Source organism: Rhodopirellula sp. SH410, from assembly GCF_055811895.1.
Map to the genome: position 1 here is coordinate 1,841,233 of NZ_CM147949.1, position 115,343 is coordinate 1,956,575.

89 protein-coding genes and 5 tRNA genes (2 of these 94 only partly in view) are annotated in these 115,343 nt (G+C 57.1%); 60 read left to right on the forward strand and 34 right to left on the reverse strand.

Annotation, left to right across the window (positions count from 1 at the left end):
• The 5 genes from ccoN to SH410x_RS06935 all read right to left on the reverse strand — a co-directional run.
• On the reverse strand, positions 1-1,354 hold the 5' portion of the coding sequence (ccoN, locus tag SH410x_RS06915; protein ID WP_473675768.1) for a cytochrome-c oxidase, cbb3-type subunit I. Its footprint begins 1,013 nt before the window's first position; the window shows 1,354 of its 2,367 coding nt (coding positions 1-1,354); its start codon is at positions 1,352-1,354; the stop codon falls past the left edge of the window.
• A gap of 310 nt (positions 1,355-1,664) precedes the next feature.
• Positions 1,665-2,111: a hypothetical protein gene (locus tag SH410x_RS06920; RefSeq protein ID WP_473675769.1), complete on the reverse strand. Its 447-nt coding sequence runs from the start codon at positions 2,109-2,111 to the stop codon at positions 1,665-1,667.
• Positions 2,112-2,291: 180 nt separating this feature from the next.
• Entirely contained in the window at positions 2,292-2,996 is a 705-nt protein-coding gene (locus tag SH410x_RS06925) for an RsmD family RNA methyltransferase (protein ID WP_473675770.1), read from the reverse strand.
• A gap of 6 nt (positions 2,997-3,002) precedes the next feature.
• Entirely contained in the window at positions 3,003-6,011 is a 3,009-nt protein-coding gene (gene purL, locus SH410x_RS06930; RefSeq protein ID WP_473675771.1) for a phosphoribosylformylglycinamidine synthase subunit PurL, read from the reverse strand.
• 64 nt (positions 6,012-6,075) lie between these two features.
• Entirely contained in the window at positions 6,076-6,975 is a 900-nt protein-coding gene (locus SH410x_RS06935) for a prephenate dehydrogenase (protein ID WP_473675772.1), read from the reverse strand.
• A 138-nt stretch (positions 6,976-7,113) separates the two neighbouring features.
• Here SH410x_RS06935 and SH410x_RS06940 point away from each other — a divergent pair, with 138 nt between their 5' ends.
• From SH410x_RS06940 to SH410x_RS06965, 6 genes are all read left to right on the forward strand, one after another.
• Entirely contained in the window at positions 7,114-8,580 is a 1,467-nt protein-coding gene (locus SH410x_RS06940) for a HEAT repeat domain-containing protein (RefSeq protein WP_473675773.1), read from the forward strand.
• A gap of 96 nt (positions 8,581-8,676) precedes the next feature.
• Positions 8,677-9,129: an FHA domain-containing protein gene (locus SH410x_RS06945; protein ID WP_473675774.1), complete on the forward strand. Its 453-nt coding sequence runs from the start codon at positions 8,677-8,679 to the stop codon at positions 9,127-9,129.
• A gap of 399 nt (positions 9,130-9,528) precedes the next feature.
• Positions 9,529-10,326, forward strand: coding sequence for an MlaE family ABC transporter permease (locus tag SH410x_RS06950; RefSeq protein ID WP_473677260.1), 798 nt, complete (start codon positions 9,529-9,531; stop codon positions 10,324-10,326).
• A gap of 20 nt (positions 10,327-10,346) precedes the next feature.
• Complete coding sequence (locus SH410x_RS06955; RefSeq protein ID WP_473677261.1) at positions 10,347-11,183, forward strand: ABC transporter ATP-binding protein; 837 nt, start codon at positions 10,347-10,349, stop codon at positions 11,181-11,183.
• A gap of 5 nt (positions 11,184-11,188) precedes the next feature.
• Positions 11,189-12,751, forward strand: coding sequence for an MlaD family protein (locus tag SH410x_RS06960; RefSeq protein WP_473675775.1), 1,563 nt, complete (start codon positions 11,189-11,191; stop codon positions 12,749-12,751).
• A gap of 285 nt (positions 12,752-13,036) precedes the next feature.
• Entirely contained in the window at positions 13,037-14,053 is a 1,017-nt protein-coding gene (locus SH410x_RS06965; RefSeq protein WP_473675776.1) for an acyl-CoA desaturase, read from the forward strand.
• A gap of 134 nt (positions 14,054-14,187) precedes the next feature.
• On the opposite strand, the gene SH410x_RS06970 is transcribed toward SH410x_RS06965, so the two are convergent.
• The 6 genes from SH410x_RS06970 to SH410x_RS06995 form a co-directional block, all read right to left on the reverse strand.
• Positions 14,188-15,507 carry a DUF1501 domain-containing protein gene (locus SH410x_RS06970; protein ID WP_473675777.1) on the reverse strand — a complete coding sequence of 440 codons (1,320 nt, stop codon included), beginning with the start codon at positions 15,505-15,507 and terminating at the stop codon, positions 14,188-14,190.
• A 9-nt stretch (positions 15,508-15,516) separates the two neighbouring features.
• Entirely contained in the window at positions 15,517-18,324 is a 2,808-nt protein-coding gene (locus tag SH410x_RS06975) for a DUF1549 and DUF1553 domain-containing protein (protein WP_473675778.1), read from the reverse strand.
• 643 nt (positions 18,325-18,967) lie between these two features.
• Complete coding sequence (locus SH410x_RS06980; RefSeq protein ID WP_473675779.1) at positions 18,968-19,183, reverse strand: DUF4411 family protein; 216 nt, start codon at positions 19,181-19,183, stop codon at positions 18,968-18,970.
• A 40-nt stretch (positions 19,184-19,223) separates the two neighbouring features.
• A complete protein-coding gene (locus SH410x_RS06985) occupies positions 19,224-20,474 on the reverse strand; it encodes an ISL3 family transposase (protein ID WP_473675780.1) in 1,251 nt (416 codons plus the stop codon).
• A 656-nt stretch (positions 20,475-21,130) separates the two neighbouring features.
• Entirely contained in the window at positions 21,131-22,165 is a 1,035-nt protein-coding gene (locus tag SH410x_RS06990) for a hypothetical protein (protein ID WP_473675781.1), read from the reverse strand.
• 112 nt (positions 22,166-22,277) lie between these two features.
• Positions 22,278-22,700, reverse strand: coding sequence for a hypothetical protein (locus SH410x_RS06995; RefSeq protein ID WP_473675782.1), 423 nt, complete (start codon positions 22,698-22,700; stop codon positions 22,278-22,280).
• A gap of 105 nt (positions 22,701-22,805) precedes the next feature.
• On the opposite strand from SH410x_RS06995, the gene SH410x_RS07000 reads away from it, so the two are divergent.
• A complete protein-coding gene (locus SH410x_RS07000; RefSeq protein WP_473675783.1) occupies positions 22,806-23,957 on the forward strand; it encodes an ISAs1 family transposase in 1,152 nt (383 codons plus the stop codon).
• Between the two features lie 377 nt (positions 23,958-24,334).
• On the opposite strand, the gene SH410x_RS07005 is transcribed toward SH410x_RS07000, so the two are convergent.
• The 3 genes from SH410x_RS07005 to SH410x_RS07015 all read right to left on the reverse strand — a co-directional run bounded on the left by SH410x_RS07005 (position 24,335) and on the right by SH410x_RS07015 (position 27,819).
• The gene (locus tag SH410x_RS07005) at positions 24,335-25,147 is read right to left on the reverse strand and encodes a DUF1573 domain-containing protein (protein WP_473675784.1); all 813 of its coding nucleotides are present in this window, start codon (positions 25,145-25,147) and stop codon (positions 24,335-24,337) included.
• A gap of 726 nt (positions 25,148-25,873) precedes the next feature.
• The gene (locus SH410x_RS07010; protein WP_473675785.1) at positions 25,874-26,089 is read right to left on the reverse strand and encodes a hypothetical protein; all 216 of its coding nucleotides are present in this window, start codon (positions 26,087-26,089) and stop codon (positions 25,874-25,876) included.
• Between the two features lie 239 nt (positions 26,090-26,328).
• The gene (locus SH410x_RS07015) at positions 26,329-27,819 is read right to left on the reverse strand and encodes an IS4 family transposase (RefSeq protein ID WP_473675786.1); all 1,491 of its coding nucleotides are present in this window, start codon (positions 27,817-27,819) and stop codon (positions 26,329-26,331) included.
• Positions 27,820-28,543: 724 nt separating this feature from the next.
• Here SH410x_RS07015 and tnpA point away from each other — a divergent pair.
• Together tnpA and tnpB are read left to right on the forward strand one after the other, a co-directional pair.
• Complete coding sequence (gene tnpA / locus SH410x_RS07020; RefSeq protein ID WP_473675787.1) at positions 28,544-28,927, forward strand: IS66 family insertion sequence element accessory protein TnpA; 384 nt, start codon at positions 28,544-28,546, stop codon at positions 28,925-28,927.
• Positions 28,924-29,229, forward strand: a complete 306-nt coding sequence (tnpB, locus tag SH410x_RS07025; protein ID WP_473675788.1) for an IS66 family insertion sequence element accessory protein TnpB — start codon at positions 28,924-28,926, stop codon at positions 29,227-29,229. The genes tnpA and tnpB overlap by 4 nt, the downstream gene beginning before the upstream one ends.
• Here tnpB and SH410x_RS07030 read toward each other — a convergent pair.
• The 5 genes from SH410x_RS07030 to SH410x_RS07050 form a co-directional block, all read right to left on the reverse strand.
• On the reverse strand, positions 29,226-29,798 hold the full coding sequence (locus SH410x_RS07030) for a DUF1016 N-terminal domain-containing protein (protein ID WP_473675789.1): 573 nt from the start codon (positions 29,796-29,798) through the stop codon (positions 29,226-29,228). The two genes, tnpB and SH410x_RS07030, sit on opposite strands and share 4 nt — an antisense overlap.
• Positions 29,795-30,418, reverse strand: coding sequence for an N-6 DNA methylase (locus SH410x_RS07035; RefSeq protein ID WP_473675790.1), 624 nt, complete (start codon positions 30,416-30,418; stop codon positions 29,795-29,797). The genes SH410x_RS07030 and SH410x_RS07035 overlap by 4 nt, the downstream gene beginning before the upstream one ends.
• 191 nt (positions 30,419-30,609) lie before the next feature.
• Complete coding sequence (locus SH410x_RS07040) at positions 30,610-31,575, reverse strand: LpxI family protein (protein WP_473675791.1); 966 nt, start codon at positions 31,573-31,575, stop codon at positions 30,610-30,612.
• Between the two features lie 13 nt (positions 31,576-31,588).
• Positions 31,589-32,716 carry a UDP-3-O-(3-hydroxymyristoyl)glucosamine N-acyltransferase gene (gene lpxD, locus SH410x_RS07045; protein WP_473675792.1) on the reverse strand — a complete coding sequence of 376 codons (1,128 nt, stop codon included), beginning with the start codon at positions 32,714-32,716 and terminating at the stop codon, positions 31,589-31,591.
• A 437-nt stretch (positions 32,717-33,153) separates the two neighbouring features.
• Positions 33,154-33,363 (reverse strand): hypothetical protein, encoded by a 210-nt coding sequence (locus SH410x_RS07050; RefSeq protein ID WP_473675793.1) that lies wholly within the window; start codon positions 33,361-33,363, stop codon positions 33,154-33,156.
• Positions 33,364-33,774: 411 nt separating this feature from the next.
• On the opposite strand from SH410x_RS07050, the gene gdhA reads away from it, so the two are divergent.
• From gdhA to SH410x_RS07070, 4 genes are all read left to right on the forward strand, one after another.
• The gene (gene gdhA / locus SH410x_RS07055; RefSeq protein WP_473675794.1) at positions 33,775-35,112 is read left to right on the forward strand and encodes an NADP-specific glutamate dehydrogenase; all 1,338 of its coding nucleotides are present in this window, start codon (positions 33,775-33,777) and stop codon (positions 35,110-35,112) included.
• A 562-nt stretch (positions 35,113-35,674) separates the two neighbouring features.
• Positions 35,675-36,592: a tetratricopeptide repeat protein gene (locus SH410x_RS07060; protein WP_473675795.1), complete on the forward strand. Its 918-nt coding sequence runs from the start codon at positions 35,675-35,677 to the stop codon at positions 36,590-36,592.
• A gap of 193 nt (positions 36,593-36,785) precedes the next feature.
• Complete coding sequence (locus SH410x_RS07065; RefSeq protein WP_473677262.1) at positions 36,786-38,390, forward strand: glycine--tRNA ligase; 1,605 nt, start codon at positions 36,786-36,788, stop codon at positions 38,388-38,390.
• Positions 38,391-38,392: 2 nt separating this feature from the next.
• The gene (locus tag SH410x_RS07070) at positions 38,393-38,989 is read left to right on the forward strand and encodes a hypothetical protein (RefSeq protein ID WP_473675796.1); all 597 of its coding nucleotides are present in this window, start codon (positions 38,393-38,395) and stop codon (positions 38,987-38,989) included.
• 318 nt (positions 38,990-39,307) lie between these two features.
• Here the strand turns inward: SH410x_RS07070 and SH410x_RS07075 are convergent, their stop codons facing one another.
• From SH410x_RS07075 to SH410x_RS07085, 3 genes are all read right to left on the reverse strand, one after another.
• Positions 39,308-39,754: a hypothetical protein gene (locus SH410x_RS07075; protein WP_473675797.1), complete on the reverse strand. Its 447-nt coding sequence runs from the start codon at positions 39,752-39,754 to the stop codon at positions 39,308-39,310.
• A 496-nt stretch (positions 39,755-40,250) separates the two neighbouring features.
• Positions 40,251-41,795 carry an outer membrane protein assembly factor BamB family protein gene (locus SH410x_RS07080; RefSeq protein WP_473675798.1) on the reverse strand — a complete coding sequence of 515 codons (1,545 nt, stop codon included), beginning with the start codon at positions 41,793-41,795 and terminating at the stop codon, positions 40,251-40,253.
• On the reverse strand, positions 41,792-41,971 hold the full coding sequence (locus SH410x_RS07085; RefSeq protein WP_473675799.1) for a hypothetical protein: 180 nt from the start codon (positions 41,969-41,971) through the stop codon (positions 41,792-41,794). Before SH410x_RS07085 ends, SH410x_RS07080 begins: the two co-directional genes overlap by 4 nt.
• A 974-nt stretch (positions 41,972-42,945) precedes the next feature.
• Here SH410x_RS07085 and SH410x_RS07090 point away from each other — a divergent pair.
• Genes SH410x_RS07090 through SH410x_RS07115 form a run of 6 tightly spaced genes read left to right on the forward strand, consistent with a single transcriptional unit; the run spans position 42,946 to position 49,885 of the window.
• Positions 42,946-43,284, forward strand: a complete 339-nt coding sequence (locus tag SH410x_RS07090; protein ID WP_473675800.1) for a hypothetical protein — start codon at positions 42,946-42,948, stop codon at positions 43,282-43,284.
• Between the two features lie 39 nt (positions 43,285-43,323).
• The gene (locus SH410x_RS07095) at positions 43,324-44,574 is read left to right on the forward strand and encodes a DUF58 domain-containing protein (protein ID WP_473675801.1); all 1,251 of its coding nucleotides are present in this window, start codon (positions 43,324-43,326) and stop codon (positions 44,572-44,574) included.
• The gene (locus tag SH410x_RS07100; protein ID WP_473675802.1) at positions 44,555-46,834 is read left to right on the forward strand and encodes a transglutaminase-like domain-containing protein; all 2,280 of its coding nucleotides are present in this window, start codon (positions 44,555-44,557) and stop codon (positions 46,832-46,834) included. The genes SH410x_RS07095 and SH410x_RS07100 overlap by 20 nt, the downstream gene beginning before the upstream one ends.
• Complete coding sequence (locus SH410x_RS07105) at positions 46,831-47,784, forward strand: AAA family ATPase (RefSeq protein WP_473675803.1); 954 nt, start codon at positions 46,831-46,833, stop codon at positions 47,782-47,784. The genes SH410x_RS07100 and SH410x_RS07105 overlap by 4 nt, the downstream gene beginning before the upstream one ends.
• The gene (locus tag SH410x_RS07110; protein ID WP_473675804.1) at positions 47,784-48,263 is read left to right on the forward strand and encodes a hypothetical protein; all 480 of its coding nucleotides are present in this window, start codon (positions 47,784-47,786) and stop codon (positions 48,261-48,263) included. The genes SH410x_RS07105 and SH410x_RS07110 overlap by 1 nt, the downstream gene beginning before the upstream one ends.
• A 17-nt stretch (positions 48,264-48,280) precedes the next feature.
• On the forward strand, positions 48,281-49,885 hold the full coding sequence (locus SH410x_RS07115; RefSeq protein WP_473677263.1) for a permease: 1,605 nt from the start codon (positions 48,281-48,283) through the stop codon (positions 49,883-49,885).
• Between the two features lie 291 nt (positions 49,886-50,176).
• On the opposite strand, the gene SH410x_RS07120 is transcribed toward SH410x_RS07115, so the two are convergent.
• The 8 genes from SH410x_RS07120 to rsmG all read right to left on the reverse strand — a co-directional run bounded on the left by SH410x_RS07120 (position 50,177) and on the right by rsmG (position 59,323).
• Entirely contained in the window at positions 50,177-50,347 is a 171-nt protein-coding gene (locus SH410x_RS07120; RefSeq protein ID WP_473675805.1) for a hypothetical protein, read from the reverse strand.
• A gap of 380 nt (positions 50,348-50,727) precedes the next feature.
• Positions 50,728-51,459, reverse strand: a complete 732-nt coding sequence (locus SH410x_RS07125) for a zinc ribbon domain-containing protein (RefSeq protein WP_473675806.1) — start codon at positions 51,457-51,459, stop codon at positions 50,728-50,730.
• Positions 51,460-51,515: 56 nt separating this feature from the next.
• Positions 51,516-52,517: an AAA family ATPase gene (locus SH410x_RS07130; protein WP_473675807.1), complete on the reverse strand. Its 1,002-nt coding sequence runs from the start codon at positions 52,515-52,517 to the stop codon at positions 51,516-51,518.
• 69 nt (positions 52,518-52,586) lie between these two features.
• The gene (locus SH410x_RS07135; protein ID WP_473675808.1) at positions 52,587-52,925 is read right to left on the reverse strand and encodes a SlyX family protein; all 339 of its coding nucleotides are present in this window, start codon (positions 52,923-52,925) and stop codon (positions 52,587-52,589) included.
• Between the two features lie 122 nt (positions 52,926-53,047).
• Complete coding sequence (locus SH410x_RS07140; protein ID WP_473677264.1) at positions 53,048-55,132, reverse strand: M3 family metallopeptidase; 2,085 nt, start codon at positions 55,130-55,132, stop codon at positions 53,048-53,050.
• Positions 55,133-55,302: 170 nt separating this feature from the next.
• Positions 55,303-57,243, reverse strand: coding sequence for a sulfate adenylyltransferase subunit CysN (gene cysN / locus SH410x_RS07145; protein ID WP_473675809.1), 1,941 nt, complete (start codon positions 57,241-57,243; stop codon positions 55,303-55,305).
• Between the two features lie 255 nt (positions 57,244-57,498).
• A complete protein-coding gene (gene cysD, locus SH410x_RS07150) occupies positions 57,499-58,410 on the reverse strand; it encodes a sulfate adenylyltransferase subunit CysD (RefSeq protein WP_473675810.1) in 912 nt (303 codons plus the stop codon).
• A 112-nt stretch (positions 58,411-58,522) separates the two neighbouring features.
• Positions 58,523-59,323, reverse strand: coding sequence for a 16S rRNA (guanine(527)-N(7))-methyltransferase RsmG (gene rsmG, locus SH410x_RS07155; RefSeq protein WP_473675811.1), 801 nt, complete (start codon positions 59,321-59,323; stop codon positions 58,523-58,525).
• Positions 59,324-60,013: 690 nt separating this feature from the next.
• On the opposite strand from rsmG, the gene SH410x_RS07160 reads away from it, so the two are divergent.
• From SH410x_RS07160 to rplK, 9 genes are all read left to right on the forward strand, one after another.
• A tRNA-Thr gene (locus SH410x_RS07160) sits at positions 60,014-60,086 on the forward strand.
• Positions 60,087-60,292: 206 nt separating this feature from the next.
• Positions 60,293-60,374, forward strand: a tRNA-Tyr gene (locus tag SH410x_RS07165).
• A 101-nt stretch (positions 60,375-60,475) separates the two neighbouring features.
• Positions 60,476-60,546: transfer RNA gene (locus SH410x_RS07170), tRNA-Gly, on the forward strand.
• A 92-nt stretch (positions 60,547-60,638) separates the two neighbouring features.
• Positions 60,639-60,710: transfer RNA gene (locus SH410x_RS07175), tRNA-Thr, on the forward strand.
• A 242-nt stretch (positions 60,711-60,952) separates the two neighbouring features.
• Positions 60,953-62,149, forward strand: coding sequence for an elongation factor Tu (gene tuf, locus SH410x_RS07180; protein ID WP_473675812.1), 1,197 nt, complete (start codon positions 60,953-60,955; stop codon positions 62,147-62,149).
• A 109-nt stretch (positions 62,150-62,258) separates the two neighbouring features.
• Positions 62,259-62,331 (forward strand) — tRNA-Trp (locus tag SH410x_RS07185).
• Between the two features lie 148 nt (positions 62,332-62,479).
• Positions 62,480-62,833, forward strand: a complete 354-nt coding sequence (secE, locus tag SH410x_RS07190; protein WP_473675813.1) for a preprotein translocase subunit SecE — start codon at positions 62,480-62,482, stop codon at positions 62,831-62,833.
• The gene (gene nusG / locus SH410x_RS07195; RefSeq protein ID WP_473675814.1) at positions 62,830-63,543 is read left to right on the forward strand and encodes a transcription termination/antitermination protein NusG; all 714 of its coding nucleotides are present in this window, start codon (positions 62,830-62,832) and stop codon (positions 63,541-63,543) included. The genes secE and nusG overlap by 4 nt, the downstream gene beginning before the upstream one ends.
• Before the next feature lie 156 nt (positions 63,544-63,699).
• The gene (gene rplK / locus SH410x_RS07200; RefSeq protein ID WP_473675815.1) at positions 63,700-64,125 is read left to right on the forward strand and encodes a 50S ribosomal protein L11; all 426 of its coding nucleotides are present in this window, start codon (positions 63,700-63,702) and stop codon (positions 64,123-64,125) included.
• A 405-nt stretch (positions 64,126-64,530) separates the two neighbouring features.
• On the opposite strand, the gene SH410x_RS07205 is transcribed toward rplK, so the two are convergent.
• Entirely contained in the window at positions 64,531-65,379 is an 849-nt protein-coding gene (locus SH410x_RS07205) for a UDP-2,3-diacylglucosamine diphosphatase (protein ID WP_473675816.1), read from the reverse strand.
• Between the two features lie 421 nt (positions 65,380-65,800).
• Between SH410x_RS07205 and SH410x_RS07210 the strand changes: the two genes are divergently transcribed.
• From SH410x_RS07210 to SH410x_RS07310, 21 genes are all read left to right on the forward strand, one after another.
• Positions 65,801-69,352 carry a 3-keto-alpha-glucoside-1,2-lyase-like domain-containing protein gene (locus SH410x_RS07210; protein WP_473675817.1) on the forward strand — a complete coding sequence of 1,184 codons (3,552 nt, stop codon included), beginning with the start codon at positions 65,801-65,803 and terminating at the stop codon, positions 69,350-69,352.
• Positions 69,353-69,360: 8 nt separating this feature from the next.
• Positions 69,361-70,827, forward strand: coding sequence for a DUF7133 domain-containing protein (locus tag SH410x_RS07215; protein WP_473675818.1), 1,467 nt, complete (start codon positions 69,361-69,363; stop codon positions 70,825-70,827).
• 263 nt (positions 70,828-71,090) lie between these two features.
• Entirely contained in the window at positions 71,091-74,195 is a 3,105-nt protein-coding gene (locus SH410x_RS07220; protein WP_473675819.1) for a DUF1553 domain-containing protein, read from the forward strand.
• Between the two features lie 11 nt (positions 74,196-74,206).
• Positions 74,207-75,661: a DUF1501 domain-containing protein gene (locus SH410x_RS07225; protein ID WP_473675820.1), complete on the forward strand. Its 1,455-nt coding sequence runs from the start codon at positions 74,207-74,209 to the stop codon at positions 75,659-75,661.
• A 385-nt stretch (positions 75,662-76,046) separates the two neighbouring features.
• Positions 76,047-77,663, forward strand: coding sequence for a transposase (locus tag SH410x_RS07230; RefSeq protein WP_473668332.1), 1,617 nt, complete (start codon positions 76,047-76,049; stop codon positions 77,661-77,663).
• 2,398 nt (positions 77,664-80,061) lie between these two features.
• Positions 80,062-80,514, forward strand: a complete 453-nt coding sequence (locus tag SH410x_RS07235; RefSeq protein WP_473675821.1) for a transposase — start codon at positions 80,062-80,064, stop codon at positions 80,512-80,514.
• 149 nt (positions 80,515-80,663) lie between these two features.
• On the forward strand, positions 80,664-80,744 hold the full coding sequence (locus SH410x_RS07240) for a transposase (RefSeq protein ID WP_473677265.1): 81 nt from the start codon (positions 80,664-80,666) through the stop codon (positions 80,742-80,744).
• 213 nt (positions 80,745-80,957) lie between these two features.
• The gene (locus SH410x_RS07245; RefSeq protein WP_473675822.1) at positions 80,958-81,647 is read left to right on the forward strand and encodes a hypothetical protein; all 690 of its coding nucleotides are present in this window, start codon (positions 80,958-80,960) and stop codon (positions 81,645-81,647) included.
• 2 nt (positions 81,648-81,649) lie between these two features.
• Positions 81,650-82,906, forward strand: a complete 1,257-nt coding sequence (locus tag SH410x_RS07250; RefSeq protein WP_473675823.1) for a phage tail sheath family protein — start codon at positions 81,650-81,652, stop codon at positions 82,904-82,906.
• 64 nt (positions 82,907-82,970) lie between these two features.
• On the forward strand, positions 82,971-83,411 hold the full coding sequence (locus SH410x_RS07255; RefSeq protein WP_473675824.1) for a phage tail protein: 441 nt from the start codon (positions 82,971-82,973) through the stop codon (positions 83,409-83,411).
• Positions 83,412-83,509: 98 nt separating this feature from the next.
• Complete coding sequence (locus SH410x_RS07260) at positions 83,510-85,258, forward strand: hypothetical protein (RefSeq protein ID WP_473675825.1); 1,749 nt, start codon at positions 83,510-83,512, stop codon at positions 85,256-85,258.
• Positions 85,246-86,022: a CIS tube protein gene (locus SH410x_RS07265; RefSeq protein ID WP_473675826.1), complete on the forward strand. Its 777-nt coding sequence runs from the start codon at positions 85,246-85,248 to the stop codon at positions 86,020-86,022. The genes SH410x_RS07260 and SH410x_RS07265 overlap by 13 nt, the downstream gene beginning before the upstream one ends.
• On the forward strand, positions 86,019-87,542 hold the full coding sequence (locus SH410x_RS07270) for a phage baseplate assembly protein V (RefSeq protein ID WP_473675827.1): 1,524 nt from the start codon (positions 86,019-86,021) through the stop codon (positions 87,540-87,542). Before SH410x_RS07265 ends, SH410x_RS07270 begins: the two co-directional genes overlap by 4 nt.
• Positions 87,543-87,548: 6 nt before the next feature.
• Entirely contained in the window at positions 87,549-87,887 is a 339-nt protein-coding gene (locus SH410x_RS07275; RefSeq protein ID WP_473675828.1) for a hypothetical protein, read from the forward strand.
• A gap of 51 nt (positions 87,888-87,938) precedes the next feature.
• Entirely contained in the window at positions 87,939-88,370 is a 432-nt protein-coding gene (locus SH410x_RS07280; RefSeq protein ID WP_473675829.1) for a GPW/gp25 family protein, read from the forward strand.
• Positions 88,370-90,997, forward strand: coding sequence for a hypothetical protein (locus SH410x_RS07285; protein WP_473675830.1), 2,628 nt, complete (start codon positions 88,370-88,372; stop codon positions 90,995-90,997). The genes SH410x_RS07280 and SH410x_RS07285 overlap by 1 nt, the downstream gene beginning before the upstream one ends.
• Position 90,998: 1 nt before the next feature.
• Positions 90,999-91,574 (forward strand): hypothetical protein, encoded by a 576-nt coding sequence (locus SH410x_RS07290; protein WP_473675831.1) that lies wholly within the window; start codon positions 90,999-91,001, stop codon positions 91,572-91,574.
• Positions 91,564-93,657, forward strand: a complete 2,094-nt coding sequence (locus SH410x_RS07295) for a hypothetical protein (RefSeq protein ID WP_473675832.1) — start codon at positions 91,564-91,566, stop codon at positions 93,655-93,657. The genes SH410x_RS07290 and SH410x_RS07295 overlap by 11 nt, the downstream gene beginning before the upstream one ends.
• A 5-nt stretch (positions 93,658-93,662) precedes the next feature.
• Positions 93,663-96,881: a WD40 repeat domain-containing protein gene (locus SH410x_RS07300; RefSeq protein ID WP_473675833.1), complete on the forward strand. Its 3,219-nt coding sequence runs from the start codon at positions 93,663-93,665 to the stop codon at positions 96,879-96,881.
• Positions 96,882-96,901: 20 nt separating this feature from the next.
• Positions 96,902-97,444 carry a hypothetical protein gene (locus SH410x_RS07305; protein WP_473675834.1) on the forward strand — a complete coding sequence of 181 codons (543 nt, stop codon included), beginning with the start codon at positions 96,902-96,904 and terminating at the stop codon, positions 97,442-97,444.
• 154 nt (positions 97,445-97,598) lie between these two features.
• Positions 97,599-99,059: a hypothetical protein gene (locus tag SH410x_RS07310; protein ID WP_473673834.1), complete on the forward strand. Its 1,461-nt coding sequence runs from the start codon at positions 97,599-97,601 to the stop codon at positions 99,057-99,059.
• A 62-nt stretch (positions 99,060-99,121) separates the two neighbouring features.
• On the opposite strand, the gene SH410x_RS07315 is transcribed toward SH410x_RS07310, so the two are convergent.
• Together SH410x_RS07315 and SH410x_RS07320 are read right to left on the reverse strand one after the other, a co-directional pair.
• On the reverse strand, positions 99,122-100,063 hold the full coding sequence (locus tag SH410x_RS07315) for a hypothetical protein (RefSeq protein ID WP_473675835.1): 942 nt from the start codon (positions 100,061-100,063) through the stop codon (positions 99,122-99,124).
• Positions 100,064-100,123: 60 nt separating this feature from the next.
• Positions 100,124-100,909, reverse strand: a complete 786-nt coding sequence (locus SH410x_RS07320) for a hypothetical protein (RefSeq protein WP_473675836.1) — start codon at positions 100,907-100,909, stop codon at positions 100,124-100,126.
• 1,435 nt (positions 100,910-102,344) lie between these two features.
• On the opposite strand from SH410x_RS07320, the gene SH410x_RS07325 reads away from it, so the two are divergent.
• From SH410x_RS07325 to SH410x_RS07335, 3 genes are all read left to right on the forward strand, one after another.
• Positions 102,345-103,697, forward strand: coding sequence for a recombinase family protein (locus tag SH410x_RS07325; RefSeq protein WP_473675837.1), 1,353 nt, complete (start codon positions 102,345-102,347; stop codon positions 103,695-103,697).
• Positions 103,698-103,781: 84 nt separating this feature from the next.
• On the forward strand, positions 103,782-105,242 hold the full coding sequence (locus SH410x_RS07330) for a hypothetical protein (protein ID WP_473673834.1): 1,461 nt from the start codon (positions 103,782-103,784) through the stop codon (positions 105,240-105,242).
• The gene (locus tag SH410x_RS07335) at positions 105,239-106,117 is read left to right on the forward strand and encodes a hypothetical protein (RefSeq protein WP_473675838.1); all 879 of its coding nucleotides are present in this window, start codon (positions 105,239-105,241) and stop codon (positions 106,115-106,117) included. Before SH410x_RS07330 ends, SH410x_RS07335 begins: the two co-directional genes overlap by 4 nt.
• A 427-nt stretch (positions 106,118-106,544) precedes the next feature.
• On the opposite strand, the gene SH410x_RS07340 is transcribed toward SH410x_RS07335, so the two are convergent.
• Positions 106,545-106,718: a hypothetical protein gene (locus SH410x_RS07340; RefSeq protein WP_473675839.1), complete on the reverse strand. Its 174-nt coding sequence runs from the start codon at positions 106,716-106,718 to the stop codon at positions 106,545-106,547.
• Between the two features lie 543 nt (positions 106,719-107,261).
• Here SH410x_RS07340 and SH410x_RS07345 point away from each other — a divergent pair.
• The 8 genes from SH410x_RS07345 to SH410x_RS07380 all read left to right on the forward strand — a co-directional run.
• A complete protein-coding gene (locus SH410x_RS07345; RefSeq protein WP_473675840.1) occupies positions 107,262-108,584 on the forward strand; it encodes a hypothetical protein in 1,323 nt (440 codons plus the stop codon).
• Between the two features lie 131 nt (positions 108,585-108,715).
• The gene (locus SH410x_RS07350) at positions 108,716-109,306 is read left to right on the forward strand and encodes a PLP-dependent aminotransferase family protein (protein ID WP_473675841.1); all 591 of its coding nucleotides are present in this window, start codon (positions 108,716-108,718) and stop codon (positions 109,304-109,306) included.
• 128 nt (positions 109,307-109,434) lie between these two features.
• Positions 109,435-109,866, forward strand: a complete 432-nt coding sequence (locus SH410x_RS07355; RefSeq protein ID WP_473675842.1) for a peptidylprolyl isomerase — start codon at positions 109,435-109,437, stop codon at positions 109,864-109,866.
• A gap of 180 nt (positions 109,867-110,046) precedes the next feature.
• Complete coding sequence (gene gcvT, locus SH410x_RS07360; protein ID WP_473675843.1) at positions 110,047-111,207, forward strand: glycine cleavage system aminomethyltransferase GcvT; 1,161 nt, start codon at positions 110,047-110,049, stop codon at positions 111,205-111,207.
• Positions 111,208-111,276: 69 nt separating this feature from the next.
• Entirely contained in the window at positions 111,277-111,675 is a 399-nt protein-coding gene (gene gcvH, locus SH410x_RS07365; protein WP_473675844.1) for a glycine cleavage system protein GcvH, read from the forward strand.
• Positions 111,676-111,784: 109 nt separating this feature from the next.
• Positions 111,785-113,182, forward strand: coding sequence for an aminomethyl-transferring glycine dehydrogenase subunit GcvPA (gene gcvPA, locus SH410x_RS07370; RefSeq protein WP_473675845.1), 1,398 nt, complete (start codon positions 111,785-111,787; stop codon positions 113,180-113,182).
• A gap of 145 nt (positions 113,183-113,327) precedes the next feature.
• The gene (gene gcvPB / locus SH410x_RS07375; protein ID WP_473675846.1) at positions 113,328-114,830 is read left to right on the forward strand and encodes an aminomethyl-transferring glycine dehydrogenase subunit GcvPB; all 1,503 of its coding nucleotides are present in this window, start codon (positions 113,328-113,330) and stop codon (positions 114,828-114,830) included.
• Positions 114,827-115,343, forward strand: the 5' portion of a protein-coding gene (locus SH410x_RS07380; protein ID WP_473675847.1) for a lipoate--protein ligase family protein. The gene runs 299 nt beyond the window's last position; the window shows 517 of its 816 coding nt (coding positions 1-517); it begins with the start codon at positions 114,827-114,829; its stop codon lies beyond the right edge, outside the window. The genes gcvPB and SH410x_RS07380 overlap by 4 nt, the downstream gene beginning before the upstream one ends.

Sequence of the window (115,343 nt, forward strand, 5' to 3'; positions counted from 1 at the left end):
ACTGCGTCGTTTCGATGAAGTCTGGGTACATCAAGTGCCCTGTATCGTCCATCGCACGCCACATCCAGCCCTGCATCAAGCCTGCTGCATAGATCGGTACGATGTATAGCAGGATGCCGATCGTGCCAATCCAGAAGTGCAGACTGACGAGTTTCTCGCTCCACATTTTGGTTTGGAAAATTCGCGGCATCAGCCAGTACAGCATGCCGAATGCCATGAACCCGTTCCACCCCAACGCACCCGCATGCACGTGAGCGATGGTCCAGTCCGTATAGTGCGTGAAGGCATTGATCGATTTAACCGCCAATGCGGGGCCTTCAAAAGTGGCCATCCCGTAGAACGTGACGCCCACGACATAGAACTTCAGCACTGGGTCGACCGCGACTTTGTGCCATGCTCCACGTAGCGTCAGCAGTCCATTGAGCATCCCGCCCCAACTCGGCATCCACAGCATGACGCTGAAGAGCATCCCCAGCGTGCTGGCCCATTCGGGCAGCGAAGTGAAGTGCAGGTGGTGAGGACCGGCCCAGATATAAATAAATACCAGCGACCAGAAGTGGATGATGCTCAATCGGTAACTGAAGATCGGCCGCTCGGCCGCTTTCGGCAGGAAGTAGTACATCAAACCGAGGAACGGTGTCGTCAAGAAGAACGCGACCGCGTTGTGGCCATACCACCACTGCATGAATGCGTCTTGAACGCCCGCGTAAATCGGAATACTTGCCCAGAGGCCAATGGGCACAACGAGATTATTGAAAATGTGCAGCAATGCCACGGTGACAATCGTGGCGATGTAAAACCACAGGGCCACGTACATGTGCCGTTCGCGGCGGTGGATTAGCGTCATCAAAAAGTTGCCACCAAAGATGAACAACCACACGATCGCGATCAGGATGTCGATCGGCCACTCGAGTTCCGCGTATTCTTTGCTCTGGGTGATCCCCAGCGGCAGCGTCATCGCGGCGAGCACGATGATCATTTGCCAGCCCCAGAAGTGCATGCGGCTGAGCACATCGCTCCACATTCGCGCCTTGCACAGTCGCTGGGTACTGTAATAGACCGCGGCAAAAATGGCATTGCCCGCAAACGCAAAAATCGCTGCGTTGGTATGCAGTGGCCGCAGGCGTGCAAAATTGATCCACTCAATACCGCCCGAAATACCCGGCAATACCAGCAGCACGGCGACGGTCAGGCCGACAAGTGTGGCCACCAACGCCCACACGATTGTCGCGATCGCAAACAAACGCACGATCGAGTCATCGTATGAGAACTGTTCCATGCGGCCCGCGTCGGTCGCGACATGGCTGTCGCCAGATCCGCTCTGCGGGACATCGGTCGACGTCACTGTCGCCATTTTATTCCTCGGTGTCGAAACGATAAGAAGCGCCCTGGGAGACGCGCTGAAACGGGGCCGCGATAAATCTCGCTACGCAACTTCAGCATTCTAGCAGATAGATTTCCAAGCGTGCTAGCTGCGCGGCAATTCGCCGCAGGTGCCTGTTTGCGGGGCGGTTGGTTGAATGAGCCGATCAGCCGAGCAGTCGAGTGGCGTGCGTGATCCGATGCCATCCAACATTCGGTTCGATGGTGCCGTCACCGGGTGGCTGACGGCATTCGGATCAAGGATGCGGTGTCAACGTCGAGATTCCGTAGCGTGTGACCGCTTAGAGCATCACACCACGAACCTTTAGGAAGCCCGAAATCGTGACGATGATTGCGGCCAGGATCACAATCACGCTTAGCCACTTTTTCCGGTTCAATCGCATGCCCTCCGTGCCTGCGCTTCGTCCCACCAGGACCGAGGCGAAAAAGAAGACCGCAAAGGCGAGCAACATCTTCGTTCCCAGCAATCCGTGATACAACCCGTCCCCTTTGTGAGCGGGCATCGCGCGGAAGTAGTTGTAGAAACCACTCAGCAAAAACAGCAGAATGCCCCCGTGGATGAACCGCTTCCAGCGCCCATTGATGGCCGTGGCCAGCTGTTGGCGCGCGTCTTCGGAAAGGGCTTTGATCGACGGTAGCAATACAAAAAGCGTGAACACGCTGCCGCCAACCAGTGTGATCGCCGTGGCGATGTGAACGATGCGGGAAATCGTGTCGAGAAGTTGCATTGGGTTTCTTTCTTTCAGCGCTCGGGCGGACAGGCGGGTGGAGGGGACCCATTGCCCCCGTCCGAGTCGGACTTGCTTGTCGGGACAATGGTAGCCCAGGCTACCGCAAGCCCCGCGGGGGCGACAGGGATCAGAGCGCGGACGCTGCTGCCGTCGCTCGGCGACTTTGGGCCGGTTTGTCTATAGTTCCAGGGTATCGGGAAGGTTCATGCCGCAGTGGTTGCCCGGTTCGATGAACGAGAGCCGGGTGATGCCGTAGGCGCGAATGTCCCAGTCACCCGCAGGGAGGAGGTCGGTGTCGAAGGTGTAATCGGTCTCGGTGACTAAGATGCTGCCCGGTGGTGCGTGGCTCTGGACGTGGCGGATGATCGCGGCGAGCTTGGGGAATATTTCGGGATCGTTCCAAAACCGGTATGGCGGGCTGAGGAACACGACCCACGGCGTATCGTCTTCACCGCTGCACGTCAGCAGTCGATTCGCCACGGCGAACGCATCGCCCTGAACGAGTTGGAACTTGTCTTCGAGCTCGAGATGCTCGACCGTCTTGCGAATCTGGTCGGCCGCCTGTTTGATCGGTTCGACAGCCACCGCTCGGACCGCGCCACGACTGATGGCCTCAAACGCCAACACACCGGTGCCGGCGAATAGGTCGAATGCGGTCGTCCCACGCAAGCCGAGGCCGAGGATATTGAACAGGTTTTCCCGCACGCTGTCGCGCATCGGGCGGGTGAACTCTTCCCCATGGTACGTGACGGTACGCCCGCCCATGTCACCGCCGATGATCCGCAGCTTGGTGGGCTTTCCCGGTGACTTTGATTTCGACTTCGACTTCGAATTTGGTTTCGAATTCGGTTTCGAATTCGGTTTTTTCGTTCGTGATTTCATGATTTCTCAGTGCCAATCCAGGGGAGCCTGCCAAGCCGATTTCGCCACCGCGATATCGACGTCAAGTACGGCGTCATCGCGATCACGGACCTGCACGGAAGTGCCCGATGTCACTTCGCCGAGTCGTGTCAGTGGCACGCCGGCTTTCGAAAATCTCGCGGTCACATCGTCAACCCGGTTGGATTCCACTTCGATCAGGAACCGCGTATTGGATTCGCTGAACAAGACTTCGCTGCTGCTCAGGGGGTTGCCTTCGCCGTCCACACGCGAAACATCATCGAGCGAAATCTTCAAACCGAGCCCACCGGCGAGTGCCATTTCCACCGCTGCGACCGCCAGTCCGCCTTCACTTAGATCGTGACACGAACGGAGTTCGCCATCGATGATTGCGGCGTGGACGGTTGCAAAGACCTGTTTCGCAAACTCCGGGTCAACCTGCGGAACGTCACCACCGCTCACGTTCTCGACGAGGCTGTAGTGGGAACCACCCAGTTCTCGCCGCGTTCGTCCGATGAGCAGCAGCACGTTACCGGCGTCCTTCAAATCCATCGTGATCGACTTGCTGACATCCGCGATCTGACCCATCGCACTGATCAGCAGGCTCGGCGGGATTCCGATCGTGTGTTTCTCGCCGCCGTCGTCGAAATAGCTAAACTCGTTATTCAAGCTATCCTTGCCGCTGACGAACGGTGTTTGCAACACTTCCGCCATGTCTTGGCAGGCGATCGCACTTCGGACGAGCGATCCGAGTGTCTCAGCCCGATCGGTATACCCCCAACAGAAATTGTCGAGGATCGCGATCTTCGAGGGATCGGCACCCACAGCAACAGCATTCCGCATGGCTTCGTCGATGGCGGACGTTGCCATGTGGTAGGTATCAAAATCCCCGTAATGCGGATTCATGCCACATGAAATGACCAGGCCGCGTTTGCTGGTGAGTTTCGGACGCACGACGGCGGCGTCGCCGGGGCCGTCGCATTGGGGGCCAACGAGCGGTTTGATCACGCTGCCGGCCTGCACCTCATGATCGTATTGGCGGATCACCCAGTGTTTGCTGGCCACGTTGTAACTTCCCAAGATCGCCAGTAGCGTTTGGGTGTTGGCTGCCGCATCGCGGTTTTCAATGGCCAACGGGGTGACTGTGGGCGGATGGTATACCGCGTCGCGGATAACCGGTGGCCGCCCGTCATGCAGGAATGACATCGTCATGTCGCCGACCAGTTCGCCTTGATAGGTCAGTTTCAAGCGGCCTGTCGGCACGAAGCGTCCAATCGCCGCCGCCTCGACACCTTCGCTCTCGCATAATTCGCGAAGCTCGTCCCACTTTGATTCCGGTACGGCGAAGACCATCCGTTCCTGAGCCTCCGAAATCCAGATTTCCGTATAGGTCAGCCCGTCGTATTTCAGTGGTGCCTTTTCCAGCCACACCTCGGCTCCGAGTTCTTCGCCCATCTCGCCGACGGCGCTACTGAACCCACCCGCACCACAATCCGTGACGGCGTTGTAAAGCCCGCGATCGCGAGCCTGCAGCATCACGTCGAGGACCATTTTTTCGGTGATCGCGTTGCCGATCTGCACCGATCCGCCCGAGAGCGTTTCCGATTCGCTGGTCAGTTCGGCGCTACTGAAGGTTGCTCCGTGGATACCATCGCGTCCGGTCCGTCCGCCGATCGCGACAATTAGATCGTTTGCTTTGACCTCTTTGTCTTCCATCCCCACGGGAAGGATCCCGACATTGCCGCAGTAGACCAGTGGATTGCCGAGGTAGCGACGGTCAAAGTACACCGCCCCATTGACCGTTGGGATACCCATTCGGTTGCCGTAGTCACGCACTCCTGAGACGACGCCTTGGATCACGCGGCGGGGATGGAGGACTCCCGGCGGCAGTTCATCGGGGGTCACATCCGGTGGTGCGAAACAGAACACGTCCGTATTGCAGATGGGCTTGGCGCCCATGCCCGTGCCCATGGGGTCGCGGATCACACCGCCGATGCCGGTGTTGGCGCCGCCGTAGGGTTCCAGCGCCGAGGGATGGTTATGTGTTTCGACTTTGAAACAAACATGGTCCTCGTCGTCAAACGTGACGACCCCCGCGTTGTCCTTGAATACGCTCACGCACCAATCTTTCTCGCCGAGCGTGCGGCGGATGGACTGCGTCGCGGCGAAGATCGTTTCCTTGAGCATGTTGCTGTATTGCCGCTCGTCACCTCCGGGGGTGCCATCGGCGGCGGGACCGCGATAGTGGATGCGACCGGCCAGCGTTTTGTGGCTGCAGTGTTCCGACCAGGTTTGCGCAACGGTCTCGAGTTCGATATCGGTGGGGTCACGATCGAGAGACACGAAATGGTCGCGGATCGTTTGCATCTCGACGAGGGTCAGGTACAGCTGGCCATCTTTGGACAACTGTTCGAGTCCCGCGTCGTCGAGGCTGCGAATCGGCACTCGCACCAGCTCAAACTTGCTTTCCGATCCGACTCCGAGTTCGTTCATCCGCAACGGGCCGACGACGAACTGTTCAATTGAATCGTTCGACAGCGCGCGGCGACAGATCGCATCGAGCCCCGCCTCGTCCACGCCTGAAATCCAGTACTTGCGGAACGTCTTGACCGCTCCCGCGTCGAGTCCGCTGTCGGCCAGCGCACTCTGCGTACTCGCGGCGACCGGATCCATCACGCCCGGTTTGCTCATCACGTGCACCAGGTGCGGGTGGTCCTCAATGCCCCGCTCGGCAAGATTCTCCATCATCGACTCGGGCGGCTCGGAGAGCACGTCACTGTCGCCGCTCTCGCTAACGCGCCCGATCACCAGCCGCTCGGTGACGGTATCGGCCAACAATGTTGCCGCGACCGATTCGGCTTGTTCGCCGCTGATCTCGCCTTGCACGAGAAAACCCCGCGCCGCCGCGACCGTCAGATCGCTGCCCAAACCGAGCTGGTGAATTTCGTCAGCAGTATGCAGTCCCACCCGGTCGATTTGCTGGGGTGCCGGATGAATGTCGATTTGCCAAAGCGGCATGTCTGGGGCTCGGTTTTGAGAGTGGGGGGAGAAGACAAGGAGAAGGCAGCGAGGCCGGCGTTGGTTAATGCGGTGGGGGGAGGTGGGGTTGGGCGGCTTCGCGTTTGGTTCTGGCGTCGCGGAGGTATGCGGTCAGCGCGTCGTCGTCGGCGGTCTCGATGATTTTGATTAACTGCGATAAATCTTGGGCCGCGGCCTGCATTGCCGCAAGGATAGCGGCTCGATTTTCACACACGATGGCGGTCCAGAGGCCCTCGTCGCCCGCCGCGATCCGAGTGGTGTCGAGCCAGCCCGGGCCGACCATGGGGACCGCTTCCTCAGGCACCTGCCGGGCCACGACAGCGGAGAGCAAATGCGGTGCATGGGACGTGACGGCCATTAAATCATCGTGCCGCTGTGGCGATAATTGCAGCGTCCTCGCACCTGTCGACTTCCAAAACTCATCGACGGCCTCGACCACGCCCGCCGACTCATGCCCCGAGGGCGTGATCACAACCAATTTGTGGTCGAAAAGATTGTCGCGAGCGTTTTCGATTCCTGTTTTTTCGCTTCCCGCGATGGGGTGTGCCGCGACAAAGCGGGCGGCGGTCGCTGGATCCGCCGTGACCGCTTGGACAATACCGCACTTGGTACTACCCACGTCGGTGATCGCCACGTGGGGGCAGGCAGCGGCAATTTGGATCGCATATTCCGCGATTCGGTCGACCGGCGTCGCGATGACCACGAGATCGGCCAGCATGGATGCTTCGATGAAATCGTCTGAGACGGCGTCGACGAGGTCATTGTTGATCGCGAATTCACGAGTTTCCGCCCGTCGCGCCCAGCCGATCAGTCTCACACTCGAATCCCCACCCGATCGGCGGAGCGACTTCGCGACGCTGCCGCCAAGCAGCCCCAGCCCAATCACCGCGACAGTGCGAATGGGTGGGAACGACGATTCGGTAGCAAAATCAGGTATATTCACGCGCAGCAGAATATCGCATCCCCTTCATCAAGCCCAGTCCTCTGGCGGGCTCGCCCCCCTAATTGTCGCCGGATCGCTCCGCCGATCCGACTGAATTGATCTTGCCGTCATTTCATGGCCACAGGCACAATCGAGGGTATGTCCCCGCATTCTCAATCGAATCGTTCATCCCATCCGACGGCACCCTCGGCACATCACCCGCGAGATGGCGTTCCCCTGGCAACGGCGGAGCGATCTGGCCACGAGGACGAATCGGGGTGGGGCGACACTCCCAATCCGTTTTCGCGGGTGCTCGCTGCCAGTGAGCCGTCGGCGAAGTCTCGGTTCCTGCGTGCGGTCAAGACGCTCGTGGTCACACTGGCGTTGACCACTCTATTGCTGGGGGGCGTGTTTTTTGGCAAGCAGTTCCTGCTCTCGCGTTTGGTCGCTGGTTTTGACGACCTCGATGCTGCAGCGAAGCAAAACCGCTTAACTCAAATCGCCGATTTCGGGGCCGACGCGATTGAACCGTTGGTCGACAAGTTGTCCGCCGACGATGAAGCAATCTCCGTGTCCGCGTTCACCCTTCTGCAGCGATTGCAAAATGATTGGATCACGCTGTCACCCGCCGCTGCCCAAACCTCGCACGAACAGTTGATTCAGGCTATCGCGGCGACGTTTTTACGATCGCAGGAGAGGGGGCAATCAGCGAAACCGGGGCCCGTTCAGTGCGGGCGGGCACGCGAATTGTTGCAGCAATCGATTCTCGAATTTTCGTCCGCCCCTGGCAAGTCGTCCGACCTGCTCGCCTCCGCCAATCGATTACTCGCAGCACTCGACGGCCATGCACCGGCGACTGCGACGTTGGTCAACTCTCCCACAAAACTGGACTCCGACGAGAAGCGTCACTCCGTCAGCAAGGTCGTTCGGCCTTCGACACAAGTTCGCCAATCAGGGTGGACCGATTGGCCGCCGCCGGCCAGCACCCAAGCCCCTCAAATTGTCCGGGCGGGAACTCGGCAGGCACGCTTGGAAAACGACGCGCGGACGTCTCCAGCAATGACAGCACCCGCAAGTTTGCAAGCGTTGCCGCATGGTGTCACCGCGCCGCTGCGCCCGATCAGGCCCGGTGAGTCAACCTCCGCGTACAGTCCTGCTATATCGGCGCGTCGGCCGGTTGGCCGCGTGATCCAAGTGTCCGCCGCTGCCACCGATGACGACCCTGCAGCGGTGGCGACGCTCGGCGATGTGGCAGTGCTGGGTCACCCTTCACGCCCCGCCGTGGAGCCGGTCGAGCGGGCCCGTCACGAGCTCGTCACGCGGGGTTTTTCGGAGTCGCAGCTCGAATTGGCCACGAAATGGACCGCCGCAGGGCCGGATGAGCGGATTTTGCTGATCGATTCTCTGGCCCGCTCCGGCCAAATCGCAACGGAACCCTGGTTATCACTTGTCTTCGACGATCCCGACCGTCGGGTGCGGTTGCAGATGGCATCGTCTCTGGGAGAGAATCTATCGATTGGAAAGGATCAGGCTGCGGCCGTGCGGGCGAGTTTGCACCATCAACTTGCACGGGAGACCGATCTGCACGTCGCTGCTCGGATACGGCGAATTCTCGACTTGTTCTGAATTGAACGCTGGAGATTTCGACGCGCAGTTTCTATAATCTTCAGTATACTGAAGTGTCCTAAATTCCCACTGAGCGACGTTTTCCGCGGAAGTGTCATGAGTGAAAAGCAAGTAGACGATTTAGCTGGTGCGTTTGGTCAACTGACCCCCACCGGCGGTGGCGATCCGATCCCGCTGATGAAGAATAATCTGCTGATCGGCCGTCGCAAGCATTGCGATATTTGCTTGGACTTTCCCAACGTGTCCAGCCAGCACTGTCGGATGACGCTGGAAAATGGCTATTGGTTTATTCGCGATTTGAACAGTCGCAACGGTACGAAAGTGGATGGGCGGCCGGTGATTCGGAAACGCGCCGATCCCAAGTGCAAAGTGACCATCGCGCGGCACCACTACGTTCTCGAGTACGATCCGCAGGTGCTCGGTGCCTATGGTCCCCCGCCGCCGGACGACAATTACATCGAGGAAGTGATGAAAAGTTCCTTGATGGACCGAGCCGGGATTTCCAAGCGAGATCCCAAGAAGGGTTTGTTCAACCGCAAGTCGGACTGAGCGACAGTCACTCAGTGAACCGGGTGACCCAGGTTACCCAATCAACAGCCCGCTAGCGCCCCAACGGTCTGAGGGACCGCAGCAGTTTCTCAGACCTGCTCGGCGGCGTTGATTCGACGCGGCGTTGATTCGACGCGGCGTTGTGGGGCCGCTGTCGCGAAGCGGTTTGGCAATCGTTAGAAATTAGCTAATCCGCATTTCTTATCTCGCCGATACAATCCAACACAGGCACTCTGGCTGCGCCCCCACTCCGACGGAGTAGGGTATCGCAGCGAGTGCGATTTTCATGGGTTGGTCCACCGCGAGGTTTTTTCAATGTCGGGCGATTCCAGGGCTCTCGAGCGAGATCGCCGATTGACGCTGCCAACGCGGCTACCGGGACCGCTGCATGCCTGGGTGATGCAGTGGGGGACGGCGGTTGTCGATGGTATCGCTGCGATTGGCGATCTGGCATGTTTCACCTGGCAGATGCTGGGGTGGATGTTCACGCGGCTGCCGCGGCGCGGCACGCTGTTGACCAATTTCTACCAAGTCGGCGTGCTCAGTCTGCCCGTTGTGGCCTTGACGGGCACATTCATCGGCATGGTTTTAGCGGTTCAGAGTTACTATCAATTTCAAGCCATCGGGCTGGCCAGTCGTCTCGGCGTCGTGATCAACACGTCGCTGGTTCGTGAACTCGGACCGGTGCTGGCCGCGACGATGCTCGCCGGACGGGTTGGTGGAGCGATGGCGGCCGTGCTCGGCACGATGCGTGTCACCGAGCAAATCGATGCGTTGACGACGATGGGGGCCGATCCCATTCATTATCTGGTCGTACCGCGTTTCATGGCCTGCCTGCTTTTGATTCCCGCGCTGACGATCATGGCGGACTTCATGGGGATCGTCGGCGGCTATTTTTATAGCGTGGTGATTCTCGGAATTGACCGGGCCGCCTATTTGCATCATTCGCGTGAAGGCGTGGTCGGGTTCGACCTGTTCATGGGCATTTTCAAGAGTTTCTTTTTTGGCGCCATCATTGCGATTGTCAGTTGCTATCGCGGATTCAATTGCCAACCGGGGGCGGAGGGCGTGGGCAAAGCGGCTACGGCCGCCTTTGTCTACTCATTCGTATTGATCCTCGCAGTTGATCTCTTTCTCAACATCACATTGGATTCGATCTACTTCATGATCTATCCGGAAGGACCGGTGCTGTTTTGAGCCACGCCGATGCCGCAGAGATGCCCCACGATACGTCGCACGACGACGAACCGCAGGCACGTCCTCTGATTGAAGTCAACGACTTGGACATTGAGTTTGATGGGCATGTGATTCTTTCGGGGATCACCCGCAGCATCACGCGTGGCCAGACCGTCGCCGTGATCGGTGAAAGCGGTTGTGGCAAAACGGTGTTCATGAAAACGCTCGTCGCGTTGATCAAACCCACGCGGGGCGAAATCAAATTTGACGGTGCCGACTTAAACAAACTGTCGCCGGCAGAGCTCGCTCAGATCCGGCGGCGTTTCGGCTTTGTGTTCCAACACGCGGCGCTGTTTGACAGCATGAATATTTTCGACAATGTGGCTTTTCCGATTCGGCAAAATGAGTCCCACACCGACGAGAGCGAGGTCCGCGATCGTGTGCGAAAGCATTTGCTCGAAGTCGGTTTGCCCGAAGATGTCGCCTCGAAGTTCCCCGCAGAGATTTCCGGAGGCATGCAAAAGCGTGTTGGCTTGGCGCGGGCACTCGTGCTGCAACCAGAATTGATTGTCTATGACGAGCCCACCACGGGGCTCGATCCCATCATGAGCGATGTGATCAACGAACTGATTTTGAATACCCGGCGGATGTATCCCGTCACCAGCGTGGTGGTCACCCACGACATGCACACGGCGCGGAAGGTGGCCGACCGTGTGATGATGTTTTTCCCTCGTCGGATGCTCGACGAGGGCCAATCTCAAATTTTATTCGACGGACCGCCCAGCGGACTCGAGCACGCCGATGACCGGCGGGTTCGTCAGTTCGTTCGTGGCGAAGCGGGCGATCGAATTCGTGAAATGTCTCGAGCAACGGCGTAATGATTATGGACGACAGCAGACTACGATTTGGGGTGGGCGTGTTGGTCATCGCAGCGATCGGAATCGGTGTGATCCTGACGTTTCTGTTCGGAGCGTTTCCCGCCATCCTCAGTCGCGAATATACGCTGACGGTCGAATTTCCTTCAGCACAAGGCATCAATACGAATACACCGGTGCTCCGCGATGGTGTGAAAATCGGCCGCGTCTCGAGTATCCAGTTGCGCAACGAAGGCGGCGTCACACTGACGCTCGCGATGGATGAAGAATACCCGATGTTGCATAAATACATCCCGCAGATCGGCATTGGATCTCTCATCACAGGCGACTCGAAACTTGAGTTTCGGAGGGCCGAACCACAAGAGTTGCAAAAGCTATTCAGCGATGATCCGGCCATGATCGACCGGACCTACAGCAACGGAGAACATATTGTTTACGGGCAGAAGCTCGACGACCCGTTCACACTGTTGTTCGGTATGGAAGATGAACTGAGGTCGACGTTCTCGAGCATTCGACATGCAGGCGATTCGGTGCAAGGCACCGGGAAAAGCATCCAGTCGTTAGTGCAGGATGTGCGTGGTTTGATCGGAGTCGAACCCTCCTCCAATACCTACCCGCCGGGCTATCCGCCGCAAACGTCGGTATCCCCGATGCCCGCATCGCAGGGCGGTGGCAGTTCTTCACCAATGTTCGCACACACCGGTTCCGCGAGAGCGATGTCACCGGCGCCGTCATGGGCGCATCCGGTGCGACTGGTTTCCGCAACGTCGACGGAGCCGAATGGGGCGACTGCGATCCAGACCTTGGCGTTTGCCGATCCTGCGCAGACTCCTCCTGCGAGCGGTGCCAACGATGGGGCCCCCGGCCGGCCTCTGCAGCCGGGGTTGATGCCGCCGCTGGGAACACCAACCGGTGCTGCGGGCAAGCCGACGTTCGTCCAGTTGCAGAACGAAGCGATCAAGACGCTTGAGGAACTGCAAGGGGCGATCCGCGATGCACGTTCCATTCTCGGCAACGAGCAGATCCGTCGGGGCCTGCAAGATTCGGTGGAACGATTTCCTGGCATGCTCGACCAAGCCAACGAGACGCTCCTGACGGCGCAGAAGACATTCGATAATTTTGCTCGGGTCGGTAATCAATTCGAGCAGGTCGGCTCGGTCGCCGAACAAGCCATCACCGAACTCAAGACAACCGCCGGCGGCACACTCGAAAGTTTCCAAGCGACGGCTAAGAATGTCGAAGCCTTCACGGAACCTTTTGGTCGCCGGAGTGAAGAGTTTGCCGAGCAAGTCCTGCGAAGTCTCGTCAGTGTTGACAACGCCTTGACCCAAATCGATACCTTCGGCAAGACCATCAACAGTTCCGACGGGACGCTCAAACGCTTGATTGAAGACGACGAGTTGTACTACGAGATCAAACGTACGGTTGAAAATATCGAAGCAGCGACGGCCCGAGTGCGGCCCATTCTCGACGATGTCCGCGTCTTCACAGACAAAATCGCACGTGATCCACGGCAACTTGGGGTGCGTGGCGCGTTGGGCCATCGACCCACCGGAGCGGGTTTGAAATAGCAGCGAATGGAGAGCTGCGGATTGATGATGTGCCGCCTTTCGCTCGGCGAGAGATGGCGGACGATAACGCCGTTTTTCCGGAAGTGAAGGCGTCGTTCGGGTAGGTGTGATGGACGCGATGACCCGTCATCCGAACGAGTGGTGAGGTACAGGAATTGGGTGGAGTTTGTCGGCGGGGCCAGGGAAATTCACCTTGAATCCCAGGTTTTGCTAGTGCGTAAAGATGGAATTCCTTTACGATCATGGGCATCTTTCCCCCACCGAGCACGGATACCTGAAGCCAACATGGATGTTACCCTCCCCGAAGCCGCCATTGCGGCAAGTGCGCCTGTTGGTCCCATTTCGCCTGAACGCTCCGTCCCTGGCCAGCAACGCCGCGGCGCCATTCGTTGGGATTACACGATCTTCTTCGTCACCTTGCACCTGCTCACCTTGCTGTGCTTGCTACCGTGGTTGTTCAGCTGGGCGGGCGTGATCGCGTTCTTGGTCGGTGTCGTGTTGTTCGGCCAAATGGCGATTCCCATCGGCTACCACCGACTGCTCACGCATCGCAGTTTTCGCACCCCGAAATGGTTTGAACACACCCTCGTAACATTCGCGATGTGTGCTGCCCAGGAAACGCCTGCGCACTGGGTCGCGTGGCACCGGATGCATCATTCTCACTCGGACCACGCCGAAGACCCCCACTCGCCGCGTGAAGGATTTTTGTGGTCGCATGTTCGCTGGTTGGTCCACGAAACACGCACCCGGCTGGCGACGTTTTCGATGTACGAAAAATACGCTCGTGATGTGCTGGCGGATCCTTACTATCGATGGATTGAAAAATTGCCCTCCCCCGCCGGCCTCTTTTGGCTCGGCCACGCGCTGATTTACACCGTGATCACGACGGCGATTTGCTTGGCGGTGTACGGTAATGAACCCACCGCGTATCGCATGATCGCCAGCATCGTGTTGTGGGGCGTGATCGCCCGCACCGTCTGGGTTTGGCACATCACGTGGGCGGTCAATTCGCTCAGTCACATGTTCGGTTATCGTAACTACGACACGAACGATGACAGCCGCAATAATTGGCTGGTAACCCTGTTGACCGCTGGCGAAGGCTGGCACAACAACCACCATGCGGATCCGGCCAGTGCATCGGTGCAACACCGATGGTGGGAAATTGACGTGAACTACTACGTCATTCAAGGGTTTGGTTTAGTGGGTTTGGCCAGTCACATCATTCGCCCACGATGCCACCGCCAAGGCAAAGCAAGCAAAGCGGCGGGTGCCGGAACCACGCGAAATCAGCAACTGTCTTGACGCGAGCATGGCGCCGCCATTCGGGCCGCGCCCCACGTGTACTCGGCCCATCGTCGCTCCGATGAACAGGCGGCTGGGCATGCGAGGTTGAGTGATTTCTTACCAGACGCTCACCGGGCGCTCACCGGGCGGCGCTACGCAAACAATGCGTCGATCACCTTGCCGTTTCGGACCAGGGTGATGGGGCGACCGGTGCCGGAGTCGTATTCTTTGGCGGGATCGATGCCCAGGTTGTGATAGAAACTCGCGGCCACATCGTCCGGTGAGATTGCCTCGTGTCGCGGTGCGGCAGCGGTGTCGTCGCTTTCGCCGATGACTTGACCACCTCGCACGCCGCCGCCCGCCATCAGCATGAACATGCAGCGTGGGTAGTGATCGCGGCCACCCTCGGCGCTGCGGCTGTTGATTTTGGGTGTCCGGCCAAACTCGCCCGTCACCATCACGGCCGTGGAATCGAGTAAGCCACGCTGTTCCAATCCCGCCAGCAGACCACTGAGCCCCAGGTCGAGTTTGGGTAGCAAGTCCGTTTTGAGCTTCGTAAAGTTGTCTTGATGGGTATCCCAACCACCGAGTTGTAGCGAAACGAAATTGACTCCGGATTCGACTAAACGCAAACTCAATAGGCAGCTTTGCCCAAAACTATCTTCCCCGAATTGGCGTCTGAAACTGTCGGGTTCCTGAGCGATGTCGAACGCTTTTCTCGCTCGGGGTGAGGTGATCATCGCGTAGGCTTGCTCACCAAAGCGGGATAGACCCTGGAGCAATTGATCGTCCGGTTCCAGATCTGTGAAACGGCGGTCCAGTCGTGCCAACAGGCTCTGGCGGCGCGAGATTTCGTCGACGGATAGATTGCCGGGCAGGGAGATGCCGCGGACGGAGAAAGGCTGATCGAATTTCGGTGTCGCTTTGGTCTCGAGCGCCGCGTTCTCGAGTCCGAGAAACCCAGGACCATGGCCGGCCTGCGGGATGGCGACATGATTGGGGATATTTAGATCGCCTGAGCGTTCCGCAGATACGACCGATCCGAAACTCGGATACTGCAGCGACGGGATCGGACGGCTGCCCGTGTTGACGTACTCCCGGCCGAGTTGGTGAGCGGCGAGCGTATGCGAAACGCCGCGTAGAATCGCGTACTTGTCGGCCACTTTGGCCAGTTGCGGCAGATGCTCCGAAATCTGCACGCCAGGTACGTTCGTGTTGATCGGGGCGAACGGCCCACGGACTTCATCGGGGGCATCGGGTTTGAGATCGAAGGTGTCCATGTGCGAAGGACCACCGACCAGTTCGATAAAGATTGCGCGATGGGCGCGCTGTTCGCGAAGTTCGCCGGCGCCAGCCATCTCGAGCCAATGCGGCAGAGTGAGGCCACCGATCCCCACGGCGCCAGTACCGAGCACGCCCATTCGAAGCAGATCACGACGGGTTGCGCCGTCACAGGTTTTGTGTAATCGCATGATTGTCCACTAATGGGTGATGATGAATTCTTTTGTGTTAACCAATGCCCAAACGATGGACGACAACCCATCGGCAACGGTCTTGGATTCTTCGATGTATTCCATGGCAATCGCGGTTTCGTCGGCGTCCGGACGCCGGGACAAAGTCCGCAGGTAGGCTTCGTCGACGACGAGTTTCAGTGAATCGTTTGCGTTGCGAGGGGAGTTCGGTTTGTCGTTCGTTCCGATCCGCGTCAGCTGCCACTCGTCGGGATTGGCGAGCAGTTCGGCGAAGGAAGGTGTCGTAAAACCGTATTCTGCGAAACGCGTGCGAACGGACCGATACGCCGCGACGGTCTTATCCCGCTGCCGCGTCCGCCGGTTCGCATCGAGTGCCTGGAAACGCTGGATCCTCGCGATGGTTTGCCGCCGGATGAGGTCGGCTTTGCGAGTGATTTGATCTTGTGCCGGATTCGAGCGATCCTGGGGCCCCGCCTCTCCGAGGCTGGCACAGGCCTGAGCGACCCAGCCGTCTCGGGAGGCGAGTTGTTGGTACATTTGCATGTCGTTTCGCAAGTAGATCGACTGCAACAGGCTCGGCGAATCGCTGCGGTCACAATCACAATTGCTCTCACGCTGTGATTGGCCGAAGACCTGCAGCGCGAAGTCACGCTGATTACGTTTTTGCGGAATGTCCGCTGCGATCGCCATGTCCGTCATCTGAGCCCGCATCTTGGTCGTTTCCTGTGTCGACTGAGTCGCCAACAGCACGGCGTCGCGGATCACTTCAGCGGGCAGTCGCCGAGGCACATGGCGGCTGAAGTTCGTGCGGTCTTGGGCGTTGCTCGGGTTGGTCTGTGTGCTCCGCTGGTAGGCGTCACTCGTTGTGATCTCGCGGTGCAACCAATGCAAATCAAAGTCATGCTCGCGTAAACCAGCAGCGAGATAATCCAGCAGCGGCTCGTTGCTCGCTGGGTTAGCCAGGTTCATGTCGTCGGTGGGATTGATCAGACCGATGCCGAAATAGTTGGCCCAGATCCGATTCACGATCGCGTGGGCGAAGTAGGGGTTTTCGGGTGCACGCAACCACTGCATCAACTCTTTGCGGGGATCCTGATCGATACGAATGCCTTTGGATTCACCGAGCGCAAAACCCTCGGCAATCGCGACGGCGTTGCTCTTGTTCCGCCGTCCCCCCTTACCGCGTTTGGCTTGGTTCCGCGGCTGGTTGTAGACCAGTTCAGGAAACGGCACGACGTCGCCGTCGGCAGCTCGTCGGTAGAGGAGTTTGCGCAGATCACCGTTGTTGACGGTCTTGCCGCCGGTCAATTCGTCGATTAACTCTTTGCGTGTTTTCAAAGCGTCTTGGGCAACGGCATTGGGTCGCGCGTTGATGTTGCCGAACAGTTTAGCGAACTGGTCAAAGTCATCTTTCGACCATTGATCAAAGGGATGCTTGTGGCACTGGGCGCACTCGATACGAATGCCCATGAATGCGTATGCGAACCCGATCGCCCGCTCTTCCGGTTTTTGTAGGTTCCGGCGTGCCCAGAACAAAGGCATGCCATCGCGGGCTGCATATTGGTCCTCATTGCCGGGCTGGCACGCCGCTGTCAGCGACTGACAATATTCTAGATAGGACTCGCCTTCCTGCCGACTTTCCGCCGTCACGATGCCCTCCACGATCTCGTCGTAGGGGATGTTGTCGTCCAAACGCACCCGCAGCCATTCATACCACAGCCGCGAGGCCGCACCGCGAACGGGCAGCACATTGTTGAGCTGTTCTTCACTATTGCCGGTCCAGTCGGAAAATCGAGTTGCCCACCAAGCAGCGTAGCCAGGCGCCTCGAGCAGGTCTTCGATGAGCCGCTGACGCTTGTTCACGTCTTCATTTTTAAGAAACTGGCGCACTTCCTCCGCCGCAGGCAATGTTCCGGTCATGTCCAAACTCGCACGGCGAATGAATTCCGCGTCCGTACACAGAGGCGATGGAATAATCCCCAGCTTGGCATGCTTGGCCGCGACCAGTCGATCGATCGGGTGATCGGAACTCGGTGGTGCGGTGATTGGCGAATCGACGCGCACAGGCCGGATCACTGAAATCGGCACGACGGCTCGGTCATAGGCGACAACCACATGGGTCTCGCCTTGCAGGCCACTGTGTACTTGGCCAGTTTCATCTACCGCGGCAACGGCATCGTCGTTGGTCGTGAACCGGCAGAGGGCTGTGACGTCCTCGCGAGACCCATCCGCCCAATGCGCAATCGCGGTCAACGGCACGTTTTGATCGTCGGCGTCAAAACGCACTTCAACGGGTACCACCTCCAAACGCTCGAGCGACTGCAGATCGCGGCTCGTCGATGTGGCCCCCGCTTCGATCCAACGCTGGAGAACTCGATATTGCCAACTGTCTTTGTCGAACCGTTTGCCGCCCTCGTGCATGTCCGCATCGATTGGTTTGGCAAGGATCAAGCTCTCATCGACGTCGTCGGGATCCACTCGTCCCGCATTCTCAGCCAACAGCGCCGCGTGATCGGCCTGGAAGTCGTAGCCGAAGAGCGACAGTTGAAACCCGCCCTGACCTTGAAACGATCCATGACACGCCCGGCCATTGCACCCCAGTCGTCCGAGTAGCGGCATGACGTGTTTCTGGAAATCGGGGACCTCGGTCGCGTTTTCCGCCATGAACCGTTGCGGCAATGGCTCGATCACGAGATCCAGGTCGGTCTTGGATGCGGGCCTGTCTGGCTCAGCGTACAGGTCGCTGCCGAACGCAGCGCCGATCACCAGGATGGCGGGATACACGAACCATTGCACGAGTAGGTGCGCAGACTTCATCGATCGACTCATTAATTCCGGAGGGCAGGAACGAGACGGCCGGATTATAGCATGGTCCAGACGCCCCCCATTCAAAGAAACGGGGAGATCCGCAGCTTAGTTCTCGGCGAATGCGACGCTGCGGCTCGCGATCACGCAGGCGTGATCGTGGATGCAACACCTCCACCGCACCAGAGTTTCGTGGGTCTGAGTGCGAACCGGGGCCGCGAAATCATTGGCGAGGGGGTCGGCGTGCAGCGGTGTCCTTTGCGGGGAGCGAGCAATCCGAAAGCTGCCCACGGGATCAACGCCCGGAAGTCGGTCGGGAACAGCCGGTTTTACAGTGTTTCAGAAGGTTTTCGGCTCCAGGGAATGCGCGGAATGACGCCGTTTTGCACGCATTCCGTGCATATTATCGTGCATCAAGAATTCCAGGAAGCACTTGATTCACGGCATGACACTTGGAGACTTTGACCCGAAATCTGTCACCCCACGAAGGTTCTGAGCGTCCCACGATACCTTCGTGCAACCGTTTCAAAATTCGGAGTCCATTCGACGTATCGCTAGGTAATCGTTTCCAAACGCGGCTTTTCGATCATGTTCAGTTGACCTCTACGCGCCGCGTCGTTGATGCGACCAATCTGTCTGCCGTGTCGAGTTTCTGTCATGTGAACAATCTAGGGGCCAAGGTTTCGACGACACTTTGGATTTTCTCGGCAGTCGCCTTTTGACCATGCCGCTCGGCCACGTTCCGAACCCGGTAGGAGAGCAATGACATCCAGAATCCGGGGCAGATCCCGAATCCGTAGTAGCGGTTCTTGGCTTCGATGAATGGATTGGCATCGAGCAAAAATTTGGTTGGGACTTTACTGCCGCTCATTCTTGGTTCTTTCAAGAACTTGAGTAGCAAATTTGTTGCCTCATCCGCAGAATCGGTGGGTTTGATTTGGCTCTGGGAGCTTTCCGAGCTGGTGATACAGGGCCATTTCGTACGCTTCGTAGGATTTGAAACCGTAGGCCTTTCTCAAAGCCAGCTTGGCTTTGTTGTTCATACCCTCCACGCTACCGTTTGAAATCTCTCCCCGGGCCCGAAACCAATTCAACATCAGCTCGCGGTGGCGACGCAACGTGCCTGCCATCTCTTTCATCGGTTCGATCTTTGATCGCATCGCACGAGTACACCATTGGTCCAGAAATTTTCCCGCCCAAGCCGCACTCTCGTACGTCCAGAAGCGTTGGAAGTCTTCACGCATCAGATAGGCCTTCACGCTGCGAAGATTGTATTGAAGCAGTTCGTTCAGCTTCACGGTCTGCTTGGCCGTCAAGTTCTCCGGGCGTTTCAACAGACACCATCGTGAGTTCTTGAGCACCGGCTCGTAGCCATCGGCTTTCATCTGCCGAGCCTCTTCGGCTCGAACTTGATTCAACTTGTCACCGAACTTCTTCATCACGTGATAACGATCGAGAATATGAACCGCACCAGACGCCTTCTCGGCGATTACGTTCATGTATTGCTTCCACATGTCCGTGCAGACAAACCGCAAGCTCTCAATCGAGGACTCCGGTACTGTGCGGAAGAAGCCACGCAGACTCTCTTCGGTTCGATCGCGGGCGACATACAGCAGGCGTCGACAATCGGCATCGATTTGGTAAACCAAAGTGATGTACTTGTGCCCGCGTCGGTAAGCGATCTCGTCCACTCCGATCGCTTCGATTCCCCCTATTTCGCGGTGAACCAGGCCCCAGCGGACCACCCAGTCGATAGCTCGATAAACCGAGTCCCAGCTTGTTCCAAAGATCGCGACGGTCTCCTTCCAGCTGAGCCGCTTGGCCCAAGATGCCAGAAAGATTCTGTAGCTATACGTCGATCGGTGTTTGCCATCGGCCCAGGGAATCCATTCCACCTTAACGCCGCAATCAGGACAGTCGACCCGACGCATCGCGTAGAGAAAGATCACCGGGATCGCCCAGAGCGGAACGAACTCGAAGTGCCGAACCGGGCGAGTGTCGTAGCCAGGGCGTTTCTTGCGGCAGCCGCTGCAGATGGGCCGACTGCGGGCATGTGGTTGCAGAGTGACGAGGATTTGGGACTGGTCGTCGCTAAAGCGTGCGTCGGTGTAGACGAACCCCTTTTGCTTTTCGACGTGGTTCAGGATAGTCTTTAGATGCATCGTGTTGGTGTGTTGGCAGTGTTGGTGTTCGATTTAAGACTCAACACAAATACTACTTTCCCCAGCACGATGCTTTTCATTTTTTTTCGAGAGAGAGAGTTTTTTTGCCTCGCGATCTGATCGGCCTGTGCAAGCGATTGAGGCCGGTCAGATCGCGAGGTAAAAAAACGTCCCGTTGGTGAGCGTGTGCGTTCTCTGCACTCCCGAGTCGCCGTCAGCCCTCTGCTTCCTATCGCTTTTCACCCACCGATTTGGCGGAAGAGCCGAAAGTTTCAACGTCGACTTGGAATCGTCGTTTGAAACCTCGGCAACCGTTCCATCCGGGGTGGGTCTCGAATAGACGAGTTCGGCCGCATACCTTCCTTGCGGCGCATTGTTCATGATCCGGTGGTGGCGCTGCGCATACCACCGGATCATGTCCCAGAAATCCCTCTGGGATAGACGACACGTTCCCAGCCGTATCGAACAAATCGCGCACCCTCATCGCTCTGTCACGAGCTACGCCGCTCACCCGCTTAGCTCCCACCGCGAAGCGGTTTTCAGACAATAGCCGGAGGTCGCTGCAACGCAGCGCACCTCCGGTTACCAAAATCGAAAACGGCAGTGGACCCCGGATGGGGTCTAAGACCGCTCACGCGAACCTAAATAGCACCTGGTTATCGTTTGGGCCGAGGCCCTTGGTCGTTCAAAGGTTCCAAACCTTCGTAGAGGTCTTCGGGGAGGGGGTGCGGTGCGCGGACGACTTGGCCGTTGACCAATTCGCTGTGGGGAATATCGAACTGATCCAGAAGCACTGCAAGATGGTCTTCGGCAGTGAAGATTTCGTCAGGAACTTCGTCGCCAATCAGCCATTTCAAACGGAAGACGGCCTCGTTTACCGAGTCCTTATTGGAGGCGCTACCCATCGAAGTTTGAATTCGATCGGGAAGCAAAAAACCGCCTGTTTTCTTCCAGTGATATCGAGCCTCCAAAAAGTTCCAAGTATAGAGCAGGTCCTTGCCACTAAATCGAACCGGCATCCATTGATCGGCGGGGCTGAAGTCAATCCTGTATCGAAAGTTCGCACTTTTGTTGGGCGAGTAGGCCCAATGACTGACGATGGATCCGCCAGGTCCGGGGTCGGTTCGGCTCAATTGAAACTCTCGCATAGCTTGCTCAATTCCTAAATGGTTGTCCCGTCCTTTGATTCCATAAGGTCCAAGGATATAGTCGTCATAGGGATCATGAGCCCACGCGTGTCGATTCCAGAAAAAATTTTGACGCTCGGTTCTGCTCATCCCCTCAGGCGGGATTTCATACGGGCCATGCAGCAGCGTTGCGGTCTCGCGATATTTTGTCTTGCCCTTGATCTTGACGATTTCATCTCCAACTTCCGTCAAGTCTGGGTAGACGAGATACATGGCTTTGAGATCAAAGTCGCGTTCCTGATCCACGACCCTGGCCATCACAATCGGATGAATTAAGAGTGGATTTGCGTGTGAGCCCAGGGTTACATATTCCCCGTGCAGCACAACGGCAAACCGCTTTAACAATCGATCACGACGCACCGTCATGTCGGTGAGGATTTCATCGATCTTTTCCTCCCGCGCCTCTGAATCAGCCTGGAGATTCGGTGGTTGCTCGTTGTCGGCAGGTCGCTGTGCGGAAACGAACGCAATTGGGGTCATCCCCAAAACCAGCAGGAACGCCATCGCTACTTCGGTGCTTCGTTTCCGTGGCCGACGGCTTGTATCCAAAGATGTCGAATTTGCCATCACCGGTGCATACGTCCACGAAAAAAAGCTAAGACGTTCAGGGTTTGTATTACGGTTGTTCATTATTCGATCCTCCGTTCTCGTTGCCATACTCGCCGTTGAGCCACGCACCCAGGTCACCCCAGTTTTCATCCTCATTCCATCCATCCTCATTCCATCCATCCTCAAAGGAGTTCTCGCCAGCGTCGCCGTCCCCGTCGGCAGGGACTGGGCGGTTACCAGGATCTTCTTCATCCACGTCCTCACATGCTGGTCCGCCAGCGTCCCAGATGGACGTTCCTACCGAGCTAAAGCTTTCGGAGCCGACTTCGATGCCACAAAACATTCTTTGATACTGCTGATTGAACTCACAAATGCACCTACCTACTGTGACGCACTTCAAGTCTCGCGTTCTCGTCTTGTTGCCTTGGGGTTCTCCCGGATCGGCATGCACTTCGCTATACGCCACCTGCTCGGCACGGTCAACGCGCACTCTGGGCTAAATAGGCAGCATGCGTCGAGTTGCGCTCGGCCGGTTTTTAGGTGATAATATGGAGGTGATTTGTTTGCTTCCCATCGCTTTCCAATATTCATCTCTATGGCCGAAATCCAGTTCGATAACGTCGATTCGATACTCACTTGTTTTGACGAACTCAACGACCCGCGTTCCCACGTCAATCGACTCCATATCTTCGGCGATCTACTCGTCATTTGTATCATGGCGGTCATTGCAGGAGCCGATGGACCGCAAGCAATCGGCATCTGGGCGGACACTAATCAAGCATGGTTGAAAAAGCATCTCAAACTCCCCAACGGTATTCCGTCTCACGATACGTTGGGACGCTTGCTTGCAGCCCTCAAGCCACTCGCATTTCAGAACTGTTTCCAGGCATGGATTCAAAAGGTTGCACCGTTGGAGGAAGATGCCGCTATGAATCAGATCGCGATTGACGGTAAGGCTCTCCGACGCAGCCACGATCGGTCAAAAGGACTGGGGCCTTTGTGGTTGGTTAGCGCCTGGGCAGTCGATCGCTCGATCAGCCTTGGGCAACTCGCCACGGAAGAGAAATCTAACGAAATCACTGCGATTCCTGAACTTCTGGACAATATTGAAATCAAGGGGGCGGTGGTCACGATCGACGCTGCAGGGTGTCAGCGAGAGATTGCTAAGAAGATCATTGATGGCGAAGGCGACTTTGTTCTTGCGCTCAAGGGCAACCAGGGAAAGCTGCATGACTCGGTACGAGACTATATCACCAAGCATATGGAAAATGACTTCGCGGACATCAAGGTACGCCGCTACGCTGAGACTCTCAAAGGACACGGTCGTGTGGATGAAATCACCTACTACCATATGCGGGCTCCGAAGGAACTTGCGAACTTCGACAAATGGTCAGGATTACGCACGATAGGTGTCGCTATCCGGCAAAGTGAGAGTGGCTCAAAGTCCTCAACCGAGGTTCGATTCTTCATCGCTTCGATTGCACCGGGAGTAAAGAAGTTTGCTCGCTACGTACGCGGTCACTGGGCGATCGAGAACACGCTTCATTGGTGCCTCGATGTGACATTCCGCGAGGATGAAAATCGAGTCCGCGAGCGAAACACTGCGAACAATATGGCGTGGCTGAAACGCTTCGGTCTGAGCATGCTGAAGCAGCAAGACGACAAGTACAGCGTTGCAATGAGGCGACGAGTCGCTGGTTGGAACCTGGACTATCTCGCTAAAGTACTGGGAATTCCCGTGCTATAGTGTGCGTTTGCCGTGCCTGCTCGGTGAGTCGGTCCGGCCCAAAGCTATAGAGCTGCATTGGCCGATTCAAATGACAAGTCAATGCTCCGACGGCGATATCACACCATCCATCACAATGCCTCAAAGGAGGGCGATCATCTTCCGCATTCCAATACTCCAAACAAGGCTTTTCGGGATCGCCATCTGTCGCCTCGTAACACTTAATGCGGGCACCATCAGTATGCCAATCGAAGTTATCATCGGCAATCACCACGCTCACAAACCAGAGCACAACCATCCAACAGGAACCAAAGGAGTATCCCAGAAATCGCTTATTCACTTTCATCACTCGGCACCGTTAGTAACATAGGGAACGAAACAGTCCCCAGGGAACCGCGTCATCGGTGTTCCCCAGGGGGAAATGGGTTTTGGAATTTGACCGTCAAAATATTGCCGCGCAACGTGGGTTGACAATCGATGTTTCGTGGTGTTGCATCCAAATCAGTTCCGCTTTGCAACGAAATTTGATTTACTAGTTGCAATGGCATCACGTCGCCGCGTAAGAAGAGTCGTACCGTATCATCGACGGCGACACATCGTTTCGGAAAAACCTGTACGTGCCCCGCGTAGAATGCGTCAAAGGGGATTTCTTCTTGGGTTTGATCGCGAAGGGTCGGCATTAGAATGATCCGCGACGGATACTGATCTTCCAGACAACGAATCTGAACGACCAAGTTGTCGTTCTCCTCGCGGAACCGCAAAGTGAATGCGTTGGCGGGATGGACGAGCACTCGGCCAACCGAATCACTGGTTGTTTTCCGCAAGATGATTTCGGCGACCCGCGATGCGGGGAAACGGACTGCTGTTGTCGACGCAATAAACCGGGGATGCGTTGTTACTTCTCCCCTCAGGTCAAAGGTCTTATCACCGAACTCGAATCGAACGCCGACGCGTTTGTTGCCGATGGTCTTCGGAGAGTAGTCGAGCAACAGCCATTCGGACTTTCCGGACGGCACCGTCCTTTGGACAGGGACGGCGGACGTGCAACCACAGGACGACTCAATCGCATCGATTTTGGCGGGTCGGTCACTGTTGTTTAGTAACAGCACGCGGCCGTGGATGGGCTTTCCCAAATAAGCTCTGGGAAACTGGAGGAGGCTCTCGCGATCACCTTGGAGGACGATCTTGCCGAGGATAGGACGTTTCTCCAACTGTCGTTGATTCAGCTCCAGTATCGGAGACGTCGTCGATTTCTCTTTTGAATTTGCACTTGTATCATCAAATGCAGAACAAGCGACGGTCAACGCAAAAGAAAGCGAAAAAGCGAAAAAGCGAAAAAGCACAGCTGGCTTTCGGATGAATGGAGGAAACAAAACGCTTGTCGAAACGTAGGAAAAGATGGCACCCGTATTTATTCATCCTGCTGATGCTTGCCAGAACCTCCCTGGGGAAAAGGAGGACTCAGGGGTGAGGCAAGTGTTTAAGACGGAGGTCAAGGTCTGAGATCATACACGCTTCTGTTGTTCTATTTGTTAGGATCTAGTTAAGAGTTATTTAACTTTCGACTAGCATTCAATTCCGTTTGCAAACGTAATGTGGAGATTGATGCTGTGGAATGTGGACATCGCTCTAACCCAGGAGTGGGATGATCTTTGATCCCTCCGGGATCCGGACGAAGTTCTCTGTTCATTATCCGGTGGTGGCGCTGCGCTTACCACCGGCTATTGTCTCAGATATCCCTCCGGGATAGAGGACGTGATCCCGGGCGAATCCAGCAAACCGGCCTCCCGCTTCGCTCTCTCGAGTACCGCCGCTCAATAGACTGCTCCCCACCGCGAAGCGGTTTCAGACAATAGCCGGAGGTCGCTGCAACGCAGCGCACCTCCGGTAACCGAAATCGGGAATGAAAGCGGACCCCGGATGGGGTCCAAGACCGCTTACTCCAAATATTGGGGGTCGTACTGAACACCAGCCTCGTCGAGCATCGAGATTAACTCTTCGCGAAACGATCGTTTCCGATGGTGCTCGCGTTGGTTGGCAATATAGCGTGCTACGACCGAGCAACTCGGTGGGCTGACTGAAAACGCAGCATACCCTTCTTGCCATTGGAAGGGCGGATAGGACGAAGAAAAGGTGTCCGGTACGAATGGCATTGTCTACGCTTTTTACGAGCATTTCGGCGGACCCGTAGGATCCTAAAGCGTGTCAGGCGCCGTTCACTCGAAGTGCCCCGCGATATTGGTTCCTGTCAGGCGCACTCAATGGTTGCTCCTGGCTTTCTTTGTCTTTGGCGGTAGCATTTCGCGGTTTCCTGGCGACAGCGGCGCAGCAGCGAACTCAGCGCCTCGCAATCGCCAGCGATGCGAACTCTGAACGCAACAAACTGTCTCGATTACCCGGCTCGTGATAACGCACCGATCATCGCATGGAATACACTGCGGGGCACCGTCATGAGTTTGATCGTTTTGGGACGTCGCTTGTTCTCTCGTGGCTCGATGCGATCGGGACGCTGCCCCACAATGGCGCACACACCTTGCTTTTGGGACGCAGTCGCCATCGGTTTACTCACGCCCACGCATGCACAAAGTAGCCAGTTCGTCGAAAGGAGTTGGTAGCTTTCTGTAAAGCTCAAACTTCGCGTGTCTCGATTGGCAGCGAAGCCGCTCTGTAACATTTTGAATCTTACAAAGTTGTGGGCTAAAAGACCTGTCCACAATTCACGCTCGATACCTTCCGGTGTTTGGCTCCGTAAGTGCTCTAAATTCAGCGTGCATTTGATTGATCGAATATCCGGTTCGATCTGCCATCGTCCTTCGTAGAGTGCGCCAATCCAACTCGCGTTGGCGGATTCATGTTCGAGTATTGTCGTGGCTACCGTGAAGCCTTCGCAGCGAGCACCGGGAACTGCCGGAGCAACATCAACAAGTCGTATCGGTAACGCCTCAGGGATTTTTCGATACTCACGCTTGCCCATCCACTTCGGCCGCTTCGGACGGTCCCATACGACGATGCGTTCACTCTCGTTGAGTGCCTGCGCACCTTCCGGATGATCTTCGCGTTTGTGGTGATTTTTCATGACAACTTCGACGCCCATCATTGCACACATCGCGACAAGCCAGTACGTGCAGTAGTAACAGTCAGCAGTCAGGACATCGCCCGCACGCAAGGAACCTTTTATTTGACGAAGCAGAGCAGTTTCGCCGGTTTCCTTTCCACTGTACGGTGCCATTGCCAAATCGCTCAGTAAACCGGTTGTCATTGAAATGAGCGTGACGCAACGTAGAATGGGAAACCCAAGCCCTTCCTCCTGGACCGGATTTTGAGGATATTTCTTTTGATTCTCCGGCGTGTCGGGGGCATCGACTGTGAACCCATCAACACTGATAAAACGTCCCTTGATGGCCATCGGCCGGATGCCCGCAATCACCCTCGGACTCATCTGGTCTTCGCACTGATCTGCTTCAAGAGGAACTCCAAGATCATCAAAAGCATTCGTTGCAAGCTCAGCTCGCGAGGCGAGTCTACACGCTAGCTTCTTGATCGCACTGACTGGAATCTTCTGCTTAGCTCGACAGTAGTTGCCAGCGTTCTGCGCAACGACTCGTCCTTCAACTTGCGCATAAAGCGAGACGACTCGCCCAGCAGCAGCCTTCACAGATCGCCCCGTTCCACTGAAGAGGAACTGAGAGATCATCGCCCACAACGTGATCGCAGGCGTGAACACATCTTCGTAGGCATTTCCAAACTCGATTTCTTCTTCGCTAAAAACATCTTTGACGAACGAGTCATCGATGATTTCGGTCAACGGCAACGCCGTCGACTGAATCATTGATCGCTTGAAAATACTGAAGCAATCCTTCGAGTCAACTGATAGAATGGACATGACCCTTCCTTGGTCGATTTCCTGAAAGTCCCCAACCAAGGAAGGTCACGTCATCGCCAAATTATATCGGCCGATCGGGTCACGCCAATCTCAATATTCATTTATCGGTGACAATCCGTTGAAACTTCGAATCGCGAAGGAACGCGATTTTTGGTGCTGCGCGGTGGTCGACCTCCGCTGAGCAAAAGTACTCGAAAACCGCGTAGACAATTCCATTCGTGTCCGGCACCCATTAACCACTAGTTGCGCCTGAGAATGTTGTAAGTGGACAGGAAGTCCGCCACTCTCGCGGCACGAAGCCGCCCAGGCGTTGGACTCTTGGCGACGCACACGAAGTGCGTCGCGACCGTTTCGGCTGGAGGCCGCCATGCGTGGATAGATCGCTGAACGACAGCGACACGGATGTCGCCGCATGACTAAAGCCGGTGGCAGGAGGCCGCGTTCGCCGGGTCGGAGCGAGGCGATTTGGTGCCATCCATCGAATGGGCGGCCGTCTTGAAGTTTGCTCGGTCTGCGTTCGACTTGGATGACACCCGACAACTTGGCGCAGCTAGAATGGGTGTTGTTTCCGTCGTTTTCCTTCACACATTTGGGGTCATGCCATGCCGTTGGGAATCCGGCCGACCGTCGATTTTGCTTCAAGGTAACCGTACACCAGAACCATTGTAGGCGTGAGGTTTAGCTTGGTGGGTTTTGTTTCGTTTCACTTGAGCGGAGAAACCCCATGTCCAAGTCCGAGACCGCCCGACTCTGGGCTGAACGCTTGCAGCGTTTCGATCTGTCCGGCTCTACCGTCGCTGCATTCTGTGACGCTGAGGCCGTTTCCCAGCCGTCCTACTATTACTGGCGACGCAGACTGCGGGGACTGGCCAGTAGAACCCAATCAAAACCAACGAGTCCGCCCACTGCGTTCATGCCGGTGAAGCTCGCGCCCAAAACAGGCCAGCTGGATCAAGCCACCAAGGCCGAACAAGCCACCCGCCCCAGTAACCCACCGCTTGCCTGCACCACCATCGAACTACCCGGCGGGATTCGCATCCGAATCGAAGTTCCAATCGGTCCGCAATGCGGAGCGAATTCCACTTCAACCGCGGAGGATCGCTCATGATCGGACTGCCCACCGGAGTGCCGATTTATCTGTGCACCGACCCGGTCGATTTTCGAAAAGGGTTCGACGGGTTGACCGGCATCGTCACCACGTCGCTTGGCAAGAACGTCATCGACGGATCGCTGTTCCTGTTTGTCAACCGAAAGCGGGATCGCATCAAAGCCCTGTGGTGGGAAACCGGCGGGCTGACGCTTTGGTACCGCAGACTTGAACAGGGAACCGTTGAATTGCCCAAGCCGCAAGCCGATGCGACTCACGTAACGATCGACAGCGTTGAACTACGTTTGAGATGGGAACCTTAGTGCTCGCTTCTTCGACGAACCATTGGCGGAAGAGGGTTGCCTTCTCGAAGGTGCAGGCCGGATTCGATCTGGTGTGTCAGGACGGCTCGCGACCAATTGTTTTCGATCGTCTTTTGGACGTAGAACAGGGCATCGGCTGGATCGTTTAGCTTCTGGAGGAGCAAAATGTTATGCCCCCACGGGATTTGCGCCACAAGCTGCGGCGCGTTCGGGGCCAATTTGGCCACAACTTGTTTCCAATTTGGGTCACTATTGGAAACAGCTTGTTTCCCAATTGAATCGGGCTGGCTCCAGAACCGGACCCACTGCCGAATTGACCGCAAATTACGGTAGGAAAACCCTTTGATGTCAGGGAATTCTGCGAGCAAATCCCGGCTCATCTGCTCCAGGAAACCGTCACCCCACTTGGCCGTTTCCTGCCTCTCGATAATCTGCTCACCCAGATACCAATAAAGCTCCAGCATCGCGTAATTAACTGCGACGGCGGCTTTGATCTGGGATGCCTGAACCCGGCTCTTGATAGAAACGATCCAGTCGCGATATTCCTTGTCGTCGGTTAGCTCGCTCATTTTGTTGGCCCCTCACCCCCAGCCCCTCTCCCCGAAACGGGGCGAGGGGAGCCAGCGTGCTGAGTGGGTTCGCCGGTACGCCACGCATGGTAGGTTGCTGAGATTCGGTCAATGTCCTCGGTGGAAAGCTCGCGGGTGCGACGATTGATCAAATGCCCCAGGCTACGGGCGTCGATGAACAGGATCTCACCCTTTCGCGGGTGCCCGTTGTCACGAGCCCGGTTGAGATACCAGAGCGCCGCCGGGATCTGAGTATTGAGGAACAATTTGGCGGGAAGGTTCACGACACAGTCGATGACGTTGCCGTCGGCGATCATGGCCTTTCGGATGTCGCCTTCACCGCTTGTCTTGCTGGTCAGTGCTCCCTTGGCCAAAACGACGCCGGCACGGCCACCGGGTGCCAAGTGGAAGAGGAAGTGTTGCAGCCACGCGAAGTTGGCGTTGCCGGGCGGCGGCGTTCCGAATTTCCACCGACCATCACTTCGCAGCAGATCACCGCTCCAATCGCTTACGTTGAACGGCGGCTTCCTTGTTTTCCCCAGTCGGATCTGTCGACCGTCAATGGAGCAGTACCAGCCCTGGGGCTGCTTGCGAAAAAAGGGCTTTGGTTTGCCAGCCATTATTTTGCTCCCGAGTGCAACTTTGCATTCCGTGCACGAAATCGTGCATCTGTCGGTTTTAGGATTGCAATCGCTTGCGTCAGGGCAAGAAAAAAGCCCGCTTTCGCGGGCTTTTTTGAGATGGGCAATACAGAACTCGAATCTGTGACCTCCACGATGTCAACGCGGGCGGCACCGGAATCAACGTCCGCTCAGGCGGCAGCCCCATCGGTCTCCGGCGAGGCCATCGCCACGATCGCGATGCCCAGCCGATCGGCCAGTTCGATGGTGGCCTCATGATCGAGCAGGATCGTCCGGTCGGCTTCGATGGCGATCGCGACCCCGCCCGCATCGGCAACATTCTGCACCGTTTGAGTGCCAATCGTCGGCACATCGAACCGCATGTCCTGGTTGGGCTTGCTGACCTTGATCAGCGTCCAGCCACCGCGTCGACAAAGCTCGCCACTGCGGCGGATGCATGCGTCGGTTCCCTCAATCGCTTCGACCGCGATCACGGTGGCGTCTTTGACGGTCACGGCTTGCCCGATATCGAGTCCACCCATCGTTTTGGCGATGGACCATCCCAGTTCCGCGTCTCGCTCGGAGCTGCCCGTTAGCTTTTTTCGAGTCAATTGTCCTGCCTTCACGAGTAACTCCGGAGCGAGGCGAGTGGCTGAACAGATTTCGAGGTCGTGGCGATGGTATGTATCGATCACGGCGGTCAACAAGCGATCGTCGCGTGCGTCGCGTCCACGTCCCAAGAGCAGCGGACCAAATGTTCTCATGCAGACTAGATCCGGAAAATGTCGCAGCCAAACCGATCCGCTGTAGAGCAGATCTGATTTGAATAGTTTTCCGGCCATCGTCACCTTGGCAACATTCTGTTTTTTAAAAAAACGCAAGTGCTTGCCAAAGCGACCCACTCCTGACCACAAGATGCGGTCGCAGGCTGCTTCGATTTCGGGGCCCGCATGTCCTGTGATCGCGACACAGATGACCGGGTGCCCATCCTCACGCAGTCGCGTGGCGACGGAGATCGGAAATTGGCCCCATCCCGCAACCAGCCCTACGGGCTCGCCGGGCGCGAGCGCCACGTCGACGTCGTGGCGGACACGGTCTTGGCAATCGTCATCGAGTGCGCCATCGCATGCGACCGAGTTGACTGGCGGGGGGAGCATGATGGACACAAAATTAAGCCGCTTTCGATGCCGCGTCGCCCGATTCACGCTCACGTGTTTCCAACAGTGTTTTCACTTCGCGTTGCAGTACCTTGATGTCGCGTCGCATCTCGGGCAGTTTTCTTTGCACCGCGAAAACCCGCATTTGGTCGTGCTGTGGTGTTGCCGGCGAACCGATGTGGACGCCCTTCTCCAGGCTGTCCATGACTCCGGCTTGCGCGCCCACGATGACGCCGTCACCCAACTCAATATGATCCTTCAATCCGACTTGGCCCGCCAGCACGACATAGTCACCCGTCGTGCAGCTACCGGCAATGCCGACTTGGCTGCATAACAAATTGTGTTTTCCAATTCGGCAGTTGTGTCCGATCATGACTTGGTTGTCGATCTTCGTTCCCTCACCGATCCGAGTGGCACCGTAGGTTCCCCGGTCGATCGTCGCCGAGGCACCGATCTCAACATCATCGTCAACTTGCACGTAGCCGAGTTGAGCGGTCGGGATATGTTTTCCATCGACGTTGCGATACCCGAAACCATGGGCACCGAGCGTCGAGCCGGCATGCAGCACCACCCGGGCACCGAGTCGGCAGTACGAGTACAGTGTGACGTTGGGGTACAGCACACAGTCGGGCCCCAACGTGCATCCGGCGGCGATGCTGACGCCCGCATGAATCTTGCAGTTCGGGCCGATCACCACACCGGCACCGATCGAAGCGGCGTCGCTGATCTGTGCCGACGGATGAATGCGGGCGGTTGAGTCAATTCCCGCTCCCGGCACGTCTTGGTCGACCGGTGGCCGGAAATGGCGAATGATCTGCGTGAATGCCGCGTGCGGATCCGCAACAACGACTTGCCAGGCAGGTCCCTGGCCGGCGAGAGTTTCTACGGCGAGCGCAGCCGGCGTGATCACCACGGCAGCGTGGCTGCCGCGAATAGCGCCTACATGTTGGCAGCGGTCAACCATCGTCACCTCGTTGGCGGCCGCCTCGGCAGGTGGCGCAGCACCACCGAGTAACAACTGGTCGGGTGATTGTCCGTCGCTCACCAGGGGCAGCAGTTGCCCGCCGGTCAGCTCAATAATCTGGTTTAGCGACAACGGATCGGACGCTGCCGAGTAGTGTCGATCGATCATCGTGGTCATGGGAATGGTTGTCCTGTCATACGATTTCAGGGGAAAAATTCACCCTCATCGTCTACCAATTGAGACGCCGTCGAGGCAACAGCGATTCCGCGGTTTTTTTACAGCGACGCGGTTGTCGTTGTGTGTCGGCATCCCCCTCTCCAATCCCGTCCCACCTCAGCACCGTTGCGGAAGCTGTTTCGATTCACGACGTGAGCACCGTCTGGGCACCCCCATCACGCGCCCACCGTCGATATCCGCATCGCGAGGGGCACGCGATGGCAGCGACGTTTTGCTCAATAACGATGCCCGGGCGCTTCGCGGCGTATTGATTTCATGAGCCGAGCGGCGTCAACGAGCCGAGCCGCGTCAACGAGCCGAGCGTCTCACGCGACCCGATGCTGGACGGCATGCGGCTCACGATCGACGCTCGAACGGTGACGAAATCAACAGCCTGTTTAGTTCAACGAGAGGCATTGTTGTTGGGCATGGGACTTGTCTGGGGTGGCAGGTGCTTCCGGTGCACCGATCCAACGGGGGGCGTGGGAGGGTGCGGCCTGACCCGCATTGGGCTCTTGGGAGGCTGCTAAGCCGGGGACGGTTACCGTAAATACAAGCCCATGATTGGTTTGAATCGTAACGGTGGCGTGCTTGGCGTCTGTCGACACGACGAATTTCCTGATTTAGGGGATTCTTTTTGGCGTATGTTCGAGAGGTTCACCGCAAGGCTTGTTCCGTTCCGACAGATTTCACGTGATGTGCCGTTAACTCGACGTTTTCGTGCTTCGGCCAACCGCCATTCATCGAACAGGCGGCAACCTCGGTTGACATGCCGTCAACTGGAGTTGTCGCAGTGGGTGTGCAGGTCAACTTCAGGGGGCGCTGTGTCGACCTGCCAGCGTCTGGCATGCTGATTGCTAGCGGCGAAAACGCTGCTATAAAACGGTCCCCGCTCAGGGAATTGATAGCATTGCAGCCTTCACGATGGATGAATCCGGCGGTGCATTGTTCCACATGAGTCCGGCGTAACTTCGATTTAAGATCACCCTCCTCAATTCGTCGCTGAAAAGAAGGTCATGATGGACGAAAAGCTCTCTTCTGTTTTTTGGAATATTCAACAACGGAATCCTGGTGAACCGGAGTTCATTCAGGCGGTCAAGGAAGTGCTCGATTCGATGGGCCCGGTGCTGGCTAAATTTCCGAAGTTCGCGGAACAGAAGATCATCGAGCGAATTTGTGAACCCGAGCGGCAAATCATTTTTCGCGTTCCGTGGCAAGACGATCGCGGCGAAGTTCATATCAATCGGGGATTTCGCGTCCAATTCAACAGCGCCCTGGGCCCCTACAAAGGTGGCCTGCGTTTTCACCCCTCAGTGAACTTGTCGATTATCAAGTTCCTCGGATTTGAGCAGATCTTTAAAAATGCCTTGACGGGGATGCCCATCGGCGGTGCCAAGGGCGGCAGCGACTTTGATCCCAAGGGGCGCAGTGACGACGAAGTGATGCGATTCTGTCAAAGCTTCATGACGGAACTGTCGCGACACATCGGCGAATACACCGATGTTCCGGCGGGCGATATCGGCGTTGGGAAACGAGAGATCGGATTTCTGTTCGGGCAGTACAAACGGATCAGCAACCGATATGAGTCGAGCGTGCTGACCGGCAAGGGGCTCAGTTACGGGGGAGCACTCGTGCGGACGGAGGCCACCGGCTACGGTTTAGGCTACTTTGTCCAAGAAATGCTGGCTGCCAAGAATGAGACCTTCGAGGGCAAGACCTGTATCGTGTCAGGGGCCGGGAACGTAGCGATCTATGCGATCGAGAAGGTGTCTCAACTGGGCGGTCGGGTCGTCGCCTGCTCGGACTCCAAAGGGGTCATCTACGACGCGCAGGGAATTGACCTGAAGACGCTCAAGCAAATCAAGGAAGTCGATCGGGGATCGATCGCGAAATACTGCCAGACGCATAAAAAAGCTCGGTACCAACGCGGCGGCAATTTGTGGGAAATCCAATGCGATGTGGCGTTGCCGTGTGCCACGCAGAATGAATTGACCGGCCGTGATGCCGACACGCTGATCGGCAACGGGTGCAAGGTTGTCGCCGAGGGTGCGAACATGCCGACGACGCCTGAGGGGATCGCCAAACTCGTCGCCGCAGGCGTGGCGTACGCACCCGGTAAAGCCGCCAACGCGGGCGGTGTCGCAACCAGCGCGCTGGAGATGCAACAGAATGCCTCACGCGATGCTTGGTCCTTTGAATTTACGGATCGTCGACTCGCGACCATTATGAAGGACATCCACGATCGGTGCCTGGAGACGGCCTCCGAGTTCGGGGTTCCGAATAACTATGCGCTCGGTGCGAACATCGAAGGGTTCATGAATGTCGCCGATGCAATGCAGTCAATGGGACTGATTTAAGCCATCGGTGCGGCACTGGATGCTGGGCAGAAACGGTAGAGTGCGATCTTTACATCGACTTTCATCGTGGGGAATCTCCGTGCATCCATGGCTGTCGGCCCTCCTGCTTCTGCTCGGTTTTCCCCCATTCGGCACGCTCGGCTACCGTGACGATCCGCGGCCTCCAACGGGCGAATTTAACGGATGTCGGCGGTGATCCCGATGATGCTCCGCCACGAATTCGCCTGGGGGTGGACGCCAACGGGTGTCAATTCGACGCGTTGATCGCGAGCTGCCCCGCCCACCGGTGTTAACGGGCCGGCGGGTCCGGCCCGGAGGGATTGCAGGTTCGGGCGAGCAGATGAGGGTTGGGATCGTGATTTGCCCACGACCGCTGGGGTTGAGCCCCCGTCGCACGGTGTTCTGCTGGCGTGTGGATTGCCAAGCCCGTTTGGCTGAGCGGATGGCGCGGTGCGTGCGAGAATAGGCATTGGGACGTTGTCTAGGTTCGTCTTGCGGTCAATCGCTCCAAAACGCTAACAACGAACAAGACGCGTTCACTTATTTAATTGCGAAAGAGCCGATGCCCAGTCCCGCTTTACGCCCAACGGCAATCGTTCCGCCCGCCACGCCTGAATTTCTGCCCGAATCACCTCGACTGCGTCTTGTTGGCACGGACGGTTCGCTTGACGTCCAGCAGGACCAGCCTGTCTCGCACGAGCTCGACCGGCTCCATGCGATTGGGAAGCGGCGACCCTGGATGACGTGGACTTGTTTGATCACCTCGATGGTTCTCGGGATCATCCTCACGACGTTGACGGGTTGCCATTGGGCGGCGGGCAGCCAGAACACGCAGGGGGCGGCGATGTACAACCAGGGCCAATACACTGCGGCGATGGAGCAGTTCCGCAAAGCGATCGCCTCCAATCCCGCGGACCCTGACGGCTACTACAATCTCGCGGCAACCACCCACCGGTTGGGAAACCAACGCCAGGATCCCAATCTCATCCGGCAAAGCGAATCGCTGTACAACCAAACCCTGGATCACGATCCCGATCATGTCGATGCCCACCGTGGTCTCGCGGTGTTGTTGGTGGATTCCGGGCGTCCCGATCGAGCCTTTGCGTTGATGAAGAATTGGGCTGCTGAGAACCCAACACTCGCCGAGCCGCGCATCGAGCTGGCGCGCCTGTACGAAGAGCACGGCGAACCGCAGGTTGCCCTGAAGTATCTCGAAGACGCCGTGCAAACCGATGCCAACAACCCCCGCGCCTGGCTCGCCTTGGCGAATCTGCGTGAGCAGAGCGGCGACCCCGTCCAGGCTCTGCAGAATTACCAGCGTGCGTTGCAAATCAACGGTGGCGCGCTGGGCCCCAATGCGACCATGGCAACCGAACGCGTGGCCGCCCTGAGCCGTCAGATCAACTCGGCCCGGGACGCGCAGCTCAATGCTGGGGGCACCCAGATGGCGAGCCCGGCGTTTGATTCGACACGCTACTAAAAGACTGACTTGAGATCGAGCAGTTTTTGGGTGACGTCTTTCGCTCGGCGAAAGTAACGTCCCACGCAACTTTCGCGGAGCGAAAGGCGACGATGGACGCACCGATGCTTGCGTAAAGTCATAATTCGTCGACAATAGCCCGCTTTCTAACTCGCAATGCTTCCCCCCCTCTCCCCAAAATCTCATGAAGTCCATGGACGCGCTCGTGTCGTTGTGCAAACGACGCGGTTTTCTGTTTCAATCCAGCGAAATCTACGGCGGAGTGCAGGGGCTTTGGGACTACGGGCCGCTCGGCGTCGAGCTGAAGCGGAATCTGAAGGACGCTTGGTGGCAGGACATGATCACCGGGCACAACGAGTTGGCTGTGCCTGCCGGTGCACCCGCGTCGTTTGAAATGGTCGGTCTGGACAGCACGATCCTGATGCATCCTCAGGTTTGGAAGTGCAGCGGCCACTACGATCTGTTCCACGATTACATGGTCGATTGTCGCGAGTCAAAGAAACGCTATCGGCACGACCAAGTCCGTGGCCGATTCGTGGAGTACAACGAGCAAAAGATCTTCGTCACCACGCTTGCCGAGATCGAGCATGAGCACGATGAAATCCAACGTCGGGCGCTCAAGTTTTTCAAGCTCCGACCTAAAAACGCTGGCGAACTGACGATCGGCTCGGAATCGATCACGCTCGACAAACTCGATTCTCACGATGAGGTCCTCGGACCTGATGCGAAATCGCTCGGCACGTTGACGGAGCCGCGCGAGTTCAACCTGATGTTCAAAACCACGCTCGGGGCGCTCGGCGGCGAGGATGACACCACGTTCCTTCGTCCGGAGACGGCCCAGGGGATCTTTGTCAATTTTAAGAACGTGCTAGACAGCTCGCGCGTGCGAGTGCCCTTCGGGATCGGTCAGGTTGGTAAGAGTTTCCGGAATGAAATCACCCCGCGAAACTTCACCTTCCGGTCGCGAGAATTCGAGCAGATGGAAATTGAATTCTTCTGCCACCCGGATCAATCACACGATTGGTATCGTTACTGGCGCGACCGCCGGATGGCTTGGTATACCGCGATGGGACTGTCCGGCGATTCGCTGATCATGCGCGAGCATGAGCCATCGGAATTGGCCCACTACAGCGTCGGAACCGCTGACATTGAGTATGCATTCCCGTTTCTCCCAGAAGGTGAGTACGGCGAACTCGAAGGTATCTCCCACCGCGGTGATTTTGATCTCCGCAGCCACATGGAAGGCAAACTCGATCCGGCGACCAACCCGATGACTGTGCAGCTCGGTGAGGATGGCAAACCGAAGTATCGTGGCAGCGGTAAGGATCTATCCTATCGAGACGATATTTCGAATGAGAAATTCATCCCACATGTGGTCGAGCCCTCCGCGGGTGCCGATCGCGCCGCACTCGCGTTCCTCTGCGAAGGCTACACGGAGGATCAGGCTCCCGATGAAAACGGCAAGATGCAAGGCCGTACGGTGATGAAACTGCATCCTCGACTCGCGCCGATCAAAGCCGCTGTTTTCCCATTGGTCAAGAAAGATGGGATGCCGGAGATCGCCCAAGAAATCTATGCGGGACTGAAGCAGCATTTCAATGTCTTCTACGATTCCAAGGGTGCGGTCGGTCGACGTTATCGCCGTCAAGACGAAGCCGGCACGCCGTACTGCATCACCGTCGATGGCGATTCACTGACGGATCGAACCGTGACGATCCGCGACCGAGACTCGCTCGAACAAACGCGGGTGAAGATCGATGATTGCGTGGACGAAATTCGCCAGCGTATCCTGGCCTAGTCGTGACCGCTTACCTCGTCCGCATCGGGTTCGCCGGTGACGTGTTTGTTGCCAATCCACTGCTACCCGAGATGAAACTCGGACGCGGCAGTGAGGTGCTCGTGCAAACACCTCGCGGCGTCGAGCTCGGCGAGGTGCTCGGTGAATCGACGTATGTGGCCGATCGCTCCGCGGCCGGAGACAACCCAAGCAACGGCGAGGCGTTCGTCGACAGTCCATCGTCGCTGATGATTATCCGCGAGTTGACCGCCGACGATCGGTTGCTCGTCGAGCGGTTGCAGCGATACAAACGCGATGCCGTTCGCCGCTGCCAAGACGTATTGGCTGCGAGTGACTCGGCGGCGATGCTATTGGATGTCGATCAACTCTTCGATGGGAACACCCTGGTGCTGCATTTCATCGGGCCTGTCGATGCACTCGGCCGCGAGTTGACCGACGCCATCGTGGCGGAATATGAGTCTCAAGTCCAATCGATTCGCCTGAGCGAGTTGATGATTCAGGGCTGTGGTCCTGGATGCGGCACCGATGCCGGAGGCGGCTGTGGGACCGCGAGTGGCTGCGCGACCTGTGCCGCCGCTGGCGCGTGCAAGGTCAAGTAAGGCCGCTGTCCCTCTGCGTTGAATTCAAGCACGCAAGTTTTGAATTCGGCGAAAGCATCCATGTCAGGCCCAGGTTGGGTCGATGGGAACCCTTCATAAAGCAACTGGCCGCTCGAACCCTTGATCTGAGTAATTTGGGGCTGCCGGTCCCATGGACGCCACCCAACGAACACGGTCCTTCCGTGGTTTTCAGGGTTCACGCGATTTTTCAGGCAGCCGTGCCATCGCGGATGGAAGCATGAAATTCATGTTTGCATCCCATGCACGTTGTGCAACGACGACACGCCACTGCCTATCTTGTTTGATGCATGGCATTGGCTACTCGCCGTTCTGCACGCGTTGGTGTGCGAAGTGGCACTGGAGAATGCACCAGACAGCGTACATCGCCCAGACAGCGGAAACGAGTTGCAACAATAGCACCGGCGACGACCGACAAGGGATCCAGTTCCAGATCTCAAGTGGGTCGCAGGTGGTAGCCGAAATTATCAATGCGATCGGGTAGACACAGCACATCACCGCAGTCCAAGGGAACCGCTTAAATGATGCTGGTGTAACGCGCAATCCGTTTGTCGCAATGAATAGTGCCCAAATGTCGAGAATGAATGTGTCGGTCCAATACGCTACGGCGATCGGCCAAATTAGGTTGAAGAGGCCAACGCGGTTGACGACCTTCCGCGTATGCGCGGCAAGCGGACGCGGAATCAGGGTAACGCCTCGCCGCGTGAAGTTGAGCGAGGCAGGTTGCGGTGCTTCGTATGGATTCACTGATATTGCCAGAGCAAATTTGAAAATCACGGGAGATGGAGAACTGTGTCTCGAATTCAGGGAACCCTGCAAGCCGTCATCCCGTGCACAGCATGGTTCTCATCTCGCGTGAACTCACCTCCCTACGGTTCGCTAGACGCCAAACGCGGTTCAAATTCAGCGGGTTCCTTTGGCCGGGTACGCCTGCACACTCCAACGACCGCCACGGCCAACGTTCAAATCAGTTTACCAGACGCTGTGCCGGCGAGCAAAAACGAACTGGAATTGCAAAAGGACACACGTCTCCAATGACACGCTAGCGCCCACGCCTTGCTAAGGAACGTGGGATCAATAACTGGCGTAGTGGATCTTGTTAAAGATCCATCCAGAACAGGATCTTTAACAAGATCCACTACGGTAAACCCGTCACTTATTGTTCCTGGTGTCCTAACGTCGAATTCGCTGAAATGATGCTGTGTCTGGGAGCCGCTTTGTCAGTTAGAGAGGTTCGTTTTTGTTAGTTGCCGATCGAGAATAGTCGCGTACCGGTGCGAACGATGATGCGTCCATCCGACGCGGCAACGCCATAAACAATCGGATCGCGGGACGTCGCTGCGGAATCTTTGCGTCTCTCGGCGAAGCTCGCCGCCATCGCGTCGATTTCGCTGGCATCGAGTTTGCCATCTTCGTTGGTGTCAACCCGCGCGAGCATCGGTCGAATTCTCTCGGAGATTTCGTCGCCCTCCAGGACACCATCACCGTTGGTGTCTCCTGCCTTTAGCCCTGCGGCCATGCCGCTACGAGCACCTCCCGATGGCGATGACACTCCGCCGTGTGCCCCGCTACCGACCGCTTCGGTATACGTTTCAGGCGTTGGGGGATTGTCCGAATTCCATAGCGAGTTGCTTGCCAGCGTTTCGTACGTCGGGCCCGTCACGACGACGTGGCAGCGGCCGTTCTTGCAGAAAAAATACAAACGATTGTCGCTGACGATCGGTGTCGCCCAGCAGTCGCCGTCCAGACGCTTGCGGTAGGCGACTTCGCCGGTTTCGATATTTAAGCAATGCAGTACGTTGGCTTTGCTCAGGAAATATGCAAACCCATCCACGACCACGGGGCTGGCGTACTCGCAGATCGCCTTGTTCGCACGCCACACGACGCGCGGTTTCCCATCGCTGATTCGTGATAGGTCCAGGCAGCAATTCGATTGCATCGAGCCGTCCACTGCGAACTCTGGCAACCTCGCGCCGACGACTAGATAGTTGCCGTAAACGGTCGGTGACGGAACCGAGTTTCCTTCGATGCCATCCATCATCCACAGCGATTCACCGCTGCCCGCGTCATAGCCTGTCACGGTTCCGCCACTGCTGAGGATGACTTGCAATTTCCCGTTCACGTTGGCGACGATTGGCGAAGACCACGACTTGGACGATGGGCGATCGACGGTCCATGTCGTTTTGCCCGACGCCTTTTCAATCGCGAGCAAGAAGGACGGCCCACCATGTTCCAAGTTCAAAAACACATGTGTTTTATTTTGAGCCAAAGACGAACCGATTCCGTGCGCGTTATCAAACTTTCCGGTCGCCTTGGATTCGTCTCGTGTCCACAACTTTTCTCCTTGTAGATCAACGGCCACAAAATCGCCGGTTTCAAAGAACGCGTAGACGCCGCGTTCGTCGACTACGGGTGTCGGTGCAGCGCGCGCGTTCATGTAGTTGGACGGGTGCCCGTGCGTTGAGTCCTGCTGATAAGACCAACGTAGCTTCCCTGATTTCAAAGCGTGACACTCGATCAGGCACGTCTCACACATCGGACCGATGACGCTGGTTGTAAAGATCGAATCGTTGTGAATAACGGGTGACGATTGGCCGTATCCTTGTGTTTCCGTTTGCCAGGAAATGCCGCTGGTGGCAGACCACTGGGTGGGCAGCGGTTCGCTGGCTCGCGAGTCTCCCCCGTTGCGAAAAGAGGTCCAGTCGGCAGACGCGGGCGACCAATTAGCGATGAAGAGAATGTAAATCGTCAAAGCTTTTACGGCGTTGCCAAATCTATTTTGATTCATAGGGATCTTAATCTTTGAATGTAGGGAGTGAGCGGACCAATGGCACCGCGAAGTAGTTCAATGTTTTGTTGATCGTGAATGGCGAGCGATTTCAATCGCACGCCGCTGTTTGCCGTGGCGGATTTGGAGTCGAGTATCCAGCCACATCGCTTTGCGATCGCAGCGAGACGAAGCATTCCGTTGGTCCAGGCGACAGTACGTCCGTGAGGTTCGCCCGTACGTTGCCGGCCGAGATGGCGGCGCGCGGACCGCTCGGTGCGGCTTTGCACGCAGCCTTCGTGACGCGAGATGCGGTCCGCAACGCGTGCTTGCTGTTGCTTTTGAATAGCGCGAGCGATACGCGAGTTACACGCGAGCGGTTAGCTCAAGCGGTCGCCGGTGGTCCGCGTGGGGCGGCGACAGAGTGAGGCGCCGCGACCAGAGTTCGTTGTTGAACAGACGCATGCGACAATGCGATCGCCTGCACGCTGAGCAATGCATCAAGCTTCCATGTCACGCCGCAGGAGGTGCTCAGCGATTGACAGATCGAGCAAGTGTCATGGTCATGATTCGCTTCCCCTGAGCCTGCGGTTTCGCCGTGATGGTGATGGCAATGCTGATCGCAAGAACCTGCAACGACGGCTTGGTGATCGTCTACTTTACGGGGACAGCTCGCTGTGTTGCACGATGAAACGTGCAGCCACGCTGGAGCATGGCCAAGAGCGGCCACGCAACAAAGTACGCCCAAAAAGAACGGTCGAAAACGAGGAGCCACGGACAAAAGGCACTATAAGGAAGTGGTTTGAAAGTGGTCCGACCAAGGACATGAATGTTGCCGATACGGTCTCGCCTCACGATGATTTCGTCAAGTGGTAATCGAGATTTTTCGAATGACAAAGCGAATGCTCGCTGCAAGACGGTGCGAATCACAAGCTGATACTTCACCAGTCGAACCATTTCGATTGACACGCCGTAGGGCTTCGAGTAACAATAAGAATGCTCCTTGGTCGGACCGTTGATTTCGTCTTCACTTAGTCGTGATAGGCTTCTCTCGTTTTTCAGCGTTGGACACCGACCTTTGTTTTCCTACCGCATCCTTACGACGTACCTAATTCTGGCGGTGTTGCTGTTTAGCAATTTTGCCGGTTGGGTTCACCTCGGTTGCGCGTCGGTGAGTCATCAAGCAATCGCCAGCCAAGGAACCGCTGGCCAAGGAACCGCTGGCCACCAGTGCTGCTGCCACCATGGCCACTGCGATAGCGAACCCGCGCCGACGGATCGGGAGACGCTGCCGATTGAAGAGCATGACTCCAGTTCGTGCAGCATTTGCCAGAGCTTCTTCGCATCTCGGAACGCCGTCGTTGCATCCGACGTTCTGATCACTTGGATGCCGCTGTTGGTCGCTCGACTGCGAGTCGTATCGAGCAGCCTGCATGGAAAGCAAACCCTTCTGAGCGGACTTTTGATCCGAGGTCCACCGAGCGCATCTCGCGTTTCGATTGTGGAATAATTTCTCAAGTCCCTGTCTTGTACCGAAGGTGCGCTCATCATGGCTGTTGTCCATGCTGCGCCCGTGGGCCAAGGTCGGTTGTCACGAATAATGACGGCAGACTTTTGTCCTTGGGCAAATCGTTTCGTTTATTGGCTTAAAGAACCTGTCGGCTGGTTCGCCTTGGCAACCGCCGTCAGCGTCACGATCGGGCTTTACTTCAGCCCCATCGGGTGGACGTTAGCCGCGTCACTTGCCGCGATCATGGCCACCGGCATGGCTTGGCCATGGGTTGCCGTCCGTGTGACGCAGTGTGCGTTGCAACCCGAAACCAACGCGGTTCATGAGGACACGCCGTGTCAGATGGTGATGAGCGTTCGCAATCGTGCCCCCATTCCCGTTTGGGGTTTAGCGATCGAAGGCTATCTGGACTGCGAGTCCAATGGCGACGCGAAGCCAACCGTCGGTCTCGCGTGCGTCCCGCCACTTTGCACGGCCGATTACCGAGTCAACGTGACGCCATCGCTGCGCGGTCATTATCCGCTCAGCGAACCGCAGGCAGTGTGTTCGTTTCCGTTCGGAATCTGGACAGCACGCCGGCCGCTAAAGGAAATTCAACCCCTGACGGTTTGGCCCAAGCTGTTTCCGATTGGTGGCGTTTTGCCGATCGGAGGCCTGACCATTGCGGATCAGGGCGAGGGGAATCGCGGCGGTCGCAGTGGCGATTTTGTGGGTGTGCGTGCGTTTCGTCGCGGTGATTCGTCTAGGCATGTCAATTGGATCGCGTCGGCGCGTTCGGATTCCTTGATCGTAACCGAACGAGGTGGCCCGCAATCGGTCACGCTCGATGTCTTTATTGACACCAATAATCTCGGCGGTCGTGAATCCCTGGCCCGTGAATCCCTCGCCCGTGAATCCCTGGCCCGTGAATCGTTGGCTAGGCGGGTTCGAGTCGCGGCAAGTGTCCTGTCGTCGCTGCATCAATCGCGGATCGCAACGCGAGTGAGCGTGGGGGATCGCCGATTGGCGTACAAGCACGATGCCCGCGGGCGGCGTCAAATGCTCGACGCCTTGGCGAGCGTTCCAGTCGATGGCGAATTGTGCGAGCTGAATCAACGAGTCAACACGCACGCGAGCGTGACGATTTCCGGTGCGGCGTGTGGGTCAGTGCTCGTCTGTATCACCAACCCGCGGGGCGGACGACGGGCCGGTGGAGCGAGTCGCGAGATCGCGATTGGTCCGCGTGAAGACTTAGCTGTCGCGATCGCGACGCTGTGGAAGGAGGTGCGTGATGCCGACGTGGCAGCTTGAACGCCGTACAGCCGAAGTGATCGTGTTAGCGCTGCTTTCCCTCACGGCGGTGGGAGCGTTGCGATTCTCTATTGAATCGCAAACGATTTTCATCGCCGAGATGATCGTGATCGCCACGCTCTTCGTAGCGGAAGTCGGCAAGACTTTCGGCCGCGGATATCTTTGGATCGCCGTACCAACAACGCCTATCCTGTTTGGGCTCATGACACGAGCGACCGGGGCACCGATCGCATTCGAGATGGTGGTCCTCACCACGCTGGGGGCCGCTTCGCTAACGATGGCATTGGGAAACAATCCAACGCGAGCGATGTCGCTGGTCGCGTCCGGTTTTCTAACGCTGTTCGCCGTCACGATTTCCGACAGTAGCTACGCCGTGCTGTTGGCGATCGCTTGGATGGCCGTGTGCGTCTGGCACTTGGTCGCCAATCACTGGGAACGGCTGGAACTGTGTGCCGCGCATCAAGTGCGTCGCGGGTCGGGCGTTCGCCCTGTTTCCGTATTCGTGGCGATCGCAGTTTGCATCGCCAGCGGGTTGGTCGTGCGCGGCCGCTTTGGTGAATCGAAGCGGTTTGATTTGGGGTTCATGCCGACCAGTGGCGGTTCGCAGTGGTCCGACCCGGCGGCCCGCAGTGGCGTGGGAACGGGCGACGCAACGATTGCGGCCCAGGATCACGCCGAGTCGTTCGGCGCGGTGGAGTCAGATCTGTTTCTTGAATCGACCGAGTCGACTTTGTTCGACATGTTCAGCGACTCGATCGGCGAGCCTAAGAAGAAAAGTAAGTCGGAACGACGCCAAGGTTTAGCCGCAGATCGTGTTTTGGAGGCTCATCAGAAGACGGCTAAGAGTGAGAAGGGCAGTAGCTCGTTTTCGACCGACCGGATACCCGTAAAGAAGCACTTGCATTTGAATGATGCGGCCGAAAACGCGGTACTACAGTGGGCTGGACCGACCGGGATTCGACTGGCGATGAATCGCTACGACATGCTCGACGGAGTTGAATGGACGAATACGGCCGAGCATCGCAACGAGAAACTGAGCCGACGCGAACACAACGGGGCAGCTTGGTATTGCGATCCGGCGGTTGGGCTGTCGCAAAGCTCCACGACGAAAGTGAATTTGTTGAAAGTGCTGCGGTTGAATTCGGCGAAGCTGCCGGTGCCGATGATGACTTCGGCGCTGCACATCAAAGATGTCGACCGCCCGGATTTCTTTGCGATCGAAGCCGACGGTTCGTTCTTCATGCCGGGACGCGACAAGGTTCCTTCATTGACGGTCGTGAATGTCGCGTCGATCGAGGTGATGGAAGATGAATTGTGGGATCGGCTGACACTGCATCCTCTCTCGGCGAGGGCGAGCATGGAACCGCAGCCACCCTCTCCGGTCACGGGAGCGTCCGCCTCGGTCGCAAGCGAAAGAATGAAGCTGAATTCGCCACAAATCTTGACAAGTTCAGTGACGCAGTGGACCGCCGATCTCGATCACCCTTACGAAAAACTGAAAGCGATCGTCTCGCACCTACGTTCCGAATTCACATTCGACCGCAGCGTCGAGTCCGGCGCCGAAGATTCCATCGCCGAGTTCATGCAGACCCATCGAGGCGGCGATCATTTGTTTGCAACCGTCGCAGCCCTGATGGCTCGCGAGGTCGGTTTGCAATCGCGGTTGGTTACCGGGTTCTACGTTCGTCCATCGGCGATCGATACCGCCGCGGGGCATACCAACATTTTGCCGGAGGATGTTCATGTGTGGGCTGAAATCCGACTCGACGATGGACGCTGGTTCGAGATCGAACCGACGCCTGGATACCGAGAACCGACCTACACACCTTCGGCATGGTTTGTGATGAAACAATTTGCGGCGGCGAAGTGGCCGCACGCAATCGGGTTGATCGTGCTAGCAGGATTGTTGTTCCTGACGCGTTTGTTTTGGATCGAACTCGGCCTCAGCTTGCTGTATCCGATCGGCTCGATCATTTGGCCGCGCCGCCGGATGACGCTCGCGATGGGTGTGTTGCAAACGCGAGCGAAGGTTGCCGGTTGCCCTCGAAGCGTTGGCCGGCCGCAGCGTGATTGGTTGCTCGCGATCACCGCTATGAACGGACCCCTGCACGAAACCGCCCGTCGCTTTTGCGACGCCGCCGACCGGGCCGCGTTCGCGGGAACCGGAAACACACGACACGATCACAACCTCTCCAATGAGCTACTGATGAACTTAAAGATTCGACTATTCCAACAACTCGCCCGGGAGACCTCCGCATGACGGTGCTTGAAAGAACGAAAGATGCCGCAGCGTTCAGCGAAACGCTCGATGGTCTGCGGCGGCAACTCAACGGTGTGCTGTTGGGCAAGCGTGATACGATTGAATTAGTCATCGCTTGTCTGCTATCGCAGGGACATCTGCTGCTGGACGATCTGCCAGGGACGGGCAAGACGACGCTCGCAAAGGCGATCGCGGCGTGCGTTGGCGGGAAACTCGCACGGGTCCAATGTACGCCCGACTTGTTGCCCTCGGATGTGACCGGGTTTAACTTGTTCAACCAAAAGACGCGCGAGTTTGAATTTCACGCCGGACCGGTTTTCTCGGACGTGCTGTTGGCAGACGAACTCAACCGCACGACGCCGCGCACGCAAAGTGCGTTGCTCGAGGCGATGGCGGAACGGCAGGTGACGATCGATGCGGTGCCCTATGTTCTGCCGAAAACGTTCTTTGTGATCGCCACGCAAAACCCGATTGATTCGCACGGGGCGTATCCCCTGCCCGAAGCGCAGTTGGATCGATTCATGATCAAGCTGAAAATCGGGTATCCCGATCGGGCGTCTCAATTGGGGATTTTGGAGGCGGCATCGAGTAGAAAGTCCGCGGGAACATCTCTTTCGAGTGTGCTGTCACTTGATGAACTCGCCATGATTCAAGAGGCGGTGCGAACGATCACGGTGCATCCACGAGTGCGCGAGTATTTGGTTGAGTTGGTCGAAGCGACGCATGGGAATGCAGCGATCCAATTGGGCGTCAGTCCGCGTGGCATGTTGCTGTGGCAACGCATCGCTCAAGCGTGGGCGATGCTGCAAGGACGCGACTTTGTCACGCCGAGTGATGTCGCTTACGTCGCCCGCCCGGTGTTGTCGGTTCGTTTGTTGACCACGGCGGACGACGTCGACAGAGTGATCAATCGATTGTTGGATACCGTTGCAGCGCCGGAGTACCGATGATGAATAGTTGGAATTTAGCCTGTGGGCGATCGAGCAGCGGGGTGAAGGCGGCGAATGCCTGGACTTGGACGGCGTTTGCGTTGCTTCTTTCTGTTGGATGCACTCCAGACACCGCGTCCGAGGCATCGCCGTTTGAACACGACCACGCCGTCGCGGAACATTGGCCCGACGACTTGGCAGACGTCGCGGTGAAGTTGCGCGAGCGAATTGGCCGAGATGACTCGAGTGAACAAACGAGGCACGAGCTCGAAGAGCTGATTAGTTGGACGGCGGAGGTTGCCGCCGACACCAATCTTGCCGAAGCCGATTGGTTGCCGCTCTACCACGCCAGTGAAACGCTTACGGTAAATCTGCGTGCGGGCAAAGGCAATTTGACGGACGAGAATCGCAAGCGAATCGAATCTCTCTGTGAGCTTGTGGAGCAAGCCGTCGGAAAAATACCAGAACATCTTCCCAACCTCGTGAAAGGTCAATCGTGAATCAATCCGTTTTGGTGATGCTGGTCGGCGGATTGGTTCGCGTCCTGCAAGGATTCTCGCAAGCCGCGCCGACGTTGTTGGTCGGGTTGTTGATCGCGTCGATCTTGCGTTATTACCTCGGCACCCAGGGCACGCGTCGCCTGTTCGGTGACGACGGCTGGCGATCGCTGCCGCAGTCGTGGTTGATCGGCATGCTGTTGCCGGTCTGTTCCATTGGTGTGTTGCCGATTCTGTTTGAGATGCGACGGGCGAAAGTTAAACCCGGTGCGATGTCTGCGTTCGCGTTGTCCGCTCCCTTGTTCAACCCATTGTCGCTGTTGTATGGGCTGACGCTCAGCCGCCCGTTGGTCATCATTTTATTTGTACTTGGATCGCTGGTCGTCGTGACGGCGTTGGGGCTGGTATGGGATGCGATGGGGCGCAGGCTTCCAGTTGGCGATGGAGAACCCGCGGGCGAGGACAGGCTGGAAGGTTGTGAAACGGCTGGCCTCACGACGGACCACCTGATCGGACTTCGACGTGTCTTCGCCACGATCGTCCACTTCGCACGCGGAACCACGGGCGTGACGATACTGATCACGCTCGTTGCACTATCGGGACTGGCTGTTCTAGCTGCTGTGTTGCCTTACGGCGCGATGCAAAACGCCGTCGAACGGGATGATTGGTGGGCGCCGCTGAAGATGTTGTTTGTTGCGGTTCCGGTTTATGCCACACCGATGTTGGCGATGAGCCAATTGGGCATGATGTTTCAACACGCCAACTCGCCGGGTGCGTCGTTCACGTTGTTGATCCTCGGTGCGGGCATGAACCTTGCTACGCCGCTGTGGTTCGCACGTTACTACGGATGGAAAGCCGCGTCGATGTGGATGGGGGCGTTGTTGGTGATCGTGCTGGGGTTGTCCTACGCGATTAACAAGCCGCTTGTCCCGCCGGGTGTCGAGCCCGCCGGTCACACGCACGCCTTCGACATTTACGTCAACCCACTGTCCACCTATCAACCGATCAACTTCGGCACGATTGGCGAACTGGTCGCCAAGGGAACCGACATCAGCATGATCGCGTCGTTGATTGTATTGGCGATCGTCGCTTTGCTCGGATTAGTACTTCGCGTTTGGAAGGTCGACGAAGCGTCGTTGGTCGCCGGTGCCAAGGCTGGTTCGTTCGCATCATCGATGCAAACCGGGCACGCTGCCCCGCGACGCGGCCTCGATATCATCGTACCGCCCGGTGTGATCGGAGCCACGACGCTGGCCGGTCTGGTCGCACTGAGCGTCGTTGCGTGCTACGCCTACTATCCGTCACCTCGTGAGTGTTTGGAAGAAATTAGCATTGCTCGCGCCGAATGTTTGTCGGCGGCCAACAGCGGCCAAGTTGAACATGCGTTGTACTGGTTGCCGGTTTGGGATGATTGGAGCCGGCGTTTAGAAGTCGGTACGTTTTTGCGAACCGGCCTGGTGCGTCCATACCAACGCATGCAAGGCTATTTGATCCGCAAAAAACTGGAATTGCTCGAACACGAACTCGAGCATGATCCGCTCGAACCGGAAGAAACGCAGCAGGTTGTGAGGGATATTCTGGGGACCAATTCTCGCTGGGTTGAATCCTTTCGGCAGACGGACTGACGTCGGCACTGTACCGAGATAACGATCCGTATTGGTCGGATCAGATGGATGCACTTTTTCGCAGAAATTCAGATTCCTGTTGGGTGCTAAACGAAATTTTTTCAGTCGCTTAGCGCTGACCGAACCCGTGGTGGATTTGGAAGGATGGCGGTGGCATCCAATTTGTTTGTCTCCTGGAGTGTCGCAGCAAATCACGAAAGATCGCCGCACGGAGTGTTGCGATCGTTTGAACCGCCGGAGGAGTCGTATGAGTCAAGGCTCGGGGTCGGAGCTGTACCTGGGAAGAGGGGCCTATGCGCGATCCGGAAGGAGGCGTGCCCTGGTCATTCGTCGGTAACCGTAGAACGCAAAGTTGGCCAGGGCGACGACCATCACAATTTCGGGTAAACCGGGATGCACCATTTGCGAGATCAACGCACCAACGCCAGCGGCAACAGTGAGCCAAAAGAAAAATGAGTTCATCATTGTGATCCGTAAGAGTGTTGAACTGAACTGAACGGCAACGAGAATATTGTAGCAAAAGGGGGGGGGAGGGGGCAGTTCGGAAAGGTCCGTCAATGAATCTGCGGTGCAGACGCCTGGCAATTGCTGGCGATCTCGTTTCACGCGGGCGCTTCATGCTGCCAACGCGAATGTCGCCTCCGCCCCCACGCGAAAGCATTTGGTTGCCGCCCCATCGAGAAACGCTAGGGTTCAGCGCGGCTTCGCGAACGACGCGCCACTTCTAAAAAGTCCACTCGCATGCACGTTTCCGACCCTACCCCGTCCGGGGGCGGCCGTGCATGAAGATCGCCCGCCCGCTTTGGTCTCGCTGTCGTTCCCGATCCGGACCCTGCATCGAGTCAGACTGATCGGTCTTCGGGCAGGTACAACATTGCGTTGCAGTTCGGGCAGTAGGTGAGTTCGGATAGCATGATCTGGTTGGCGACTTGAGTCGTCAGCGTTTGGTAGCAGCCGCCGCAGGATTCGTTTTCGATGGGAGCGAGCGCCTCTTCACCGCGAGCTTCGAGCAAACGTTTGTAGTCGGCTTTGACCGCTGTGGGGATCAATACTTCGGCTTCTTCGAGTTGCACTTCCACACGATCGAGATCGATGGCAACTCGCTTTTGGCGTTCTTCGATTTCGCTGATCCGTTTGGCGGCTTCCGCTTCCGCCATCGCTAGCTTCTCCTTGGTGAGGATGAGTTGCGTTTCGAGCGAGTCGATGCGTTCGAGAATCTCAAAGATTTCATCGTTCTGCACGCTGTTGGCTTGCTCGTCTGCAGCGATTTGCTCTTTCAGTAACGCGAACTCTTTGTTGGTCGCGGCCTCGTTGAGTCGTCGCTGGAGCTGGCTGACGTGGGCCTCGCGGGTTTGTAGCTGCAAGTGTTTTTCATCGGACACCATGCGTGCCTTTTTCAGCACTCCGATTTCGATCTCGACGGTTTTTGCCGCAGCATCGATCGAAGCCTGAACCGCTTTCTTCTGCAGCGGGCCGCGTCTGGCCTGACTCTGCAGGTCGGCGCGTTGTTGGTGAATGCGGTGCAGACGGCGGAGCAGTTGGTTACTGATCTCGGTGCGATTCGGACTGGCCATATAACTTTAATGAGTGTGATAAATAATGTCTGGAGAGCGGCGATCGGCTCGTGAGGTCAGTCAGCTTTCTCGGGTACTTTTTCGAGAATATCCAGTAGTACCGTATCCGGCTCGATCCCTTCCGCTTGGGCCTCAAAATTCAGCAGCACGCGGTGCCGCATTGCGGGTAAGAACACACGCCTCAGATCTTCGAAGGAAACGTTAAAACGTCCATCGAGCAGCGCTCCCACCTTCGCGGTCAACGCCAGCGTCTGCGCTCCCCGAGGGCTGCTGCCCCAACGCACGTATTCGTTGGTGATGGGGACGCTATGAGCGCCCCGCGGGTGCGTCGCCATTGTCAAACGCACAAGGTAGTCTTGAACGTGAGGTGCGAGGATGACATCACGCACGAGTTTTTGCCAACGGATGATTTCGGCCCCATCCATGATCTTCTCGATCGCTGGTTGCTCGCCCCGTGTCGTGCGGTCAACGATCGTGCCGAGTTCCTCTCGCGATGAATACCCCACGACGAGTTTGAATAGAAAACGATCCATTTGCGCTTCCGGCAGCGGATACGTGCCCTCTTGCTCGATCGGGTTTTGCGTCGCCAGAACAAAGAAAGGCTGCGAAAGCTCGAACCGGGTTCCCGCCGCAGTAACGGTGCCTTCTTGCATCGTTTCGAGCATCGCGGACTGCGTCTTCGGCGTGGCTCGGTTGATCTCATCGGCGAGCAGGATTTGTGTGAACACGGGCCCGCGTTGGAATTCAAACTTCCGTCGACCCGTTTCCTCCTCGACGATCATGTTCGTGCCTAAGATATCTGCGGGCATCAGATCGGGAGTGAACTGAATGCGGCTGAACTGCAGATCGAGCACTTCGGAGAGAGTCCGCACGAGCATCGTCTTGCCCAAGCCCGGAACGCCTTCGAGCAAACAGTGGCCGCGGCACAACATCGCCGTCAAGACGCCGTCGACGATCTCGGTGTGTCCCACAATGACCCGGCCGATCATCTCTCGCACGGCGGCGTAGCGGGTGCGAAACTGCTCCGCGTCAGCCTGCATCGTTTCAACGGTCGACATGAATAAACGCCTGAGGAAGAAGAGAACCGTATTGAAAAAGAACGCGTCGTGAGAAGAATTCTAACACAATCAGTAATGTGGGGGCTTTTCGTCGCTCGGTGCGCCCGAATCGCCGAGGTTGCTCTTGAGATCTTTGAGTTGGTCAACCATCCGCTGCATCAATCGCTCACGCGATTGGGCGTCGCGAGAAAGCTTCGTCACGACGTCGTTGAGGTGCTCGCAAGTCCGCTGTGTGTGTGCCAGTTGAATCTCAAGACCGGTGAGGCGTTGTTCGATCGAATCGGGCATGGTGGGTAGGTGCAGTAGGAATTGAGATATCGATATCGTGATCAGGCTATCAATCGGAGCGGTTCGCGACGCCGCCGCGATGAGCCGAATGCCGTAAGGCATCGGGTAACGCGCGGCCATTCGGTCCCTGGCGTCTCTCGGCGGACGATACCGCACACGCCCGGTCGCTCACGCGTCTCGGCGGAGGACACCGCACACACTTGGTCGCGTGCGCGTCTCGGCGGACGATACCGAAAACGCGATCATGGCTTCTGGGGTGCGAAGCCGCGCTTTCGAAGCAGTGCGTCGGTGTCGACGTTTCGACCTCGAAATTTACGATAAGTCTCGGCGGGGTCGATGGTATCACCGACGCTGAGCACGTGGTCGCGTAGTTTTTGTGCGACGGCAGCATCGAAGTATTTGCCGTCGGCCTGCTCGAACATCTCGGCCGCGTCGGCAGTCAACGCGTCGCTCCACAGATAGCTGTAGTAGCCCGCCGAGTAGGCATCGCTGCTGAACAGGTGGCTGAAGTGGGGCAGACGGTGACGCATCGGTAGTTCGTCGGGCATGTCGATCGCCGCGAGTTCTTCGGCTTCGAACTTACTGATGTCGATATCCGCCGCATTGGCTTCGTGCAGCTTCATATCGAGAATCGCACAGGCGAGATACTCGGTCGTTTCGAATCCGCTATTGAACTTCGATGATCGCTCGATTTTTTCGAGTAGATCGGCTGGCATCGGCTCACCGGTTTCGTAATGCGTCGCAAATTTGCTAAGCACTTCGGGCGTCGCGAGCCAGTGTTCGAGAAGTTGGGAGGGGAACTCGACAAAGTCGCGGGCCACGTTGGTCCCGGACTGAGACGGATATCGCACTTGGCTGGACAGGCCGTGCAGGGCGTGTCCGAACTCGTGGAATAAAGTTGTCGCATCGTCCCACGAGATCAGGATCGGGCCGTCACCGGAGGCGGGAATGAAGTTGCTGTTGTTGGAGACAATCGGCGTGGTGACGGGGATGCCCTTGTCCGTAGCAGCCAATTCGGTGCCGGACTGTTCGCGATAGTCGGTCATCCACGCACCGCTGCGTTTGCCTTCGCGGGCGAACGGATCGAGATAGAACAAACCAACGTGTTCCCCGTCACGTGTGACCTCGTACACGGTCACATCAGGATGGAACGTGGGCAGACCGGAGACGCGTTCAAAATGCAGTCCGAACAATCGCTCGGCGCAATACATCATCGCCTCACGCATTTTATCGAGCTGCAGATAGGGGCGGACTTCGGCCATGTCGAGGTCGTATTTTTCTTTGCGGACTTGCTCGGCGTAGAAGCGGTAGTCCCACGGCTGGATCTTGATTGGCTGCGTGCCCTTGGCGGCGGCATCGGCGTCGGCGATTCGCTGCATGTCGGCGACCTCATCGGCCACCCGCGCGATCGCGGGCTTCCACACCTGCATCATGAGTTCCATCGCAGCCTCGGGCTTGGCAGCCATGGTGGGCTCCATCCGCCAGTGCGCGTGGGTGGGGTAGCCGAGCAGTTTGGCGCGTTGGCTGCGGAGATGTAGGATCTCGCGAATGGTGTTTTTGTTGTCGAACTCGTCGCCGTGATCACAGCGGTAGTAATAGTTCCGCCACACCTGTTCCCGCAGTGAACGGTTTTCCGCGTAAGTCAAAAACGGGTCCATCGACGATCGCGTGTTGGTAACCGCGTAGGCCGCTTGGCCGCCCTTTTCTTTGGCCGCGTCGGCCATCGCGGCAATCGTTGAATCGGACAGGCCCGCGAGGTCTGCGGGTGCATCGATCCAGGTCACGTGTCGTTTTTCTTCCTCGAGCACGTTCTGATTGAAATCGGTAAACAGACGCGCTAAACGAGCATTGATCTGAGAGAGTTTTGACTTGTCCGCATCGGACAGCTTCGCACCACTGCGAATGAACCCCTTGTAGGTCTCGTCGAGTAAACGACGAGCGTCCGGTTGCAGTTCGACGGTCTTGTTGTCGAACACGTCTTGGTGAACCGTTTCGATCCGCGCGAACAGCTTTTTGTTCTGCGTGATGGCGTCCGAGTGCGCGGCGAGTTTGGGCGTGATCTCCCGCTCGAGGTCCGGAATCGGGCCGACGTTCAAGTTCGATGCATGCACATCGAACAGGGTTTCGAGGCGATCGAGTGATTTGCCCGCGGTCTCGAGGGGCAGGAGCGTATTTTCGAAAGTCGCTGGTTCGGCGCGGTTGGCAATTTCGTTGATATCGCGTTCGGCTTGTTCGATCGCGACCGCAAACGCTTTTGAGAACTCGTCGACACGGACAGAGCGAAACGGCGGCACGCCGCTATAGGGTCCCGTCCAAGGGTCGAGCATCGGCGATGAGTGTGCGGTGTCCGTCGTGTTCGTTGTTTCAGTCACTGTTTGCTCGGGAGGGGCCGGTGGATCGGAAGCGGCCCGCGTCGCAGGTGGGCCGGCGAGACAAGGTGTGTGGTTCAACGCCAGCAGCACCGTGGTCACACGGAGCGCGCGAACAATATCGAATTTCATTTCACGAATCCGCGAGTTTTCAAGAGTTCGATTACCGCATCGGCACAGGCGGCCACGGACGATTCCGAGGGGTCGACGACGAGATCAGGTGAGGTGGGGATCTCGTATTCTGCCGTGACGCCTGGGAAGTTAAGCAATTCGCCAGCATCAGCCTTGGCGTATTGCCCCTTCGTGTCCTGTTCACGGCAGACCGCCAGTGGCGTGGCCACATGGACGACGAGATAGCGTGCCTCGCCAATGAGTTTGCCAACCTTTTGGCGAACGTCTTCGGCCGGGGCCACCATCGCTGCCACGCAGATCAGCCCTGTATCGTTGAGTGCGTGAGCGAGGTGACCGCCACGACGCAGGTTTTCACTGCGGTCTTCAGCGGTGAAGCCGAGGTCACGACTGAGTCCGCGGCGGATCTGTTCCCCGTCGATAACCGCGACGGCGCGACCGCGGTCGAACAGTTTCCGCTCGACCGTTTTGGCGATCGAGGTCTTGCCACTGCCGGTCAGGCCCGTCAGTAGCACGGTGACGGGTTTCTGGCCAAAGCGGGCGGCTCGTTCGTCCGCTGATACCGTGGAGACTTCGGCCTCGGTATCCGCTGCGGCCTCGATATCGTCGTCCCACACCGATCGTGTTTTGCCCGTTGCCCCGCGGTCGAGAATCATGCCCGCCGCGACGGTGGCATTGGTGATGCGGTCGATCAGGATGAACGCACCGGTGGACCGGTTTCGGCGGTAAGGGTCGAACTGGATCGGGGCGGATAGCTCGATCGCCACGCGGCCAATTTCATTGAGTTCGAGCGTGGGCGCGGGCGTGCGGTGGAGCGTGTTGACGTCGACTTGGTACTTCAGGGTCTGCACATTGCCTGGCAGGGTCCGCGTGGTGTGTTTGACGAGGTAGGTTTTGCCGGGCACCATGGCCTCTTCGCCCATCCAAACGAGCATGGCCTCGATGTTGGAATCACTGCGGGGCACGTTGCCGCTGCGTACGATCATGTCGCCGCGACTGGCGTCAATCTCATCTTCGAACGTCAGTGTGATCGACATCGGCGCGAACGCTTCGTCGATGTCACCGCCGTACGTCACGATCTGCTTAATCTTCGATTTCTGCCGACTCGGCAGCACCATGACCTCGTCACCGGGGCGGACGATGCCCGACGAAATCGTGCCACAGAAGCCCCGGAAATTCAGATTCGGGCGATTGACGTACTGGACCGGAAAGCGGAAGTCTTGCAGGTTGCGATCGGATCCGATGTTGACGGTTTCGAGGAAATTCATCAGTGTCGAGCCGTTGTACCACGGCGATGATGAGCTGCGATCGACGACATTATCGCCGTTGAGAGCACTGATGGGAATGAAATTCAAATCCGGCAGATCCAGCCGCGCCGCGAAAGCGCGGTACTCGGCGCAGATTTCCTCGAAGCGATCTTCGCTGAAGTCGACCAGGTCCATCTTGTTGATCGCGACAACAACGTGCCGAATGCCTAGCAGGGAGACGATGAACGAGTGACGGCGGGTCTGCGTCAGTACCCCGTGACGTGCGTCGATCAGGATGATGGCCAGGTCCGCGGTGCTCGCACCCGTCGCCATGTTGCGCGTGTACTGCTCGTGCCCGGGTGTGTCGGCAATGATGAATTTACGCTTGGCCGTGCTGAAATAGCGGTAGGCCACATCGATCGTGATGCCTTGTTCGCGTTCTTCCTTGAGCCCGTCCATGAACAATGACGGGTCGAATCCGCCCGCGACGGATCCTTGGCGGACCGAATCACTTTGGACTTTGGCGAGCTCGTCCTCGTAGACCAGTTTGGAATCGTAGAGCAGACGCCCGATCAGCGTGCTCTTGCCGTCATCAACACTACCGCAGGTAATGAAACGCAGCAGCTGTTTCTGCTCGTGCTGTTTCAGGTAGGCGTCGATGTCGGTCGCGATGAGATCAGATTGGTGTGACATTCTATAAGCTACTAGCTGTTAGCTTCTAGCTGCTAGCTAAAAACAGACGGTGGTGGTTGGAGGTTTTTTGCGACTAGCTACTAGCGACTAGCTATTAGCTTTCTTGTGTGTCGAGCCGAGACGCGTTCGCGGCCGGGCATTCGGCGGTGTTTGGTGCCCGGCGACACTTGGCTCACAATCGCTTTTCAATCGTCAAATGGATGAACGCGCCCCAGTGGGCAGTTCGCTCGCAGCGATCCGCTGCTGCGAAGCCGCTTAAAAATAGCCGCGTTCTTTTTTCTTTTGCATGCCGACGCCGCCCTCGTCCTGGTCGATCACTCGCCCCTGACGTTCACTGGTACGGGTTAGCAGCATCTCTTGGATCACCTCGGGGAGCGTCGTTGCTTCGCTTTCCACGGCACCCGAGAGCGGGTAGCAACCGAGCGTCCGGAAGCGAACCATTTTGGTCTCTTCGACTTCGCCGGGCATCAAGGGCATCCGCTCGTCATCCCGCATCAGCAGCACGCCATCGCGGCGAACGACTCTGCGGGGCGCCGACAGGTACAGCGGCACGATCGGGATGTTTTCCAGGTGGATGTATTGCCAAACGTCTAGTTCGGTCCAGTTGCTCATCGGGAACACGCGGATCGATTCGCCTTTGTTGACCCGTCCGTTGTACAGGCTCCACAGTTCGGGGCGTTGGTTCTTCGGATCCCAGCGGTGCGATTTATCGCGGAAGCTGAAAACACGTTCCTTGGCCCGGCTCTTCTCTTCGTCACGGCGGGCGCCGCCGAACGCGGCATCGAACTGGTATTTATCCAACGCGGCCTTGAGCGCGTCGGTTTTCATCAGTTCCGTGTGCCGCTCACTGTCTTCCCAAGGATGGATGTTGAGCTTGAGTGCTTCGGAGTTGATGTGCACGAGCACGTCGAGTCCGAGTTCGCCGCGAACGTAGGTCTCGCGGTGCTCGATCATGTCCTTGAACTTGTAGGTCGTGTCGACGTGCAGCAGTGAGAAGGGCAGTTTCGCTGGATGAAACGCCTTGAGCGCCAGTCGCAGTAGGACGGCGGAGTCTTTGCCGATCGAGTACAGCATTACTGGCTTGTCGAACTCCGCGACGACCTCGCGGAAAATCTGGATGCTCTCGGCCTCGAGTTGCCGCAGGTGAGTGAGGCTGTAATCTGACATGGGAACCGTTGGACGAATGCGTGGGAGGAAAATGGCGGATTTTGTGAGCGTCGAGGCGGGCAAGTATACTTGTCTGGTGAGAATTCAACAGCCCTGCCGATTGGCGGCAGTGCTATTCAAAACGCCCCTTGCGAGACAGTTGCAGCACCACGCCCTGTCCCTCGGTATCCTGTCCCTCGGTATCCAGTCCCTCGGCCTCGGATGGCTCTTCGCCACCAACGGCCTCTTCGGCAACGTCGCCTTCTTCGAGGGCATGAGGGGCCGTTGCATCGTCCGATTCCGTGTCGATCGCCGGCGGCCCGAGCGGGTAGCTGGCGACGACTCGTAGGTCCACGTTCTTGAGGGCACCATGGTGCCGGGCTTCACCGCGTTCCTCGACCCAGCGAGGTCCCTTGACCAGTAGCAGTCGATCGAAGCTGCTCCAGTGGGGTTCGACCCAGCGGCAGAACTTCAGCAAGCTACCGACGGCGCGACTGACGACGGTCGTGAAGCGAAAGTCTTCGAGTAATTGCTCGCCACGGGCGGCGTAAACCGGCACCGCCAGGTTCAGCTCCGTCACCAGTTCATCGAGTACCTTGGCGCGTTTGCCCACCGACTCGGCAAGGGAGACTTCGATATCGGGGCGGAGGATTGCCAGTGGGATGCCCGGCACACCATTGCCGCTGCCCAGATCAAGTACGACTTCGTCGGGCTGGATCAGGTGGGCGAGTTGCAGACAGTCTCGCAGGTCGCGGCCGACAAACAGGTCCCAGGTAGTATGGCGGGTCAGGTTGAGCTGTTCGTTGTACCGCCACATCAATTCGGCATATTGCCGCAGTGACTCGGTGAGCGGCGCGTCGAACTCCATTCCATGTCGTTGCAGGGCAGCCTCGAAGGTGTCATCGGGGCCCAGGTTTTCAGTGTTTTCGTTCATGCTCGCAGGTGATACCAAGCCGTCGGGTACGCGAAAAGGGCGGGACAGATGGTTTGTCGGTTTCGCGGATCGTCTGGGAATCGATTGAGGATCTGCAGGACAGCCCAGAATCGCACCCTGATATCGCTCGCGCGGGCGTGTCTGGATCGCCACACTGACGCGTCGAGTTAGGGGGGTGATCGCCCGCTAGCCACGGTGCTGAGCCCGCTCGCGTGAAAACTCGGGTGCCCGTCCGATGCGGCCAAGCGAAGCTGTCGCCCTCCATCACACGCGTGATTGGTGGGCGGAGGCGGCGGTCCGCCCCGCCCGTCCGCTGCAACGGCGGATGACAAATTTCGACGAATCTCGGTAAATTGCTAGTGGCAGTTTCCATTCGTGCCGATTTTTGGAATTCGTGGCGAATTGGCCGTGTCGAGGCTGAGCGAAAGGGTCTCGCCGGCTCGACCTGCTGCGGTGGGGATTCGTTTTTTAAATTAGTTTGTTCGCTAATTCGCACCGCTAACGAATCGGCAGGAAGCGGCCATGTGCGTGTTTTCTCACGAACCCAATTGGGGTCTAAATAGTCGCTGAACAGGGTGAAAGTGGGTGCCGAAAAAGATTTTTTGTTTCTAAGGGGTTTTTTTGCGTCAATTCCGTCTTGTTCCGAATCTGCGGATCGGTACACTCTGCCTTCCCTGGTCGGAAACAGCGGCCAACGTAGCTCAGTTGGCAGAGCAGCTGATTTGTAATCAGCCGGTCGTGGGTTCGAATCCCTCCGTTGGCTTTTGGATTTCGTCGCTCGTGACCGAACGGGGTGCGTGAGGCTTCGCGAGGTTTTTGTTCATGAAGTGGATTTAGTTTTCCGCTTGGTGGTTTATTTCGGGTGCTACCGCTTAAACAGATTGAAAAACATCGGTATGATGTGCGTCGGCCAGCGGCAACGACCTGGTCGAGGTAAGAAGGACGGAAGAAGACGGAAGTGATTTTTTTGGGGGTTTGCCCGAGTGGTTAAAGGGGGCGGACTGTAAATCCGCTGGCTATGCCTACACAGGTTCGAATCCTGTAGCCCCCATTGAAGAAGTCGCTGGCAATTGGCTGCTAGCCACTGGCAAGACGTGTTGGCAGGTCCATCGCGTCGTTGGTGGGTGGGGCTTTGTTGCTAGTGCTTTGTGTGCGGGTGTAGCTCAATGGTAGAGCAGCAGCCTTCCAAGCTGAATACGAGGGTTCGATTCCCTTCACCCGCTCTCGAGAGAGAAGAAGGCAATTACTGCTAGCACGGTTGTCGGTCGCGGATTTCGTGACTGTCCAGTGGGTGGCTAGCGGTTGGCAGTTTCCTGCTGCTGTAGCTCAGGGGTAGAGCGCCTCCTTGGTAAGGATGAGGTCATGGGTTCAAATCCCATCAGCAGCTTTCGGGGCGTCCGGAGGGTTGGCTTTATTACGTGCAAAGAAGTACGTGGCTGACCCGACCAGATACGGGACGTCCAAACATTTCCGTTTCGTTTCGACTTTTTGAAGGTCGAATGCGATCGGCACGGCCGAGTCGTTAGCGGTCCACCGTGGGTGTGAACACGGTCGCAGGCGACGAGGGCTTTCGCAGAGCGTATCTCAGTGAAAGTAGTGGTGCAGGTTGCAATTGTAGGTGAAATTAGCATGGCTAAGGATAAATTTAACCGGACCAAGCCCCACGTGAACGTCGGGACAATTGGCCACATTGACCACGGTAAAACGACCACGACGGGTGCTATCCTGGCCGTTCAAGCGGCCAAAGGTCTGGCTAAGGCCAAGGGTTACTCCGATATCGCCAAGGGCGGTACGGTTCGTGACGCGACCAAGACTGTGACCATTGCCGTCGCTCACGTCGAGTACGAGACGGAAAATCGGCACTACGCACACATCGATTGCCCGGGCCACGCTGACTTCGTCAAGAACATGATCACCGGTGCCGCCCAAATGGACGGTGCGATCCTGGTTGTGTCGGCTGCAGACGGACCGATGCCACAAACGAAAGAGCACGTTCTGTTGGCTCGTCAGGTCGGCGTGCCTTACATCGTTGTTTACCTGAACAAGTGTGACCTCGTCGACGACGAAGAGTTGCTTGAACTGGTTGAGCTCGAAGTTCGCGAATTGCTTAGCAAGTATGACTTCCCTGGCGATGACGTGCCCGTCATCAAGGGCAGTTCACTGCCTGCGTACAACAACCCTGCCGATCCAGAAGCGTCGAAGTGTATCTCGGAACTGATGGATGCACTCGACGAGTACATCCCTGAGCCTACCCGTGAAGACGACAAGCCATTCCTGATGGCGATCGAAGACGTGTTCTCGATCGAAGGTCGCGGAACGGTTGCGACGGGTCGGATCGAGCGTGGCGTTGTCAAGGTCGGTGAAGAAGTCGAGATCGTTGGTTTGTCGGAAACTCCCGTTAAAACCACCTGCACCGGCGTCGAAATGTTCCGTAAGGAAATGACCGAAGGCCGTTCGGGCGACAACGTCGGTTGCTTGCTCCGTGGTGTCAAACGTGAAGACATTCAACGCGGTCAAGTGTTGGCGAAGCCTAAGAGCATCAACCCACACACCAAGTTCGAAGCCGAGGTGTACTGCCTCAGCAAAGATGAAGGTGGTCGTCACACGCCGTTCTTCAGCGGTTACCGTCCCCAGTTTTACTTCCGCACGACAGACGTCACCGGTACTGCCAACTTGGTCGGCGCCGACATGTGCATGCCTGGCGACAACGTCAAGGTTGAAGTGGAATTGCACAAGCCGATCGCTATGGATGACGGAGTTCGCTTTGCTATCCGTGAAGGTGGCCGGACGGTTGGTTCGGGCGTTGTGACTAAAATCCTCAGCTAGTTAATGGCTTCAGGCCGCCTTGGTGTTTAGCTGAGGAAGGTTTGTCGCTACAATCACATTGCTGGGCCTTGGATGGTGAAGCATTCGCCATCCAAGGCCTCAGTAATTCAGGGGCGTAGCTCAATTGGCAGAGCACTGGTTTCCAAAACCAGCGGTTGTGAGTTCGACTCTCGCCGCCCCTGCTTTTTAACGTAAACAATTCCTGCCGAAATCATTGGCTGTGAAGGACCTAAGGGAATGTCAAAAGAGATTACTCAATCAGGCGCAGCCATGACTCCATTGGTGAGTGAGCTGTTCCATGGGAACGTGTACAAGCCGAATCAGGGACGGATGGTTCGGCAGTTGACGGCGGTGGCAATTTTCGTGATTGTTGCCCTGGGTTGTTGGCGTCTGTATGGGTTTTTGCCCACTGTCATGAGTAACGTTGTGGCCGCGCGGTCGATCGCGGGCGTGATGCTCGCTGCGGGGCTGTGGTTTGGTTTTCGGGTCGTCAATTGGCCGCGTTTTGCGGACTTTTTGATCGCCGTTGAAGCTGAAATGAACAAGGTCACTTGGCCTAGTAAGGACGAACTGAAGCGGGCTGCTGTAGTGGTTATCTTCACGATCTTTTTTCTCGCCGTCACGCTGTTTGCCTTTGATATTGTCTGGCAGTTTATCTTCAACAAGCTCGGGGTTACTTCGTGAGCGATAACGAACTTACCGAAGACGAATTCGTTGAACACGAAGAGGCTCAAGGCGAGGATGAGGTGGAGACTGCGGCAGAATCCGTCAGTGCGTCGGCGGCTCCCATGTTGCCGCCCGCGGCACCTGTCGATCCTAACGCCCCTCCTAAGCCGGAGGTGACTGACGAGGCGCCGATGGATTGGTATATCCTCAAGGTTGCGTTTAATCGCGAAGACTCCATCGCTGATTCACTTCGTAAGAAGGTCAAGATGGAAGGGATGGAGGAGTACTTTGGCGAGATTGTTGTTCCCAGTGAAGACGTAGCCACCTTCACCCGCGACGGGAAACGACGCATCAGCAAACGTAAGTTGCTGCCCGGTTACATCATGGTCTATATGTCGATCAATGATGATACTTGGTTCTTGGTGCGTGAAACCGGTGGGATTAGCGATTTTACTGGATCTGCTGGTAAGCCGATGCCAATGGAACCTGAGGATGTTGAACGCTTCGTCAATCGTCCGTTGGTAGACGATGAGGACGATACCCCGATTAAGACGGCGATCCCATTCAAGGTCGGCGATCGGATACGTGTCAAGGAAGGCAACTTCGAGAACCAGGAAGGTGAAGTGGATGTGGTTGACGAAGCCAACGGTCGCGTTACCGTGATTATTAATATCTTCGGCCGCAGCGTCCCAATGGAACTCGATCACTGGCAAGTCGAACCGCTTTAAGAGATCAAATTACTGTTGGCTGCTAGTTCCTAGCGCTGCTCAACAGCGAACATTTACTGTATTCCAAGTTTCCTGACCCTTGATAGCGTACGCTCCGCAGCGAAAACTGCGTTTTCCCAGCGAGCCGCTAATCGCAAACAGCTGATAGCTACATTCATGGCAAAACAAGTCACTGGCCAAGCCAAATTTCAAGTTCCCGGCGGACAAGCCACTCCCGCACCTCCCGTCGGTACGTCGTTGGGTAAGTTCGGCGTCAACCTGGGCCAATTCGTTCAGCAGTTCAACGACCGTACGAAGGAATACAACGGCACGCCGATTCCAGTGGTCGTAACGGTTTACAATGACCGTAGCTTCGACTTCATCACCAAGAGCCCACCGGCAGCTTCGATGCTCAAGTTGGCTGCTGGTATCGCCAAAGGCAGCGGCGTTCCTAATAAGGATAAAGTCGGTAAGGTCACGGCTGCACAGTGCGAAGAAATCGCGCAAAAGAAGATGCAAGACCTCAACGCACGTAGCGTCGAACAAGCCGCGATGATGATCCAAGGCACTGCCCGGAGCATGGGCATCGTCGTCGAAGGCTAATCGTCTCGCCGACGATTTGTGTGCGTCGGCCGATGAGCGAATCATCGGCACGCACGTAGTTGGAAAAGTATCGTTGAAGCGCGTGCCCTTGAGACGTGACATCGGCTTTTGAATCACGGGCGTTGGCCACGCGGTGTTATCTAAACTGCCCGCAGATGTGCTCGGATCCGAGTGGGGCTCGTTTTTCTTTGTTCTTTCGCGGATGACGCGTCGCACGCGTCTAAAAAGGGCGAAGCGGCGTTATCGCATCGTCTCCGTGTCCCAACGCAGTGCAGTTGGTGTGACCCCCCCCATCGCGGTTTTGCGGAGTGCGAGACAGATCGAGAGCATCTCGCAGCAGGTGCCGTTCTTCATCGCGTTCTGATCGGGCTGCAGTTTGGGGATCCAACGCGAATGGAAGCCCGTTCAGCGAGCGAGTTTTTCGGTTTGTTTAGCCGACGTTGAATTTGCTTTGCGCGGGTGAAGCGGCAGTTGCAGCATTCGAGGTGAACCGTAGTTGGACTCCAGGCAGATGCTGCCGTCGAGGTGCTCGACCAACCCGGTGCAGTTTTCGATCCAGTCCCCAGTGTTTAGATACAGCATGTCTTCGCTGTATACGATTGAGGGCGTGTGTGTGTGACCGCAGACGACACCGTCGCAGTTTTGTTCGCGGGCATGTTGCATGATGGCGGGCTCAAAACCGCTGAGCCACATCACTATCCGTTTGACGGCGGACTTCAATGATGCGCAGGCACCGTATGGGTTTTTGCGTCTTCTTCCCGGCAGGCGATTGAACAATCGGTTTGCACTGAGTACCGCGTCGTAGGCAAACGAAGTGGCTTTGGATACCCACTGTGCTTGGGTTTCGACGACATCAAAAAGGTCGCCGTGGGTGATTAGAAAACGCCATCCTCCTACCGATTCAAACACGAATTCGTTAGCGAAACGAATATCTGAAAATTGGTCTGGAATCATCCCGAGGCTATGTTCGTTCCGCAAGAACGAGTCATGGTTGCCGGGGACGTAGAATACCTCGGTTCCCTGAGCGATGAGAGATTCGATGTGATCGATCATTTCCTTGCACGCACCCGACCAGTGCCATCCCTGGTTGCAGCGCCAACCGTCGATGAAATCACCGACGAGGTAAACCTGTTCGGGAGCATAGGATCGCAGGAACTCGAGGCACTGAGCGGCTTGGGAGTGTTTAGACCCCAGGTGCACGTCGCTAATCAAGAGAGTGCGAACGGCCGTCTTGGGAGATGAGTGTTTCGCCATTTTGTTTTGCTGACCTTCGCGAAAAGATGGGCGCCCGACTGGTTGTCTCTACCGATTGTGGCAACGGGCTCAGTTTAACCTAGAACAGGGGCATGCAAGCCTTTTTTTTGAGACGGCGGTGATGATTCCTTTTGTGGGCTTAGCGGGTTTGTATTCAGGCGTTGGCGTGACTATGATTTGCGGCAGGGGCGATTTTGTCTTTTTGGGTCACTGTCCCCTGTCCGCTCATCTTCTCACCTTTACCGACGACAGAGTTCTGCGGAAGCCACGGTTTTGGCCGTTTGTGTCGTATTTATTTTTCGATTGTGAGTCGTGCGTCTGCGCTAGGATGCCCTCACTTTTCGACTATGCCTTCGGGAAACTTTTCATGTACCCACCCAGCCCTCAGCGATCTTTTCGGCTGTTTTCCTGCCTCGCGACGGTGGCGGTTTTTGCTCTCAGCGGAGCCACGGCCGATCGTGGCCACGCCGCTGGCACACCCGAAATTTCGGTGGCGGAGCAGGATCCCGATTTCGCAATTCAGGGGGAGTACGTCGGCATTGATCGCGCGATGCAGGTGATTGCTGCCGGTGATGGGGAGTTTGACGTGGTGATCTACGAAGGCGGTCTGCCGGGCGCCGGGTCGCGGGGGGAACCACGCCGCATCGAAAGCGATATTGATTCGATTGGCGAGTTAATCGAATCGATGGGTATGAAGCGTGTCGAGCGGACGAGTCCTACGCTGCAACGAGCGCCGCCGAGCGGTGCGATTGTGTTGTTTGATGGCACCGCGGAATCGCTTGCGAAGCATTGGGAGAACGCCCAGCTCAGTGAGGACGGATTGCTCGAGCCAGGCACGATGACCAAGGAGCACTTTGGGGACTACCAATTGCACCTTGAATTTCGAACCCCGTTTGCGCCCGCAGCTCGTGGTCAGGGGCGAGGCAATAGTGGGGTCTACCATCAGGGGCGTTACGAAACACAGGTGCTCGATTCGTTCGGGCTGCAGGGGCTCAATAATGAGGCCGGTGGCATCTACACGTTGAGTGACCCGTCGGTCAACGCGTGTCTTCCGCCGCTGCGTTGGCAGACCTATGACGTCGATTTCACAGCGCCCCGTTTTGATGCGGCCGGCACGAAGACATCCAATGCTCGAATGACGGTGCGTCTGAATGGAATCATGGTCCAGAACGATGTCGAGATTCCTGGATTTACTCCGGGCGCGGCGTTTAGCGACGACATGCCGCGTGGTCCGATCATGCTGCAGGATCATGGCGATCCCGTACGCTATCGCAATATTTGGTTATCTCCGCGAGATGCCAGTCGGGAAGCTGCCCGGCCCATCGTGCCTGGTTTCGAACGCTTCGTCGGTTCGGACTCAACGCCGCTGGCCGATGCGGGCGAAGTTCTGATCAATTCACTCGCCTGTACCGCTTGTCACGCCGACAATGAGTCATTGGCACCCATCCAGCGTGGACCTGATTTGAGCGAAGTGGCGGGGCGCGTTCGCGGTGACGCGATCGTCGCCATGATCGCTGACCCGCACGCGACGAAACGCGGCACGACGATGCCTGATCCTTGGCCGGGTGCGGACTCGGAAACACGCCACCAGAATGCGGAAAAGATTGCGAGCTATCTCGTGCTTCGTGGACGCGGCCAGATTGCCGATCGCAAGGTCAGCCAATCACTCGCCGACCGCGGCAAGGAGCTCTATCACAGCATCGGCTGCGTCGGCTGTCACGGCCCCTTAGACGCGAGCCTGCCGAAAACCCCGCACGCCACGACTGTACCTCTCGGTCAAACCCATCGCAAATACACCGTGCCCTCGCTGATCGATTTCCTGCGGCATTGCAACACAATTCGCGGTGGGCTACGGATGCCGGCGATGGTAGGCACGGCTGAGGAAGTCGCTGCGGTCGCGGCCTATTTAACTCAACAAACGACTGTGGGCGAGCACGACGCAACGTTCACGCGGCGGATTTATCGCGGAGAGTGGCAGAGCCTGCCGAACTTCGACACGCTCGAGGCGGTCAGCTCCGATGAAGTCACTGGATTGAAAATCGATGATATCAATCCTCGCAATCATTTTGCTGCCGTCTTTGAAGCCAATCTGTCAATTGAACAGGACGGGGAGTACACGTTCCTGGTGTCCAGCGATGACGGTAGCGCTCTGGAGATCGATGGTCACCGACTCGCCAACGACGGCATTCATCCCACCACGACAAAGCAGGAGAGCTACAAGCTCACCGCGGGCGTGTATCCCATTCGTATTGAGTACTTTGACGGTGGTGGACAAGTTGAGCTCAAGGTGGAAATGATTGACCCGCGTTTGGGACGCGACAACATCACCGCGTGGATCACCGATGGCGAGCAAGGCGAACCCATTGATTTGCTGCCGAGCGAATTCAGTCCGAATGAAATGCTCGTCGAGCAAGGTAAAGAACTGTTTCACAACGCAAACTGCGTGGCGTGTCATGCTTTCGATACGGAGACCTCACCAGCGGCCGCGTCGACGTCGACGGCAGCGCCACTGGATCGCTTAGGGTCTGCCGGCGGATGCTTGGCAGAGCAAGTCGTATCACCAGCGATCGATTATGGGCTGGGGGCGACCCAGGTCGCTGCGATTGGGGCGGCCTTGGACCGTCGTCGCGATGGCGAGCTCCCGCCGCCTGACGATGCCCGTCGGGTGCACGCCACGATGATGTCACTGAATTGTTTTGCCTGTCATGAACGTGGAGGGATCGGCGGCCCCGAGTCTTCTCGCGACGCGTTCTTCCAAAGCACCATGCCCGAGATGGGGTTGGAAGGACGATTGCCACCCTCGCTCAGCGGCGTCGGCGATAAACTCAACGATCAATACCTGCGCCAAGTTTTGAAGTCGGGTGGGAACACACGCAAGTATATGCTGACGCGGATGCCCGCTTTCGATCATGAGAAACTCGCTGACTTTGAGGCCGCGATCGTGCAGCTCGACCGCAGCGATGTGATGGACCCCGTCGAGCAGACCGAAACGCTCGAAGACGTTCAGATCGAGGGACGAAAACTCTGTGGCAACGGAGGTTTGTCGTGCATCAAATGTCACAGCTACAATGGCAACACCGGCGGTGGCCTCGGCGCGATTGACATGCTGCTGATGCCGGAGCGACTTCGTCCTGAGTGGTTTCAACGCTATCTCAAGGACCCGACGAAGTATCGTCCCGGTACGCGAATGCCGAATAGCTTTATCGATGGACGAAGTGCCATCACGGATGTGTTCGACGGTGATCCCGATAAACAAATTGATGCGATTTGGCGATATCTGTTGCTGGGTACCGCAGCGAAAGAGCCCCAGGGGCTCAATCAATCTGCGATCGTGCTGGCGGCGACGGAGCGGCCGCGCATCTACCGGAATTTCTTTGACGGTGTTAGCCCCCGCGGCATTGGTGTCGGCTATCCAGGCGAGCTGGATTTGATCTGGGACGCCAATCAAATGTCATGGGCACAAGTCTGGAAGAATGATTTCATGGACGCGTCGAAGCATTGGCGCGGCCGTGGGCAAGGGACTCAGCGGCCACTCGGCGATGCCATCATTGCGTTTGATCCCTCGCCTGCACTCGCCCTGCTGGACTCCGTCTCCGCCGCCTGGCCGACGCAATCCGCTCGGGAACTGGGGTATCGGATGCGGGGGTACACGCTCGATGACGACGGCAATCCGACGTTCCGATATTCGATCGGTCAGACGACCGTCGAAGATCAACCGATTCCCACTGACGATGGGTTCGAACGACGTTTAACCATTCACGCGGCAGCCACCGCGCCAACTGAAACCTTGGTTTGGCAGATTGCAACGGGACAAATCGTGCCGATTGACGGCGGGTATCGTATCGATGGCCGAGTCACGGTGAACGTCGAGGGTGCCGATGCCCAACTGCTAAGCGTTGACGGGAAACAGGTCCTTCGAGCCACGATCCCATCTGCTGCCACCACGACCGTATCACAAACCATTCGCTGGTAAACATAGACATGATTCTTACTCGCTTACTTTCGCTTTTTACCGCGTTGTCATTGGCTGCGACCGCTTCGGTCTGTGCCGAGGCTCCGACGGAGAACGACTTTTACACGATCACCACGTTCGAGACGCCGCCTGATGAGGTCATCGAAGCGTGTGGTTTCCAGCGAATGCCTGATGGTGCCCTCGCAGTGTGTTCGCGGCGCGGCGATATCTTCATGATCACCGATCCGCTCGCCGATAAGGTCACCGCGGATCAGTTCCACCTGTACGCCCGGGGGCTGCATGAACCATTGAATCTCGCACTGCGGGACGGTTGGCTGTATGCAGTCCAACGCCCAGAGGTGACGCGGATGCGAGACGCTGATGGTGATGGACTTGCTGATGTCTTTGAGACCTACGCCGATGGCTGGGGGATCTCCGGGGACTATCATGAGTATGCATTCGGATCGAAGTTCAATGCCGATGGCACGATGTTCATCACCCTGTGTTTGACAGGATCTTTCAATAGCGACGTGCCGTTCCGCGGTTGGGCGATGAAGATCACACCGGATGGTCAAACACTGCCACTTAGCAGTGGCGTGCGCTCACCCGGCGGTATGGGAACCGACATGGATGGAAATGTTCTGTATACCGACAACCAAGGCCCTTGGAACGGCACGTGTGGATTGAAACTACTGCAGCAGGGAAAGTTCGTCGGCCATCCCGGTGGGTTTCGTTGGTATGAGCAAGCACCCTCGATGGGGCCGCCGCCGACTGAACCAGCCAGCCCCAGTCGCATGTACGTCGAAGCAGCCAAAATCCCTGAATTGATCCCGCCCATCGTTTTGTTTCCCTATGACAAAATGGGTAAAAGTGCGTCGGGCATCGCCTGCGATACCACGGACGGAAAATTTGGTCCCTTCGCCGGGCAGTTGTTCATCGGCGACCAAACGCAAAGCCGCGTCATGCGTGTGTTCACCGAACAGGTCAACGGCGTCTGGCAAGGAGTCTGTTTTCCGTTTCGTAAAGGCTTTGCATCCGGTAACGTCGGCGTGGAGATGGACGCCAGCGGCGCGCTGTTTGTCGGTGGAACGAACCGCGGATGGGGTTCGGTGGGGCCGCGGGAGTTTGCTGTCGAACGGCTCGATTGGAATGGCAAAGTGCCCTTCGAAATCAAAGAGATGCGGCTTCAGAAAGATGGGTTTGAGTTGGTCTTTACCCAACCGGTTGATGTCGCCACTGCGGCCGACCCGGCCTCCTACCAGATGTCAACCTACACCTACGAGTACCGTGCCCAGTACGGCAGTCCAGAAGTCGATACGACCCACCCCACAATCACCTCGGCAACCGTTTCAGACGACTCCACTAAAGTCCGTTTGGTCGTCGATGGCTTGCAACGCGGGCATGTCCATGAACTGCATGCCAATGGTGTGCTCGGCAAAGATGGAAATGGTTTGCTTCACCGGGAAGCATACTATACGCTCAATGAACTGCGATAGCGGATCGAGAGGCGACCGTCGCCAGAGGGTGGATCGGGTTACAGAGAAACGCCGCCACGGCCTGGCCCGCGTCGCGGAGCGGTCCGGGACGCTCAGGCATCCTTCCCGGGTGTGCGTTTCATAACCGTCGCGGAGCGGAGCGGCGGCGGCCAGGGCGGTAGTACGCGGCCTGGCGATTCATCCCGGGGGCAATGCGTGACTGCGGTTTCTCGAGGGGCAACCAACTGGCATCATCAACAACCTCACCGAATCCCAACTCAATCATGCGAAAAACAGGCGTCACAAAAACAGTTGGATGCGCAGCTTTCGCGGGGCGAAAGGCGACACTTCTGTGTCTGCTTGTCGGCGGATGGGCTGCGACGGTTGCAATCGCGGATGATTCTGAACTGATTCGTTTCAATGAACAGATCCGCCCCATCCTCTCGGAGAAGTGTTTCGAGTGCCATGGGCCGGATGAAGAGACTCGGGCGGCTGACTTGAGGTTGGATGTTTTCGAGGATGCTGTCGATTATGGCGCGATCGTGCCGGGGGCGCCCGACGAAAGCGTGCTCGTGGAGCGCATTCTCGCCGACGATGCCGACATGATCATGCCGCCGCCGCAGTCGCACAAGTCGCTCGATGAGGCACAGAAAAATCTGCTCAGCCAGTGGATACAGCAAGGTGCGGTCTATCAGCGGCACTGGTCATTCGAACCCCTTCCCACGGAGCATGACGAAACCAGAACGATCGATGATTTCATTGATGAGGCGATTGCGAAAAAACACCTAGCCGTGTCGCCTCCGGCCTCGTCGGAGCGATGGCTGCGGCGGGTGACGCTCGATCTGACCGGGCTGCCGCCCACGCTCGCTGAGATCGACGACTTCGTAGCGGATGATGGACCAGCGGCGAGGGGCAAAGTGGTCGATCGTTTGTTGGCTTCGACCGCCTACGCGGAACGGATGGCCGCCGAATGGCTGGACGTTGCCCGCTACAGTGACACGTATGGTTATCAAGTCGATCGGGATCGCTTCGTGTGGCCGTGGCGTGACTGGGTGATCGAGGCCTTTCGTCGCAACCTACCCTATGACGAATTCATTGTTGAGCAACTCGCGGGTGATTTGCTGCCTGATCCCACCGACGATCAAATTCTCGCAACGACCTTCAGTCGGCTCCATCCGCAAAAAGTCGAAGGCGGCAGTGTCGAAGAAGAATTCCGTGTGGAGTACGTGATCGACCGGGCACAGACCGTCTCGACCGCTTTTATGGGGCTGACGTTTGAGTGTGCCCGTTGCCATGATCATAAGTTCGATCCACTCTCTCAAAAAGAGTTCTATCAGCTCAATGCATTCTTCGCCAATATTAACGAGGCGGGGCTGTACTCCTATCACACCAGTAGCATCCCCACGCCGACCCTCCGTCTGCCCACCACGGAACAGCGTCAACAGCTCGCTGATGCGGAGCGTGCGGTGGCTGCTGCGGAGACGAAGTACAATGCTGCGGTGAAGGCCATTGATGTCGATGCGGCCCTCTCGCTAGGCACTCCGAGCCCCGAGCTCTTGTTTGACCCGGTTGCGTCGCAGAACTTTGACGATGAGGCGGCAGAGAAGCTGCGGGCTAAGATCATCGATGGAGTTCAAGGCCGCGCCGCCCAGCTGTCCGGTGATGTCGGTGTCTCAGTTGGGCCCGCTGACTTTCGTCGCTGGCAACCTTTTTCGATTTCGCTATGGTTGCAGACGCCCGACGAGAAGGAACGTGCCGTCGTTTTTCATCATTCACTCGGTTGGACCGATGCCGCCAGCCGAGGCTATCAGCTACTCATTGAAGATGGCAAGCTGTCTGCTTCGCTGATCCACTACTGGCCCGGCAACGCTATTAGCATCCGCACGCAAACGGAGGTTCCGGTCGGGGAGTGGCAGCATGTCGCCATGACGTATGACGGTTCAAGCCGAGCGTCGGGGTTGCGGCTCTTCGTCAATGGGAAACTGGCTGAATGTCAAGTTGTCGAGGATAGCCTGACCAAAGAGATCACTACCGGCAACACTCACGACATCACGATCGGTGAGCGTACCCGCGACCGCGGATTCACTGCTGGCCTCGTAGACGAATTCGAAGTCTTCGATCGGCAGCTCACTGCTGCCGAAGTGTCCAAACGATTCCAGCACGAGTCGTTGGAGGGCTTGGGGGATCTGGACGCCGGCTCGACCTTCTCTATTCCAGATCGCCGCGAGTTGATCGCGGCTTATCGAGACCCGGATTGCCGAAATGCGTGGGGCGAATTGACCGCAGCGAGAGAAGCACGGGATCGCTTGCTCGATGCGATTGCCGAGATCATGGTGATGCGAGAATTGCCTGAGCCACGAGACACCTACGTTCTCGGCCGGGGCGTTTATGATCAGCATCAAGAACTCGTCACGGCGGCAACGCCCGCCGCATTGCCGCCGATGGGCGAGGTCGAGCCTAGGAATCGCTTGGGACTCGCGCATTGGTTGACTCGTGAAGATCACCCCCTGACCGCCCGCGTGGCCGTGAACCGGTACTGGCAACTGCTCTTTGGGCGGGGCTTGGTAAAGACAACGGAAGACTTCGGGAATCAAGGCACACCGCCATCGCATCCCGAATTGCTCGATTGGCTCGCTCGTGGGTTCATCGATTCGGGATGGGATGTGAAAGAGTTGTTAAAGGCCATGGTGTTGTCGAAGGTGTATCAGCGTGATTCCAACGCGATCGGTGACACTCGTGAACGAGACCCCGAAAACATCTGGCTGGCACGTGGCCCGATCGCGCCGTTGACCGCAGAGATGATTCGTGATGCGGCCCTGGCAGGCAGTGGATTGTTGTCCCGCAAAGTTGGCGGGCCCCCGGCCCGGCCCTATGAGCTGGCGGTCGCGTTCAAACCCGTCACCCCCGATCATGGTGAGGGGCTGTATCGACGGAGTCTCTATACCTATTGGAAACGGACATCGCCCGCTCCCGTGATGTTGGTCCTGGACGCCTCGACGCGGGACGTCTGTAGCGTGCGACGTGAGCGAACGAGTTCACCGTTGCAGGCAATGGTTCTGCTCAACGGCCCCCAATACGTCGAAGCCGCCCAGGGCGCCGCGGCGCAAGTCGTCGACGAGCTCGGCCCCCAGGCTGAGCCCCGGCGACGGGTCGAACGCCTCTTTCAATTGTTAACGAGCCGCGTACCGAAAAAACTCGAAGCGTCGATTTTGACACGTCTGTACAATGAACAGTTGCAGACGTTTTCTGAAGAGGACGGTGCGGTAGCAGAATACCTCGGCATTGGCGAGTTTGATGCCTCCGAGTCAACCGACCCGCTCGGTGTCGCGACGCTCTCGATCGTGGCGCAAGCGATCATGAATCTCGACGACTGTTTGATTAAACGCTAGGGAACAGATCGATGAATATTAATTTTGGTGGCAGCCGCCGGCAGTTCCTCAACGACTTTGGAATGGGGCTGGGAGGTTTGGCGCTAGCGGATTTGATGTCGGGATCCGCCGCGGCAGGTGCTGCCGATTTGTCGGATGCGACTTCACTGCCCAGGAGTGCTGCGCTGGCGGCCCTGCATCATGCCCCGCGAGCCAAACGAGTGATCTACTTGTTTCAAGCCGGCGGGCCCTCGCAGATGGATTTGCTCGATCACAAACCGCTCCTGAACCAATTGGAGGGGACTCAGTTGCCCGCTGAAGTCCGCGGTGGACAGCGTCTGACGGGGATGTCCGGCAATCAATCGAGCCTCCCGCTGGTCGGGTCTCCGTTTCCGTTTGCTCAGCACGGCAAAAGCGGCGCGTGGATGAGTGATCTGCTGCCCCATACGGCGAAGATTGCCGACGAACTCTGCATCGTGAAATCGATGTACACCGAAGCGATCAATCATGGCCCGGGCGTGACATTCCTGCAAAGTGGCAGCCAGCTGCCGGGGCGGCCAAGTATCGGGGCCTGGCTCAGCTACGGTCTCGGCAGCGAAAACGAAAATCTGCCGGCTTTCGTCGTCTTGCTGACCAAGAACAAAGGCGGCCAGCCACTGGCAGCCCGTCTCTGGGGGTCCGGTTTCCTACCCTCCGAATATCAAGGAGTGCAGTTTCGCAGCGCCGGCGACCCGGTGCTCTATCTTCGCAATCCCGCTGGCGTGACCGCCTCGGCGCGGCGTGGCATGCTCGATGCCATGAACGAATTGCATCAGTTGAAAATCGAAGCCGAGTCGGACCCCTTTGTCGAAGCGCGGATCGCCCAGCACGAACTTGCGTTCCGGATGCAGATGTCGATCCCTGACGTTACGGATATCTCCGGTGAAACACAGAGTACACTAGACTCGTATGGACCCGACGTGAATGATCAAGGGACGTTCGCATCGAACTGTCTTTTGGCTCGGCGACTTGCTGAACGGGGTGTGCGATTTATCCAGCTCTATCACCAGGGATGGGATCAACATGGCGGGTTGCCGAAGCACTTACCGGTGCAGTGCAAGGAAACCGACCAGCCCGCTGCCGCGCTCGTTAGCGATCTCAAAGCACGTGGCATGCTCGACGACACACTCGTGATCTGGGGTGGCGAGTTCGGACGCACTAACTACTGCCAAGGCACGTTCACGCCAGGCAACTTTGGACGCGACCATCACCCCCGCTGCTTCACCATGTGGATGGCGGGTGGCGGCATCAAACCTGGCGTGTCATACGGCGAGACCGATGAATACGGCTACAACGTGGTCACTGATCCCGTCCATGTGCATGATTTCCAGGCGACGATGATGCACCTCCTCGGGATCGATCACGAGCGACTAACCTACCGCTATCAAGGCCGACAATTTCGCTTGACCGATGTGCATGGCAACGTGGTCAAACCGATTCTAGCGTAACGGTCTGTTGGACCTGGCGTCAGCCTTCCTGGAAGCGATTACACGGTGATTTTTGGCTCAAAACGAATCTCTCCATGGCATCTTCGTCCCCATCCGGCAGGCAGTCGCTTGTTTTTGTTTCGGCACTTGGCGGTCTTTTATTCCTTCAGAAGGCTCAGACTCATCCGACCAAAGCGTGCTTCGGTCACTCTCGCAACGACAATCGCTGATATGCGGTTTTTTCAGTGCAGACTCAGAGTGATGGATGTCACCGCACGCCATTGGTAGTGGATCTTGTGAGGACGCGCCCGACAAAAGTCTCATGCTACCGGCTTCTTTCGTGGGCGAGATGCGTTACCTTTTGCTGTCTGGATTTAGCTTTTTTCTTCGAGTGGTCGGTTAGTCAGTGAAAACCATCGAACTACCTACGCAGCAAAGACTTTTCGACCCGTTCGAGGGCGTCATCGGCCCCATGGGGCGAAAGATGATTGACAACGGATGGCAGGGCCTCCTTCGCGACGTGCTCTTGGAGCAGATGCCCATCGGCCTCGTCGGTGAGCATCTCAGTGACGATCAAGGACGACCAACCTTTGAGTTGCACGCGATCATCGCGCTCCTCTGGATCCGTGACTTTCAAGGTTGGACTGTCCCCCAGGCCCACGAAGCACTGCTGTTCCGAACCGACATCCAGTACGCACTGAACTTGGAGCCAAGCACCGAAGTCACTCAGCGAACCATTGAACGCTACATCGCTCGAATGCAAAGCAACGAGAAGATCAGTGAGGAGATCTTCGCAGGCGTTACCGACACCCTGCTGCAAAGCATGGAAGTCAAAGTCAAAAAACAGCGTCTCGATTCCACCCATGTGCTCAGCGACATGGCCACCCTGGGACGCGCCCAAATGATCGGCGTGGCCCTGCGGCGGTTCTTCAAGAAAGTCGAAAAGCACGACGCTCAGTCTGGTTCGGCTAGGCTGATCGACCGATTTGACGACGAGCTTTTGGCCCGCTACCGCAAGCAATCCGACAGCCGAATCTTTGGCGACGCACGCACTACCGAACAGCGGAAAATTGCGTTGCAGCAAGCCGCCGAAGACCTCTGCTTAATCCTCAATGAATTAACCGAAACCAAACCGATCTGCGACTGGGACTCCTTCAAACAACTGCAAACGATCTTTAACCAGCAGTGCGAACTTCGGGAAGAATTCGTCGAAGTTCGCAAGAAAACCGGCGGCCATGTGATCGTCAATCCGTCGGATCCCGACGCGACCTACAGCGGTCACAAAGGAGCCGGATACCAGGTTCAAATCGCCGAGACGTTCAACGAAGACGGCGAGCCGAACTTGATTACTTCGGCCAAAGTCGAAACCGCTGCGGACAACGACGCCGATGCGGTCTCGCCGGTGTTGGAGGACTTGAAAAAGCGGGATGTCATGCCAGACGAACTGCTGGCTGATACCGCTTACGGTGGCGACGCCAACGTCGAGTCGGCTAAGCAAGAAGGCGTCGAATTGGTCGCTCCGGTGCCAGGCTCGAAGAAGTACGATGCTGATGAAATCGGCTACGACCAATTCAAGCTCAACTGCGCCGGTGAACTGGAGTCTTGCCCGGCTGGTCACGCTCCCGAGTCGACCAACTACAACGCCAAAGGCGACTACACTTTCGCACAGATGGATCCCGAGAAGTGCCAGCACTGCCCGCTGCTTGCACACTGCCGCGTTCAACGCAATCGGGACACCGAGCAGCCGACCGGCCGCATTCAATTTACCGGCAGTGCGGTTCGAGCCGACGCGCGTCGTCGCCACGAGCAGAGCGACGAGTTCCGCGATAGGTACCGTTGGCGGTCGGGTATCGAAGGGACCAACGGTTGCCTCAAGCGAATGATGGGCTTGGGTCGGCTCCGCGTTCGCGGCCACAATGCGGTGAAGCTTTCGATCCTACTGAAGCTGGCCGGTTGGAATCTGCTTCGAGCGGTGGCAATGCGCCGCCAGCGAAAGAATTCGCTCCAATTGGCCATCAACTAGGAGGAACAGGGGCAATAGGCGACTAGGACGACGGTTCATGTAGAGCCTGCGACTCCTCGACAGTCAAACCAGGGCCTCGAGAGAGGCCTCGGCTAAAAAATTTTGCACCACCCAAAAAAGTCGCCCGCAGCAAAGCTACCTAATGTCGGGCGCGTCTGTGAGAGATCCATCGTCACCGGATCTTTAGCAAACTTTACTACGCCAGCTATTGCCGCCATGGCGGCGCGAATCGGGTTGAGATCCACGTAGGCCGCACACGCTAATGAACTCGCTTGATCGAGGAGTGGCCGATCGAACCGGCCCTACTGGCTGCGATTGGTGCCAGGGAACGTCGGTAGAAGGTGCAAAGGAGACCGAGCAGCAATGGACTTAACCGCTCCAGTGACCCCTTCCCGGCCTGAAAGGTTGTTTAGCACGCTGCGAGTCCTATCTGCTAGAATCATTCTGACGAATCAGTCGTCCTGATTCCGCGTCCAGCATCACCCAGTGTGGCGACAACGTTCAGCGCACGATCTGTCCGCACGCCAGGCGAGCGGCTCAACCGGTCCAGTTGGGTTTTTTCTACGCCTGACATGCAGATAGCTCGCAATTATTTCTGTCCCGCAATGATTTCAGGTGCAGTATGAAGCGACTTCATTTTTCACTGCGTTATCTCATGCTGGCAGTTGCACTTGTCGCCGCGGCCATTGGGATCGCCGTCCAGAGTTCACGCTCGTCGCGAAGAATGGGTGATGTTGAAAAGCGTCTTTCCGAGACCGAAAGAATTCTCAATGAAGTGGCCATGCCGCGATATCCGAGTGCGCGTGTAGTCGTAACCATGCCGGATGGTCGGCAAGGAGGAAGCCCATTGTTGCAGATGACATCAGGCCGATTAGAGGATCACGACCGCCGAATGATGACCAATTGGAGTGGGCCAGAGGAATGGGGCAATGCATCGTCCGGAGGTTACTTTTGGCGATACATTGGGTCAGAGGGTGATCGTGACATTTACGAGTTTGTCGTCGTCTTTGGGAAGCGATTGCCAGCAGAGCCAGACGAACGAGCTAATTCAGCAGTCGTTCGATACGTTTCGTTTCGGAATGCTCCTCTCAATGTCATTGCCAAACACGGATTTTCGATTGCTGTTGCCCCTTGACTCGCATCGAGCGACAGACCATGCGGTGAACCGAAGCCGCCGATGACGCGTTTTTTGAAATCATAGATTTCTGACGGCAGTTCGCTTACCGCCAGCGTTAGTTGAGTCTTGGCGAGCATCCGTGGGAATCGAGCTATCGACCAGAAACTCGATAAGACAGGCAATGCCCAGACGCTTTTCTCTGCTTCGATTGTTCCTCGTACTAGCGACCGCCACGATCGTGATCGCTCTTTTCGTTTGGCTACGTCTCGAAGCAGTCTTTCCAATTTTGACTGTAACGCATCCTGTAGCTTCGCCCTCAGGCGACAAGATAGCTTTTGTGACGATCCGTGGCGGAACAGGCGTAGGAGCGTCATCAGAAGTGGACACTGATACAATCAGCCAGCAGTTGTCGGTTCAATCGCGTGCGAATGGTAGGATCATGCACACACAAGCTGAAGTCGGCTTTGACCCATTTCCAATGACCTGGTGACGAAGCGAATCGGACTTGGTTCTCGTTTCCAAAGCTGAACATGACTGTCCATCGCACTTGGTCGCATCACCTGACGATTTACACATCGGCTTGCAGTACGGCGACAACTTTCGTTTTTCGAGACCGGGTCTGGTGCTACCGATCCGGGCTTGAAGTGCGACGACTACTTCCAGGCCCTTTGTGAATTTTGATTGGAACGAAGCGGGTGTCTGCTGTCTCGACTCCGTCGAAGGAAAACGCGAAAAAGGCTCAGCACGACTGATGGTGTACAATCCAAGCACTCGGTTTTCATCACGGATAGCGACTGGAGCATTTGCCTATCCAAGTTGGCTTGATGAACCGACCATTCTGGTTCGCAAGGGTAGTGACGAGCTTTGGGCCTACGATGCGCTGAACGGCAAGTGTTCCATGCTTCATCGTCCATGGCCGCCGTTCCCCGACTGAAATCCAACTGAAGAGGATGTAATGAACCCGTTTAAGTCTCGCCCGCAGGCGATCGCATTTATGTGCGTGAGCGCAGTCGTCGTTTTTGCGTGCATTGCTTCGATCGTTGTCTGGTCGGTTCTCGGTGTAGGGGCGTACTTCAACATGCCGGAGCGTATCGCCCACTGCCCAAATGAATCTCAGTGCCATGTTGATCCGCCAATAGAACGCGGCGGGTAACAATGTTTTGCACGCGGAGCACGGCATTCATGTTTTCACAAAGGGAAAGTCGTCTCTCCGTTCCTGGTGATGGTCGCGGTTCGGCAACAGAGCGTTTTGCATAGAGGGACGTTATGGCTCGTCGGTGATTGGTATTGATCGTCAGCCCGCTCGCTCTGATTCCTTACGCGATGAAAGCGGAGGAACCGACACCGGAGAACCTCACCGATAAGCAGCGTACCAGATTCGACCCTCTCTATAGCGATCGGCTTGAGAGAGGCAAGGTATGGGCGTGCAAGGAGATGCTTCGTGACCTTTGGCACCATGACAATGCCGCCTCCGCAACGGTCTATTTCAACGACTGGTACAAGCGAGTCATTCATCCGAAGTTGGGGCCCATGAAGGCCGTGGCACGCACTGTCAAAGATTGCCTTCGCAATGTCGTCAGCTACTGCACGCACGGTATTGCCAATGCCGTGGCCGAAGGGATGAACGGCAGAATTATGTCGATCAAGCGACGAGTCGGCGGTTTTCGAAACGTCGAAACCTTCAGAACCGCGATCTTTTTCTACTGTGGCGGCTTGGGCCTCTACCCTCGATAGACCCGAATGGACCAAAAGTTGCGTCTATTCTGGGGCCACACCTTTCGCGGGCCGGCACAATTTTTTTTGAGGCCGTGGTGCACGCGATAATAACAGGTTGGTCACCGTTGATCGCAATGGTAAAGACGCAAGCTTGACTGGAGGAAAACTTGCTGACGTACTTCAAACATCGCATTTCCTCTGGATCGATAGAGGGCATTAATAACAATGCCAAAACCGTTCAACGCTAATTATACGGCATTCGCGATTTCGAGTATTTTGAGTTTGTCCTCTACTCCTTCCATTAAAAAAGTACGCTTTAGTCGGAGGATCTCATATTTTTGTTGTGTTTGCACTAAGCTTCGCCTAGGATGCGTTATCTCATACTTAGGGTTGTGTTCGATCGGGTCGCTGGTCGACTCCAATCGGCGGCGTTCCATATCTCAACTCATGCAGGTATTGCTTTGATCGATCGACTCGACAAACATCTGATCGCATGGATGACAACGCTTGATTTTGGTGACGTGACACTTGCCGCGCCCGGTCCAGCAGTCAAGGGCGGCGGGATTCGCGTCCACCTGTGGGAAATCGTCGAAGACCCTCCTCCGCGAGGCATGACAAGACCGCCGCTTCAACTGATCCTCCGGTATCTGATCACCATCAACGACGATGATCCTCTGCAGGCCCATCGTGTGTTGGGAGATCTCATCGTTCACGCTGTCCAGCGTGCCCAAGCTAACCGATGGACGCTTGATTTTCCATCATTGCCGGCGGCGATTTGGTCGGCCTTCGGCACCGCACCGCAACCGTCATTCGTGCTATGCATTCCGTTGCGGCATGAGTGGGATCCGGTGAAAGTGCCTCGGGTAACTCAGTCGCCGGAATTAGCTGGATCGCCCAGCACCCATTTGGTTGGCCAAGTGCTTGGGCCCAATCACATTCCCATCGCTGGGGCGAGGTTGGAACTGCGTTCGTTGGGGCTGGTGACTGAGACGGCTGGTGACGGTCGTTTCCGTTTTGCTTCCGTACCCGCGGGCAAACATTTTCCCAAGCAGGTAGTTGTGACCGCCAAGGGTCAGCAACAGACGATTCATTTGAGCAGCGATTCCGCAGATAAACAATTAATTATCGACTTTGAAATGGTGGAGGTCTGACGATGGCTACGTACGAAACGCCTGGCGTTTATATCGAAGAAAAATCTGGGGGACCACGACCGATTCAGGCGGTTGGGACGAGCACCGCCGGTTTTGTCGGTCGCGCCCCTTCGGATGCGTACTGCAATGAAGCGATCCCGATCGATAGTTGGACGCAATTCGTCGCCAAGTTCATCGTTTCTGATAGCGGCTCTTTGGGAGATATAGCCGAAATCGTCAAGGACGGTTCTCAGCAGTACCTCGCGCACGCTGTTCAAGGTTTTTTTCTCAACGGCGGCAGTCGCTGCTACATTGTCAACGTCGGCAAAGCCGGATCGTTGGAAGGTGGAGCGGGGAAGCGACAAGGGATCGATTTGCTGGAAGAAAAGGACGAGGTATCCATTGCGGCGACGCCTGGGTTTTACGCACCAAGCGACCACAAGGCGCTGGTGGCCCATTGCGAACGACTTCGCGACCGCGTCGCTATCCTAGACCCAGGCAAGGATATCTGCGATACGCTGGACGTCGAGCTATTGAAGGAGATAGAAAAATCACCCGCACAGCGGAAAATCAAAACCGAGGGCGAGATTGAACAATCGCAGGGTCTCTATCCTGGAGAATCTAAAGACGGCTTCGCCGCCTTCTATGCACCTTGGATCACGGTTCGAAACCTGTTCCAATCCGATCGCGAAAAAGGTGACTACCGGATCAACGTGCCGCCGTCGGGGCACCTCGCTGGCATCTATGCCCGGACGGACGCCACGCGCGGAGTTCACAAGGCCCCCGCCAATGAAAGCGTCCGCGGTGCGATCGACGTCGGCTACAACTTTACCGATGCAGAACAGGGGCCGTTGAATCGTCGCGGAGTCAATTGTATCCGGCTCTTTTCTCGCGAAGGGATCACTGTTTGGGGAGCCCGAACGCTGGCCGCCGAGGCGAGCGAGTGGCGGTATTTGAATGTTCGACGACTCTTCAACATGATTGAGGAGTCGATTGCAAGCAGCACACGTTGGGTTGTCTTCGAGCCGAATGACATGTCGTTATGGAAGTCCATCCGCCGCGATGTCAGTGCGTTTCTTCGCAACCTATGGCGGGACGGTGCCCTAATGGGAGCCACGCCCGAGGAAGCATTCTTTGTTAAGTGTGACGCGGATACAAACCCGCCGGAGGTGATTAACGAGGGACGCGTCGTCACCGTGATCGGGATCGCGCCCGTCAAGCCAGCAGAATTCGTGATTTTTCAGATCAGCCAGACACCCGGTGGCTCAGAGGTGGAGTGATGTGAGTGCGATCGTGTCCATTCAAATCATCAACCGTCATTGACGTACTACGCAGGAGTTCCCCATGGCCGAAAGCGGCAAAATCGTCGACCCTTACCGCGCCTATAACTTTAAGTTGGAGATCCAAGGTGTCACCGAAGGACACTTTACGCATTGCAGCGGATTAGGAGTTACGGTGAGCGATATCAAGTACCGGGAAGGCGGCGTGAGTCAGATCGTCCGTCGCCTACCAGGGCAAGTTGATTATGCCGACGTGACACTGCGCTATGGACTTACCAACTCGACGGAACTCTGGTCCTGGTTCATGGCATCGGTCAGCGGCAAAGTGGAACGGCGGAATGTGTCGGTTGTGATGTTGAATCCCGATGGCGTCAACGAGGCACTTCGTTGGAACTTGATCAGCGTTTGGCCCAGCCAATGGCGGGGCGCACCATTAGATGCGTTGACGCACGAAGTAGCGATCGAGTCCGTGACGCTCGTGTTCGAAGGGCTGGAACGAGGCTAGTGTTTTGTCAAACCTCAAGACCGGAACTGTTACCCCGAAATCACGAATCGAAGAAGTCGTGATTCGTTGCCTTCTTTAACTCTCCAGGTGAATGTTCAGTGACCGTGGACGAAATTCGATCGGCGATCATCCACAAGCTGGCTGGCGAGCTTCGTGCTTTGGCCGAGCAATTAGAGGCCAGCGCTGATGATCCGTCCGCAGATCTACACGGTATCGCAGACGAGTTTCTGGAGAGTGCGGGAACCAGAGCGGGGCACCAGCGTGCGGACGCCCGCCAGGAGTCGCCGCCTGTCCATTGGCTCGCGGACATACGCGAGCGCGCCCCGCACTTACTCGCCCAGTTTGGCCTCGCCTCCGAAGACACCCAGCGTGGGGAAGAAACCCGACGCGATGAGAAATCGCAGCTGGATGAAAAATCGCAACTCGATGAAGGCGGTGGGGAGAAAAGTTTTTCCGCGCAGCCACCTTGGGTAACAGCAGCTCCGTCGCTTTTTGATTTGCCGTCCGCCGACAACGCCAAAACCACGCTCCAGATGCCTTCAACGCGACCGACGGACGCCGTCTCGGACGCGACCCAACACCATCCTCAGCAACCGGCTTCCCCGCTCACGACTAACGATTCATTGGTCCGCCCGCAGGCTCTTTCGACAGGTAAGATGAGCGGCAGCAAAGAAGTTGCTCGTAGCGAAACTTGCCAAGAGTCTCGAACCGCCGAAATTCCTGGTGATTTTCGCTACGACGGGAATGAAAATGCCTGCCGCTCGCCTAAGCAGCAACGCTGTTCAGCGGATCCGCCAGCGGACTTCGACAAACCAATCATGGCTTCAGAAAGTCGCCAGCGCACCGACGCACCACTTCCGGTTCCAGCGGTTGTCGAGCCGTTGCGATCGAACCCGGTTGCTGAGACTCGCGAGACAGGGATGGCGTCACGACAAGTCGAAGCAACGCTCGTCTGCGAAGGCCAATACAGCAACTTGTCGGAGACCTCATCCAATTCGCTGAAGCCTCCCGTCGCAGCGAGGAAGGAGCAACAGTCTTCGATCGCAACGATGCGAGTGATCGAACCACCAGCGTCGACGGAAGACTCGCCCCAGCATGGCACCCCTAGCGAAACGAATCCACCCACAGAAACGAACCCGCCTCGGGGAGCGATCCCGCCGGCAGAAGCGATTCCACACGCAGACTTAGCCGCTGCTCGCGAAACGCCGCCGGTTCAGCACATACCCTCCGAACAGTCGCCACTTGAAGACAAATCACGCTTGGAAAGGCGCCTCCTGCAGCAGGCTGGCGTGGACGTCCACGCCAGCACTCTTGGTCGGTCGGCCAACCGAAACAGTCGCGACGTGCCGCTGCAGATGCACGATCGCGAAGTTTGGCAGGCAACCCAAGAATCTGGCGTTCTGGAGCCTCGTTATCCTACGGCACTCCTGCGGACCGAACCGCCAGCAGTCGAGAGTGGGACACTGGAAACAGCATCACCCACGCATCCAACCACTGAACAACGTGAGTCCATTTCCGCACAACGTCTAGGGCCACAGCGTTCAGGGCCTTCTGGAAATCGCGCAAGCACGTCCGACGTGAACTCTGAACGTGTTGTGCTAACGAAATCGGATATCGCTCAGGCTATTGCGCCGCCGGACGTGTCTCGTCATCCTCGGCGATCCGCCACGAGACGGCTTGAACCATTTCTAGCTGAACCACTCGCGAAGCCCCGAGCGGTTGATCCGTGGCCTGAGTTGCCCACTGAGCCTTTACTGGACTGGCATGACGCACTAACAACGCAACGCCTTTCAACGCAACGGCGCGGCAGACTCGAGCGGGAGCATGAGGGATTGTGGAACGCGTAATCTTTCTCATTGAGAGCACCGGCGACCGATTGGGTTGTTTGCTGAATCCCGAGAGCGTGACGGTCAATCGCCTTGCGGGAATACGTCCCCGCCAGTCGGTGAGCGGACCGGTCAGCGGTGCGCGCTTGAGCGACGATCCCCTGCTCTATACGGGCGGTGGCCTGACGGAGTTAAAACTCGATTTGTTGTTCGATACTTCTGTTGCGGGGTCGACGATTCCGTCCGACGATATCCGCGACTTGACCCGGCCCCTCCGCGACCTGGCGGAAAACGGTGCTCCGGTCCATGGCAGCCGACAGGGCGGACCGCCTGTGGCGACGTTCATCTGGGGCAAAGCCTGGAACATTCCTGGCGTGGTAACCAACATTGCCGAGAAACTGGAGTCCTTCACACCGGACGGTATCCCACGCCGTTCATGGATCCGGCTCAAATTCTTACGTGTCGGTCCGCGCGTCGGCCGCCAACCTCGCGCCGAGCGAACCCTAACGCCGCTCTCTCAATTTCTCTCGTCGAGCAGCGGGCCACAGGAATCGGCACGGCCAGCGTTTCAGCCTGATCGGCTGATGACGCACGAAGTTGTCGGCAGTAGCGATCCGATCGCTGGCGGCGGCGAGCGGCTCGACGAAGTCGCTACGCGTTACTACGGAAATGCTTCGCTGTGGCGTTTGATCGCAGCGGCCAGCGGCATTGACGACCCGCGCCGAATCGCGGCTGGAACGTTGCTCAAGATCCCCGTCTTATCCTCACTGAATCGACGGCGATGAGCACCATTACTGACATCCCCGAAATCGTGGTTCAAATCGACGGTCGCCGTCTGGAGATGAATGTCATGCAGTGGCTGGTCGATGTCCACGTCCGGCAACGTCTGTCACTCCCCGCCCAGGCGGAGCTCACCTTCCGGGTCCCCGTCGAGATGTCTGCGGATGCACTGCTGGCCGAGCCAGGAAACGCGATGTCGATCGAGGTCGCTCACGGCGATGATCTCTTTGACGGCCAGGTGACCGCCATCGAATATGAATATGGGCCGTCTCACGAGCAAGTCATTCGGATTCGCGGATACGACCTCATGCACCAACTTCGCAAACGCCAATCCGTGCGGTCGCATGACGAGATGAACCTCACCGATCTGGCCACCGCCTTGGTCTCAGAGATGGGACTGCATGTCACGTCATCGGTCGCCGGACCGAACCGGCCCAAGCGGGTCCAATTCTGTCAGTCGGACTTCGAGTTGCTTGCGGAAGCGGCGGATTCGTGCGGCCAGTATTTTGTGCTTCGTGGCAACACGCTGCATCTGACCACGCTCGAGGGCGCGGGAGACATCGTTGAATTGACCCTGGGGATTGACTTGCTGGAAGCCCGCGTCGAACTCAACGCCGAGATGAGCTGCAAGTCGGTGACAACAATGGCCTGGGATCCTTCACGCGTCGAACTGCATCGCGCCGCCGCGACCCGGGCACGCGTGGGCACGAAAGTAGGTGCCAAAGTCTCGTCGACGACGTTTGGCGGGACCGGCAGGCGAACCATGGCCGACCGCTCTGTTTCGAGCAAGCAAGAAGCCGAGCAACTCGCACAGGGGGAACTCGATCGCCGCGTCGCTAGCGAAATTACGTTATGGGGCGTGGCGGACGGCGATGCTCGGCTGCGTCCGGGCACCACCGTTTCCGTGACCGGTGTGGCGCATGCGTTGGAAGGCAATTACGTGGTGACCACGGTGACCCACTCGATTGATGACCGAAAGGGTTTTGTCTCGGAGTTCTCGACCGCTCCCCCGCCACCTCGCCAGTCCTCAACACGTGGCCCGCTCGCGACCTGGGGCATCGTGACGAGTGTCAAGGATCCCGATCGTCTCGGGCGCGTGCAAGTCAAACTACCAACCTACGACGATCTGGAATCATGCTGGATGGGACTCGTGACACCCGGTGCCGGTCTTGGCAAGGGGATGGTTGTCATGCCGGATCGAGGCGACAACGTCCTGGTCATGTTGGCCAACGGAGACCCGTCGCAAGGCATCGTGATCGGCGGTCTCTATGGAACGAATGGGCCGCCCGACGATGGTGGAATTGAGGGCAGTTCGGTGCAACGCTTCACACTGCTGACCCCCGGCGGACAACGTGTCCAACTGAACGATCACAACAAGTCGATCCGTGTCGAAAATAACGACGGGAGTTTTCTTGAGTTGACGCCCAGCCTGGCCCGACTCCATGCCGCAACCGATTTGACCCTCGATGCGCCGGGCAAGTCAGTTTGCATCCGCGGCAAAGCCATCCGTTTTGAAGAGGCCTGAAGTCCAATGAAAATTCTCACCGAGAACGCCGACTTACGTTGCAATCACCAAGTGGGCGTGGTCGATGTCGTCGCCACGCAATCCCTGGTCACGATCAACGGTCGCAACGTGGTGGTCGAGACCGACCCCGTCGGTCGCCCCATCTCCGGTTGTCCCAATACGGGACTGACGATCAAGCCGTGTACCGGAACGGTCACCGTCGATGCTGGCTATTCGAGTTTTGTCGAGATTCAAAGTCGCCGCGTCTGCCTCGATACGATCACCGGCCTGACCGACGGCACGCCGCCGGGAATCGTTCATTACAAAGTCATCAATCCCGGACAACGCTTCGTCGATCAGGGCTGAGACCGCCTGAAGTAACGCCACCCGTTCTGTAATTTCGCCGACTAAATCACGATGCCTCCCATAACAGAAACCAACCTTCGATTCGTTCTCCCCGACCGGCAGACGGGTTCGGGCCAAAGCGGGCTCGTGATCGCGCCCACGGGTGGTTTTGATCGAGTGGCGGGCGACGCTGCCGTCCGCCAGGCGATCTTGTTGCTGCTGCGGACAGTGCCCGGCGAACGGGTGATGCGTGCCGACTACGGTTGCAACTTACACCGTCTGGTCTTTGCGCCCAACGACGATACGACCGCAGGCCTAGCGATCCACTACATCCGCGCGGCCATCGATCGCTGGGAACCGCGTATCGAAATCGTTCGGCTGGATGTCGGAGCCGACGAAAGCCGCCCTGAGGTGCTCGCGGCCACCCTGCAATACCGAGTTCTGGCGACGCAGCGTCTGGATGACCTGAACTTCACCGTTAGCCTCGACGGGGAGGCTCGCTAATGGCGCTCACGCCTCCGAATCTCGACGACCGCACGTTCGAACAGTTGCTTGAAGAAGCGAGACAGCGGGCGGCCAAGACCTGTCCGGAATGGACGGATTGGTCACCGGGCAACCCAGGCGTGACGCTGCTGGAGCTGTTCGCCTACCTGACCGAGACGATGATCTATCGTCTGAATCGGCTGCCGGACAAAGCGTATGTGGAATTCCTGAGATTGATGGGCGTGCGGCTTCATCCGCCTGCCGCCGCCCGCGTCACACTGGAGTTCATCCGCGACGAAAGCTCGGCGGGAGACGATGCCCCACAGACCCCCATTGCGATCCCCCGCGGAACTCGCGTGTCCCACCGCCAAGGTGACGCGGGCAGTGAAGTCGTGTTCATGACGCTCCGCGAAGTCGTGCTGGAAGAGGACCAGCCAGCAGTGTCCGTCGACGCGTTGCACTGCGAGCAAGAAATCGGCGAAGCCGTAGGCGTCGGCACGGGAATGCCTGGCCAGTCCGTCGCCATCACTCGGCCGCCGGTCGTGGCCAACACAGGCGAAGAAGATGATCTTGTCATCGGCGTGCAAGTCGGCCTCGATGAGATCGGCGTAGCACGTCACCGGCAATGCGAGGACCGTGTCTATCGCGTCTGGACCGAAGTCGAACATTTCGCGGAGAGCACCGAGACCCGTTTCGTCTACGTCGTCGATCGCGTCAGCGGTACGATTACGTTCGCGCCGTCCATTCATACCTTTGACGGCAGCGGCGCGACCGACCGGCCTCAGACGCTCGCGGAAGTACCGGGCAAAGGTCGCGAAATCCGAGCTTGGTATCGTCGCGGCGGCGGTACGGCAGGAAATCTGGCGGCCCGGACTTTGACCGAACTGCTCGACCCAATCGACGGCCTACGCGTGGACAATCCGGCGGCCGCGACGGGTGGCCGGGAAGCCGAAACGCTGAGCAACGCCCTGGTTCGCGGCCCGCAACAACTTCGGTCGCACGACCGCGCGGTGACCGCCCGTGACTTCGAACGAATAGCCGCCAGCTTTGGCTCGGTGGCGCGAGCCCACGCCGCCGCCCAAGCCGAACTTTGGGCTCATGCCGAACCGGGCACGGTCGAGATCACGTTGGTCCCCGAGGTCTTATCAAGCGAACGGCCCGCTGGGGAACTGACGGTCGACCAAATGCATGCGAAGCAAACCCGCGATGCGACCGCCCAGATTCAAAAGACGCTTGATGCCACCCGTCCCCTCGGCTCGAAGGTTGAACTTCACTGGGCCGATTACCGAGTCGTCCGCGTCCATGCCTCCATCCGAATCTTCCGTGGTGAAGACAAAAACAAGATCAAGACGCTGATACGCCAACGACTGAACGAGTTCATCAGTCCGCTGCCGACACCGTCGATGCCCGGTGGTTGGCCGTTCGACCAGAATTTGACCGTGGGGCGGTTGTACGACGAAGTCTTTCGGGTGCCCGGCGTGAAAGAAGTCGATGACCTGAAATTGTGCGTCGACGACGTGCCCGATCAACCGGTTCACGCCATCGTGGCCGATGCCTTTCAAGCGTCGACATGGCATGCCATCTCTGGCAATGGCCTTTTTCGCTCGCTCGACAATGCCGAAAGCTGGCAACAAATCAAACTGGGGGTCGCGCGGGAGGAGGGTGAGCAGTTGCACCTTGTTCGGACCCATGCCGGTCGAGCCGGCTTTGTCGCCGCCACGGGGAATCTGGCGGGTGAGGACAACGTCGCGTGCAACATCTACTACTCCGCCGATTGCGGTCGATCCTGGAAACTGGCTCTCCGGACTGCGTTCGCAGTCCACGACCTCGCTTGGATTCAACGAGGCCAGCAACCGACGCTGCTGCTGGCCACCGCCCAGGGACTCTATGAGTTGGCCGTCAAGAGCGGCGAATTAACGCAAGTCGTGCTGGCAGGCATCAATCAGCCTGATACGGGTTTCTGGGCGATCGCCGTCGATACCGATTCTCAGGGCCAGCCGGTGAGCGTGGCCGTGGCCGCCAAAAACGACCAAGGCGTTTGGCTGTCGTATGAAGCGGGCCATTCCAAAACGTTTTTGAGGATCGGCCTCGAACACGAGGATATTCGCTCGCTGTTGTTTCAAACCACTGCCACGCGCGGCGATCTCTGGGCAGGTCCCCGGGTCACTGGCAATCGTCCCGGCCAGGGATGCTTTTGTTGGGGCGGGCCGGTCGAAAAATGGAAGCAGGTGGTGGCGGGATGGCCTGACGGTGCCGGTTCGTGTCTGGCCCTGGCGTCTTATCAATCCCAATTGTTTGCCGCGACCTACGGCGGTGGGGTCGTATGGCTGGACTGCGCCCGTGCGGATGCCCTGCGGTGGCGATCGCCGGCAGCCGACTGCGGTCTGCCCCGTGGCCAGGAGTCTCACCGTTTTCAACCGATCGAGGCCCTGGCGATCGAGCCTCGGCAAGGCGACGTGATGGCCGGTGGCAAACTTGGTGTCCACTGCAGCCAGGATTGCGGACAGTATTACGAGAGTGTTTGTCACAGCGAGTTTGTCAATCGCGTGCCACTGCCACGCCTGACGTTGTTCTGCGCGGGTGAGCACGTACTTGAAGTCGAAACGGAGGGGCGACCTACCGATCTAAGGTCCGGGGAAGGTCACTAACATGCAAGCCACAGAAATCAAAAACCTGTTGCCCGGTGTCTATCGCCGGACTTGGCGACCCGGCAGCCCGCTCGACGCGCTGCTCGAAGCCATGCATGCGCTCCAGGAACCCGACGAACTGAAACTGGACGAGCTACCCCGCTTCCTCGACCCTCGTCAGACGCCGGACCGGTTTGTTCCCGAACTCGCGCGGTGGGTCGATCTCGACCATTTGTTCCAAAATAGTGTGCGCGAGGGCGACGTGTCATCGGATCCGGCCATGCTCGACCGGCTGATGCCATCCGGCCTGGGACGCTTGAGAGAATTGATCGCCAATGCAGCGTCTCTCGCCCAATGGCGCGGGACCCGACATGGGCTGCTGATGTATCTGCAAATCGCCACAGGGCTGGACAGCTATGAAGTGGTCGAGAACTGTGACGGGGCCGATCAACCCTGTCGGTTTCACATCTGTGTCCATGGTCCGGCTGCGGCTGAACGCCAGCGGCCGTTGATCGAAGCCATAATCGCGGCGGAAAAGCCTGCCCACTTAACCTTCGAGTTTGTGACCGCGCCAGAGGGAGCGAGCCATGCCGACTGAGCCCATCTCATCCAATGTGCTGACTAGTAGAAGCAATGTGCCCACTGGCCAGGCCCATGCACTTGCCAAGACCTTCAATCTGCATGCTCCTGGCGGTACGCAGCGCGAGATCGACCTCCGCCAAACGGACGGTCACGCCGAAGTGATCTTCAGCTTGGAAAACAACAAGTTTCATCCCGCCAGTGGTCACCTCAAAATCGAATCGCTGAAACCTGCCCAGAGCGATTGGTTCCAGGTCGCCGGCACCGCGCACCGCGACTTCCAGAGTCGCGAGACGCTGGACTTCCGAGTGCTGATCGATATCCCGCCCGACACGCCTGCTAATACGTTTGAATTCACTGTCGTCGTCAACAGTGAAACTAATCCCGAGCAGGATTTTACGGTTCAGGAAGATCGCGCGATCACGGTCGACTGGGCACCGATCCCCCAGATTAAACGCATCAAGCTGTGGCAATGGGCGCTGATGATCTTGTTGCCACTGGCGCTGTTGGGCGTTGGTGGGAAATTACTGTACGACTGGTTCAACCCACCCCAGTCGCTGGACGCTTTGCGGCGAGCCAACCAGTTCGCTCAAGCGGCCGTCAACGAAGGTGCTGAGAAAACTCAGTGGCGCAACTATTGGGACAGTTGCACCATTCAAGGTCAGCACAAGTTGCTCTATTGGATGGGCTATAAACTGCACGAGGATGCTGACAATCCTGACTGGAAGGGACAACTCGAGCAATGGCTGCCATCGTTCGGTTTAACGCTCACGAACTTACGAGAGTTTAGCTCCCCGCCTCGCCAAATTCGCGCGTACCAAGCGACCGATGCGACCCGCGAAATGCGTCGAGAGATCGAGTCGAAAGGCCATAGCGTGAAGAACTTCTTTGTCGCCGCCGCGAGCTGGAATCAGTTCGACGAGCAGGACTTCGCTGCATACGAAATACGCAAGGGGAAAGGTCTACTGGGCCCGGACGAAGGAAAGTTTTCGTCACTCGAAAAGAAGAGGGCCTCGTCACTGCAAGAGTTCCAATTCTTGCCGCTAGCGAAACAAGACGTGAAAGTGACCCTCGCCGACCGCTTCGCCAGCTTTGTGGCGGTCTCATTCGCTGATTTGAAGGACGATGACAAGACTTCGCCAGGAAAATCGCCGATTTACAACGCCAAAAATTACTTTTTGCTGGAGAGCTCCGGCGAGACGTTGGTGCAAGACGTGGAGACGGAGAAGATATCCGACTACGAGAATGCTAAAGCCGCATTGAAAAAGTATCGAGAAAATGCGGTACTGCTCACTTTCTTTAAGGTCGATGGCGTCTGGCTGATCGACGATTTTTACGAAGTCGGCAACGGCAATCCGGCACAGAGATTCTTAGGTCAGTGGATGACGCTCAATGAGGCCCCAAAAACAAACGAACGCAGACAAATCCAATCGCTGGAAGTCAAGCTGGAAAATTCCGATCAAGTGCAGATCGTCGTTGCGTTCAAACCCACTGGGCAGAACGACAAGGACGTTGATCATGCGGATTTGGTGGCCGGACCATCCGACTTCAACCTCACACCGTCGCCCCCAGAAAATGCCGTCGCGCGGATCAAAAATGAATTCATCATTGTGAAAACGGGTGAGACGAGCCTCTTTCCGATTCGTGAATACCAATTGACTTCAACCAATATCGACAATTGGCTGATCCTGAAAGACCTGAGCAAGACGGGCGATGACGACGGAACCGCAACAGACATTCACTTGTGGCGGACTGATGGGACACCTACCGCCGACAGTTCAATATCTCGAAACCTCGCCTCGCCGAAAAAAAATATTGTCGTTGGCATGAGTTGGTTGGACGCCAAATCAGTGCTAAACAGCTTTGGATATACAAATCTCATTCCTCGAGGCAACAAAGAAGGAGACAAGGTAGAAGAAACGAGCGTCGTTGAGAACGTGCTGTCGGTCGATCAGCAGTCAAACTCGTTTAATGAACAATTGCTGCATGAAGTGTCGCAAGAAGGTGAGTTGCCGCGGATCAACGATCCGTACCATCCGCCCGAACTCGTCATTCGCTACACGGCACCAAAGGATACGACAGCAAAGGCTCTGGGAAAATAATTCACATGTCATCATTGCGAGTCGACACTCCTAACGAGCAACGCACGCTCTACCTAGATACCGACGGCAGGGCGAGCGTCGTCTACACCGCGCATAACGTCGGCGGACCGTGGGTCGCCGGACGCGCGGACATCATGCCTGAGGATGGAGCCCGAGGCGAATGGTTTCGCATCATCGGTTCTCGTCACCGCGTGTTTCGCGACCAGGAGATCCAACAATTCAAGGTCGGCGTGAGCATCCCAACCGATACGCCCCCAGGAACCTACGGTTTCCGACTGCTTGCCATCAATGAAGATAACCCCGAAGGCGACTACACCCTGGGTGAACGGATCACGCTGCATTGGAACCCTGGAGTGGTCAAACGGGTCAATCGCACCGTGATGAGTCTGTTAATCGCGGTGGCTCTCGTTGGAGCACTGGCCATCGCGGCGGTAATCTACCTGGTCGCAAACCGTGAGATCCGCCCCGAGGAAACGCTGCGGAATGTGAACCGCGCCGCGAGTAGTGGTCGTTGGGATGATTATTGGGATTGCTGGACGCCGGAAGGAAAAGACGAACTGCTCGTCCGCGCCGCACAACTGCTGCAACAGTCTGAGCAGCAGCAGGACCTCGCCGTTTGGTTGCGCAGCTACGGAATCCGTCCCGGCGATATCCAGGGCGTCAGCCGTTACGCGATGGCGGGCGACGCCGCCGTGGCCGAAACCGCTCGCAAGTTAAAGGATCGTTTTGACGATACGGCCATCGTAGACGATCCTTCGGACCCATTTGATCAGGGAAAAGATTTCTTTGTCGGCGCGGCGAAGTGGCTCGAAGATGCTCACGAAAACGACTCCATCGCCGCCCACAGTCGCGAGGAGTTTCGCCAAAAGCTGCAGTTCAAACTTGACCAGGTCGTCGACATCGACGACGACCTTGCCCAGAACGTTGCCATTTGGGATGGACATTGTGCTACCGATCCCGAACCAACTGCAAACGCCTTGCGGATCATTTTCCACAATGCCGATGGCCACTGGCTGTTGCACGACACGTACCCGGAACAGCTCACGCGGCGAACGGTCTGGGTCCCCTTGCAAAGTCGAAGCGAACCGATTGCCAATATGGGCGACATCACGCGAATGGAAACCACCAGCCAGCCGGTTAAGAAACCCGGCGAATTGGAATACGACGAAACAGTGCTCTTCGTTACCGAACCTAGCGGCGGCTCGGGTCAAGCTATCCTGCCGGAACTGGAAACGCGGAGATCGCCGCTGCGCAAAGGTACTGCCGCTAACGAGCATACGCTGGGTAAGTTCGTCGTCAGTATTGTGCCCCCATTCCTGTTGCTGCGGTCGCAGCCAAATGCCGAACCCCAAATTTTCATCGAGCGTGGAGCCAGCGTGAATGCGGGCTATTTCCAGGATCGACCCATCACAGATGTTGACCCAATCCTGAACATTAATCCGTTTGCGGACGAGCTTCGATACTGGGCCGGCGAGAAGCTGCTGACTGTCATCCCGAGTTCGGGTTATATCCACGCCATTTATCGCGGTCACGATCCAACTGAAGAATTTGAAGCCGCAAAAACCGCCGCTGAAAAAGCTGGCGAAAAACAGTCCAACAATACCGTGGATAAATCTCAAACGCCAGCAGCAGATACTGTTGATGCCGTACCGATCATGAATCTGAGCTCCGTCATCGAGCCGATCAATCCGCGTACGCAGCTTCCACTGTTCGATCCCAACAGCAACATCAGTCCCACGGCAACGCAACAATTCCTGATCATCGAAGTAGTGAGTGACGATCCATTGGAACTGGATGTCAAATCCAATCCCGCCATGAAATCGTTGCAGCGCGATCTGACCCGCGAAATCAAACTAGCCAGTCAACCATTGCCACAAAATGCACTGACGTCAAGTCAGGCCGTCGCTGCAGGTGGTCTCCCGCCAAGTGCTGACGACTCGGAACAGGCCAACGCCGAAGCAGCGATACGAGACATTTTGGACCGCAAAGGTTTTGATTACTTCATCGATTACAAGTACAAACCCGACGAAGGTTGGTTCGACTGGGGGTGGGTCATCCAAAACGGACGTCGACGATTGCGTCTGACACTGAACCGCTTCGGGTACGAACTGTCGCCTAGCGAGAGCGCCGACCTCTGGGGTGCCAGCGCGTTGGCGTTTCGCCAAAGCAGCGATGGGCTGCGATTGTCCATCGGTGACGACCAAGCCAACCTCCTGCTGGACTCGAATTTGCAATTCGACGTGCCGCAGAACACTTGGCGATGGTCAAACGAGGCCAAGCAACAACTCGCTTCCCTCCGAACCGGACTCGACCAGTCGCTGGGAAAGCTCGGCCTGCCCGCTGGCACCAGCAGCTTGCAACTGGGCCGCCGACCCGTGGTCTGGTCCGGTACCTCGACCGTGATGCCCTACAACAAGCTGGATTTTGCGCTGAGCAGCGATCGGTCGCCGGAAGACGAGGCCTTTGGCAGTGTCGCCATCAGCCCCGATGCCCAGTGGCTTGCCGGAGGAGACTCGACCGGGCAGCTGAGAATCTGGCGGCATCATCGTGGTCAATGGAAACTGGCCCAGGAAGCGAAGCTCGGCGAGTTTCTACGCAGGTCGTTCCCACAACTGCGCTTCCAACTGCGAAACATCGCCTTCGGTGCCGATAGCAGCCAGATCGCCGTGGCAGTGACGGTACTGATGGAACCGAAAACCCCCGAATCGAATTCAGCCCAAAAGGACGGTCCGCCAAGCCTCGGTTACGTGATGGTGTTGCACCGTTACTCCGAGTTCTTGCCCTTCTACATCATGCCGCAATTGGCCGTCAGCGGCACCGCACCGCTGTGCGTCGCCTTCAGCCGCGATCAGTCCAGTCAGTACCTGGCGGCCGGATTAGCCAACGGTCAAATCCGTGTTTGGACGAAGTCGGGCGATCGATATGAAAGCGAAAGGACCATCGAGTCGATCGACAACGGCCGCAGCCCCGTGCTCAGTCTGGCCTTTGGCCCCGCCAGTCAACCCGAGTGGCTCGCCGCCGGGGCTGCCAACGGCAGCGTGCAACTGGGGAAGTGGAACGGAACAACGTGGACGTCCGCTCCTAGGTTCTGGTCATACGGCAGCAATCGAGTCCCGGTGCAAGCGGTCAGCTTCAGTCCCCACGGTGCCGTGTTGGCCGGCGTCACCTACCAAGGCCTGCGCCTGTGGCAACTGAACTCACTTGACGTCGAAACACAAAACTAGAATCAACGCACAACCTCAACATGAAACGCAACCTCATCATTGTCGCCGTGATCGTCTGCGTCCTGTTTGCCTTGCAAGCGAGCGGCACGGCGATCAGTCTGCGTCGCGGCGGGGGCGGCGGCAACGGCAGCCTGAAGCAAGTCGAGAAGCAGCATCCCTGGATCAACACACTCAAGGTGCGAATGAACCGTGCGTTCGACACGCACGTCGACCTGGTAAATGACTTGACCGATCCCAGCGACGACTGGAACGGCGACGACTACATTGACATCGCCGGAAAAGGCTCTCGCACACTGGTCGTCAACCCATCCATCGACAAGACGATTCGTGTATTGCGGCTGCGCAACGACGAAGACGACGTCACGGTCAACGTCATCTGGACGCCACGCGCCGACCCGAACGCGGCTTGGTGGGACGTCACGGCCAAAAAATCCCCCACTCAGCGCTTGCAACTCCGCCCCGAAGCCGAACAAACCCTCGTCATCCTCAAAGGCGGCGGCACCCTAACCTTCGAGACCAAAGGCGACGACGATGCATGGGTCGAGTTCAAGGTGGATGAGTGAGCTGCTTCTCAAGTCTGCGGTACAAAAGCCTTGGAAGTGTTCGGGTGCGATCCACGTAATGCGCCCTTGATTTGCTGGGATTGGTATTCATGAAAAGAGGCTTCCTCCTGCAAAATGTTGGTTCTCACACTAACACCGCAGGAAAGGAAGCCTCATGGATGTCAAAGCTAACGTCGGAAGCCTTATTCACGCAATCGCAACTGATGAGATTGCGCAGTTCACTGGCCAAATTGCCGACGATTTGCGGCAACAAGTCACCATGCTGCTGGAGTTGTTCGCCGGGAACGACCCGACACCTTCGCGAACGCTTGACCTGGAAAATGCTCTTCAAGACCATCTTCGGGAATTCGGACGCAAGTTGATACAGTGGCTCGTTTCTCGACTTGAACCGGAACTCTCGCAGATGCCCGGAACGATCAAGCACCAACGTAAATCTTATCGTCGCTTGGCCGAAAAAACGCCACGGACCGACGTTGTCACGCGGTTCGGGAAAGTCACAATTGTTCGCGCCCGCTATCGACGCGGTCGATCCGGTCGAACGATTTTTCCGCTCGAAATGTTGCTTGGCGTGGAGAACGGATTCACGCCCGCAGCGGCGACCCGCGTCGGCAAACAATTTGCTGCCGCAGGAAGTTCTCAAGGCCGAACGCTGGAGTTGGTCGAGGATCAAATGGGTACGAAAATCGGCACCGAGAAGCTTCGCAAACTCGTCGGCACACTCGCTGGTGGCATGGAACCCTTTCGTGAGCAGGCTCAGGTGGACAAGTTGATGAAACTGGTCGAGCAAGCCCGGCAGCGGAAACTGAAGCCGGTGCTGTCGGTTAGTCGCGATGGTGTGGCCTTGGGCTTGGCACCATGGAGCTTCTTCGAGATGGCGAGCGTGGCCTGCGTGAGCGTGTTGGCTGACGGCAAGAAGCTCGGTACAGTCTACCTGGGCTGCACTCCCGAAAGCAATCAAGTCACGCTCTCGACGCAATTGACCAGCCTGCTTCAATCGACGATCCGTCGCTGCGGTGACTGCGTGCCGGAGATCGTGTACGTCAGCGATGCCGGCAAGGTCGAGACGGCATATTGGAAGAACACGTTGCGGAAGTTCTTCGTCGATGGCGTGCGGATCAAGATCACTCGCGTCGTGGATTACTACCATGCGGCGGAGCGTCTGACGACGATTGCCAAAGCGCTCAAGTTTGGCAAGAACAAAGGCAAGCGGCAGGAGTGGCTTGAACATGCTCGCTGGTTGCTGCTGCAGCCCGGCGGACACGGAAGGATGCTTCGCAGTATCGCGAAAATGCGAGAGCTACATAAGTACAAGGCGTCAGAGAAAGAAGAAGCCGTCAAAGCGGAACGATACCTTCGTCGCTACAGTCGTTTTATGAATTATGCTGAGATGAAATCACGAGGCTACCCAATCGGTAGCGGCGTCGTGGAATCGGCTTGCAAGCAAGTGGTCAGCGAACGGATGAAGTTGTCCGGCATGCGTTGGCACAAAACCGGCGGCCAAAGAACCATGAGCTTACGCTGTCTGCTACTGAGCGGAATTTGGGATACTGTCTATAGGGCTTGGCTCAACTCAAAACCAACCGTCAGCGAACTTATGAATTCGGGAACCCTGTGAATTACCGACTCGATGAGCGCAGCACCCAGATCGCACCCAAGTGTTCGCTAAAGGACCAGATACTATGTATGGGATGAATGGGGGATACTGCCGCGTGCAGCAGCCACGAGACTTGATAATCCCACATTATTTCCATCCGACCCACTATCCGACCCGTTGTGTTGCTGCTCGTCGCCAACACGATGCTCACGGTGAACCCAAGATCCATGAAGACCACCGAATAGTAAGGTCCCGAGTCCCGCTAGGCCAAACGCAGCATTAACACAAGTCTGTTTCGAGTCGTTGGTCAAAAATATTGAGACCATAATGGCAATGCTTGCGGCTATTTGCAACAGACTCTTTATGATCGAAGAAACTGATTTACATCCGTCAAATTCAGTTGCATTGGAAATGCAACTAACGAACTCGATCAACATCCAAAGAAATGCTGGGACAAAAACAATTGCGATTACGATCGGTTGATTCTCGCTATTGGGGAGGAGCGGCTGACTACCCGTTTTAGAAATATTGTAAACGATGGAGACAATCCCGAATGCAAATGCGGAAAGAGCCAATACCACCGTGAGCAAAGAAGTCGCAAAATCAAACCAAGGTTTAGTCCCTGAATGACAAAAATTGTAGCATAATACGAACGCCTGCCCGATAATGAGAAAGGAAATCAGTAACGCGTAGATCGACCACACAAGGTTTAAATTATTGGGTGCCGAAAACGATAAGCAAAGCGAAACTACCGCACCAAAGACGAGCCATGAACTGAAAGCGATGTTTGACAAGAATCGACTCGTTCCGTTTTGTTCAATATCACGAATTGCGGATTTAGCTGTCTTGCGGTAGGCAATAACAGACCCCAGAGCGAAAAGCAAACCAAAGACGAGTACGCCGATCAAGATCCCACGAGTTGCCCAGGGCTCGTTAATCGAGGCTGCGAGAGCGAGCGCACCTAAAGCATTCAGGACATCGCCGCGCGCCCTTCCTGATAGTCCGGGATCTATTTTGTGTGGCATTGATTATCAATCCGGTGAGCGTTGTACGGAATTATCGGGGTTTACTTTCCACAAACACTTTCACGCAACAGTCTTCCCTATCGAAATAACCGCCCCGATCAGCAACAGAATCGCCCAGATGACTGCCATTATACACACCACGATCGCGGCCAGGGCGTCGGTGATGCTGACCAATACCGATGGTACCATCCCTTGCAGGAACGTCACGATGAGACTGCCCAGCATCGCAGTGATGACCATCAGCACCAGACCCTTGTTCTGAATGAATCGCTGATGTGCCAGCACCAAGCTGATGCAGAAGCCCAGTCGAAGCGTTGAGATGATTCCCAGCATCGCTGCGGCTTGACCCGTCGGAAACGTTCCCCACTTGATCAGGTAAAAGATCGTTCCAAAGGGGAACGCGAACAGCAACGTGATCATGATGAACAACAAAATCATCGTGACCGTGATTCCAATAATGGCCAACAGCAGGATCACGAGCGAGAAGACCAGCGTCGCCACACCCTGGTATTTGACGTGAATTCGCTCGGGCACGACCAACGCCATCAACATCAACGTCACAGTGAACAGTAGTATTCCGTCCAGTAACGCCATCGCCGGAAGCCCGAACCCCGGCGGCTGTTCGTGATCGTCCAGCGCTTCGTGCAGAATCCCTGGCAGCTCGTCGTCGTCGACTTGCCCCTCTAATTGGTCCTTCAGCAGTTGCTTGAGCGACGCCTCCGGCGGCGTGAACATCCGCTGCAAAAACGCCACCTTCTGCAAATACGGCGATCCGGTCTCCAGTCCCACGATGATCGCGATCAACAACACCGCAATGACGAAAAATGGCGTGCGTAGGCGTTCCAAGTTGCATTCACTCAACAGACGCGGTGAATTGTTTCAGTCTTGAGCACTTGTCCATAAGTCTTCAGTATTATCGAGAACCGTGGCTCGCGCCAAAACGTCGCATTGAGTTAATTGTAACGAATTCCTCGCCCGCTTAACTCTTGAAAAAGGTGGCCAGTCGAGGCGTTGCCACTCCAACGCGTGGATTCTAGCGCCGGGAACAAGCAAACGAAGTTGCTGCATGCAAGCATAGTCCCCCCGCCGACCAAAGTCGAGGAATTGTCCGCATGCATAGCAGTTACGGTTAAAGGTGTTCGGTGAAAGTTTAGTTCCTGGGGATTTCTTTTGAAATCTTATCGCTCAAGCGAGTTGTTAGACAACGGGCAGTTTCTGAACGTCGGTGCTGGCGCCATATCGCAGATGACCTGAATTGTAACGACTATTTTTAGGTCGCGATTACGCTGTGGGACGTTTGATGTGTGATGTCGATAGCGATGTCAGAGTAACACACAACCCAGCTCATCTCGGATGAAGAAGAAGAGGGCCACTCACTTTTCAGTCCGGGCTGCGACTTGTCTTTCGGCCGATTTAACTACGGTCCGCTCCTCACAGAATGCCGCCACCGATCATCGGGCTGATTTTTCTCTGGCTCTCCGATATCGACGCAGCAGCGACCCCGGATGGTATTAGAACGGGATGGTTTTCCAAGCGGGGCAGGCCGACGATAGCCCGAGTGGGTTGTCACGGGCACAAAGTCAACCTTGACCGCGACGGCTGGCTTCCTCCGCGCGATGTGCGGGGCTACCCGCTGCTCGCTTGAACGCTCCCCAAATCGGTTCACGACGTCGCACCAGGCATGGTTATTCAAACCAATGCGAGTGATGATCGGCCGCAAACGCGAGGGGATCGCACCGGCGTTGTGACTGCGGAGTTGACGTCCCGTCCACGCGACAGCGAATCGATAAAACTCGCGATTGGTGGTGGATCTTGTTGAAAATCCCATCGGCACCGGATCTTAACGAGATCCACTACGCCAGTTGCGCGAATCGGGCTGAGGTCGACGTAGGCCGCACACGCCAATGAACTCACATCATCGAGGGGCACCTGTGCCCGAAAACGTCCTTTCCAGAACCATCCCTCGCAACGCGATGGAAATCGGGATTGGCCGATCTGACCAAATCGGGATAATTGACTTTTCCGCACTCAAATCGCTCGTTTGCTGGCTGGAGCGGTACCACCGCAAACAAATCACGGAAGGTCTCCCATGCGCCCCGACGGAAAACCCGCCGCTGTCCCCCCCCGCGCCTATCGTCGCCATCGATAGTAAAAGCGGTTCCTCTCGATCGCGTGTGGGAGCATGCGATCGACCCGCAGACCAAACATCGAATTCTGCAACTCCTGTCGCAAGCAGCGGCCAAGTCATCACTGAAGTCGCCCCGCGGCGAGGAGGACAGTGATGAATAATTTTGCAATTAGCGCGAAGGCAGTTCTCGAAGCGAGCCCAAGGAACTTCCTTCATCCGAAAGTGACGGCGGAGCATCTCGAGCTTGATGCGGCCGTGTATGTCAGACAGTCCACCTGTGCCCAACTACGAGTTCATCAGGAATCAACCGCACGTCAGTACGCGATGAAAGATCGTGTCATTGCACTGGGCTGGGAGCCCGACAAAGTGATGGTCATTGATGACGATCTTGGTCTCAGCGGAAGCGGCAGCGCCCAGCGAGAAGGTTTTCGCCGACTGCTCGAATTAATAACCGATCAAAAAGTCGGTCTTGTCGCGGGACTCGAAATGAGCCGCTTGGCTCGCAACTCAAAGGACTGGAGCGATCTGTTTGAAGTATGTGCGATTTTCAATACGTTGATCGCAGATGAAGATGGTGTCTTTGACCCCCATGATCCGAACGATCGACTTGTCCTGGGCCTCAAGGGAATCATCAGTGAGATGGAACTGCACACCATGAAGGTCCGGCTGGAAAGAGGGCGTTTGAGCAAAGCTCAGCGCGGGGAGTTGTTTCACGATGTTCCGGTTGGCTATGTCCTCGACGCGCGTGGAATGCCACAACTCGATCCTGACGAATCCGCACGTCACGTGATGAAAATATTCTTTGAACAATTTCAAGTGATTGGTAGCTCTCACGCCTTATTTCATTATTTGTCCGAGCATCACATTCGACTTCCGTTTCGCAACCGACAAGCAGGGGGCACGAACGAGATCGACTGGCGTTTGGCGGCCAAGACGACCGTTTACGAGATGCTCAAACACCCGCTCTACGCTGGCGCGTATGGCTATGGACGTAAAAAAAAGTACGGTCTTAAATCACCACAAAAAACGTCAAAAAAACATCTTCCGCCCGAACAGTGGAAGGTGCTACTGCTTGATCGACATCCTGCTTACATTACATGGCAGCAGTACTGTGATAACCAACAACGTCTGGCCGAAAACGATAGTCGTCCCGACCGCAGTGGTCCGGTTCGCGGTGGCACAGCGTTGTTAGGTGGAATCATCAAGTGCGGCCATTGTGGTCGTCGCTTGTCGGCCAACTATCCGAAGAATTCTCATTCAATGTATGGCTGCTTTCGCCACCGAACGGTCGCCGCTGCCACGCCATGTCACAGCTCGATTCGTTGTGAGATATTGGATAGCTTCGTTGAAAGTAAAATCCTTGAAGCTCTCTCGCCAGCAGGCGTCGAACTGAGCCTGCAAGTGATCGAGAATGAAGAGACGCGGAGGCAACAAATGGAGAAACTGTTTGTTGATCGCGTCGAGCAAGCACGTTATGCGGGTGCGATCCACGTAATGCGCCCTTGATTTGCTGGGATTGGTATTCATGAAAAGAGGCTTCCTCCTGCAAAATGTTGGTTCTCACACTAACACCGCAGGAAAGGAAGCCTCATGGATGTCAAAGCTAACGTCGGAAGCCTTATTCACGCAATCGCAACTGATGAGATTGCGCAGTTCACTGGCCAAATTGCCGACGATTTGCGGCAACAAGTCACCATGCTGCTGGAGTTGTTCGCCGGGAACGACCCGACACCTTCGCGAACGCTTGACCTGGAAAATGCTCTTCAAGACCATCTTCGGGAATTCGGACGCAAGTTGATACAGTGGCTCGTTTCTCGACTTGAACCGGAACTCTCGCAGATGCCCGGAACGATCAAGCACCAACGTAAATCTTATCGTCGCTTGGCCGAAAAAACGCCACGGACCGACGTTGTCACGCGGTTCGGGAAAGTCACAATTGTTCGCGCCCGCTATCGACGCGGTCGATCCGGTCGAACGATTTTTCCGCTCGAAATGTTGCTTGGCGTGGAGAACGGATTCACGCCCGCAGCGGCGACCCGCGTCGGCAAACAATTTGCTGCCGCAGGAAGTTCTCAAGGCCGAACGCTGGAGTTGGTCGAGGATCAAATGGGTACGAAAATCGGCACCGAGAAGCTTCGCAAACTCGTCGGCACACTCGCTGGTGGCATGGAACCCTTTCGTGAGCAGGCTCAGGTGGACAAGTTGATGAAACTGGTCGAGCAAGCCCGGCAGCGGAAACTGAAGCCGGTGCTGTCGGTTAGTCGCGATGGTGTGGCCTTGGGCTTGGCACCATGGAGCTTCTTCGAGATGGCGAGCGTGGCCTGCGTGAGCGTGTTGGCTGACGGCAAGAAGCTCGGTACAGTCTACCTGGGCTGCACTCCCGAAAGCAATCAAGTCACGCTCTCGACGCAATTGACCAGCCTGCTTCAATCGACGATCCGTCGCTGCGGTGACTGCGTGCCGGAGATCGTGTACGTCAGCGATGCCGGCAAGGTCGAGACGGCATATTGGAAGAACACGTTGCGGAAGTTCTTCGTCGATGGCGTGCGGATCAAGATCACTCGCGTCGTGGATTACTACCATGCGGCGGAGCGTCTGACGACGATTGCCAAAGCGCTCAAGTTTGGCAAGAACAAAGGCAAGCGGCAGGAGTGGCTTGAACATGCTCGCTGGTTGCTGCTGCAGCCCGGCGGACACGGAAGGATGCTTCGCAGTATCGCGAAAATGCGAGAGCTACATAAGTACAAGGCGTCAGAGAAAGAAGAAGCCGTCAAAGCGGAACGATACCTTCGTCGCTACAGTCGTTTTATGAATTATGCTGAGATGAAATCACGAGGCTACCCAATCGGTAGCGGCGTCGTGGAATCGGCTTGCAAGCAAGTGGTCAGCGAACGGATGAAGTTGTCCGGCATGCGTTGGCACAAAACCGGCGGCCAAAGAACCATGAGCTTACGCTGTCTGCTACTGAGCGGAATTTGGGATACTGTCTATAGGGCTTGGCTCAACTCAAAACCAACCGTCAGCGAACTTATGAATTCGGGAACCCTGTGAATTACCGACTCGATGAGCGCAGCACCCAGATCGCACCCCGTTATGCAGTTGAGGTTGCTGAGCGAGGCTATCGTCATGTTGATCCGGCCAATCGTTTGGTAGCGGCACAGTTGGAAAACAATTGGGAGCAGTCGCTCATTGAACTGCAAGCCACTGAGCAGGAATTGAACGAGCTACGAGGCCAAGTTTCAACAAAACTCGCACAGGCTCAACGCGATGTGATCCTTCAGTGTTCTCGCGATGTGCATTCACTTTGGAACGAATCGTTAAGCATTGTCGATCGTAAAGAGATCATTCGACTGCTACTACAACAAGTGATCGTAGCGGTCCAGAACAACACTCAGCGTGTCGACGTTCGATTGCAGTGGCGAGGTGGATATGAGAGCGTCTACGAGATAACACGAACGGTCACACTGTATCCGCAGATGGACAACTATCGTGAACTCATGACACGTATGCTTGAGTTGGTTTTGGAAGGGCGTCGAACTCCTGAGGTGGCCAAGATACTTGAGCAAGAAGGCTATCGTTCGCCGCGGCACACCAAGCCGATTTCAGCGTCGATGATCGGTAAGCTGCTAGCGGACGATCCAACAAGTCGTCAGCAACTGACTGCCCCCGAGCCACTTGATGACCAATGGCTTGGTAGCGATCTCGCATCCGCGATTGGAGTCGCTGAGAAAAAATTGAAAGACTGGGTGACGCGTGGTTGGGCGATTGCCGACCAACGACCGTTCGGACGCGTCTGGTTGTTCTGGGCAGACGAGAACGAGGTACAGCGATTGCGTCGGTTATCTGAGCACCAAAGCGGTCAAGGTCGCCCTGCACCACCAGAATCACTTCGGACCCCGCAACGTACTGTCCGAAAGACAAGCTAGAAACTCACGCAGCTACTGCGTAAGCACATGACAAATTCAACTTCTTCCAATTGAGAGTTTCGACGCATGGCACCGCACGTTTCCAAAAGTGGCCGCGAGCTTCGTTCTCGACGTTGCGTTTCATTGCTTGCCCCGAATCTCTTTGGGCGTCACGGAATCGAGGTTGGCGAGCGATATGTTTGGGATTGGTGCTGCTAATGGTCGGGCCGTTGGCCCTACGACGATGACTGGTGTCTACGACCGCAGGCCGATGGCCTGGGCTAGGTAAACTGCTAGGGCTTCGCCCCGAAGCGGGTGTGCTCTGCGAATAACCCCCGTCACATTTGTTTTCCTCGCCTTTGGGTGTTGGTCGCTCTGTTGTCATGGGCATGGATTCGACCACGAAAAACACGAATGACACGAATTTGACCCACGCTGACAATTCGTGTCATTCGTGGTTCAAACCTCGAAGCTCAGGGGGGCATCGCACCTTCTCAAGGGCGGCCTGTGTGAAGGTCGGGGCAATGTTGGTCGCTGCGTTGTCATGGGCATTGATTCGACCACGAATGACACGAATAACACGAATTCGATCCACGCTGACGATTCGTGTGATTCGTGTCATTCGTGGTTCAAACCGCACGCTGGTTGCTGGGCGGGCTTGCATGTCTCTCTCGACCGGGAATTTGCTGAGCGACGCAGCGCACTTCACTCGCGATTGTCTAGCCGCAATGAATGCGAGCCGTGCGGAGGATGTGAAGCAGAAGGTTTCATTGATGTCCCCTTCGCAAAAGTGCTGTGTCCCGCAGTCGCCTCGCGATTGCTGGCCGTGCGTACTGCTTGCCGGCCTGTTTGGGTCCATGAGTACTCGGTTGGCTGCGATCCTGTCGACCGCTCAGGGCGTCGAACCGAGCTGGTTTTCTTCTGCATTTTCAGCTGGCCATCAATGAGCGGGTCATCGTCGATTGCCAAGCGATGTCGAAATTCAATCATGTTTTCGCGGCCGGGTGCTCGATGTACCGGCGATGAATGGGAATCGCTCGCTTTTGCGGGGCCATTTTTTGGGTATCGGCGCATGGTTGAATCTGCCTAGACTGCCGGTTCGCGCCGCCTGGGGTGAACGATTCACTCGCCCGGCTGACCCAACGCATCGACGGAGACCTAAGGCATGGATGCCACGTTCAATCGCTCGGACTCGGACTGCGCCCGGCAACGTTTCGCACGTGCATTTGTGTTCAGTGCCGTCTTGGTATCTGCGACGCTGAGTGCGGCAGTGTCCCAAGCGGCGAACTTTCGCACCCGAAATTTCTTGGTCGAGGCCCCCACGCCGCAGTTGGCCCGCCAGGTCGGTGACGCGGCGGAGCGATTTCGAGATGAATTGGCGACGTACTGGACCGGTTCGACCCTGCCGCCCTGGCCGACCCCATGCCCAGTCCGCGTCGTCGCCGGCGCCAATCTCGCCGCTCAGGGCGTGACCACCTACAACCCTGCTCCCGTGCGTGATTTCCAGATGGAAGTGATCGGCACCCCCGAGCGAATTCTCGACAGCGTGCTGCCTCACGAAGTCACCCACACTGTCCTGGCGACGTATTTTGGGCGCCCGCTGCCCCGTTGGGCGGATGAGGGAATTTGCACGACGGTTGAACATGCGTCCGAGCGTGCCAAGCACGAAACCAAGCTACGCGAGTTCTTAGCGTCGCGGCGTGGTATTGCGATGAACCGCTTGTTCCTGCTGACGGAGTACCCGCAGGATGTGTTGCCGATGTACGCCCAGGGCTATTCGGTGTGCCGATTTTTGATCGAACAACAAGGTCCTCAGACATTCATCGGGTTTCTCAAAGACTACATGCAGCGGCCATCATGGACCGCCAATGTGCAAAAACATTACGGTTACGAGTCACTGGCGGAACTGCAGGAGTATTGGCTGAATTGGGTCGAAGCGGGCAGCGGCCCGGTGGAGCAGTTCGTCAAAGCGGATGTTCGCCCTGCCACCTCACCTGCGGCGTCGGTCGCGGCGCGGCAACCCAGACCAAGCGCTGCGCCGAGCAACCGTCGCGACAGTCTCGCACCGGCATCGGCGTTAATTGCCGCCAGCACACCGCAGCGAAAACGCAGCGATGATCTTGAGAACAATCTCGTTGCGGCGAATGATCGCGGGCGACTCGCGGAGTCGAATGCGGGTGGAAGCTGGTACCATCGCCGGGCCGTTGGCAAGAACGCGGCGGTCGAGCACGAGGCACCACCGGCCGCAGCGCCGCTGAGCGACGAGCAGTTGGCGGGCACGTTACTAGAGCGGCCGCTTTCTGCGAATCGCACTCAGGATCCAGCAACACCTCGCTGGGCGCCACCCTCGGTCGCCGAGAGCGGCCGCTACTCCTCGGCAACTCCGCAAGCGGAAACGATGGGCTCGATGCGTTCCAATTCCGCGATGCTCGATTCGCCAGCGGGATCGCAAGATTCGAGCGGCCCCCGTTCGAGCATCTGGCGATAAGAAAATGCCTGGAAATCGGGCGTCAGGCGGCATCGTGCGAACGCGCCGTATCGACAGACCGCTCGCGAAGTTGGATGATAGAGCCGAGGATTTTGCAACTCAACTCTACTCACAACGGATTACCGGGCGACATGTCCCAGGACCCTTTTCATCGTGACACGAACGTTTCGCCTGCCACACCTGCCGGCACGACACCTGCCGGCACCACATCGCCGCCCCCCAAAAAACGTCGCATTTGGCTGCGGGTGATTTTAGCCTTGATCGGCGGCGGGTTTCTCACGCTCCTGATCTGCTGCGGCGCCGGACTCTACGCGGTCCAGAATTACGGTGGCTTCATGTTTGATCCGATCCGCAAGGACATGAATCAAATGGCCGAGCTCCGGGACCAGGTCGGTGAAATTGAATCGTTGAATATGAATGTCTTCGCGACGGTTGAGGAAGGCAAAAACAATCCGGAATTCGTGATTTTTGACGGCCAGAGTGAGCAGGGGCCATTTCAAGTCTCAGCGAAAATGGGCAAATCGGGTGACCTTGAGAAGGTGTTTCTGGTCATGCCCGAAGGCAACCGGAAACCCATCGACATGAGCAAGCGTGTTGCGCCGCCGGTCGCTGATGCAGCCGAGAGTGCGGATGAAACGCCCGCTGAAACCTCTGTTGAAACGCCTGCTGAGGAGCCCGTTGATGAACCAGCGGAAACCGCCGCCGAAACGGCTGCAGAATAGGGCTGCTGAAATGATCTCTGGACAGGGCATCGAGCCCGTAGCTGCTCATTGATCCCTCCTTGTTTGTGAGGTATGGTCGTGCTCTGACCAGACACCTATCCATCTCCTCGAAAAACCGAAACAGCACGATGAAAGTGGCAACCTTCGACACCAACCGCGGCACGATCAAAGTCGAGCTTTTTGCAGACAAAACGCCGAAGACTGTCGGTAACTTTGAAACGCTCTGCGAGAAAAAGTATTACGACGGATTGAAGTTTCACCGCGTGATCCCTGACTTCATGATCCAAGGTGGCTGCCCGCAGGGCACAGGCACGGGCGGTCCAGGATACCAATTTGAGGACGAGTTCGATCCTTCGCTTCGTCACGACGGCCCCGGCGTGCTTTCGATGGCCAATGCGGGTCCTGGCACGAATGGTTCGCAGTTTTTCATCACCCACGTGGCCACGCCACACCTCGATGATCGCCATAGCGTCTTCGGCAAGGTGATCGAAGGCCAAGATGTGGTCGATTCGATCAAACAGGGTGACACGATGACCACGGTGCGAGTCACTGAGCAATAGAGAGCCATTGCGAAAAACTTCACCCGCGCGGGGGCTAGTTCCTCTGCCGGAGAAGGTTAAACTCACGTTAGGCGAAGCGATTCGCCGCCATTGATCTTTTTCAACTCAAAATTCCCGGCGTTTCCGTCTCGGTGCATGTTCTGCGTCGAGCGCGGGATCTCCGTGCCAACGCATTCGCCCATGACGCATTCATCCGCCCCTGCATCGCACGAACCGTCCTCGCCTGTTGGGCTCGCTCAAACGCCACTGGATTCTTGGCACCGGAAGGCGGGCGCCAAAATGGTGCCCTTCGCCGGATACGAGATGCCGATTCAGTACGGCGATGGCATCGTCGCGGAGCACGAAGCCTGTCGGACGCGGGCGGCATTGTTTGACGTTTCCCACATGGGACGATTGCGTTTTGACGGCGATGGTGCGGCCGAGTTCCTCGACAGTGTCCTGACACGCCGTGTCAGCGATCTGCCGGTGGGCGGCGTGCGATACTCGATGATTTGCAATGCTGAGGGCGGCGTGCTCGACGACGTGCTCGTGTCCTTTCTCGAAACGCCGTCCGAGCGACGATTTCATTTGCTCGTCGTCAATGCATCCAATCGCGAAAAAATCGTTCAGTGGCTGACGCCGTTGCTATCCGAGTTTCCGACCGTCACGATGTCTGATCGGACTGAATTGACGGCGATGATCGCAGTCCAAGGTCCGCTGGCGATGGAGACTTGCAAGAGACTGCTGAGCTTCGACCTGACCCGACTGAAGAACTACCAGGCTCGGATCACCGATCAGTTTGCCAAGCCCGTCATCGTCAGCCGCACGGGATACACCGGCGAAGATGGATTGGAATTGATTGTCCGAGCTGAAGAAGCCAACCGGGTGTGGGAGAACATTCTCTTGGCAGGCCGCGACGCGGGTTTCGTCGCCGCCGGTTTAGGGGCTCGCGATACCTTGCGGATGGAAGCGGGCATGCCGCTCTATGGTCACGAACTGAGCGAAACGGTGGACCCGTTATCGGTTGGTTTGTCGTTCGCGGTTAATCTTGCCGATCGCTCGTTCATCGGCGATGCGGCCCTGCAGCGGATCAAACGCGAGGGCAGCGCCATGGCGAGAATCGGCTTGTTGCCAGACGGCAAGCGACCGGCCCGCGAAGGTTGCGATGTGCTCGATGCGGGCGGTGCCAAGATCGGTGTTGTCACCAGTGGCGGACCGTCACCCACGCTCGGCGTTCCCATCGCGATGGCGATGGTGAAACGCGAGCATGCCGCCGACCCAGAATTCCAAATTGACATTCGTGGTCGCGCCGTCGCGGCGCGGCCCACGAAGTTACCGTTTTATCGACGCTCAGCATCGTAGAGAATCGACTCCACCCCCCGTTTTGAACCGTTCTACTTTCATTTTTATTGAGTATTGAGGAAGCCCCCCATGCCACGCGACATTACACAACTGCGATATGCCGAGTCCCATGAGTGGGTCGATGTCGCCGAAGAGAATGGCGAGCGGATTGCCACGATCGGAATTTCGAAATTTGCGATCGAGGCACTCAACGACCTCGTCTACATGGACCTTCCCGAAGTCGGTCGTAAGCTCGCGATCGGCGATGAATTTGGTGAAGTCGAATCCGTCAAAGCGGTCAGTCCCCTGTATAGCCCCGTGGCCGGTGAAGTCGTCGCTGTGCACACCGATCTGCCCGATAACCTCGAGGGGCTCAATGACGATCCCTACGATTTCGGTTGGATCATCAAAGTGAAACTCGACGGCGAGCCCGCCGAGACACTCATGGATCACGCCGCCTACGAAAAACAGTGTGCTCAAGCAGGCTAATCGCCTCTTCGAAAAGGGGTCTGACCCTTTTTGCGAGCGAGCAAATTTTGCACAGTCACTTTAGTTGCTGGAGAGGGTCAGACCCCTTTTCGGAGAGGTCGCAATCCAGATGTCCTATTTATTTCATACCGACAACGACCGCCGCGAGATGCTCGAAGCGATCGGCGCTGCCGATATCAACGAGATTATTGACGCGCAGGTTCCGCAGTCCGTTCAGCTGCAGCGGCAATTAGATTTGCCGCCTTCGATTAACGAGATGGAACTGACCGCCGAGCTGACCCGATTGGCGGCGTGCAACGCGAACGCGGAATCGCATGTCTGTTTTCTGGGCGGTGGTGCCTACGATCATTTTATCCCCGCGGTCGTGGACGAAATCGCATCACGAGGCGAGTACTACACTTCGTACACGCCTTACCAAGCCGAGGTCAGCCAAGGCAATCTGCAGGTGATGTTTGAGTACGAGACACTCATCACGCAGTTAACCGGGCTCGGCGTCAGCAACGCAAGTTTGTACGACGGCGGATCGGCGGCGACCGAAGCGGTGCTGATGGCACTGTCGATGCAGCGTGGTCGCAACAAAGTCATCACGAGTGATGTGGTGCATCCACAGTACCGCGAGATCCTTGCTGCGTATTTGCGCAACATCGATGCGGAGATCGTGGTGGTGGCTTCTGACGAGAACGGTTGTTCATCGAGCATCATCGACGCGATCGACGACCAGACCGCGTGCGTGCTGGTCCAGCATCCGAATTTCGTCGGCGGACTCGAAGACGTCGCGGCAATCGCGGCGGCCGCCAAAGCGGCCGGCGCGCTGACGATCGAATCGTTTGATCCGGTCAGTCTGGGGCGGCTTCGCCGGCCTGGCGACATGGGTGTTGATATCGCGATCGCGGAAGGACAAAGCCTCGGCAATCCGCTGGCCTTCGGCGGTCCGTACCTCGGCATCATGGCGTGCCGCGAAGAACTCGTCCGTCGCTTGCCCGGCCGCATCGCCGGTCAAACGACCGACCGCCGTGGCAAACGTTGCTGGGTGCTGACGCTGCAAACCCGCGAACAGCATATCCGGCGCGAAAAGGCGACCAGTAATATCTGCAGCAACCAGACACTGTTGGCTCTTCGCGCCACGGTTCACCTGAGCCTCCTCGGCCCTGATGGACTGCGTGAAACGAGCGATCACTGCATCGCCAAGACGGCGTACGCCAAACAGGCGATTGCCGCATCCGAGCGATTTGAGATCGTCGGTGAGAGCGCCTCGTTCAAGGAATTTGTGGTTCGCGATCGAAGCGGCGAGGTGGCGGAACTCTTGGAATATGCTCGCAATCACGAATTACTCGCGGGGATCGATCTCAACCCGATGGTGGGCGTGCACAGCGAAGGTGCGCTGACGGGGCTGCCCGAACGGTATCGCGACTGTTTTTTGGTCGCGGTCACCGAGAAACGCACGCGTGCCGAGATTGATCAATGGGCAAAGGTGCTCTGCCATGCACCACAGGCCGCGGCCTGTTAAAAGCGACAGCCAAGGAATACGCCGCGTCGCTACGTTTGCCAGAACGTGGATTCCGCCGTCTGGCGGCGGCAGCGACTCCACTTCGGAGTCCGCCGTCTGGCGACGGCAGCTACAAAAATAACCACTCTTTCACAGCCTCCTGTTCATGCGTAACCAACAATCCACTCAGCTCCTGTTTGAACTCAGTCGTCCGGGACGACGGGCCCATCGTTTGGGGCAACCTGATGTGCCGACCGCCGACGCGCTCGGTGCGTTTGACGCTCGTTTCTTAGCCGACCAACCACCACCACTGCCGCAGCTGGCCGAAGGCGACGTGGTGCGACACTTCGTGTGTCTGTCGACACTGAACATGAGTGTCGACACTCATTTCTATCCGCTCGGTTCGTGCACGATGAAGTACAACCCGAAACGCAATGAGCGGATTGCGTCGTTGCCGGGGTTTGCGAATGTGCATCCGATGCAGGATCCGTCGCACCTGCAGGGACTGCTGCAATTGCTCTATGAGTTGCAGGAGATGTTCGCGGAGATCAGTGGTTTGCCGGGTGTTTCGCTGCAGCCCGCCGCGGGGGCGCACGGCGAACTCACCGCTCTGCTGGTTGCGGAAGCCTATTTCCGCAGTATCGGCAGCACCCGTAACATTGTCTTGACCGCTGACTCGGCCCACGGCACCAACCCCGCCAGCGCCCAGATGGCGGGATTCAAAACGAAGACCGTCAAGAGCAACGCGGACGGTTTGGTGGATCTTGAAGACCTCGCGGCGAAGCTTGATGAAAACACCGCGGTGTTCATGCTGACCAATCCAAACACGCTCGGCTTGTTTGATCGCAATATTGAGAAGATGAATCAGATGGTGCACGACGCGGGCGCTTTGATCTATCTCGATGGCGCGAACATGAACGCGATTCTGGGGATCAGCCGGCCCGGTGATTTCGGTGCTGACCTGATGCACTACAACCCGCACAAGACCTTCTCCGGTCCACACGGTGGTGGCGGTCCTGGAGCGGGGCCGATCTGCGTTCGCGATTTTCTGACCAAGTTCCTGCCCGCGCCGCTGGTCACTCGCAAAGAGATTGAAACCGAAGACGGGCAGACGAAGTGGTACTACGACCTCTCTGAGTCCACGCAGGATTCGATCGGTCGTGTCCGCAGTTTCTTTGGCAATACCGGCGTGCTCGTGCGTGCCTACATCTACCTGCGCACCTATGGCGGCGACGGGCTACGGCGGGTCAGCGAAGACGCAGTGCTCAGTGCAAATTACTTGCTCAGCCAGGTCAAGCACTTCCTCGATGTTCCCCATGGTGATCGCTGCATGCACGAATTTGTTGCGTCAGCATCGCGTTTGAAGAAGAGCAAAAACATTTCTGCGATGGATCTTGCCAAGCGGATTTTGGACTTTGGATTCCACGCACCCACGGTGTACTTCCCACTCGTGGTGGACGAAGCCGTGATGGTCGAGCCAACGGAAACGGAGAGCAAGCAAACGCTCGATGCCTTTGTCGAAGCTTTGTTCCGGATCACTGACGAAGAGGGCGACATGATTCATCAGGCGCCTCACTCGACCCGGATCAGTCGCCCCGATGACGTGGGCGCGGCGCGCCGCCCCATCCTGCACTGGAGTGATCCGGCTGCCGACGACGCTGCCTCGTGAGCCATACGGGACGTTTGCTGCCGTTGTGCGAACATGACGGTGCGACCAACATGGCGGTTGACGAAGCGATTGTGGCTGCCGTTGCGAACGGGTCGGTGCTACCGACGCTGCGATTTTATGCTTGGAGCCGGCCAACATTGTCGCTGGGGTACTTCCAAGCGATTTCGGGGGCAGGTGACTGGGCCGACACCCCCGTTGATATCGTTCGCCGCTCGACGGGTGGAGGTGCGATCATGCACCACCATGAATTGACATATTCACTCTCGTTGCCGGTGCTCGAAACAGGCCCGGGAGCCCGAGAAAGTGTGTACCGGGCGGTGCACGCCTGCGTCGTTGACACGCTACACGAAAATGGGGTCGCTGCCGTGGCGTACCGCGACACGGCACCCGCCCTGCTCCGTCGCCAATCCAGCAGCTCGTCCATGGCCGACGGGGCGGCGGAGGGTTTGCGTCCCGCCACGACTGCCGCGAGCGAACCGTTCTTGTGCTTTCAACGGCGGACGGACGAAGACC

Bases quoted from the DNA above. Each gene is read 5' to 3' on its own strand.
- SH410x_RS06920 (WP_473675769.1), bottom strand. From the start codon at position 2,111: ATGCAACTTCTCGACACGATTTCCCGCATCGTTCACATCGCCACGGCG.
- SH410x_RS06925 (WP_473675770.1), bottom strand. From the start codon at position 2,996: ATGAAATCACGAACGAAAAAACCGAATTCGAAACCGAATTCGAAACCA.
- purL (WP_473675771.1), bottom strand. From the start codon at position 6,011: ATGCCGCTTTGGCAAATCGACATTCATCCGGCACCCCAGCAAATCGAC.
- SH410x_RS06940 (WP_473675773.1), top strand. From the start codon at position 7,114: ATGTCCCCGCATTCTCAATCGAATCGTTCATCCCATCCGACGGCACCC.
- SH410x_RS06945 (WP_473675774.1), top strand. From the start codon at position 8,677: ATGAGTGAAAAGCAAGTAGACGATTTAGCTGGTGCGTTTGGTCAACTG.
- SH410x_RS06950 (WP_473677260.1), top strand. From the start codon at position 9,529: ATGCAGTGGGGGACGGCGGTTGTCGATGGTATCGCTGCGATTGGCGAT.
- SH410x_RS06955 (WP_473677261.1), top strand. From the start codon at position 10,347: ATGCCCCACGATACGTCGCACGACGACGAACCGCAGGCACGTCCTCTG.
- SH410x_RS06960 (WP_473675775.1), top strand. From the start codon at position 11,189: ATGGACGACAGCAGACTACGATTTGGGGTGGGCGTGTTGGTCATCGCA.
- SH410x_RS06965 (WP_473675776.1), top strand. From the start codon at position 13,037: ATGGATGTTACCCTCCCCGAAGCCGCCATTGCGGCAAGTGCGCCTGTT.
- SH410x_RS06970 (WP_473675777.1), bottom strand. From the start codon at position 15,507: ATGCGATTACACAAAACCTGTGACGGCGCAACCCGTCGTGATCTGCTT.
- SH410x_RS06975 (WP_473675778.1), bottom strand. From the start codon at position 18,324: ATGAAGTCTGCGCACCTACTCGTGCAATGGTTCGTGTATCCCGCCATC.
- SH410x_RS06980 (WP_473675779.1), bottom strand. From the start codon at position 19,183: ATGAGCGGCAGTAAAGTCCCAACCAAATTTTTGCTCGATGCCAATCCA.
- SH410x_RS06985 (WP_473675780.1), bottom strand. From the start codon at position 20,474: ATGCATCTAAAGACTATCCTGAACCACGTCGAAAAGCAAAAGGGGTTC.
- SH410x_RS06990 (WP_473675781.1), bottom strand. From the start codon at position 22,165: ATGGCGTTCCTGCTGGTTTTGGGGATGACCCCAATTGCGTTCGTTTCC.
- SH410x_RS07000 (WP_473675783.1), top strand. From the start codon at position 22,806: ATGGCCGAAATCCAGTTCGATAACGTCGATTCGATACTCACTTGTTTT.
- SH410x_RS07010 (WP_473675785.1), bottom strand. From the start codon at position 26,089: ATGCCATTCGTACCGGACACCTTTTCTTCGTCCTATCCGCCCTTCCAA.
- SH410x_RS07015 (WP_473675786.1), bottom strand. From the start codon at position 27,819: ATGTCCATTCTATCAGTTGACTCGAAGGATTGCTTCAGTATTTTCAAG.
- tnpA (WP_473675787.1), top strand. From the start codon at position 28,544: ATGTCCAAGTCCGAGACCGCCCGACTCTGGGCTGAACGCTTGCAGCGT.
- tnpB (WP_473675788.1), top strand. From the start codon at position 28,924: ATGATCGGACTGCCCACCGGAGTGCCGATTTATCTGTGCACCGACCCG.
- SH410x_RS07030 (WP_473675789.1), bottom strand. From the start codon at position 29,798: ATGAGCGAGCTAACCGACGACAAGGAATATCGCGACTGGATCGTTTCT.
- SH410x_RS07035 (WP_473675790.1), bottom strand. From the start codon at position 30,418: ATGGCTGGCAAACCAAAGCCCTTTTTTCGCAAGCAGCCCCAGGGCTGG.
- SH410x_RS07040 (WP_473675791.1), bottom strand. From the start codon at position 31,575: ATGCTCCCCCCGCCAGTCAACTCGGTCGCATGCGATGGCGCACTCGAT.
- lpxD (WP_473675792.1), bottom strand. From the start codon at position 32,716: ATGACCACGATGATCGATCGACACTACTCGGCAGCGTCCGATCCGTTG.
- gdhA (WP_473675794.1), top strand. From the start codon at position 33,775: ATGGACGAAAAGCTCTCTTCTGTTTTTTGGAATATTCAACAACGGAAT.
- SH410x_RS07060 (WP_473675795.1), top strand. From the start codon at position 35,675: ATGCCCAGTCCCGCTTTACGCCCAACGGCAATCGTTCCGCCCGCCACG.
- SH410x_RS07065 (WP_473677262.1), top strand. From the start codon at position 36,786: ATGGACGCGCTCGTGTCGTTGTGCAAACGACGCGGTTTTCTGTTTCAA.
- SH410x_RS07080 (WP_473675798.1), bottom strand. From the start codon at position 41,795: ATGAATCAAAATAGATTTGGCAACGCCGTAAAAGCTTTGACGATTTAC.
- SH410x_RS07085 (WP_473675799.1), bottom strand. From the start codon at position 41,971: ATGCTTCGTCTCGCTGCGATCGCAAAGCGATGTGGCTGGATACTCGAC.
- SH410x_RS07095 (WP_473675801.1), top strand. From the start codon at position 43,324: ATGGCTGTTGTCCATGCTGCGCCCGTGGGCCAAGGTCGGTTGTCACGA.
- SH410x_RS07100 (WP_473675802.1), top strand. From the start codon at position 44,555: ATGCCGACGTGGCAGCTTGAACGCCGTACAGCCGAAGTGATCGTGTTA.
- SH410x_RS07105 (WP_473675803.1), top strand. From the start codon at position 46,831: ATGACGGTGCTTGAAAGAACGAAAGATGCCGCAGCGTTCAGCGAAACG.
- SH410x_RS07110 (WP_473675804.1), top strand. From the start codon at position 47,784: ATGAATAGTTGGAATTTAGCCTGTGGGCGATCGAGCAGCGGGGTGAAG.
- SH410x_RS07115 (WP_473677263.1), top strand. From the start codon at position 48,281: ATGCTGGTCGGCGGATTGGTTCGCGTCCTGCAAGGATTCTCGCAAGCC.
- SH410x_RS07120 (WP_473675805.1), bottom strand. From the start codon at position 50,347: ATGAACTCATTTTTCTTTTGGCTCACTGTTGCCGCTGGCGTTGGTGCG.
- SH410x_RS07125 (WP_473675806.1), bottom strand. From the start codon at position 51,459: ATGGCCAGTCCGAATCGCACCGAGATCAGTAACCAACTGCTCCGCCGT.
- SH410x_RS07130 (WP_473675807.1), bottom strand. From the start codon at position 52,517: ATGTCGACCGTTGAAACGATGCAGGCTGACGCGGAGCAGTTTCGCACC.
- SH410x_RS07135 (WP_473675808.1), bottom strand. From the start codon at position 52,925: ATGGCCGCGCGTTACCCGATGCCTTACGGCATTCGGCTCATCGCGGCG.
- SH410x_RS07140 (WP_473677264.1), bottom strand. From the start codon at position 55,132: ATGCTCGACCCTTGGACGGGACCCTATAGCGGCGTGCCGCCGTTTCGC.
- cysN (WP_473675809.1), bottom strand. From the start codon at position 57,243: ATGTCACACCAATCTGATCTCATCGCGACCGACATCGACGCCTACCTG.
- cysD (WP_473675810.1), bottom strand. From the start codon at position 58,410: ATGTCAGATTACAGCCTCACTCACCTGCGGCAACTCGAGGCCGAGAGC.
- rsmG (WP_473675811.1), bottom strand. From the start codon at position 59,323: ATGAACGAAAACACTGAAAACCTGGGCCCCGATGACACCTTCGAGGCT.
- tuf (WP_473675812.1), top strand. From the start codon at position 60,953: ATGGCTAAGGATAAATTTAACCGGACCAAGCCCCACGTGAACGTCGGG.
- secE (WP_473675813.1), top strand. From the start codon at position 62,480: ATGGTTCGGCAGTTGACGGCGGTGGCAATTTTCGTGATTGTTGCCCTG.
- rplK (WP_473675815.1), top strand. From the start codon at position 63,700: ATGGCAAAACAAGTCACTGGCCAAGCCAAATTTCAAGTTCCCGGCGGA.
- SH410x_RS07205 (WP_473675816.1), bottom strand. From the start codon at position 65,379: ATGGCGAAACACTCATCTCCCAAGACGGCCGTTCGCACTCTCTTGATT.
- SH410x_RS07215 (WP_473675818.1), top strand. From the start codon at position 69,361: ATGATTCTTACTCGCTTACTTTCGCTTTTTACCGCGTTGTCATTGGCT.
- SH410x_RS07220 (WP_473675819.1), top strand. From the start codon at position 71,091: ATGCGAAAAACAGGCGTCACAAAAACAGTTGGATGCGCAGCTTTCGCG.
- SH410x_RS07225 (WP_473675820.1), top strand. From the start codon at position 74,207: ATGAATATTAATTTTGGTGGCAGCCGCCGGCAGTTCCTCAACGACTTT.
- SH410x_RS07250 (WP_473675823.1), top strand. From the start codon at position 81,650: ATGGCTACGTACGAAACGCCTGGCGTTTATATCGAAGAAAAATCTGGG.
- SH410x_RS07255 (WP_473675824.1), top strand. From the start codon at position 82,971: ATGGCCGAAAGCGGCAAAATCGTCGACCCTTACCGCGCCTATAACTTT.
- SH410x_RS07270 (WP_473675827.1), top strand. From the start codon at position 86,019: ATGAGCACCATTACTGACATCCCCGAAATCGTGGTTCAAATCGACGGT.
- SH410x_RS07275 (WP_473675828.1), top strand. From the start codon at position 87,549: ATGAAAATTCTCACCGAGAACGCCGACTTACGTTGCAATCACCAAGTG.
- SH410x_RS07280 (WP_473675829.1), top strand. From the start codon at position 87,939: ATGCCTCCCATAACAGAAACCAACCTTCGATTCGTTCTCCCCGACCGG.
- SH410x_RS07285 (WP_473675830.1), top strand. From the start codon at position 88,370: ATGGCGCTCACGCCTCCGAATCTCGACGACCGCACGTTCGAACAGTTG.
- SH410x_RS07290 (WP_473675831.1), top strand. From the start codon at position 90,999: ATGCAAGCCACAGAAATCAAAAACCTGTTGCCCGGTGTCTATCGCCGG.
- SH410x_RS07295 (WP_473675832.1), top strand. From the start codon at position 91,564: ATGCCGACTGAGCCCATCTCATCCAATGTGCTGACTAGTAGAAGCAAT.
- SH410x_RS07300 (WP_473675833.1), top strand. From the start codon at position 93,663: ATGTCATCATTGCGAGTCGACACTCCTAACGAGCAACGCACGCTCTAC.
- SH410x_RS07305 (WP_473675834.1), top strand. From the start codon at position 96,902: ATGAAACGCAACCTCATCATTGTCGCCGTGATCGTCTGCGTCCTGTTT.
- SH410x_RS07310 (WP_473673834.1), top strand. From the start codon at position 97,599: ATGGATGTCAAAGCTAACGTCGGAAGCCTTATTCACGCAATCGCAACT.
- SH410x_RS07315 (WP_473675835.1), bottom strand. From the start codon at position 100,063: ATGCCACACAAAATAGATCCCGGACTATCAGGAAGGGCGCGCGGCGAT.
- SH410x_RS07325 (WP_473675837.1), top strand. From the start codon at position 102,345: ATGAATAATTTTGCAATTAGCGCGAAGGCAGTTCTCGAAGCGAGCCCA.
- SH410x_RS07330 (WP_473673834.1), top strand. From the start codon at position 103,782: ATGGATGTCAAAGCTAACGTCGGAAGCCTTATTCACGCAATCGCAACT.
- SH410x_RS07340 (WP_473675839.1), bottom strand. From the start codon at position 106,718: ATGACACGAATCACACGAATCGTCAGCGTGGATCGAATTCGTGTTATT.
- SH410x_RS07345 (WP_473675840.1), top strand. From the start codon at position 107,262: ATGGATGCCACGTTCAATCGCTCGGACTCGGACTGCGCCCGGCAACGT.
- SH410x_RS07350 (WP_473675841.1), top strand. From the start codon at position 108,716: ATGTCCCAGGACCCTTTTCATCGTGACACGAACGTTTCGCCTGCCACA.
- SH410x_RS07355 (WP_473675842.1), top strand. From the start codon at position 109,435: ATGAAAGTGGCAACCTTCGACACCAACCGCGGCACGATCAAAGTCGAG.
- gcvT (WP_473675843.1), top strand. From the start codon at position 110,047: ATGACGCATTCATCCGCCCCTGCATCGCACGAACCGTCCTCGCCTGTT.
- gcvH (WP_473675844.1), top strand. From the start codon at position 111,277: ATGCCACGCGACATTACACAACTGCGATATGCCGAGTCCCATGAGTGG.
- gcvPA (WP_473675845.1), top strand. From the start codon at position 111,785: ATGTCCTATTTATTTCATACCGACAACGACCGCCGCGAGATGCTCGAA.
- gcvPB (WP_473675846.1), top strand. From the start codon at position 113,328: ATGCGTAACCAACAATCCACTCAGCTCCTGTTTGAACTCAGTCGTCCG.